The following is a 115343-nucleotide window of genomic DNA, read 5'->3' on the forward strand; positions in this document are numbered from 1 at the left end:
GCGGTCGGCCCCACGGCCGCCCGCCTATGGCGCATGCAGGGCCCGCTCTCCGGGCCGGGTTACGAGCACCTCCACATCACCGTCCCGGGCCGCTCGGGCGGTAGCCTCGTCGGCCTGCGCCTGCACGGATGGGACGTCCCTCCGGGCGAGACCACCCTGTACAAGGGCATCCGCCTCAGCACTCCGGGGCGCACGCTGCGCGACACCGTCCTGCTGGCCGACCGCTACGCCGCGGTCAGCGTGATCGACTCGGCCCTGCACCAGGGCCTGATCGACACCGGGGACCTCGCCGAACTGGAGGAGGCGAACGGCGGCCGCGCCGGCGCGGCCCGCACCCGAACCTGGTGGGGCCAGGCCGACGGGCGCGCGCACAGCACCTTCGAAACCAGGATCCGCCTCATCTGCGCCGACGCCGGGATCCCGCCCGAGTCCCTGCAACACCCGGTCTACGACGCCACGGGCCGCCTCGCCGGCCACGCCGACCTGGCCTGGCCCAGCCGCGGCGTCATCGTCGAAGCCGACGGCCGCGACCCCCACTCCCTCCCCGGCGCCCTCTTCACCGACCGCCGCCGCCAGAACCGCATCGCGAGCTCACCCGGCCGCCTCGTCCTCCTCCGCTTCACCTGGAGCGACCTGCAACACCCACGTGAGATCGTCGCGATGATCCGCACCGCATTGGAACGGGGGAGCAGTGGTTGACGACGGCGACACCGGAACCGCCCGCCTCAGCGGCGCGTACCGGTCGGGAGGCGAGGGGATCCGGCCGGTCCCCCGTGGGGCCACGGCCTTCTGGGAGGCACCGCCGGAACCACCGCGTCCGATCCGCGAGCGCACCTACCAGGGTGTCTGTCGCACAGCGACGCGGATGGCCGGGTGGCGGCTCACCCGTTTCGAGGAGGCGGGCGTGACGCCCTCATTCCACGGGGCGGAGGTCGAGCGGCGCGGGTCCACCCTGGTGATCGCCTGTCACACACTGCTGCCGTTGTTCGCGCTCGCGAAGCCGCCGTCGGTGAACGCCATGAACCTGGAATTCGTCTGGCACGCCGAACTGGGCCGGGCGCTGCGGACGGTGTGCCGGTTCACCGTGCTCAAGCCCGAGGAGCCGGCCGTTCCCGTCGAGCGGGCCGACCTGTCGCTGCTCGGCGCGGTCGAGCGGGAGCAGATCCGCTACTGGAAGCCGGCCACCGTGGGCGAGATCGTCTTCGACCAGTGGGACTGAATCGCCCTCCCTCGCCGGGCGCGGCCCGGTCGGCAGCGGTCACCGCGGCAGGAACCGGCTGGGGCGGCCGTGCCAGCTGACGTAGAGGTGTTCGCGGGCGCGGGTGCAGGCGACGTAGAGGAGGGAGCGCTGGGCGTCGAGGTCGGCGCGGTGTTGGTTCTCGTCGAGGTCGGCGCTGGTGACGTGGTCCATCTGGGGGAGGGCGTCGGCGGTGACGCCGGTGACGGCGACGGCGCGGAACTCCAGGCCCTTGACGCCGTGCATGGTGGTGACGCGGACCGCGCCGGTGGTGTCGGTGACGGCGTGCTCGCGGGGGTTGAACACGGTGGCGGGCAGGGAACGGGCGCGGAGGTGGGCGGCGACGGAGTCGCGTAGGCGGTTGGTGCGGGCGGTGACGCAGATGTCGCCCGGCGCGATGCCGTCGGCCAGCCACTCCCGGACGCGGTCGGCGAGCGCGTCGAGCTCGTCCGGTTCGTCGTCGGCGCCGTGGAGTTCGGGCGGCGGGCCGCTGAGAATGCAGCGGGTGCCGCCCGGCGGCTCGGTCGCGCTGCCCGGGGCCGACGCCGGTTCGCCGAGCTCGGTGACGGGGCGCCCGCGCATGATGCCGTCGGCCCAGGACAGGATCTCGCCGGTGGTGCGGTAGTTGACGCGCAGAGGGTAGGACCGGCCGACGACCTCGATCCCCAGCTGCCTGAAGGAGACCGTGTTGTCGTAGATGCGCTGCCGGTTGTCGCCCGCGATGAACATGTCGTCGGGTCCGTGGGCGACCGCGGCGCGGAGGGTGCGCCACTGCGCGGGGTGCAGGTCCTGGGCCTCGTCCACGACGACGCTGGTGTAGCGGCGTTCGATGTGGCCGTCGAGGATCCGCGTGGCCGCGGCATGCAGGTCCTCCGCGGGCAGGCGGCGGCCGGCGCGCATCTGGGCGCGGGCGTCGCTGATGGCGTGCCAGACGTCGCGGCGCTGTGCCGCGCTCAGCGGGGTGCTGCGGCCGCGGCGGGCGTCGGGGTCGAGGTACCCCTCCAGCGTGGTGATCCCCTGTGCCATGACCACGTGCCGGTACTCGGAGAACAGGAAGTCGACGGGCCAGGGCAGCCGGTGCTGGCGGGTGTGGTTGGCGAAGAAGCCGCGGGTGTCGGTGCGCAGCCGGACATCGGGGTGCACCTCCTTGACGACGTCCAGCGCGAGCTTGTCGGTGGTGAGCACGTCGACGTCGGCGACCAGCTCGGGCGGCAGCAGCAGTGCGAGGTTGCGCCGGAGCGACTCCACCAGCGCGTTGGTGAAGCTGGTGAGCAGGATGCGGCCACCCAGCGGCAGGTTTTCGGCCAGGTGTTTGACGCGGTGCAGGGCGACGACCGTCTTGCCGGTGCCCGGCCCGCCGGAGACCTTGGCCGGGCCGTTGAAGCGCGGCCGGTAGGCCAGGGCGCGCTGCTTGGGGTGGAGGAAGACGCGCCACGCGTTGAACTCGCCCGCCAGGACGTCCTCGACCTCCCGGTCGTCGTTGACGACGATGACGCGTTCGCGGGTGTGCCGGATCGCCGTGTCGTAGTCGTCGGCGGCGACCGCACCGACGGCGGGGCGCCGCGGTGCCACGACCTCGTCGAGGACGCGCTGCACCGGGTGCCCCTCGGCGAGCGCGGCGAGCACCTCGTACTGGTCCTGGGGCAGGGCCGGAGCCCAGTTGCGCAGCTCGTCGCCGCTGCCGAGGGTGCGGCAGAACCCGCGGATCTCGGGGTCGACGCCCAGCCGGGCCAGGTCGCGGTCGGTGACGTGGTCGAAGAGGGAGGAAGGGGAGGCGGGCGTCGGGGGAGAGACGGCCGCGGGGCGCTCCGCGGCCTCGGCTGCCCCGGCCGGCTCGGCGGGGGTGGTCGCGCGCGCGGCCGCCGGGGCGGGATTCGGGGCCTCGGCGGCGGAGGGGGTGGCCGCGAGGGGCGCCTGCAGCGCGGTGGCGTCGCGCCGCTCAAGGGTGCCCATCACCCGGTTGACATCGTGGCGCTGGTCCACGGCCCATTCCTCGGCGGCATCGCGCGGCAGCAGGTGCACCAGCAGGAACGTCTCGCCCGATTCGGGCGCGAGCATCACCCCCGTCCACGCATCGCTGATGCGGAATGTGCGGATACGCGGATCCTGGCCCGAGGGCAGCGATCGAATGCGCAGGTCGGGGTGGGAGAGTAGGGCGTGGAGTGGCAGCTCGCGGAATTTGCGGGTGACGGCGAGCAGCCGTTCCCGCGTCGGCCGGTCGAGTTTCTCGTACTGCGGGAGACACGTCGAGTCGATGGCCAGTTGGGGCATGAGCCTCCTTTGCGTTCGGCGGGCCCGGCGGCAGTGGAGCCGCCCATCGACCGCCCTTCCCCTGCCGTTCTAACCGATCGTGACGACAGAACGGAAGGAAACGGCCTTTTTCACTCCTGTTTCACCGACGTGTCGCTCATCGCCGTCGAATGGCGGCCGGAACCGGCCGATCCCCGTGCCGCCGGAGCGATCCGGCCGGGGGGCGGGATCTCCTCCGGCGCGACCGAACGCGATAACGGAACAGCGGAAATGCGGAAATGAGGTCCTGCGAATTCGCTACCCCCGGTCGCGCGGCCAGTGGCCAATGGGGCGGACCGAGCGGCGGAACCGCGCTGCGGCCGACGGCGCGGACCGCTAGGGTCGGGCTCGGTGGGGCCGAACGGCCCGCGAGACAAAGGGGACATGCGCGTGGAACCGGGACTGTGGGCGGCGGTCGCAGCGACGGGAGTGGTGGCGGCGCTGGCGCCGACGGCATGGACGCGCCTGTCCACCGCGCGCCGCAGGTTCGGCCCCGACGACACCGCCACCGTGCCGCAGCGCACGGTGGCCATCGTCCCGGGTGCCGCCGTCTGGCCGAGCGGCCCCTGCCCGCTGCTGGCGCGCCGGCTCGACCTCGCCGCCCGGCTCTTCCGGGCCGGCAGGGTCCGGGCGATCCTGGTCTCCGGCGACAACCGGGCCCTGTCGAACTTCGAGACCGACGCCATGACCGACTACCTCGCCGACACCGGCATCCCCCGGGAGTCGATCGTCGCCGACCCCCACGGCTACCGCACCTGGGACACCTGTGTGCGCGCCCGCACCACCTACGGCGTGGACGGCGCCGTCATCGTCACCCAGTCCTTCCACCTGCCCCGCGCGGTGGCGCTGTGCCGCGCCGCGGGCATCGACGCCGTGGGCGTGGGCGACCCCACCGTCGGCGGCCGTACCCGCTCGGTGGTGCGCGGGTACGCGCGTGAGCTGGGCGCCAACGCCAAGGCCGTGCGCGACGCCGTGCTGCGCCCCGCCCCGCTGCGCGCGGACCCCCCGGTCGACGACCTCCGCTCCGCGCTGTCCTGACCCGGGCTTGTCCCCGTCGATCTCGGCGAAGCGCACCGAACAGTAGAAACCACCGTTGGGTTCTCGGTGCACTTCGCCGAGATCGACGGGGAGGGGCGGGGATGCGGGTGGGTGTGGCGAGGGTGTCGTGCGCGGCGGGATAATGGCTGACCATGGAAGCGACGACGGACAACGGCCCCCTGCGGGGAGTGGACGACATCGACTGGCGCGCGCTCGCGCCCACGCGCGGAGAGGAGATCCCCGAGCTCCTGCGCAAGATCGCCGACGGTGACGATACCGCCACCGGCCCCGGCGAAAGCCTGTCGGCGCTCTATGACATCGTCCGCTACCCCGGCCCCGGCTACCCGGCAGCCCCGACGGTGGCCCGGTTCCTGATCGACATCGCCTGCGCGCCGTCGACCCCCGCCCGGTTGCGGTGGCGCCCGCTGAGCCTGCTGCTGGAGTTCCTCGCCCCCAACGCGGCGGTCCTCGTCCCGCAGCGCCCGGATGTCGGCCTGTGGCGCGACGAGGTCGCCTGGGCGAACTCCACCGACCTCGACAAGGTCCGCGAGCAGTACGCCGAGTGGTTGCGCGACGCCCCCGACGAGCAGCAGTACCGGCGGATCCGGCACCGTTTCGAGGCCATCGGCCGCGACAACGGCCCCGCGCTCCTGGAGGCGGAGCTCGCCGTCCACGACACGGTGTGCGAGCGCGTCGACGACCTGCTCGGCCTGCTCGACGGCGCGGAGAACCGCCGTTCGCTGGAGGCCCCCGCCGAGTGGGCCTCCTACGTGCTCGCGTTCGTCCCGGAGGCCGCCGAGGGTGTCCGGAGCCGGCTGGAGCGGGCCCTGTCACCCCTGGAGCGCCCCGCGCCGCCCACCCCGACCGGTCTGGCCGGGATGTCCCGTCCGGAGATCCAGTCCGCGCTGTCCGGCACGGCGCGGCCCGAGATCAAGTCCGCCGAGCTGTTCGCCCTGGGCCTGCTGGCGCCGGCCGACGACCCAGCGGTCACGGTCACCCTCACCCACGCCATGGCCTCCGGCCACCTCTACAACTCCTTCGCCGCGGCCGTCGCCATGGCCACCGTGCACGGTGAGAAGGCGCCCGCCGAGGCGCTGGCCCGCATCGTCGACGGCGGCACCAAGCCCATGGGCTTCCACGGCCTGTTCGGCGACTCCTGGCCGCACCCCGGCCGTATCGAGCCGGAGGTGCTGGCGTTCCTGGCCCTGGGCCGCGGCGGTGCGGCGACCGTGGCAGCGCGGTTGGAGATGCTGCCCGAGGTGCTCGCGCACAGCGAGGGGGAGTCGCGCGCCGCGGCCCTCGGCGCCGCGCTGGAGATGGCCTTCGGCCCCCGCGCGCAGGCGGGCGAGGACGGCCCGGGGGACGACTCCGCCGACCTCGGCGAGGATCCGCTGCGGGTGCTGTGGGCGATCGCCGAGCTCCCGGCCGCCGCGTGGGAGGACGACGAGCTCGGCGGGACGCTGGACGCCTGGGGGCTGCCGTCCGAGCGGGCGGAGTTCCTGGAGTTCGCCGGTGTCGAGGCCGACGACACGGGTGACGGGCAGGCGGCGCACGAGGGCGATGACCGGCCCGAGCGGCAGCAGGACCCGGCACCGTCCCGCCCCGCCGACACCTCCGGCGGGTTCCTCAGTCGCCTCTTCGGCGGCGGGGGCACCGCGCGCTGACGACGATGGCCGGTGCCGTGCCGACCCCGGGACCCGGGCCGGCACGGCACCGGACCCCTCAGCGGGGCGCGGCCAGCGCGTCCTCCACGCCCGGCTCCTTGGGGCCGAGGAACGTCGGCTCCGGCTGCAGCAGACCGTCGGCGACGGCTTTGAACGCGGCCGGAACCTCCCGGAAGTAGCCGTAGAGTGTGGCGCCCGTCCGGATCCGCAGGCTCGCGTCGCCCACCCCCTGGGTGTCGATCCCGACCGCCTGGCAGAGGCTCACGGCCCGTGCGAGGTGGAACTCCTGGGTGACGACCGTCGCCGCGTCCACCCCGAAGATCTCGCGCGCCCGGATGCACGACTCCCAGGTACTGAACCCGGCGTAGTCACCGGCGATCTTCTCCGCCGGGACCCCGGCACGCACCAGGTAGGCGTGCATCGCGTCGGTCTCGTTGTAGGAGTCGCGGCTGTTGTCGCCGCTGACCAGGACCGCCTCGACCAGTTCGCGGTGGTAGAGGTCGGCGGCGATGTCCAGCCGGCGGGCCAGCAGCGTCGTCGGGTGCCCCTCGACGCTCAGCCCGGCCCCCAGGACGAGGGCGACCGGCCGCTCCTCGGCGTCTGCCGCCCCGACCCGCCGCTCCTGCGTGGACAGCGTGATCCACGCGAACGGCACCGGGACCGCGAGCAGCACCGCGACCGCCGCCAGCAGAACCTGCCGCCTGCGCTCCCGCCACAGCCGCAGCCCCGCCGACCCGCACGTCTTCCACCATTGTTCGCGCACATCCGGTTCGACGCAGTGCGGCCCCGAACGGTTCTGCCGGAAAACCCCTCGGCCCGGAACCGCAGCGCCGGATAGGGTCCGGCCCCATGGACGAATTCCCGGCGCGGTTGCGCGCCATCGCCGACCTGAAGACCGCCATGATGCGCGACGAGAGCGGACGGCACGAGTACGACGGTTCACCCGCCGACCTGTCCCCCGGCAGCGTGCGTGAGAATCTGGCGCGCCTGGGCCAGGGCGAGCGCTTCGCCGACGACCACGACGAGGCGCACGCGAGCGCGTTCGAGGAGGGGCTGCGCGTCGAGTTCGGCGAACTGGAGCTGCACCGCGCCAACCCCCTCTACCACCTCGACGAGCTCGGCCTCCTCGGCTACGACAAGGACTACGCCCCCGAAGCCGAGCGCACCGCCGCCCTCCGGAGCCACCTGGCCGCGTGGCCGCGCGTGGTCGACGCCGCCGTCGCCTCCCTCGACCGGCTCAGCGCACCCGCCGCGACCGCGCTGCTGGCGCCCGTACGCGGCCTGGCGGCGGAGATCCCCGACGACACCCCCGACGACCTGCGCGCCGCCGCCCTCGCGGCGCAGCGGCGGTTCGTCTCACACCTGGAGCACGCGGCCGAGCACGGCGAGCCCAGCGCCGCGCTGGGCGGCCCCGCCCTGGCCCGCCTCATGGGCGCCTCCGAGGGCATGGAGGTCGACCTCGGCCGTCTCACCGAACAGGCCGACGCCGAGCGCGACCGGCTCAAGGAGCGCCTCGCCGCGGCCACCGCGCGCATCGACCCCGGCCGCGCGCCCATGGAGGTCCTGCGCGAGCTGGTCCGCGACCACCCCGACGCCGACGGCGCCATCGCCGAGGCCGAGAAGTGGACCGAGCTGGCGATCGCGTTCACCCGCGAGCGCGACCTGGTCCCCTACCACGACGGCGTGTGCGAGGTCCTCGTCACCCCGGAGGCGTACCGGTGGGGCACCGCGATGATGGTCTGGGCGAACCCGGATGAGGCGGACGGCCCCTCCAGGTACTTCGTCAGCCCGCCCGACCCCGCCTGGACCGAGGACGAGGCCGCCGAGTGGCTGGAGATGTTCAGTCCCACCACGCTGCCCGCCATCAGCGTGCACGAGGTGGCGCCCGGCCACTTCTCCCACGGCCGCGCGATGCGCCGCGCCGTCGGGCCGGTGCGGCGCACGCTGCCGTCCATGTCCTTCATCGAGGGGTGGGCGCACTACACCGAAGAGCTGTGCGTGGACGAGGGCTTCGGCGCCTACGCCGAGAAGGCCGTCGGCGGCGGGTTCACCGCGGCGCACTTCGAGATCGGGGTGTGGGCCGAGGCTCTGATCCGCGTCACCCGGCTGACCGCGGCCATCGGTGTGCACACGGGGCAGATGACGGTCGAGGACGCCGCGCGCCGGTTCGGCGAGGACACGCCGCTGGCCGGGCCGGCCGCGCTCGCCGAGGCGCGCCGGGCGACCTTCGACCCCACCTACGGCCGCTACACCTGGGGCAAGCTGGAGATCCTCCGGCTGCGCGAGGAGGCGCGGCGGCGCTGGGGGGCGGGCTTCAGCCTGCGGCGCTTCCACGCCGCGATGCTCGACCTCGGCGCCCCGCCGCTGGGCGTGCTGGGCACCGCGCTCGACCGCGGCTGACCCGGCGCCCCCGCCGACCCGGCCCACCGGGACGGCGGGGATCGGCCCCAGGACCGTCCGACCGGCCACCGGGGCGATGAGCGGCCCCGGTGCCCGGTCAGCGGCCGATCCCCGCCGTCAGCCCGTCGACCACCTGCCGGGTGGCCAGCAGGAACAGCACCACCAGCGGCAGCGTCGTGATGACCAGCCCGGCGTACAGCAGCGACTGGTTCAGCCCGTACTCGGTGAAGAACGCGGTCAGGCCCACCGGCAGGGTGTACTTCGCGCTGTCGCGGATCAGCACCAGCGGGAAGAAGAAGTCGTTCCACAGCTGGATGCCCTGGAACAGCATCACCGTGGCCAGAGCCGGACGCACCTGCGGCAGCATGACCAGGGCGAACAGCCGGAACTCCCCGGCGCCGTCGATGCGCGCGGCCTCGGCCAGCTCGCCGGGCACCTGCCGGAAGAACGCGGTCAGGATGAACACCGCGAACGGCACCCCGCTGGCCGCGTACACCAGCACCAGACCCAGCCGCGAGTCGAGCAGACCGAGCGAGTCGAAGAGGTAGAACACCGGCACGATGCCCAGCCGGATCGGGATCATCAGCCCGGCGATGAGATAGCCCAGCAGCAGCTCCGAGCCGGGGAAGGCGTAGCGGCCCAGCACGTAGGCCGCCAGCACCGACACCGCCGTGCCGAGCACCACCGCGCCCGTCGTCACCAGCAGCGAGTTGACGAAGTAGCCGCCGAAGTCGGCGTCCACCCACGCCCGCGCGTAGTTGTCGAACGCCGGGGCGGTGGGCAACCCCAGCGGGTCGGCGCGCAGTTCGGCCTCGGGCCGTAGCGAGGAGACGACCATGAGCGTCAGCGGCGCCAGCGCCACCACCGCATACCCCCACAGCAGCAGCCGCACCGCCAGGTCGCCCACGTGAAGGCCGGACGGTCGTCGGGCGCGCCGCACCGGCGGCGGGGGAGCGGCGGGCGCGGGGCGCAGGGTCGTCGTCATCGCAGCCGCGCCTCCCCGCGGCGCAGCACCCGCGTCGCCGCGATCGAGATCCCGAAGATGAACACGAACATCACCACCGCGAGTGCCGAGGCCTGTCCGATCGCACCGGGGTCGGGGTTGTTGAACGCGGTGCGGTAGAACAGCAGCCCGAGCACGTCGGTGGCCCCGGCCGGTGCGCCCTGGGAACCCTGCATCGCATAGACGAGGTCGAGCACGTTCATGTTGCCGATGAATGTGAGCACCGTGACGATACCGATCGCCGGCACCAGCAGCGGCAGCGTCACGTGCCGGAAGGCCTGCCACCCCGAGGCGCCGTCCACCCGGGCGGCCTCCTCGTAGGCCGGAGGGATCGCCGCCAGCGCCGCGGAGAACAGCAGCATCGGAAAACCGATCCACTGCCAGGCGTTGACCAGGATCAGGGTGGGTAGGGCCAGCGCCGGGTCTCCGGTCCACGGCCGCGCGAGCGCGTCCAGGCCGACGGCGCGCAGCGCGGCGTTGACCGCGCCGAACTGCGGGCTGAGCATGAGGCTCCACAGGTAGCCCACCACGATCGGGCTGACCAGGTGCGGCAGCACGTAGGCGGTCTGCAGGAACCGCCGCCCGGTGCGGGTACCCCGCAGAAGCACCGCGAACGCAAGCCCCACGGTGGTCTGCACCAGCATCGTTCCGCCGAAGAACGCGAGGTTGTGCCCGAACGCGCGCCACAACCGGTCTCCGTAGACGCCGCTGAACAGGTGGGCGAAGTTGTCCCACCCGGCGAATCCGGTCCGCTGTGTGCCCTGCCAGGAGTACAGGCTGTACTGCAGCGCGCTGAACAGCGGATAGACGATGAACAGGGTGTAGAGGGCGACCGCCGGCAGCAGGAAGGCGGCCAGCACCCACCACGGCGGCAGGCCGCGGGCGGCCCTCCGCCGTGCGGGCGTCAGCCGTTCGGTTCGAACCACGACCCGATGTCCTTCTGCACCTGCTTCCCGGCTTCCTCGGCGGTGACGTCGCCGAGCAGCAGGGCGGCGAGCGCCATCCCCTCGGCGTCGCGGCCCAGCGGGTCGCCGTACCCGAAGTGCACGCCCATCATGTAGGGAGTGCCGTGCTCCGCGTAGCCCTCCAGCATGGCCGCCAGCACCGGGTCGGCGGGCTTCACACCCGGGACGGCCGGAATCTGCTCCAACTCCTCGGCGAACGCCCGCCCGAACTCCTCGGTCGCCATCCACGCCACCAGCTCCACCGCGGCCTCCCGGTTCTCCGATGCCGCGTTGACGCCGTACGAGCCGTCGGCGAATCCGGGCGTCAGCGGCGTGTCGACCGGCGAGCCCGGCACGACCGGGGCGTCGAAGTAGCCGATGTCCAGGTCGGGGGCGGCCTGCCGGAACGGTGCGATCTCGTACCCGCCCCCGGGGTACATGGCCGCGCGGCCGCTGGTGAACAGGGTCTGGGCGTCGGTGTAGCCCACGGCCGTCACATCGGGCGGCAGGTAGGGCTCCAGGTCGGCGACCGCCTGCAGGGACGCCGCGTAGTCGGGGTCGGTGAAGTCGGTCTCGCCGTCGAGCACCGCCCGGGAGAACGCGTCACCGCCCACCCGGGTGGCGCCCAAGGTCTCGCGCAGCAGCGCCAGCACCCACGGTTCCTGCCCGGAGGTGGCGAAGGGGATGACGTCGGCCGCCTTCAGCTCCTCCGCGGCGTCGACCATGCCGTCCCACGTGTCAGGGGGTTCGATGCCGTGCTCGGCGAAGATCTCCCGGTTGTAGAGCACGCCGAGGGTCTGCACGGCGAACGGGACGCCGTAGACCCGGTCGTCCCGGCGTCCGCGCGCGGCGTCGACGGTCTCCTCGGGCCAGGACGACAGGTCCACCTCGTCGTCGAGTGGGACCAGCTGTCCGGCCTGGATGAACGCCTGTACGGGGCCGTAGGGCTTGAGCTGAACGACGTCGGGGCCGCCCGAGGTCCGGGTGAGCCCGGTCTGCAGGATGGCGGGGTACTCGGTGTTCTTGTGGCCGGTGAACTCCACCCTCACCCCGGGGTGCCGCTCCTCGAAGGCGGCGAAGATCCGCTCGTACCCGGCGGCGTCCTCGGGTCGCCAGCTCCACACCGTGAGGGTGGTCTCTCCGTCGCCGCCTCCGCCCGCGCCGCCACCGGTACCAGGGGCGCAGCCCGCCGCGACGGCCGTGACGGCCAGGGCGGCGGCGAGGAGGGCGGTCGGCCGGAGCCGAAGGCGACGCGCAGCGCCACCGGTCGGGGGGACGGTCGTCGACGGTTGGGACATCTGCAAGTACCCCTCTCGCTGCCTCCGCCGACCTCGGGGGTGACGACGCGGTCTCTGCCGTTGTCCGGTCGGTGCTCCCGAGATCGACGGAGAGTGTGGCTGCGCCCCCGTCAGGGGGACTCGGTGGTGCCGATGCGGCGCAGCGCCTCGCGGACGTGCCCGCCCGCCGCCGCGAGCTCCTCGGCCGCCCGGGCGCTGTCCACCCCGGTCAGCAGCTCGACCAGGGCCACCTTGGTGTCGCCCCCGGCGCGGGCCAGCGCCGCCGCGCAGACCTCCTCGGGTCGGCCGCTGGCCTCGGTCAGGATGGTGACGACCCGGCCGCGCAGCTTGGCGTTGGTGGCGTTCACCCCGACCATCAGGTTGGAGTAGGTGTGGCCCATCCGCACCATCACCGCGGTGGAGAACGCGTTCAGCACGAGCTTCTGCGCCGTCCCGGCCTTCATCCGGGTCGATCCGGCGATGACCTCCGCCCCGGTGTCGACCCCGATGTGCACGTCGGCCTCGGCGGCCAGAGCGGCCTGCGGGTTGGCGCTCACCAGCACCGAGCGCGCGCCGGCCTGCGCCGCGCGGCGCAGGGCGCCGGCGACGTAGGGGGTGCGGCCGCTGGCCGCCAGCCCGACGGCAAGGTCCCCGCGCGCCAGACCGGCGGCGTCGGCACGGCCGAGGTCGGCGTCGTCCTCGCTGCCCTCCAGGGCCTGGCCCAGCGCCGGGGCGCCCCCGGCATGGTGCGCCACGACCAGGTCCTCGGGCACGCCGAACGTGGGCGGGAGTTCGGCGGCGTCCATGCCGGCGATCCGGCCGGACGTCCCGGCGCCGAAGTAGTGGATGCGGCCTCCGCCGCGCAGCGCCTCCACGGCCAGGTCCACGGCGCGCGCCACGTCGGGGAGGACCGCCTGCACGGCGCGTGCGACGGTCGCGTCCTCGGCGTTGATCTCCCGCAGTACGTCGATGGTGGGCAGCAGGTCGATGTCGTAGGTGCCGGAGTTCCTGCGCTCTGTCGGCGCCCGTACGATCTCCACGGGTTCCGCGGGAGTGGCTGCCATGTCCTGTGGGCTCCTTTCCGCGCTCTCGCGCTCTTGGTCCGGCACCGTCGCCGTCCCTCCTCGTCGTCAGGGGTCCGGCCCCGGCCGCGCCCTCCCCGGCGCCGTCGGACCGGCTCCGGATCACCCGTCGCCGTCGCCCCGAGCGCCCTCGGACCGCCCCGGCCGCCGCGTCTCCCCCACCCGCAGTCCGCGCACCGCTTCATAGGTGGTCTCCAGCGCGGTACGGCTGTCGGCGTAGCGCAGTTGGGCGAGTCCCACGAACAGGCAGTCGATCACGGTGAGCTGGGCGAGTCGGCTGGCCGTGGCGCCGGACCGGAACGTCGTCTCGCGGGCCGCGGTGGTCAGCAGGTGGTCGGTGTGCCGACGGATGGGGGAGCGGGGGAAGTTGGTGATGGCGACCGTCGTGGCGCCGCGGCGCTGTGCCTCGGCCAGCGCGTTGATCGTATCGATCGTGGTTCCGCTGTGCGAAATCGCGATGGCCACGTCGCCCTCGGCGAGCAGCGCCGCGCTCGTCAGCATCACGTGGTTGTCCGACCAGGCGAACGAGGTGAGGCCGATGCGGTGCAGCTTCTGCTGGAAGTCGGCGGCGACGAAGGCGCTCGCACCCACCCCGTAGAGGTCGATCCGCCGCGCCGCGGCCAGCGCCTCGATCACGGTCTGCAGCGACTCCACGTCCAGTTGGGAGGCGGTGTCCTCGACCGCGCGGGCGTCGGTGTAGGCGATCTTCTCCACGACGGTCACCAGGGTGTCGTCGGGGTTGATGTCGCCGGCGACCTCGCGGGTGCTGATGCCGGCGCCGCGGGCCTGCCCGGCCTCGGTGGCCAGCGTGAGCCGCAGTTCGCGGTAGCCGGTGAAGTCGATGGTGCGGCAGAAGCGGATGACGGTCGCCTCGGAGGTGTCGCAGTCCCTGGCGAGCTGGGTGATGGAGGAGGCGGCGACCCGCTCGGGGTCGTCGATGATGCGCTGGGCCACCCGCTGTTCGGCCGGGGCCAGGGACGGCAGCAGCGAGCGGACCCGCAGCACCGTGGACGGCGGGGCCTTGGCGGTCGCCTCGTCCGTTCTCCCGCCGCCGTTGGAGGCGGCGCCGCGTTCCGGAGCCATCGTTCCTCACTCGCCTCTCCGCCGATGTGGATCGGCTGTCGCGGCGCGGCGAACCCGGCCCGTCCGCCCGGCCGGAACCGGGCGAATCCGGCGGCGGCTCCGCCTTTTTCGCCATGTTGGAAAGTTTCTTTCGGTCTCGGGCCCGAGTCAATGTACGGAGCCGAGGAATTTCCCGCGGATTCCGGAGGTGACACAAGTGGACCCGGTGATGGGTGTCATTTGCGGCTCCACCGGACCGACCGGCACTGTAGAAGGGCAGCACCGATCCCACAACACCCCGGGGGAATGTGAGGGGAGGGAAAGCCCAGCCTACGGGGGTGTCGCCATTGGCAGATATCGCGTTCGGAGTGCTCGGACCGCTGACCGCACAGGTGGCGGACGCGCCGTTCCGCCTGCGGGGAGGGAAGCGCCGGATCCTGCTGGCCGCACTCCTGCTGCGGGCCAACCGCACGGTTCCGGTCGAGGAGCTCGTCGCGCGCATCTGGGGGGAGCGGCCCCCGTCCTCCCGTATCGGCGCCCTGCAGGTCCAGGTGGCGCGGCTGCGGGCGGCACTGGGCAAGATCCACGACGGCCCGCTGATCGCCAGCGTCTCCTCCGGGTACCGCATCGAACTCGCCCCCCACCAGCTCGACCTCCTGGGGTTCCGCGCGCTGATGCTGGCGGCCAGGGAGGCCGAACACCAGGGGGACCTGCCGCGCCGCTGCGACGCGCTGCGCCGGGCCGTGGACCTCTGGCGCGGGCCCGTGCTACCCGACGTCGCCTCCGACACGCTGCACGAACACGATGTCGCCCAGGTACGCGAGGAGCTGCTGCGCGCCACCGAGGAGCGGTGCGCGGCCGAGCTGGCGCTCGGCCGCCCGGAGGAGGTGCTCGACCTGCTCGCCGGGGTCACCACCCGGCACCCCGAGCGCGAAGAGCTGGTGCGGCTGCGCATGACGGCGCTGTACCGGTGCGGGCGGCAGAGCGAGGCCCTGGAGAGCTACGAGAGGACCCGCCGGGTGCTGGCCGACCGGCTCGGCGTGGACCCGGGGCGCCCCCTGCGGGAGACGTTCCACGCCGTGCTCCGGGGGAACCTGGAGGCACCGAGCGTGCCGCATCAGCGGTCGGCTCGGACGTCCACGGTCCGCGGCGTGCGCGGGCGGCGGGGGCCGCGCTCCGTACCGGCCCAGCTCCCGGCCGATACCCGCGGCTTCGTGGGGCGCGCCGCCGAGCTGGTGGAGTTGGAGCGACGGGTCGGCGGCGGGCGCGGCGCGGCCGGGCGGGTGCTGATCAGCGGGCCGCTCGGCGCCGGCTGCACGGCGCTCGCGGTTCACTGGGCGCACGGCGCCGCCCACGGCTTCCCCGACGGGCAGCTCTATGCCGACCTGCGCGGTGACGGGCGCGCCCCGCTACCGGCCGGGGAGGTGCTGCGCCGGTTCCTCGGCGCCTTCGGCGTGGTCGAGTGCGTTCCGGTGGACACCGACGAGCGCGCCGCGCTGCTGCGCTCGGTGCTGGCGTCGCGACGCGTGCTCATGGTCCTGGACAACGCCCACTGCGCCGCCCAGGTGCGCCCGCTGCTGCCGGGGTCGTCGTCCTGCGGGGTCATCGTCACCAGCAGGTACTGGTTGGCGGACCTGATCGCGCGCGACGGGATTCCGGCACTGGCCGTCGGGCCGCTGTCGGCGGACGAGGCGGCGGAGCTGCTGCGCGGGCTCGTCGGCGCGCGGCGGTCCGCGGCCGAGCCCGGGGCGGTGCGCCGGCTCGCCGAGGCGGCCGGCCGCCTGCCGCTGCCCATCCGCATGGTGGCGGCGTGGCTCACCACGCACCCGGACAGCGGCATCGCCGCGCTCGCGCAGGACATCGAGGCCAGGCGCGAGGCCGATGTGGCGGAGCGCGTGGCCGCCGCGCTCGGCGGTGACCCGCGGTTCCTGCTCGGCCAGGCGCCACCGGGCGGACGCGCCTGGCGGGAGTGACCATCCCCGCCCACCCCGCCAGGCGCCGGCGACCCCGTCGAAGGGTTCACCCCGTCCCCGCGGGCCGGCCGTCCTCCGACCCGCGGGGAGCCGAACCCGATCGACGGGGTCGGCCCGCGTCTGGAGCGTCCACGGCCGCGGGGAAGTACCGGCCGTGTCCGGCTCACAGCACCAGAGCTTGCCGCAACCGGCTTTCAGAGCACTTGGGGTTCGCTTTCAACCCGGTGCGCGGAGTCGGGGCCGGCCGGGAATGTCGCGGAATGCCGGGCGGATTCGTCGGTGAAGAGGGGGACCGGTGGCTGGTTTCGGTCAGGAGCAATCACGGGGCCGGTCGTGGCCACCCACGGCCGATGTCGGCCAGCGGGTGCATGTGCGGGGACCCCTCCCACCGCGGGCCCTGCGGCGGTGACCATGGCGGAAGGCATCGGATCCGTCCGCTTCGTCCCGCGGTCCGCCATGGTCCCCGCGGAACCGGCGGCGACTCCTTCTCGCCCGGCGCACGCTCCCCTAGGCTCCCGGGTATGACCGAGCACGTCGTGATCGGAGTCGACTCGGGCGGGACGTCCACACGCTGCGCCGTGGTCACCCGCGACGGGCGGGTGCTCGCCCAGGGCCGCGGGGGCGGGGGCAACCAGTACTCCAGCGCCGACCCCGGCGGAGCGTTCGTGTCGGCGCTGCGCGCGGCGCTCGCGGACGCCGGGGATGTCGCGGTCGACGGCGCGGTCTTCGGCGTGTCCGGGGCGGCGGTGGGCCACTCCAGGGCGGTGGCGACGGTGCGCGGCGCCTGGGAGTCGCTGGGGCTGCCGGGCAGCCCGCTGGTCACCGACGACATCGTGGTCGCCTTCGCGGCCGGGAGCACGGCCGACGCGGGTACGGTGCTCATCGCGGGCACCGGCGCGGTCGCGGCCTACGTGCGCGACGGGGCCGTGGCGCGCCGCTGCGACGGGTACGGGTGGCTGCTCGGCGACGAGGGCTCGGCGGTGTGGATCGCCCTGGCCGGGCTGCGCGCGGCGCTCGCCTCGATCGACGGCCGGGGGCGGCCGACGGTCCTGGTGGAGCGGCTGGCCGCCGCGCTGGCGATCGCCCCGGGCGACGTCCACGCGATCGTCCGCGCCGCCTACGCTCGCCCCCCGGCCGAGCTGGGCGGACTGGCGCCGGAGGTGGTGCTGGCCGCATCCGGCGGGGACGCGGTGGCCGGGGACATCGTGGCGGAGGCGGCCGAACGGCTCCTCACCAACCTGGCGGCGGTCGCCCCCGACCCGGTCGGTGCCGAACCGGTGGTCCTCGCCGGCGCGCTGCTGGCCACCGGGCCGGTCGCCGACGCGGTCCATGAGGGGCTGCGCACCCGCCACGGGGTGGCGGCCCGCACCGCGGGCGACGGCGCGCTGGGCGCCGCAGGCCTGGCACTGCGCCGGACGGGCGCACCCGCGTCGGCCCACGCCCGCCTGCTGGCGCCTGCGGCAGCACCGGGGCATCACCCGAAGTAGCCGGAGGATTGACCCAATTCATCCCGGAGATGGGCGCGAAGGGCGTACCGGAGTCGCTAGTGTCACTCTCATGTCTGAGAACAACAACGACCAGCAACAGCAGATGGACCCTGCGGGGTCGACCATGATGTTCCAGCGGTTCGTCAAGGAGAACACCGAGCCGGAACCGACCCCGAAGCGTCCGATCACCCCCTACATCCTGGCGGGCGTCGGCGCGGTCGTGGCGATCGGCATCATCGTTGCCGTCGTCATGATGTGGTCCTGATGCGCCCCACTCACGACGCACAGGGTTGAGCCCCCACCTCCGCACAGGCTGGTGGGGGCACCCTCCCAAACGGTTCGCGGCCCCTCCCAGAGGCTGCTAAAGTTATCGACGTCGGAAGGCGCGAGGGCCTGGCCCACCGCACCGGCACAGCCGCACGGCGGGCGCCATTAGCTCAATTGGCAGAGCAGCTGACTCTTAATCAGCGGGTTTGGGGTTCGAGTCCCTGATGGCGCACACACGACGACATCTGCACGCGGGCGTTCTTCCTGAAGGAAGAGCGCCCGTTCGCGTTCCTGCCTCCTGACCTCCCCCGGGGAACCGCCGGGGAGTAGTGTGCCCAGAGCGCCCTCGACGTAGTCGCTCAGCGGGATCGGTGGGATCGGCGGTGCGACACAAGGGCGGAGGAGAGCGTCGGTGAGCCAAGGCGGGACGGGAACCGGGTATTACGAAGTGCTCCCCATCGGGACCATCGCGTGCGCACGCGACACGGTCATGGATGACGACTGGGGAAACGTGGAGTCGACCGTCCGCCTCGACGGCACGCGGGTCGGCGCCGAGGCGGTGGCGGGACTGGAGGAGTTCAGCCACCTGGAGGTGGTGTTCCTCTTCCACCGGGTGCCGTCCGACGCTGTGGTGCCCGGCGCCCGCCACCCGCGCGGCAACACGGAGTGGCCCCGGGTCGGAGTGCTGGCCCAACGGGCGAAGAACCGCGTCAACCGCCTCGGCGTCTCCCGGTGCGAGCTGATCCGGGTATCCGGCCTCGACCTGACCGTGCGCGCGCTGGACGCGATCGACGGCACACCCGTGCTGGACATCAAGCCCTACATGGCCGAGTTCGGGCCACGGGGCGAGGTCCGGCAACCCGAATGGTCGCGCGAGCTGATGCGGAACTACTTCTGACACCGGGGCAGGGCGCCGGGCGCGACGCCGCGGGCGACGTCGGGGCGGTCTCAGAACGCCTCCACCATGGGGCGGAAGTCCCAGCTGTAGTCGGGGTCGATGGGGTTCCGGTAGCCGAGCCTGAGAAACGAACCGCTGGCGGACGGGACTTCGGGGGTGATGGCCAGATAGGTGTTGTCCAGCGGGATGATCTGGAACGCGGGGCCGCCGACGTGCGTGATGTGCCACTGCTGCCGGCGCTCGCCGTCGCACTCGGCCTGCTCGATGCGCTGACCCACCTTCGTCTCGCCGTCCCACGGTTGCAGGCACAGCTGGCTGCGGAGGTTGCGGATCTCGAACACGGATTTCCCGCCGCCGGAGCCGACGTGGGAGACCGCCCATTCCATTCCCGCGCGATCGTCGGGCCACACACGGATGACCGTGCGCTTCATGGAGCTGTTCCAGGGGATCATCCGCGACCCGGAGTCTTCGAAGGCGATGTGGTATTCGCTGTCGCCCAGCGCGGCCATCGAGGCGGATGCGGAGACCGTCGGGGCCGGTCCGAGGGCCACGACGCAGGCGGCCGCGACGAATACGAGCAGGGTGCGTTTCGCCACCGGGGTCCTTCTCTCTGCAGCGGAACCGGGTCAGAGGATTGCGAGGTTATCCAGCCTTGACCTGGGGTGATCACGCAGAGTATCGACCTTTCTCGGTGTGGCCGCAACCGGGATTCCGCTGCCCCGGAGCCCCGCGTGGTAGCGATGTGCGTCCGTAATCGGGGCACGAATACGCCACCATCACCGTTTCCGCCCGGTGTTTCCCTTGCCGACCCACGCGAACACCGGCTCGACCGGTGCGAATTCCGAATCCTCGCCCCCTGATATCTCCTCTCCGAAACCCCCCGGAAAAGTCCCGGAATGTCGACCGAACCAGTGAATCCCCCGCCCCGGCTGCAGGCACCACGACATCTCCAGTGGCGACGGCAGGCCGGAGCCGGACCCAAGGGGGTCTCCTCCCCTCGCGGGGCCAGGGGGAGGGCAGGGGGGAGGGGCGCTGCGGCGGTGCTCCTCCCCGGTCGCCCCCTGGCCGGGGCTGTGACGTACGCTGCACCCCACGGCGGACGAGCGACCCCGCGGGATCCGGTAAAGTCTTCTGTGTTGCCGGGGAACACCGCAGAGCGGCCCACAGCAACGGGCGCCATTAGCTCAATTGGCAGAGCAGCTGACTCTTAATCAGCGGGTTTGGGGTTCGAGTCCCTGATGGCGCACCTGGATCTACCACATGCACCGGGCGTCCTCCCTCACCAGGGAAGGCGCCCGTTCGCGTCCCCGCACCTCATGGGGGACCGCCGGGGGACCGCGCCGACGGGACTCCCCGGTCGAGGCGCGCCGCTGTCGGCCCAGCCGCGGCTATCGCTCGACGCCGACCTGATGACGCACGCCGACCAGCGAGCATCGACCACCATGACGGTCAACGGTCGTGCTTCAATAGGCACGTCGGCCCTGAGGGCACCTCTCCCGTAGGCTTCACGGGCTCGCGATAAAGGGGTAGGTGTACGGAGTCGGCCCCGTCACCCTGGAGATAACGCGCCGATAACGCCCCGCGTTATCGCAGGTCATTTGGGTCGTGTCCCGTGGAGTGGTGGAAATCCGGCTGGCCCGCCCGGGACCTGGCCACCAGGCCTGGAACGCCGGGAGCCACCGTGTGACGGTCAAGAGGAAGACCAAAGATCCTCACGGTAGGACACGCACACGATGGCTCTGTCCCAGCATGACCTACACCGCCTCCTGGAGTCACTACGAGCATCCGACAACATCGAGATCATCCGCACGGTGCTGGAGCGCATGCTCCAAGAACTGATCGAGGCCGAGGCCACCTCGGTCATCGGCGCTGAGCCCTACCAGCGCACCACGTCGCGGACCGCCCACCGCAACGGCCACCGCGACCGCGGCCTGGCCACCACCGCCGGAGACGTCGAGCTCAAGATCCCCGAACTCCGCTCCGGCTCCTTCTTCCCGAGCCTGCTGGAGCGAAGGCGCCGCATCGACCGGGCCCTGTTCGCCGTCATCATGGAGGCCTACGTCCACGGGGTCTCCACCCGGTCCGTGGACGACCTCGTCAAAGCCCTGGGAGCCGATACCGGTATCTCCAAGTCCGAGGTCTCGCGCATCTGCGCCGAACTTGATGAGGAGGTCGGGGCGTTCGCCGAGCGGCCCCTGGACCACACCGCCTTCCCCTACGTCTTCTTGGACGCCACCTACGCAAAAGCGCGGGTGAGGTGTATCCGAGTTAATGAAACCGATCGCGGGGGTGTTCAGACCGCATCGCCGGTTCCGGTTTCAGATGGTCTGCCCTTGTGTGAGCGGTTCCAAGCCAGGCGTCTGGCCCGGGATTGTTCAAGCCCCGCTTGCCGTTCTTTGCGAATCCTCGACCCCCGCCCCTCGTGCTCGTCATCCGGCGTGACATAGTCCAGCGCCTCGTGCAGCCTGACCTTGTTGTAGAACTCCCGCACCGAGGCCAGCTCCGCCCGCAGCCGGGCTGGCTCACCGATCCGGCACAGGTAGCCGAACTCGGCCTTGACATGGCCGAACAGCGTCTCGATCCACGCCTGGTCGGTGGGAGTGTGCGGACGGCCGAAGTGCTGGGCGATCGCATGCAGCGCCATGAACTCCCGGGTATGGCCCGAGGTCATCTGCGGGCCGTTGTCCGACATCGCCAGCAGCACCGGCCGCGCCGGGTTGCCGGCATCAGTGCCGGCATCGACCAGCCCGTCGGCCCGGGCGGCCACCGCCCCCATGAGCCCCTCGGCCTCCAACGCCGCGGTGAAGGCGATGATCACCTGGGTGTGGGTCTCCTCGGCCGAGACGACCTCGCAGATCCACTTGCGCGATACCAGGTCCATGATCGCCAGCGCCGCCATCCGGCACCGGGTGAAGTGCGTCGTGTCGAAGATCCAGACCTGGTTGGGCCGGAACTCCACCCACTCGGGCAGGCGCCTGCGCTGCGTGCGCGGAGGCCTGCGGGGTCGGGGCAGCCGCAGCCCCCTGGCCTCCAGCACCCGCAGCATGCTGGAAGGCGATACCCACACCTTGTTCGTGTAGGAGCCCCGGTGCGCGAGCTTGCGGTGGGACCGGTCGATACTCACCCCACTGCTCGAAAAGGTCCACCACCGCCCGCTCCTCCTCGGCCAGCAGGCCGTGCACCGCACCGCCCGGGCGGGCGTCGGCCAGGCGGCCCTCCTCGCGCCGCGCCAGCCACCGGTGCGCCCGCACCCGCGAGATCTGCAGCAGCCCGCAGGCATCGCTGAGCGTCCAGCCCCCGCGGCGGGCCCGGTCGATCAGCCTCAGCAGGCCGTCGGTGACCGGGGCGTCCACGCGGGCCGGTACGGGACCGCTCAGCCCCAGGCGTCTTTTCCCTCCACCATCGCCAGTTTGACCGTCATGTGCTGCAGGGTGGCGGCCAGCTGGGCGTTCTCGCGGCGCAGGGCCTCCAGTTCGGCGTCGCGCTCCTGGCGGGCGCGGGTGTTGCCGGGCCGGGACTCCGCCAGGGCCTCCAGGGCGCCCTCCTTGGCGACCTTGCGGATCCGGTTGATGGTGGACGGGTCGACCTGCCAGGACGCGGCCGCCTGGGTGGTGGAGGTCTCACGGCGCAGCAGCTGCAGCCAGATCTCGTACTTCTGCATCGCGGAGAGCATCTTCTTGGCGCGGCGTCCCACGCGGTCGATGCCACGTTCATCGGCGGTCATGGTCCGTATCCTCCTTGACCTGGTGTTGAACCGGTTGGAGGAACGCGCCGACGTGGTCTTTTCACCCGGCTGATCTGTATCACGAACTCAGACGCAACCCACGGGTGAATCTCCCCGGGTTGTTTAGAGACTCCCGGTTATGGGTGTGACCTGCGGTTCTAGGGTGTTCTGGGCGTGGTAGGCCGCCTCGTATTCGACCGGTGGGACATGGCCGATCTCACCGTGAAGCCGGGTGTTGTTGTACCAGTCCACCCACTCGGCGGTGGCCAACTCGACCTCCTCCAGCGTCTTCCACGGACGGCGGGGCTTGATCAACTCGGTCTTGTACAACCCGACCGCCGACTCCATGAGCGCGTTGTCATAGGCATCGCCCACCGACCCGATGGAGGCGGCGATACCCTCGGCGGCCAGATGTGCGGTGAGCAGGAACGATGTGTATTGTGACCCGGCATCGGAGTGGTGCACCAGCCGCCCCGCCTGAACGGGTGTGCCAGCGCGGTCGCGGCGCCACAGGGCCATCTCCAGAGCTGAGAGCACCAGCGGCGCCTGCTTGGTGGCCGCCGCCGACCAGCCGACGATAGCGCGTGAGCAGGCCGGGAGGCGAGGCCCCTTCGCGCCTCATCAGGCGGTGGACGGTGCAGTCGAGCCGCCATGTTCCCTCGCCACTCGCCACCGTCCAACGGGCACTCGTATCCTCTCCCGCTGATCGCGAGAGCTCCGGCTCCCTGCGGATTGAACAGGCGATGACGCACGTTCTTCATTCCGGTAAACATTCCCCCGCAACTCCCGTTTCAGGCTATTTGTATTCGAGTGTCTGATTCGCTTGCTGGTCAATGTAGGGCGCGATCATTTCGCTGTGTGCCTGAACTGCAATTCGTCACATAGTGTTAACGGTCGGGTTCGTCTGGTCGTGATTGTCAGCCTCGGGGTTCCGTCTTCACTCTCCGTGAAAATGAAGATACATTTCACGTTTTGCTTTTTATGTGGCCGGGTGTGCGGTGGCAAGGCGCGCCCGTGTCTGGCATCGATGCCATATCGTAACTCCGGAGTGGGGATGGCCGATTTAGGACAGAAGAACTCCAAATCCGCCCTTCCGTGGGGGGGTGGGCCTGGCTAGGATGCGAACCATCAACGAGTGACCCCTAGGGGATGGCCCTAAGGGGATGCGCAGCTCTGTGTGCCGTCACTGAAAGGTGGAGTAGATATTTCAACCATCGGAATTGTTGGTGCTGGTGTCATGGGCAAGGATCTCGCCATAACATGTGCAGCCCATGGAAACGACGTACTACTTCACGACCACGACCCCGATGTCCTGGAAGCGGCTGATGGGGAAATCCGTACCCTTGTCCGGAGCTATCGGATCATGTCGAAGGGTGACTCCCGGTGGTGCACCGAAATTGTTTCTGGACGTATTCGGACTACCGGTTACCTGGCCGGGGTCGCCGGTGTCGACTGGGTTATCGAAAGTATCGCCGAGGACGTCGCTGCCAAGGAACGGGTCCACCGTGAGCTGCGGGAAGTGTGCGGGGACGGCCCCGCGATCGCGGTGAATACCAGCTGCGTCTCGATTACGAGAATCGCCGCCCTCGCCGCGCGACCCGGGGCGGTCATCGGTATGCACTTCATGAATCCGGCCCCGCTCACCGAATGCGTCGAGCTCGTCCGCGGACACCTCACCTCCGACGAGACGACACGGCGGGCCGAGGATTTCGTCGGCGCGCTGGGGAAGCGGCCGGTGGTCGTTCACGACAGCCCGGGATTCGTCTCCAACCGGCTGTCCCACCTGTTCATGAACGAAGCCGCGTTCCTCGTCCAGGAGGGGGTCGCGGAACCCGCGCAGATCGACGAGATATTCACCTTCGGGTACGGTCACAAGATGGGCCCGCTGGCCACGGCTGACCTGATCGGCCTGGACACCGTCGTCGACTCGCTGCAGGTCCTCTATGACGACATGCAGGACCCGAAGTTCCGCTGCTGCCCTCTTCTGAAAAAGATGGTGGACGCCGGCAGGGTCGGCCGGAAGAGCGGCCAGGGATTCTACTCCTACGGCGCTTCTCCATGATCGCCGTGGCCATGTGTCGGGTCGAGCAGGAGAGTGTATTACCGGTGAAGATGGCGAAATGTGTTGTGTGGGACCTCGACGAAACGCTCTGGCGCGGAACCCTGTCCGAGGGTGACGACGTGGTCGTGGAACCGCGAATCGTCGACGTCGTCAAGACGCTGGACGAGCGCGGCATCCTGCAGTCCATTGCGAGCAAGAACAACCACGACGACGCCATGCGGAAGCTCGAGGAGCTCGGGATCGCCGAGTATTTCCTCCATCCGCAGATCAACTGGAACAGCAAGTCCAGCTCCATTTCCGAGCTGCAGGAGAGGCTGAACATCGGCCTCGACACCCTCATCTTCATCGACGACCAGGAGTTCGAACGCGATGAGGTCGTATTCGTCCACCCCGACGTGGAGACGGTCGACGCCGCAGACCGCTTCGGGCTGACGGCCCTGCCCCGGCTGTCGCCGGCCCATGTCACCGAGGACGCACGCTGCCGGCGGCTGATGTACCAGGAGGCCGAGCGCCGCGACCGGTCGGAGAGCGAGTTCAAAGGCCCCCACGACGAATTCCTGCGCAGCCTCGACATGGTCCTCACCGTCTCCCGGGCGGGCGACGACGACCTCATGCGGCTCGAGGAGCTGACCCACAGGACCAGCCAGCTCAACTCCACCGGCATTCACTACCCCTACGAGGAGCTCGAGAAACTCCTCGACGACCCCTTCCACGATCTGTGGGTGTGCGAGCTGACGGACCGCTACGGCTCCTACGGCAAGATCGGGATGGCCCTGGTGGAGAAGTCCGGCGACCAGTGGACCATCGCGCTGCTGCTGATGTCCTGCCGGACGGTCTCCAAAGGCGTCGGGACGGTGCTGCTGCAATTCCTGATCCAGCGGGCAGCCGCGCACGGAGCCCGCCTCCTCGCCAGGTTCCGGCGCACCGACCGCAACCGCCAGATGCTCCTCACCTACCAGCTGGCGAACTTTCACGTCGTCTCCCGCGACGGAGCCGACCACCTCTTCGAGAACGATCTCACGGTTGTCCGTGACTACCCAGGCCACGTAAAGGTGAACGTCGATGCATGAAAGTGGATCCCCGACCGATGCGGTTCCCGGTGTGGACGCCCGCGAGAGCATCCGGGACTATATCGAGGCCAACACGTCCGCGCTCGGCGCCGGCGAACTGCGCGACGACGACGACATCTTCGACAAGGGGTTCGTCACCTCGATCTTCGCCATGCAGCTGCTGGCCCACATCGAGAACACCTTCGACATTGAGGTCCCCGACGACTACCTGAACCTGCAGCGGTTCAGCTCGGTCGAGCGGATGGTGGAGATGGTCGACGAGCTGAGAGCGGTGCCCAGTGGATGAGCGCCTCCCGGAGCCGCTCCTGGAGCGGGCCGTGGACCTGGCCGCGGACCTGGCTCCCCGCGCGGCCGAGTTCGACCGCGATGAGCGCCTTCCGCGCGAGGTGGTCAAGCAGATGGCGGAGGCGGGGTTCCTCGGGGCGACCGTGCCGGCCGAGTGGGGCGGACTGGGTCTCACCCCCCTCCAGTACGGCGAGCTCACCGAGGTCGTCGGGAAGGCGTGCGCCTCGACCCGGGCCCTGCTGACCGTGCACACCTCCCTGGTCGCCGAGACGCTGGCCGCCCGGTCCTCCCGGCGGATCAAGGAGAAGTACCTGCCCGACCTCGCGCGGGGGCGGAGGATCGCGTGCTTCGCCCTGTCGGAGCCCGGGTCGGGGTCCGACGCGGGCTCCGAGACGGGGGAGATGTCCACGACGTACACGGAGAAGGGCGACACCTTCGTCCTCGACGGACACAAGACATGGATCTCCTTCGCGGGAATGGCCGACGTCCTCCTCGTCATCGCGACCGACGGCGGCGTGGGCAGCGCTTTCCTCGTCGACCGGGACATGCCGGGGGTCGAGGTCCGGCCGATCTCGGGGATGCTCGGCAACCGGGCCGCACACATGGCCGAGGTCGTCCTGTCCGGCGTGGAGGTCCCCGCCGAGAACCTGGTCTCCGGAATCGGGGCCGGCTTCGCCTTCGTCGCCAACCGGGCCCTGTTCCACGGGCGCTACAGCATCGCATGGGCGGGGGTAGCTATCGCCCAGGCCGCTCTTGAGGAGATGTGCGCCTACGCGGCCCGGCGCGACCAGTTCGGTGCCCGGATCGGCTCGTTCCAACTGGTGCAGAAGATGATCGCGGACGCGGTCACCGATGTGTCCGCCGCGCGTGAGCTGTGTCGGCGGGCCGGACGGCTGAGGGGCAAGCGCAGCCCCGAGGCGATCGCGGCGACGAACATCGCCAAGTACTTCTCCTCGACCGTGGCCTCCCGCGTCGCCTCGGACACCGTCCAGGTGCTCGGCGGAAACGGGTGCTGGAGCGGATATCCGGCCGAACGTCTTTTCCGGGAGGCGAAGATCCTGGAAATCATCGAGGGGACGTCGCAGGTTCAGCAGACGCTGATCGCCGATTTCGGCCTTACTGAATTCTCCAAGAAAGATTGGGTCGGGAAAAGATGAACGCCTTCTGCGCTCCGGTCGGGTTCAGGTGCGGGTGGTGGCGATGACAGCTCCGTGGATCCTGAGTGCACCGAGCAGGAGGGCCCTGCGCGACCGCGCGGCCCGACTGCTACGAAAGGTCGACAAGGGCGAGGCCGGCTCCCCGGACGCGGTCGGTTCCCTGACGTCGACGCGCCTGGCGCGTGCGCACCGAGCGGTCCTGCTCCCCCACGGCGACGACTGGCGGGAGCCGCTGGCCGCGGTGGCCAAGGGGCGGCCGAGCCCGCGGGCGATCCAGGGTGTCGCCGGCGAGGACACGCGCCCGGTGTTCGTCTTCCCCGGACAGGGCACCGTCTTCCCGGGCATGTGCGTCGGCCTGCTGGACGCGTTCCCGGTGTTCGCCCGGCGGATCGGCGAATGCGACGACGCCCTGGCCCCCTACGTCGACTGGTCGCTCGTCGACCTCCTTCGCGGCGCGGGAAAGCAGCAACTGCAGCGGCCTGACGTCGTGGAACCGGTCCTCTTTTCGATCATGGTTGCGCTGGCCGACCTCTGGCGCCAACACGGGGTCGAGCCGGGCGGCGCCGTCGGCTTCAGCCTCGGCGAGATCGCCGCGGCGTGCGTCACGGGCGCGCTGCCCCTCGACGAGGCCGCGCGAATCGCCGTGCTGTGGAGCAGGGCGCACGTCCCGATGGTGGGCCAGGGCTGCATGGCGATGCTCGGCCTGACTGTCGACGAGGTGCAAGAGCGCTTCGGCGCCCGCGGGGGCGGCCCCGCGGACACCCCCGACCCCGCCGGAACCTCCGCGGCGGCCAGCGCCGACGAGGCCGTCGACGTCGCCGGGATCTTCGCTCCCCGCTCGGTGGTGGTCTCCGGCACCGGGCCGGTCATCGACCGCATCGTCGAGGACCTGCGCGACGAGGGGACCTACGCCCAGAAGCTCTCCGTCGAGTTCCCCGCGCACTCCCCGCGGGTCGAACCGCAGCGCGAGGCACTGCTCGCCTCCCTGGGGAGTGTCCGCCCGCGGACGACGGAGCTCCCCTTCTACACCAGCACCATCGGCGGGCGCACGGACGCCGCCGACCTGGACGCCGGGTTCTGGTACCGTAACCTCCGCAACCCGGTGATGTACGAACAGGCCGCCCGGGCCGCGCTCGCCGACGGCCACCGGGCCCTCGTCGAGATCAGCGCGCACCCGGTGCTGGTCCGCCCGACCAAGGAGGTCGCGGCCGCCCTCGGGGACGAGGTGCCGGTGATTGGCACGCTGCGCCGGGACCGTCAGGGCCCGGACCGCTTCGCCGTCTCGCTGGCGGAGGCCTGGGTGCACGGCGTCCCCGTCGACTGGGGCCGGCTGCTCCCGGCGTCGGCCTCGGCCTTCGAGCTCTCCGCGTCCTCGGCACACGCCGGTCCGGTAACGGGCGAGCACGGGGTGGTCGACGAGGTCGTCTCCTACATCGTCGGCGAGCTGGAGGACCGCCCGTCCGGCGACCCCGCCCTGGACGCGCGGATGCGCGAGGCGAACCTGTTCGACCTCGGCCTCGACTCGATCCGGCTGGTCTCCCTGCAGGCCCGGATCGAACGCCGGCTCGGCCTCCGGCTGGAGAGCACGTGCATAATCGACAACCCCGAGCCGACGGCGCTGGTCGAGGAGATCCGGCGGACGCGCGCCGCCTCCGGCGTCGCGCGGGCCGTGGCCCCCCGGTCGGCCCCGCCGCCGGCTCCGGCCCCCGCACCGCCGGAGGCGGCCGACGCGATCGCGATCGTCGGGATGGGCATGAGGCTGCCCGGCGGCATCGCCGACCGGGAGCGGCTCTGGGAGGTGCTGAGCGGCGGGATCGACGTCGTCGGGCCGGTCCCTGACGACCGGTGGGCGCACAGCCCCCTGGACCTGAGCGAGGTGACCACCACACAGGGCGGCTACCTGAGCGGCGTCGACCGGTTCGACCCCGGCTTCTTCGGCATCTCGCCGAGTGAGGCCGAGCTGATCGACCCGCAGCAGCGCCTGCTGCTGGAACTGACCTGGGAGGCGTTCGAGGACGCGGGCCTCGACCCCTACGCCGCGGGCGCCGCCGGGCGGGTCGGAACGTTCGTCGGGATATACAACAACGACTACCGCCAGGTCGGGCAGAACCTCGGCTACACCCATGAGGCCTACACCTACACCGGCAACATGGCCAACGCCGCCCCCGGACGCGTCTCCTATACCTTCGGCTTCCAGGGCCCCAGCATGGCGGTTGACACCGCGTGCTCGTCCTCCCTGTACGCCCTGCACCTGGGCGGCCAGGAACTGCGGCGCGGCGGATGCGACCTCGTCGTGGCCGCCGGCGTCAACCTGATCCTGAGCCCCGAGGGGCACATGTCCTGGTCGCGGCTGGGAGCCCTGTCTCCCTCGGGCCGCTGCCGCAGCTTCGACGCGGGCGCGGACGGCTACATCCGCAGTGAGGGCGGCGTCGTCGTCCTCCTCAAGCGGCTCGCCGACGCCGAGCGCGACGGCGACGACGTCCTGGCCGTGCTGCGCGGGTCCGCGGTCAGCCACAACGGCCGCAGCGGCGGGTTCACCGTCCCCAGCGGCGCCGCCCAGAGCCGGGTGATCACCGACGCGATGGCCGACGCCGGGGTTGGGATCGAGGACGTCTCCTACGTCGAAGCCCACGGCTCCGGGACGCCGGTCGGCGACCCGCAGGAGATCAACTCCCTGGCCCGGGTCTTCGCGGAGCGCTCGTCCAAGATCGGCGTGGGCAGCGTCAAGTCGAACCTGGGACACCTGGAGTCCGCGGCCGGAATGGCGGCGCTCTGCAAGGTCGTGGCCGGCCTGCACAAGGGCCGGTTGCCGGCCACGCTGCACTTCCGCGCCGGCAACCCCCTCATCGACTGGGACGCCGCTCCCGTCGAGGTCGTCACCGGGGAGGTCCCCTGGGACCCCCCGAACGGGCGGCGCATCGCGGGCATCAGCTCGTTCGGCGTCAGCGGGACCAATGCCCACGTCGTCGTCGAAGAGTACCCGGCGCGCGGGGAACTGCGCCGGCCTGCCACCGCCGTCGGCGCGCCCCGGCTGGTGCCGGTCTCGGCGAACTCCGACGCGGCGTTGCGGACGGGGCTGGGCGCCCTCGCCGAGTGGAGCGGCGGCACCGGGGCCGACCTTGACGACGTGGCGCACACCCTGGGCCGGCGGCGCGGCCTGAAGCACCGCAAGGCGCTCGTCTGCTCCTCCATGGAGGAGCTGCGCGCGGTCGCCGGGGCGGACCCCGGGGAGGAGGGGGAGCCGGCCGACCCGCGCGGCGCGAGGCCGGTGTTCGTCTTCTCTGGACAGGGGACGCAGTACCCGGGCATGGCCCGTGAGCTCTACGACGGTGCCGAGGAGTTCCGCCGCGAACTGGACGGGCTCGACCGCGCGTTCCGCAGGGCCGCCGGCATCTCCCTGCTGGAGGCCATGTTCGACGAGCGGGGCGGAGGGCCCTTCGCGTCGCCGCTGTACACCCAGCCGATGATCTTCTCGGTGGGGCTGGCGCTCGCTCGGTACTGGGCGGCGTGGGGCGTGCGGCCCGCCGCGGTCATCGGGCACAGCATCGGCGAGTACGCCGCGGCCTGCTTCGCCGGGGCCATGAGCCGGGAACAGGCCGTCGAGCTGGTCGCCCACCGGGCGCGCGTGGTCGCTGACTCCCCTGTCGAGGGGGCGATGGCGACCCTGTTGTGCTCCGCCGACCGGGCGCGGGAGCTGCTCGCCGCCACCCCGGACGTCTCGCTGGCGGCGGTGAACACCTCGGAGAACGTCACCGTCTCCGGGTCGGCCGACGGCCTGGCGACCGTCCTCAAGACCGCGCGCCGGCAGCGCGTCTTCACCGAGCGGCTGGAGGTGTCGCACCCCCTCCACTCGGCACTGCTGGCCCCGGCAGCCGAGCGCCTGCGGGAGCGGATCGGCGGGTGGAGCTTCGACGCCCCGTCGACCACCTGGATCTCCGCGCAGACCGCCCGGCCGGTGACGCCCGAGTCCCCGGTCGACGCCGCCCACTGGGCTCGGCACATGGTCGAGCCCGTCCTGTTCCGCGAGGCCGTGGCCGTGGCCGTCGGGACGGGGTCGGGCACCTTCGTCGAGATCGGCGCCACGGCGACGCTGGGCGGGCTCGTCGCCCAGGAATTCGGCGACGGCGTGGTGGTCCTTCCGAGCCTGCGCAAGACCAGGTCCGACCTGCGGCAGTTCCTCGAGACCGCCGGACGGCTGTGGGAGCTGGGCGCCGAACTGAACCCCGGCCGGCTCGCGGGTGCGGGGCGGCTGCTCCACGACCTGCCGCACACCCCGTTCGACAGGCGGCGGATCTGGTACCGGGACCGGGCTGACGGCCCCGCCGCGGCCGCCCCCGCGGCGGACGTCTCGGCGGCAGTCGCAGAGGCGGTCCCGCAGGTCGGCCCGGCGCACGGTCCGCAGGAGGAGGACGCCGCCCCAGCCGGTGCCCGCCTGGCGGCTGAAGAGCAGGCCGTCGGAGAGGTCCTCGCACGTGAACTGAGCGAGGTCACCGGTGTGGAGGCCGCGGAGCTGGACCCAGGCGTGGAGCTGTTCGCGCTCGGCGTCGACTCCCTCATGCTCGTGCAGTTCGGCAAGCGCATCGAGAAGCACTACGCACTCGACATCCCGATCACCACCTTCTTCCAGTCGCTCCACACGGTGGGGCAGGTGACCGAGTTCGTCCTGCGGAACCGCCCCGAACCCGAGCCGTCCCCGGAGCCGGACACGCCGGTGGACGCGCGGCCCGATCCCCGGCAGGGCCCGCAGCGGGGCCTGCCGTCGGCGGCTGGCACCGGCGGCCCCGACGGCGCCGCGCTCCCCGCGCTCAGCGCTGGGCGGGGCGCCCCGCCCGGATCCGGACACGAGGCGGTGATCCACGCCCAGCTGGACCTCATGCGGGAGCAGCTCCGGCTGCTCGGCGGCGAGGAGGCCGGCCCCGGTCCCGGCGGCGGGCCTAGTGCCCCGGCGCTCCCCGAGTCCCGCAAGGTCGGCACCTACGACAACAACATCTCGCTGACCGACGACGACCTCACCCCCCGTCAGCGGGGGTTCATCACCGACTTCATCGCCCGCTACACCGCCAGGACCGCCGGGTCGCAGGCCTACGCCCGCACCCACCGCGGCCATCTGGCGGACTGGATCAACTCGCTCAACTTCGACACGAACCTGAAAGAGACCTCTTACCCGCTGGTCTCCTCCCGCTCCCAAGGCGCCGAGTTCTGGGACGTGGACGGCAACCGCTACGTCGACACCGGCATCGGGTACGGCGTCCACTTCTTCGGCCACCAGCCCGACTTCGTCATGCGCGCGGTCCGGGAGCAGCTGGAGGCCGGCTACGAGCTGGGGCCCCAGAACAGGGTCGCCGGCGAGGTCGCGGAGCTGATCCACGAGATGACCGGCGCCGAGCGAGTCGCCTTCTGCAACACCGGCACCGAGGCCGTGATGGTGGCGCTGCGGCTCGCCCGGGCGGTCAGCGGGCGCGACGGAATCGTCCGGTTCACCGACTCCTACCACGGCGGTTCCGACGCGGTCTTGGCCGAGAGCGACGGCACCGACAGTGTCCCCCTGACCATCGGCATCCCCCCGGCCATGGTCGAGGACACCACGGTGCTCCGCTACGGCGCCGAGGAGTCGCTGGAGCGCATCCGGCGGCAGGCCGGCCACCTGGCGGCCGTGCTGGTGGAACCGGTGCAGTCGCGCAACCCGGGCCTGCAGCCCGCGGAGTTCCTGCGCGAGCTCCGCCAGATCTGCACTGAGCACGGGATCGCGCTGATCTTCGACGAGATGCTCGTCGGCTTCCGGCTCGAACTGGGCGGCGCCCAGGCCTACTTCGGGGTCGAGTCCGACATGTCGCTGTACGGCAAGCTCGTCGGCGGCGGAATGCCGGTGGGCATTGTCGCCGGGAAGGGCACCTACCTCGACGCCGTCGACGGCGGGGCCTACTCCGACGTCGACGACTCCCGGCCCGCGGTGCCGACGACCTTCTTCGCCGGGACGTTCTGCAAGCACCCGCTGACCATGGCGGCCTGTCGGGCGGTCCTGACCACCCTCAAGGAGGGCGGCGAGGAGCGGATCGCCGAACTGAACAGGTTCACCGACGACTTCGTGCGGCGGGCCAACGACCTCTTCGACCGGGAGGAGGTGCCGATCCGCCTGTCGCACTGCGCCTCCATGTACAAGTACGAGAACGTGGCGCCGCGCGACGTGGCCCGGATGACACTGACCACCAACCTCTTCTTCAAACTGCTGGCCCACCACGGCGTGTTCGTGTGGGAGCGCCGCTCGGGCTACTTCTCCCTGGCCCACACCGAGGAGCACAAGGAGCGCATCCTCGCGGCGTTCCGGACGGCCGTGCAGGAGATCCGGGCCGGGGGCTTCGACTTCCGGCGCTCGCCGTCGGCCGCCCGCACCGGCGGCGGTGCCTCCGCCACGGGCGCCTCCGGTGCCGCCGACGTCCCTGCGGCCGTGCGGGACGCCTCCGGAACCTCGGCGCTCTCCGCCGAGGAGCGGCGGGTCTACGTGAACTCCCGGATGCGCGGAGGGAACGAGGCCTACCAGGTGCCGGCCCGGCTGCGCTTCGACGGTCGGCTGGACCCGGACCGGGTCGAGGCCGCCTTCCGCGACATCGCCCGCAGGCACCCCAAGCTGCGCAGCCGCTACGAGATCGACACCGGCGACCTTGTGTGCCGCGTCATCCCCGAGGTCGAGACCGAGTCCCACATCTTCGACGGGGCGGACGCGCAGGAGGTCGCGGACGTGATGAACGCCCCGCTCGACCTGGCCAGGGCGCCGCTGTGGCGCTACGGCATCGTCGTCGGCCCGGACGGCGCCGACGACCTGGTGGTCTCCTTCCACCACATCATCGTCGACGGCCGGGGCTTGGAGCTGATCATCGGCGAGCTCGCCGACCACCTGACCAACGGGCGGCTGACCGGCGTCGGTGAGGCCGCCGACTACACCGAGTTCGTCCGGATCCGCTCCGACCTGCCCGACCGCCCCGACTACGAGGACCACCGCCAGTGGTGGCTGCGCGAGTTCACGCCCCTGCCCCCGGCCCTCGCGCTCCCGACCGACGCGCCCCGCCCGGCCGTCGGCGACTTCAGCGGGCACCACTGCTACTCGGTGATCGACCCCGAGGTGCACAAGGCGGCGCTGGAGGTCGTCCACCGGCACCGGACGACGCCGTTCCTCTTCTACCTGTCGCTGTGGTCGGTGCTCCTGGCCAGGACGGGCGGCGAGAGCGACCTGTGCGTCGGGGTGCCGCTGGACCGGCGGGCGCTGGGCCCCTTCGAGGGCACGGTCGGCATGTTCGCCCAGTCGCTGCCGCTGCGGCTGCAGCCGACCTCCCGGACCCGCCTGTCGGATCACCTCCGGCAGGTGCGCGACACCTGCCTCGCCGCGATCGAACACGCGCCCTACCCCTACGACACGCTGATCGAGGAGTTGGGCCTGGAGCGCGACCACGGGCGCAACCCCCTGTTCGACACGATGTTCATCTACACCAACGCCCGGGACCGCGAGCGCCGGTTCGGCGACCTCACCGCCACCACCGTGGACTTCGGAATGCGCGGCTCGATGCTCGACATGACCCTGGAGCTTACCGAGCGGGACGAGGGCCTGTTCATCGACCTGAACCACTCCGGAATCCTCGGTGAGGAGCGCATCGCCGGCCTGCTGGAGCGGTTCCACACCCTCGTCGCGCGGGCCGTGGAGGACCCCGACCGCATGATCGGCGAGATCCCGCTGATCGGAGACGAGGTGGCCGGTCGGCTGATGGCCTGGGGCACCGGCCCGTCCGAGGACGATGTGCCCGGCCTCGCCGAACAGCTGGACCGGGCCTTCGCCGAGAACGCCACGCGCCCGGCGATCCGGTTCCGGGGCGAGGTGACGACCTACGCTGGGCTGGCCGAGCGGGCCGGCCGGCTCGCTGCCCTGCTTCGCGGGGCCGGGGTGGGCAGGGGCGACCAGGTCGGCCTGCTACTGCCGCGGTCGCCGGAGCTCGTCGCCGCCATGCTGGCCGTGCACCGGATCGGCGCCGCCTGGTTGCCGATGGACGCCGCGGACCCGCCGCAGCGGCTGCGCGCGGTGGTGGAGGACGCGGGGGCCGCGACGGTCCTGTGCACCCCGGAGGGCGCGGCGGCCCTCCGGGCGGACGGGCCGGAGGTACAGGAGGCGGGCGGGGAGCCGGGCCGGACGGTGCTGACGGTCGGCGTCCGGGACCTTCCGGCCCCGGACGCCGTCCCGCCGGAGCCCGAGGAGGCCGGCGACCTCGCCTACACCATCTTCACCTCCGGCTCCACCGGCCGCCCCAAGGGCGTCACGGTCACCCGGGGGGCCCTGGCCAACTTCCTGTGGGGGATGCCCCGGGCGCTGGGCTGGGAGGGGAGCGCGACGGTGGCGTGCCTGACGACCCCGTCGTTCGACATCCACATCCTCGAGACCCTGATGACCCTGGTCACCGGCGGGACCGTCGCCATGGCGGACGACGGCCAGGCCCGCACGCCGGCGGCGATCGCGGAGTTCGCGGCCGCCAACGGCGTCGACCGCCTGCAGATGACGCCGAGCCGGCTGCGGATGCTGTGCGCCGACCCGGGCGCGGCCCGCACGGCCCTGGGGCCGCTGGAGACGCTCGTCGTCGGCGGTGAGGCCTTTCCTGAGGACCTGCTGCCGGATCTGCGGAACCGGACGCAGTGCCGGATCTTCAACGTCTACGGCCCCACCGAGACCTGCATCTGGTCCAGCGCCAAGGAGCTCACCGGCCGGGGCCCGGCCACCATCGGCACGCCGATCGCCAACACCGTCTTCTACGTGCTCGACGACGACCTCCAGCTCGTCCCTGAGGGCGCCGAGGGCGACCTGTGGATCGGTGGCGACGGGGTGTCCCCCGGGTACCTGAACCGTCCCGAGCTCACCCGCGGGGCCTTCCGCGACGACCCCTTCGGCCCGGGGCGGATCTACCGCACCGGGGACCGCGCCCTGTGGCGCGAGGGGGAGGTCCACTGCCTCGGTCGGCGCGACAACCAGGTCAAGGTCCGCGGCTACCGCATCGAACTGGAAGAGGTCGAGCAGTCCGTCGCCGAGCACCCGCGGGTCGCCGGGGCGGGGGCGGTCGTCGACGAGATCGCGCCGGGCAACCCGGTCATCCGCGGCTTCTACACCGTGCGCGGGGACGTCGGGGTCGACCCCGGGGAGCTGAAGTCCTTCCTGGGCCGGAGACTGCCCGCCCACATGGTCCCCGCCACCCTCACGGCGGTGCCCGCGCTGCCGACGACCACGAGCGGGAAGATCGACCGCCCGGCCCTGGCCCGCCTGGAGGCCGCGCCCCCCGGCGGCGACCGGGCCGACGAGCCGTCCGGGGCGGTGGGCGAGGACCTGCTCATGTCCTGGAAGGCGGTGCTCGGCGACGTGCCGATCGGCCCGGCTCACAGCTTCTTCGACCTGGGCGGCAACTCCTTCAGCCTCGTCCTGCTGCTGGAGCGGCTGAACGCCGTGTTCCCCGGGGTATTCGACGTCAGCGACCTGTTCGCCGAGCCGACCCTCGGCGGCCAGCAGCGGCTCTTGGAGCAGCGGCGGAACCGGCGCGACGACGCCGGGGTCGGCCTCGGCGTCCGGCTGCCTGCCGACTGGGCCGCCACCAGCCAGGGGGCCGAGGGCACCGCGGAGGCCACCCTGCCAGCCCGCGTCGGGGCCGTGCTGCACCGGAACGGCGCTGTCGGCGGCGCCGAGGCCCGGGCGCTGGCGCACGCCGCGTTCGTCCTGGCCCTCGGCAAGACCCTGGACCGCGACGAGGTCGCCCTCCTCGTGGCGACCGCGCCTGGCCGGGCCGTCCCGGTCACGTTGGACCTGGCCGGGCGGACCGATCTCGCCGAACTGGTCGACGACTACGTGAAGGCCGTCGGTGACGTCGGCGGCGAAGTGGAGCTCGATCGGCTCCGGCCCGCCCGCGGCGAGGGCAGCAGGGCGGTCGTGCTGTGCACCGACCGCGGGCGGGCCGACCACGGCGGCCTGCTCCGGCACGCCGACCTCGTCTTGGGAACCGACGTGACCGCCCGGTCGCCGACCGTGGCCCTCTCCCACCGGCGGGAGATCGCCTCCGAGGCCGTCCACCGGCTGCTCGACGGCTACGTCCGGCTGCTGAGCGCCCTCGACCCGTCCGCAGCCGCCAGCCCCCGCACCGCACCCCGAGCGGCCGCCGCGCCGCCCGGGCACCCGCATCTCCCGGACCGGAAGGATCCGTCATGACCAATCTCGCGCTCGTGTTCCCCGGCCAGGGGTCCCAGTTCTCCGGAATGGGCCGCGCCTGGTACGACGCACACGGCAGTGTGCGCGACCGCTTCGAGCAGGCCTCGGAGATCGTCGGCTACTCGCTCGCCGACCTCTGCTTCACCGCGCCGCCGGCCGAGCTCACCCGCACGCGCCATGCGCAGGTCGCACTGCTGGTCCTGGGCTACGGCATGTACGAGGTGGTTGTCGGGGACCGCAGGCCGCCCGTCTCGGCCATGGCCGGGCACAGCCTGGGCGAGATCACGGCGCTGCTCGCGGCCGGGGCCTTGGACTTCGAGGACGCGGTGCGCCTGGTCAAGGTCCGCGGCGAGGCCATGGAGGCCTACACCGCCGAGGGCGACACCGGGATGGTCGCGGCCCTGCGGACGCCGGCGTCCCAGGTGGAGAAGTGGGTGGAGGAGTTCAACGCCGGGGGCCACGGCGTGCAGGTGGCCAACTACAACGCCGAGCAGCAGACCGTGCTGGCCGGGACGCGCGAGGAACTGCGGGCGCTGACCGCAGTGCTGGAGGAGCGCGGGGCCAGGGTCGCCAGGCTCAGTGTGGCCGGCGCCTTCCACAGCCGACACATGGACGGCGCCGTCCCCGCCTATGTGGACGAGCTCGACCGGATCGCGTTCACCGAGCCGTCCGTCCCGGTCTACAGCACTGTCACGGGACGGGCGTACGAGAGCGCCCGGGAGATCAGGGAGGCGCTCTCCGTCCAGCTCACCGCCCCGGTCCGGTGGGAGACCGTGGTGTCCGCGCTGACCGCCGCCGACGTCACCGTGTGGATCGAGGTGGGCCCCAAGAACGTCCTCACCAAGCTGATCGCCGGCTCCGGGGCGGTCGCGCACAGCCTCGACGACGACGCCGGGGCGGCCTACGCCGCGCTCGACCGGGTCGCAGAGGAGCGCGCGAACCGCCCGGGTCTCGTCGGCCTGTGCCTGGGGGCGGCCGCCGCGACCCGGAACCGGAACTTCGACGACGAGGAGTACGCCGCCGGGGTGGTCGCCCCCTACCGCCGGCTCCAGGAGCTCGCCTCTGCCGGGGCCGGGGAGCCCACTAGCGAGCAGCGGTGCGAGGCCCTCGACCTCCTGCGCACGATCATGGAGACCAAAGGGGTGCCGGACGCCGAGCAGGAGGAGCGGATCTCGTCGATCCTGCGGCGCACCGGCCAGACCGCGGTGTACGCGCCGACCGGGGCGGCGGTGAGATGAACTCTCTGCTGTCCATAGGCGACCTGGACATGGGCGAGCTCCCCGAGGACGCCGACGTGCGCATCGAGTACTCCGGGGCCGACCGTACGGGTGCCCCGGTCGCCGTCATCGGGATGAGCGGGCGGGTGGGCGACGCCCCCGACCTCGACCGGTTCTGGGAGATGGTGGCGGGCCGCGAGCGCGGCCACCGCGAGCTGTCCGAGGAGCGGCGGGCCGACGTCGACGCCTACCTCGCGGCCCGCGGGGCGCCGCCGCCCGCCCCCGAACGCTACTGGGGCGGCACCCGACTGCCCTCCGTGGCGGAGTTCGACCACCGGTTCTTCTCCATGTCCCGGCAGGAGGCCCGGTTCGTCGACCCCGACCAGCGGATCTTCCTGGAGACCGCCTGGGCCGCGCTGGAAGATGCCGGACGCCTGAACGCCGAGATCCGGGGCCAGAGGGTCGGGGTCTACGCGGGCATGTCGAGCGACTTCGGCGAGGACTACCGGACGATGCTCCAGGCCGTTGCGCCCGGCGCCCCGGAGGTGTCCGTCGCCGGGAACGTCCAGTCGATCATCGGCAGCAGGATCGCCTACCTGCTGAACCTGCGGGGGCCGTCGATGCTCGTCGACACCGCCTGCTCCTCGGGCCTGGTCGCCGTGCACACCGCCTGCCGCGCTATCCAGCGCGGGGACTGCGACACGGCGATCGTCGGCGCGGTCAACAGTGACTTGCTCCCGGTCGTCGCCGACGGCTCGGGCATCGGCATCAAGGACCTCCAGGACACCTCCTCCCGTGACGGCCGCACACGGACCTTCGACCGCAAGAGCGACGGGACGAGCGCGGCCGAGGGCTGCATCGTCTTCGTCCTCAAGGCGCTCGACCGGGCCCGAAGCGACGGCGACGCCGTCCGCGCGGTCATCCTGGGCGGCGCGGTCAACCAGGACGGGGCCTCCAACGGCATCACCGCCCCCAACGCGGACGCGCAGGCCGACCTCATCGACGCGGCGCTCGCCGACGCCGGGGTGGAGGCCGAACAGGTCAGCTACATCGAGGCGCACGGCACCGCGACCCGCCTGGGCGACCCGGTCGAGGTCGGCGGGATCGAGCGGGCGTTCTCCCGGCACACCTCGCGCAAGCAGTTCTGCGGCATCGGCACCGTAAAGACGAACATCGGCCACATGGACAACGCCTCCGGCCTGGCGGGCCTGGCCAAGGTGGTGCTGTCGATGCGGCACCGGACCCTCCCGGCGAGCCTGGGATTCGAGGAGCCCAACCCCAACATCGCCTTCCCGCTGTCGCCGGTGTACGTCAACGACCGCACCGTGCCGTGGGGGAGCGGCCCGGACGACACCCTGTACGCGGGGATCAGCAGTTTCGGCCTGAGCGGGACCAACTGCCACCTCATCGTGCGCAGCGCCGACCCGGAGCCCGAGCCGGACCCCGGTCCCGGGCAGGGGGCGGCCTCCGGCCCCTGGGTGCTCCCGCTGAGCGCCCCGGACGCCGCGGGCCTCCGGCGGCTGGTGGAGCGGTATCGGGCGTTCCTGAGCGGGAACGACGTGCGCCTGGCGAACCTGTGCCACACCGCGGCGACGGGACGCCTGCACCACCGGTGCAGAGCCGCGTTCGTGTGTGAGGACAAGGAGGAGCTGCTGGCGCTCCTCGGGCGCTTCGTCGACGGCGCCCGCGACGGCCGGGACGCCGGCGGCACCAATGGTGAAGACGTCGAAGACGGCACCGGCGACATCGCCACCGGGGAGTTCCGGCTCGCGGCGGGCGACGGCGGTCGGCGCGGCTCCTGCGCCCTGACCGCCGACGAGCAGGAGCGGCTGGGCCGCGAGGCCGCGCGGCTGCTCGACGGGGCGCCCGACCGCGACGGGCTGCGGCGCCTGGCCCGCCTCTACGTCCGCGGCGCCGACGTCGACTGGCGGCGGGCCGCGGCGCCAGGCGCCCGCCGGATCCCGCTGCCGACCTATCCGTTCGAGCGCTCGCGCTGCTGGTTCCGGGCCGAGGGACCCGAGCACCGGGGCGGGATCGCCGCGGGGCTGCGCACGGTGCGCTCCCTGGACCGGGACATCGCCGTGTGCCGGCTCTCCCCGCAGCGGTTCTGGGAGCTCTCTGACCACCGGATCGATGGGGTCAGCGTGCTTCCCGGCACCGGGGTCCTGGAGCTGGTCGTGCAGGCCGCGCAGCGGTTCGGCCACGCCGGCGGCGGCATGAGGCTGCGGAACCTGCGGTTCACCACGCCGCTCGCGGTCGACGACGGTTCGGAGTCCGAGGTCCACATCGTCTTCGGCCCGGCCGACGGGACCGGCACCGTCCGCGAGGTCACCGTCGCCTGCCGGGGCGAGGACGGCGCATGGGTCCGCAATGCCACCGCCGAACTCGCCGTCGCGCCGGCCGTCGGGACCCCGGAGCCGGTCGACGTGGAGGGCTTGCGGCGTCGACTGGACCGCGAACTGGCCTACGACGATCGGCTCGACCGGTCCAACGGGCTGGTGCTGGGCGAGCGGTGGACCGGGAGCCTGCGGGGCGGCCGGGCCGACCCCGAGGCCACCGAGATGCTCTACGAACTGGAGCTGCCGAGCCGCTTTCACGGCGAGACCGGCGACTACCACCTGCACCCGGCGCTGCTGGACACGCTGATCAACGCGGCCAACGGCCTCTACGACGAGGAACGGCTCTACCTACCGCTCTCCTACGGGGCCCTGACGGTCCACGGACCGCTGCCGGCCCGCGTGCTGGCGCACTTCCGCAAGCGCCCCTCCTCGGTCGAGGGCCGCCTGTACGCCTTCGACGTGACGGTCACCGACCCCGTCGGCCGGGCGGTGCTGACGGTGGACAACTACTGCATTAAGTCGGCGGCCGACCTCGACCTGGACGGCTCGGGCGGATACGGGTACGTGCAGGCCTACCGGGAGGCGGCCCCGCCGGCCGCTGCCGGCGCCGCCCCGGGCACCGGGCCCGCGGCGGCCGGCCCGGTTCTGCTCTGCGGCGACTTCGGCCCGATGCTCGCCCCGCTCACCGGCGAGCTCAGGTCGGCCGGCCACGAGGTCGTGCACGCGTCCGCCGGCGGCGTCGGCGACCGGATCGGCGAAGGCGCCGCGTTTGCCTTCGCGATCGCGGCCGACCTGGGGGACCCCGGTGCTCCCCTGACCGAGCGGGCGGTCGGTCCGGTCGACCGGACCGTCTCCGTCCTCAAGCAGCTGTCCGCGCGCCGGCCGGAGCTCGTCGGCGGCCTGCTGGCCGTGACCCGGAACGCGCTCTCCGTCACCGGCGCGGAGGCCGCGCCCGACCCCGGACAGGCGGGCGTGCTCGGCCTGATGAGGGTCGCCGCCCTGGAGTACCGGTCCCTGAGCGTGCGCTGCGTCGACATCGACGAGCACACCCCGCCGGGGGCCCTGGTCTCCGAGATGCGCGCCGCCGACCGGCCGCCGCTGCTGTTCTACCGCGGCGAGCGGCCCTACAGACCGGTCGTCGAGCGGAGCGCCGCCGCGCTGCGGCCCGGGGCGCCGGAGGCGGTGGCCCCCCCGGACGGCGCGACCGTCGTCTCGGGCGGTACGGGCGGCCTGGGCGCCGCCGTGGCCCGGGACCTGGCCCGGCAGGGCTTCCGGAACATCGTCCTGCTGGGCTCGGAGCGGCCGGCCCCGGACGCCGCACCCGCGTTCGGGCCGCAGGACGACCCCGCCGTGGCCGAGGTCGTCCGGCTGGACATGGGGGACCCGCGGGCGGTCGAGCGCACCGTCGGCGGGCTCCGGGAACGCTACGGCCGGATCGGCGGCGTGCTCCACCTCGCCGGCCGGCCGGGCGTCGGGTTCCTGCACACCAAGACCACCGAGGAGTTCATGGCCGTGTACCGCCCCAAGGCGGTGGGTGGCGTCGCGCTCCACGAGGCCACCCGGGACGACGCGCCGGACTTCTTCGTGGTGTTCTCCAGCGTGGCCGGGCTCCTGCCCGCCCAGGGCCAGACCGACTACACCGCCGCGAACCTGGCGCTCGACAGCCTGGCGCAGCTCCGCAGCGCCCGGAGCCTGCCCGCACTGAGTCTGCAGTGGCCCGCGTGGCGGGAGACCGGGATGGCCGAGCGCCTGGGCGCCGTGGACGAGGACGAGCTCTTCCCCCCGGTGGCCCCCGACGAGGGGACCGGACTCCTCCGGGCGCTCCTGGCAGGGCGGGACCACCCGGCGGTCGTCATGCCCGGCCGGAAGCGGCCAGCGGCGGGGCCGGACCGGCCCGGCGCGGGCGACCCCGCCGGCGCGGCGGGTGCGGCCGGCGTCCGGCCCGTCGTCCTCCACGGCCTGGACCGGGTCGGCGCCGTCGAGCAGGCCGTCGCCGAGATCTGGGCGCGGACGCTGGAGGTCGCGGAGCTGGACGCCTACGAGGAGTTCGACCACCTCGGCGGCAATTCGCTGCTGACTTCGCAGATGCTGCGGTACTACGACGAGCGCTTTCCGAACGTCATGGACATCACCGACCTGTTCCGGTTCACCACCATCGCCGACCAGACGGCGTTCGTCGCCTCGCGTCTGGGACCGGCGGCGGAGGAAGCCGATAGTGCCGGCGGCGGGCCGCGACCGGAGACCAGCGCAGCCGGTACCGACGACCTCGACCGGCTGCTGGACCTGGTGGAGCAGGGAGAGATTTCGGTGGAGGAGACCCGTGGCCTTCTGTAGCCAGACCGAGCCCGTTCGACAGAATCGGAATGCCAGATGGACAAGGTGAAGGCTTTCATCCTCGAGCAGGTCGCGCAGCGGCGTATCGACAGACAGGAGGCCAAGGCGCTGCTGCAGGAAGTGGTGGCCGCGTCCTCGTCTCACGCCGAGATCGCCGTCATCGGGATGGCCGGCCGCTACGCCTCGGCCCCGGACGTCGACGCGTTCTGGGACCTGCTGTGGCGGGGCGAGAGCTGCGTGCGCGACTTCCCGGCCCCGCGCAAGGCGGACATGTACGAGATCCTGCAAAACCCGTACTACTCCGAGGTCATCCTCGGATCGATCGTGGACGAGGCCGACCTCGACCAGATCTATTCGAAGAGCGGCTACCTGGAGCGGATCGACGCCTTCGACGCGCGCTTCTTCGGCATTCCGCCGCTGGAGGCGGACTACATGGACCCGCACCAGCGGATCGGCCTGGAGGTCGCCTACGAGGCGATCGAGAACGCCGGGTACGGCGGCGACGGCGTCCGCGGCACGCGCACCGGGGTCTTCCTCGGCCGCGACCAGACGAACTACTCCTACTACCGGATGTTCTCCGAGCGCGACCCGATGCAGCTGTCCGGGTCGTGGGAGGGCCTGGTGGCCAGCCGGATCTCCTACGCCCTGGACCTCACCGGCCCGTGCCTGATGACCGATACCGCCTGCTCAGCGGGCGCGGTCTGCATCCACCAGGCGGTCCGGGCGTTGCAGAACGGCGAGTGCGACATGGCCATCGCGGGCGGGCTCAACCTCTCGCAGGTCGGCGAGGTGAAGGCCGCGTACATGTCCGGGGCGACGATGGACAGTGTCGAGTCCCGCGACTCGGCCGTGCGCACTTTTGACGCCCGGGCCGACGGGACCGTGTGGGGCGAGGGCGCCGGCATGGTCGTCCTCAAGCCGCTGGCGCGCGCCCTAGCCGACCGCGACCACGTCCGGGCGGTGATCAAGGGGTCGGCCATCAACAACGACGGCACGTCCAGGGGCATCACCTCCCCGCGGGCCGAACTCCAGGAGCGGGTGATCCTCGACGCCTGGGCCGCCTCGGGCGTCGACCCGGAGACCATCACCTACGTCGAGGCCCACGGCACCGGCACCGCGCTCGGCGACCCCATCGAGACCAAGGGCCTGTCGGACGCGTTCCGCCGGCACACGCCGCGCCGGCAGTTCTGCGGCATCGGCTCGTTGAAGACCTCCATGGGGCACATGGTGGGCGCCTCCGGCGTCGCCGCCGTCACCAAGGTGGTCAAGGCGCTCGAGACGGGTGTGCTGCCCCCGACGGCCAACTTCGAGGTCCCCAACCCCTACATCGACTTCCCGGAGAGCCCGCTCTACGTCCACGACCGGCTGGCGGACTGGGACGCCCCCGAGGGGAGCCCGCGGCGGGCCGCGGTCAGCTCGTTCGGCTTCGTCCGGACCAACTGCCACATGGTGCTGGAGGAGGCGCCCGCCTACCGCCCCGACGAACATCGCAGGCGGCGCTACTGCCTCACCGTCAGCGCCCGCACCGACGAGGCCCTGCGTGAGCTGCTGGACCGGTACTCCCGTACGCTCGCCGAGAGCCCATGGTCCCTGGCCGACATCTGCTACACCTCCAACGTCGGCCGGGCACACCACGAGCACCGGGTCGCGGTCGTCGCCGAGACCCGGGAGGGGCTCGCCGAGTCGCTGGACCGCCTCCGCTCCGGTGGCCTCGGAACCGACCGGGAGCGGGGCGTCCACTACGGGGTGCACACCGTCGTCAGCGAGAAGAAGGGCACCCTCGGCGCCACCGAGACCACCCGGCAGGCGCTGGAGCGCCTGTCGGCCGAGGCTGGCGCGTTCCTCGCCGACGCGCCCTCCGCCGACGGGGCCTGTGCGGACGAGGACGGGCTCGCCGGGCTGGCCGCGCTCTACGTCCGGGGCGCGCGGATCGACTTCGCCCGGTACCACCGGGGGGACGCCCGCAGGCGGGTGCCGCTGCCGACCTACCCCTTCACGCCGACCCGCCACTGGGCCCGGCCGCTGCGGACCCGGGTGCAGGGCTTCGAGAGCGCCCGCGAGCACCCGCTGCTCGGGGCCCGGGCCGGCCGGTCGGACACCGGCGCGGTGTTCGAGAACGTGCTGTCGGTCGAGGACCACTGGGTGCTGGCGGACCACCGGATCGACGGCAGGGCGGTGGTGCCGGGCACCGCCTACCTGGAGATGGCCCGGGCCGCCCATGCCGCCGTCGCCGGCGACGGTGCCGTGCGCTTCGCGGACGTGGTCTTCCGCGTCCCGCTCTCCGTCGACGACGGAGCCGGGGCGAGCGTGCGGACCCGGCTGGAGCGGTCGGGCGGGGACTACACGTTCGAGGTGGCCAGCAAGGACGGCGAGGAGTGGATCCCGCACGTCGAGGGCAGGGTAGGCGCGGCGCCCGCCGGGGACCGCCGGGACCCCGTCGACCTGCCGGCCGTGCAGGGCGCGGCGGACACGGTGGCCAACCCCGTCGCCTTCGAGGCCGAGACCGGCGTCTTCCGGTTCGGCCCGCGCTGGGACTCGGTGAGCGCGCAGTGGGACGGCGGGGACCGGACGCTGGCGCTGCTCGGGATGCGGCAGGGGACCGACGCCGAGGCGGCTGTCTACGGGCTGCACCCGGCGATGCTCGACAACGCGGTCAACGTCAGGTCGCAGGCCGAAGGCCAGACCTACCTGCCCTACATGTACAAGGACTTCGTCCTGCACGGGCCGGCGCCCGAGTCCTACTACTCGCTCGTCCAGACCGTCCGCGGCGCCCCCGGCGACGAGACCATGACCTTCGACATCGACCTGGCCGGCCCCGACGGCGCGGTCTTCGGGCGGATCACCGGCTACACCGTCAAGAGGGTCGACTGGACGCGCTTCAGCGTCACGGGCCCCCGCCGGTACGTCCGGGCCGGCTGGCAGGAGACCGCCCCGGCCGGGGAGCGGGCGGAGCCGGACGCGGTCTGGGGGGTCGTGGCGGCCGACACCGACGCCGGCCGCGACCTCGTCGCCGCCCTCACCGCGGCGGGCGCGCAAACCGTGCCGTGCCTCCTGGCCCCGGGCGCCCCCGGCGAGGACGACGTGCGGCAGGTGTGCACCCGGCTGCGCGCGGAGGGGGCCCAGGGCCTGCTCTTCGCCGCCGATGCCACCGCACCGACCGGCCTGGCCCACGCGGACCGCCGCGCCGGCGGCGTCGACACGCTGTTCACGCTCTACCAGGGGCTCCTCGCCCACCGGGTCAAGCTCCCGCTCGGGCTGCGGGTGCTCGGCAGCAACGCCTGGCGGGTGGCCGACGGCGACGCCGCCACCGACCCCTACGCGGCGGCCACCGCCGCACTGGCCGTGGTGATCGGCCAGGAGCACATGCCGGTCGGCGTCGTCGACGCGCCGCCCGGCACGGACGCGGACCTGCTGGCCCGCGAGTGCCTGGGCGCTCCGGGGACCCCGCCGCGGGCGGTCCGGGACGGCCGGGTCTACACCCGGCACCTGGAACGGGCCACTGCGGCCGAGGACAGGTCCGCCGAGAACCCCTACGCCGGGGGAACCTTTCTGATCACAGGCGGTGCGGGCGGACTGGGCCTGAGCATCGCCGAGGAGATGGGGGCGCAGGAGGCGGAACGGATCGTCCTGGTCGGCCGCTCGGCGCTCGACGAGGCGAAGGGCCGGAGCCTGGAGCGGATCGGCGCGGCCGAGTACGTGCGCTGCGACGTGTCCCGGGCCGAGGAGGTCCGGGACCTGGGCGAGCGCCTGAAGGCCGACGGAGTGCGCCTGACCGGCATCGTCCACGCGGCGGGCGTCGCCGGCGACGGCTTCCTGGGGTCGAAGCGGTGGGAGGACTACGACGCGGTCCTGGCCCCGAAGGTCGACGGCGGCGTCGCGCTGCTGGCCCTGGCCGCGGACCACCCCGACCCCTTCGTGGTCTTCTTCTCATCAATCACGTCGGTCGCCGGCGGGTTCGGCCAAGGGGACTACAGCGCCGCCAACGCGTTCATGGACTCCCTGGCTGCCGGCGCGCGGGCGGCGGGCGCGCGCGCCCTGTCGGTCCACTGGCCGACCTGGACCGGGGCGGGCATGGCCGTCGACCACGGGGTGGACGCGTACGACGCCCCGTTCCGGCCCGTGTCGGTCCGCGAGGGCCTGGCGTGGCTGGCCCACCTCCTGCGGAACCCCGCCGACGGCGCTGTCCCGGCCGACTTCAACCTGCCAGTGCTGCATCGCGAGTGGGACACGCTGCCTTTCACCGTCCCGGCCGAGGTGGCCGCGGCGGCGCGCAGCGCCGCGGAGGAGCAGCCGGAGCTCACGGAGGCGGGGGGCGAGGCCGTGCTGACCGGCCTGTCAGACCCGACCCCGACCCAGCGGCGGATCGCCGCCATCTACGGTGCGGTGCTCGGCCTCGCGGAGATCGACGCCCACACCGGGTTCCAGGACCTGGGCGGCAACTCGCTGATGACCGCGAACCTGCTGTCGAAGGTCGAGCAGGTCTACCCCGAGACGGTGGACGTCGCCGACCTGTTCTCCTACTCCACTGTCGTCGACCTCGCCGACCACATCGACGGCAGGCGTGGCGCGGACAGGGGCGGGGCCTCCGGGCCGGAGGACGGCGGGTCGTTGCGCGAGGCCCTGGACGAGCTCGGCGACACGGAGCTGATGTCGGTCTTCGGCGACATCGAGGACGGCGGGGAGCGGTGGTGACCGGAACGCGGGAGCAGACGCGTAAGGAGCTGCTGAAGTACCTGCTGACGCAGGTGCGCGAGGAGCACCTCGACGTCGAACGGGCCAAGGAGTTCATCCGGGCGGTCGAGCCCTCCCGGGCCGCCGACCGCCCGGAGGGCCCCGGCGGGGAGCCGATCGCCGTCGTGGGGATCGCCTGCCGGCTGCCCGGTGCGCCGGATAAGGAGCGCTTCTGGGACGGGCTCGTGGCGGGACGCGAGTCGATCGGCGACTTCCCCCCGGGCCGCATGGACGACCTGCGCCGGGTCCTGCCGGACCCCACCGGCCTCAGCCGGGGCGGGTTCCTGGACCGGATCGACCTGTTCGACCCGGAGTACTTCGGCATTCCCCCGCGGGCGGCCACGGAGCTTGACCCCTACCAGCGGCTGATGCTGGAGGTCCTCATCGAGACGGTCGAGGACGCGGGGTACGCCCGCCCCGACCTGGACGGAGCACCGGTGGGGATCTTCGTCGGCAACGACCACTCGCACCGGCTGAGCATGTCCTACCTGCCGTTCCTGTCCGAGGTAGACTTCGCGGCGTTCGCGGGGTCGTGGCCGGGCATCCTGGCCAGCCGAATCTCCTACCACCTGAACCTGCGCGGGCCGGCGACGGTCACGGACACGGGCTGTTCGTCGGGGCTGGTGGCGCTGGACTCGGCGATGAAGGCCATCCGCCAGGGCGACTGCGACAGCGCCCTGGTCGCCGGGATCAACCTCTTCCTCTCCCCGGGCAGCCTCGGCAGCGAGACCGAGTCCGGCGACCGGGTGCGGGCGTTCGACACCCGCGCCCGCGGCACGGTCTGGAGCGAGGCCGTGGTCGCCGTCCACGTCAAACCGCTGTCCCGGGCCACGGCCGACGGGGACCACGTCTACGGCGTCGTCCTCGGCAACGCGGTCAACAACGACGGCCGCAGCAACGGCATCACCGCCCCCAACGCCCGCGCCCAGAAGGAGGTGCTCGTCAAGGCGTGGAAGCGGGCCGGTATCCGGCCGGAAACGCTCTCCTACATCGAGGCGCACGGCACGGGGACAGCCCTGGGCGACCCCATTGAGGTCAAGGGCCTCACGGCCGCGTTCGGCGAGTTCACCGACCGCAGGCAGTTCTGTGCGCTGGGCTCGGTAAAGTCCAACATCGGGCACACGGTCGGGGCGGCGGGCCTGGTGTCGCTGGTCAAGACCCTCCTGTGCCTCGACCGCCGGACGCTCGCGCCGTCGCTGCACTTCGAGGTCCCCAACCCCTACCTCGACCTCGTCGACTCGCCGGTGTACGTGAGCGACCGGCTCGCCGAGTGGGACGCGGACGCGGGCCCCCGGCGGGCGGGCGTGAGCAGCTTCAGCCTCACCGGGACCAACACCCACGTGGTGCTCGAAGAGGCGCCGGAGGCGCCGCCGCGGCCGCGGGAACCGGAGGGGGCCCGCCTCTACCTGATCTCCGCGCGCAGCGAGCCCCTGCTGGCCCGGTCCGCCGCGCGGCAGCTGGAGGCCCTCGACCGGCACCCCGAGTACCGCCTCGACGACGTCTGCCGCACCATGCGCGGCGGCCGCGAGCACCAGCCGGTGCGGGCCGCCGTCCTGTGCGAGGACCGCGCCGGCCTGCGGGCCGGACTGGAGCGCCTGCTCCGCCCGCGCGCCGAGCAGGAGGAGCCGTTCGTCGGCGGGCGCACGGCCGTGCTGCGCACGCCCCCCGGGCCGGGCGGCGCCGATCTGCCCGAACGGTTCCGGGGCGCCCTGGACGAGGCGGCCGGCTACCTCGGCGGCGGCGCCCTATCCGCGGACGCCGCTCCGGGCGGACGCCGCGTCCCGCTGCCCCCGCAGCCCTTCGACCACGCCCGCTACTGGGACGAGACCGTGGCCCCGGCCGCGCCGTCCGGCGCCGGGGGACCGGCACCGGACACGGGCACGGACCCGCTCCGGGACCTGCTGGCGCGCTGGGCGGACGCCGGGGACGCCGGGGACGCCTCGGACACCGCGCCCACCGCCCGCACCGTCGTCGCGGCGGTGTGGTCGCAGGCCCTCGGCCACTCCGAGCTCACCGGGACCGACGACTTCTTCTCCCTGGGCGGGGACTCGGTGTCCTCGTTGAAGATCGTCCAGCGGCTGAACGCCGAATTCGATCTGGCCGTGCCGCCGCCGCTCCTGCTGAAGAGACCGGTGCTCGACGACTTCGCCGCCGCCGTCGCCGAGCTCGGGCTCGGCGAGGAGCGGATCCGTGCCCGCCTCGACCGCGCCCCCGAGGCCGCCGAGCGCGGCGCGGGCGGCGTCGGCGACGGGGCGCCCGCGGAGTACGAGCTCCCGCTCACCGCCGCCCAGCGCTCCATGTTCCACACCTCCGGCCGGTCGGCCGACTCGGTCGCCTACAACATCACCGGGCTGACGATCAGCGACGAGGCGGTCGACGCCGCCCGCCTGGAGACAGGCGTGCGCGAGCTGGCCCGCCGCCACGACGCCCTCCGGGCGACCTTCCATCTCGTCGACGGCGAACCGGTGCAGCGCATCCACGCCGACGTCGAGGCGGCGGTGGACCACCGCCGCCTCGACGCCCCCGGCCCCGGGCGGACCCACGAGGACCGGGCCCGGGAGGAGATGGCGGACTTCGTCCGGCCGTTCCGGCTTGACGAGGGGCCCCTCTTCCGCATCGGGTGCTTCGCCTTCGACGACGGCGTGACCGCCGTGGCGATCGACTTCCACCACATCGTCACCGACGGCACGTCGATGGGGATCCTCTTCCGCGACCTCGCGGCGATCATGGACGGCGACCAGTCGCCCGCCCCCGACCGCGACTACCGGTCGGCGATGGCCGGCCTGCTGGAGCACGAGCGCTCCCCGCAGGTCCTGCGCGCCCGCGACTACTGGCGGGACCGGTTCGCCGATGGCGTCCCGTCGCTGGACCTGGCCACCGACCGCAAGCGCACCGACGCCGCCTCCGGCGCGGGCGCGACCCTGTTCACCGAGGTGGACGCCGCGACGCTGAAGCAGGTCAAGGCCTACGCGCGGGCTCGCCGCCTGACGCCCTTTATGGTCCTGCTCGGCGTCTACCAGCAGCTGCTGAGCCGGCTCAGCGGGCAGCGCGACGTCGTCGTCGGCACGCCCGTCCACGGGCGGCCGGACGCCGGCTACGCCGACGTCGTCGGCATGTTCGTGAACACGCTGCCGCTGCTGGCCTCCGTCGACCCCGGGAGCGGCGTCGGCCGGTTCTTCGAGGGCCTGCGCTCCACCGTGCTGGAGGCCTTCGAGCACCAGGACTGCCCCCTGGAGACCGTGGTCGAGGACGTGCGCCCCCGGCGCGAACCCGGGCGCGGGCCGCTGTTCGACACCTGCTTCGTGTACCAGAACACCGACATAGGTCTGGAGCACGACGGGGACCGGGTGGTGACGTTCGACGACGGCAGCGCCAAGTACGACATCACGCTCAGCGCCCGCGAGTCCGGCGGACGGTTGCTGATGGAGTGGGAGTACTCCACCGCGCTGTTCGAGGAGGACACGCTGCGGCTTTACGCCGACCGCTACGCGGTGCTGCTGCGCTCGGTCCTCGCGGCGGACGACGCCGACGCGGTCGGGGACCTGCGCCTGATGCCCGACCGGGAAGCCGCGCTGATCCGGGGCTTCGCTGCGACACCGGCCCCGCCGCCGGAGGACTGCGGGGTCGACCGGCTTTTCGAGCGGCAGGCCGCCGCCTCGGACCGCACGGCCCTGATCACCGACGGCGGGCGGGTCTCCTACGGCGAGCTCAACACGCGGGCCAACCGCCTGGCGCACCACCTTATCCGGCAGGGGACCGAGCCCGGCTCCCCGGTCGCGGTCCTCGCCGACCGCACGGCGGAGATGGTGGTCGCCGTCCTCGGCGTGCTGAAGGCAGGGTGTCACTACGTCCCCCTCAGCACCGGGTTCCCCCGCGAACGCCTCCGGCTGATGCTGGAGGACTCGGGGGCGCGGACCGTCGTGGTGACGGCCGGCCAGGCCGAGCAGGCCCGCGGGTTCGCCGACGACGGGGTCCGGATCGTGGAACCGGAGGCCGTCGCGTCCGCGGCCGCCGACGGGGACGGCACCGACCCGGGCCTGCCGAGCCGGGGCGCGGACCCGGTCTACCTCATGTACACCTCCGGCACCACCGGCGTGCCCAAGGGCACGGTGGTCCGCCACGAGAGCGTGCTGCGTGTGGTGCGCCGGCCGGTGTTCTACCCAGCCGGCCCCGACGACGTGTTCCTGCTGATGTCGGACTACTCCTTCGACGGGTCGGTCTACGACATGTTCGCCGCGCTCACTAACGGCGCCGCGCTCGTGCTCCTGGACCGGGAGGAGGTGATGGACCTCGACCGGCTCGGCACGGCGATCGAATGCCACGGCGTCACCAGCTTCTTCATCACCGCCGCCATGTTCCACACCCTGATCGACGGCGTCCCCGAGCGCCTGGGCAGCATCCGTAGGCTGATCTTCGGGGGAGAGGCGGCCTCGCCCGCCCACGTGGAGCGGGCGTTCCGCCTCCTCGGACCGGGCCGGATCGCCAACGGCTACGGGCCTACGGAGTCCACGGTCTTCGCCGCCGTGCACGTCTTCGACTCCTACGACGGGCGCGAGGCCGTCCCCATCGGACGGCCGATCAACGACACCTCGCTGTACGTCCTCGACGAGGACCTGCGGATGCGGCCGATCGGCGTCCCCGGGGAGCTCTGCATCGGCGGCGCCGGGCTGGCCGACGGCTACCTGAACCGGCCCGAGCTGACGGCCGAGCGGTTCGTGGAGTCGCCCGACGTCCCCGGCGAGCGGCTGTACCGGACCGGTGACCTGGTCACCCTGCGCAGCGACGGGCTGTTCTTCTACACCGGCCGCATCGACCAGCAGGTCAAGCTCCGGGGCTACCGCATCGAGACCGCCGAGATCGTGCACGCCGCCGTCGGCGAGCCGGACGTGCGGTGGGCCCACGCCGCGGTCCACGAGACGGGGGAGGGCAACCGGGGCCTGTGCCTGTGGGTTTGCTACGAGGACGGCGCCGAACCCGACGAGGCGCGCCTGCGCGGCGCCCTGAGCCAGCGGCTGCCCGGCTACATGGTTCCCTCGTTCATCGTCCCGGTCGACGGGGAGGTCCGGCTCACCGACAACGGGAAGCTGGACGTGGCGGCCCTGCCCGCCCCGGAGGCGGGGGCGTCAGCGTCGGCCGTCCCGCCGCGCACCGGCGCCGAGCGGCGGATCGCCGCGGCGTGGTCGCGTGCACTGGGCACCGAGGTGGCCGACATCGACGCGAATTTCTTCGCCCTCGGCGGGGATTCGATCACGGCCATCCGGATCGCGGCCGCGCTCAAGGCCGACGGCCTGGAGATCCAGGTCCCCGACCTGATCGACGCCCCGACCGTGCGGATGCTCGCCGAACGGGCGCCCGCCGACCGGGGGGCGGCCGACCCGGGCGGTCAAGAGCCCCACTACGGGGAGCCGGTGACGGGTCCGCTGGTGCCCAGCCCCGTCCAGCAGGCGTTCATGGACGAGGCCGAGGACCGTGACCGGGTGTTCACCCAGTGCCTGCTGCTCACCGCCGACCGCCCGCTTCCTGGCGGGGACCTGGTGGAGGCGGTGGAACGGCTGGTCCGCCTGCACGACGCGCTGCGCGTGCGGATCGACGGCGACGGGCTGGTGCTGTGCGGCCCCGACGAGGAGCGCCTGGTCCACGCCGAGGCCGCGCCCCCCGGCCTGGCCGGGGACGACCTCACCGACTACCTCGCGGCGCTGCAGCGGCGGGTGGATGTGCACAACGGCCCCGCCGTCGCGCTGGCGACGGGGCTCGGCGAGCGGGGCGAGCGGTGCGCCCTGGCCGCCCACCACCTGGCCGTGGACGTGGTCTCGTGGGGGATCCTGGTCGAGGACCTGCTGGCCTGCCTCGCCGACCCGTCCGCTCCGCCGGCCCCCGCGTCCCTGCCGTTCCCGGCGTGGACCGCGGAACTGGCGGAGCGCGCACGCGAGGGCGGCTTCCGCGGGGAGCTGCCGTACTGGACCGGACTGGCCCGGCAGGCCGCGGCGGCGGGGCGGCTGTTCGACGAGGACGACGTCCGGCGCGCGGACACTGTCGCCCAGGTGCTCCGGTTCCCGGCCGCCGAGGTCGCGGAGGTGTTCGACGCGGCCCGGACGGCCCACGGAGCCGACGCCGGGCAGACCGTCCTCGCCGTCGTCGCGCGCGCCCTGGGCGCCTGGCGGGACCGCGACCGGATCCTGGTCACCCTCGAAGGGCACGGACGGGACGCGCTCGCCGAGCCGCGCGACCTGACCCGGACCGTGGGCTGGTTCACCGCCGTCCACCCCCACCTCGTGCGGGTCGGGGGCGGGGCCGCGGACACCCTGCACGCCGTCCGGCGCTCGTTCGACCGGCTGCCCGGAAAGGGGGTCGGATACGGGCCGCTGTGCCGGTTCGACCCGGACCTGGGCCGGGAGCGGGAGGCGCTCACCGGGATCCGCCCCCAGGTCGCCGTCAACTACCTCGGCGAACAGGGGGGACGGACCGAGGGGATCGAGGTGGCCCACCTGCCGGCCGAGGTCACCGTCGACGCGAACCTGCGCTCGCCGTACATCCTCGACATCGTCGCCTGGCGCAGCGACGGCGACCTGATGGTCGAACTGCGCCACCCGGCGGCCTGGCGCGACGGCGGCGACGACCGGGCCCTGGCCGACGCCGTCAGGGAAGCGTTCGCCGCGTGCCGCCGCGCGGTCGCCGAACGGGACCGGCCGGCCGTCCGCACCTCGTCCTCGGTCCGGCCGGGCGTGCTGGACGACATCCTCGCCGCCTTCGAGGGCGGGGACCGATGACGGACCCCGCCGGACCCCGCCAGAGCACGGCGCCGCCCCCGCCGGAGCCCGCGCCCCAGCCGCCCCCCGGCGCACAGAGAGAGCTCAGTTCATGATTGAAAAAGCCAACATCGAGTCGGTCTCCGGCCTCGCCGCGATGCAGAAGGGCATGTTCTTCAGCTACGCGCTCGACACCGGTTCCGAGGCGTACGTGGAGCAGTTCGACTTCGCCGGTACCGGAGCCATAGACGCCGGCCTGCTGCGCTCGGCGCTCGCGGCCACGTCGCGCCACTACAGCGCACTGCGCACGGTCTTCTCCTTCGAGCGGACCGACGACCCCTACCAGCTGGTCCTCAAGGAGTGGCCGCCCCAGATCCGGGAGGTGGACCACCGTGACAGGGACGACGCCGAACAGGCGGTCGAGGAGTTCAAGGCCGCCGACCGCGCCGCGGGCTTCGACCTCGGCCGGGACGTGCTGCTGCGGGCGGCGCTGCTGCGCACCGGCGACGACCGCTGGCACCTGGTCGTCACTTTCCACCACATCATCCTGGACGGCTGGTCGCTGGCGCCGCTCTTCCAGACCTGGTTCGGCTACTACGACGAGCTGGCCCGCACCGGTGCGCTCACGCAGCGGTACGAGGCCCGCCCGTACGCCGACTACATCGCCTGGTACGAGGACCGGCACGACGAGGACGAGGCGCGGCGGTTCTGGACGGAGGCGCTGGAGGGCTACGAGCGCCCGGCCGGGCTGCCCCGGGACCGGCGCGGCGCCCTATCCGCGGCCTCCGGCGCGAGCGGCGCGACCGGGGGGACCGCGGACCATGTCGACGCGGCCCACCGGTTCGAGCTGCCGCAGGACCTGCACGACGGGCTGACGGACCTCGCGCGGCGGCTCGCGGTGACGCCCAACAGCGTCTTCCAGACGGTGTGGGGCGTGGTCCTGCAGAAATTCACCTACTCCGACGACGTCGTCTTCGGCAGCGTGGTCTCCGGACGCAACGCCGGCATGGACGGCATCGAGGACATGCTCGGCCTGTTCACCAACACCCAGCCGGTGCGCGTGACGGCCGGGGAGGACACCGGCTTCGCCGGCCTGTGCCGCGCGGTGCACGCGGCCTCGCTGCGGGCCGGCCGCTACGAGCACTTCCCGCTGTACGAGGTGCAGAGCCTGTCCCCCCTGCGCAACGCACTGCTGAACCACGTGGTCGCCTTCGAGAACTACCCGCTATCGGAGCAGTTGCGGGACTTCGGCGCGGGCGGGGGCGGCGCGCAGGGCGCCGAGGACGGTCCCCGCTTCCTCGGCGTCGACGTCTTCGAGCGGACCAGCTACGACTTCACCGTCGTGGTCACCCCCGGCCCGCGCCTGGGGATCGCCTTCCTCTACAACGCCGCCGTCCACTCGGACGGCCTCATGGAGACGCTGGAGCGGTGCCTGACGGCCGTCCTGGCCGAGGCGGTCAAGGAGCCGGACGTCCGGGTCAGGGACATTGCGCTGTGGGAGCCGGACCCGCACACCGCGCCGCCCGTGTCGGCCGTCCCCGAGCCTTCCGAGGCCCCTGCGCCCGCCGAGGTGCCCCCGATCCCCCTCGACGCGTCCCTGACGGAGGTCTTCGCCGACGTGGTCCGGCGCAGCCCCGACCGGACCGCGATGGTCTGGCGGGGCACCGCGTACACCTATCGGGGCCTGGACCTGTGGTCGGACGCCCTCGCCCGCGACCTCGCCGGGCGCGGCGCCGGCCCGGGGACCGGGATCGGGGTCCTGGCCGACCGCCGCCCCGAACTGGTGGCCGCCCTGCTGGCGATCCTCAAAGCCGGGAGCCACTACGTACCGGTCGACACCAAGGACGCGCCGGCGCGCATCGAGGCGGTCCTGGCCGACGCCGGGGTGCGCCACCTGTGCACCGTCGCCGGGTTCGCCGACCGGGTCCCCGCGTCGGTGGAGACGGTCCTGGTCGAGGAGCCCGCCCCGGACACCGCCCCAGACGCGGCCCCCGGCGCCGCGGCGCCGGTGCGGCCGAGCGGCGGCGGGGACCACGCCTACCTCATGTACACCTCCGGGTCGACGGGGACGCCCAAGGGCTGCTACATCACCCACCGCAACGTGCTGCGGCTCTTCGCCGACCAGGAGTTCGTGGACTTCCGCGAGGAACAGGTCGCCCTGTTCGTCAACTCGCCCGCCTTCGACGGGAGCACCCTGGAGGTGTGGGGGGCGCTGCTGACGGGAGGCACGCTCGTCCTCCCCGACGAGGAGGTGGACCTGCTCGACGCGGACCGCTTCCGCGACACGGTCCTGCGGCACAGGGTCCGCAACGTCACCATCCCCACGGTCCTGTTCAACCAGCACTGCGACCACGACCCCGGGGTCTTCGCGCCGCTGCGGTACCTGTGCATCGTGGGCAGCGCCCTGTCGGTCCGGCACGTCGCGGCGGTAGCCCAGGCCTGCCCGGACGTGAAGCTGGTCAACGGCTACGGGCCGACGGAGAACACGGTCTTCTCCACGACGCACACCATCCGCCCCCGGGACCTGGAGGGGGACCGCGTCCCCATAGGCACGGCCATCGGCCACTCGACCGCCTACGTCCTGGACAGAGGCCTCAACCCCCTGCCGCCGGGGGCGGTCGGGGAGCTGTGCGTCGGCGGGGAGGGGGTGTCCGCCGGCTACCGAGACCGCCCCGAGCTCGACCGCGACCGGTTCGTCGTTGCCCCGCGGATCCCCGGCGAGCGCCTCTACCGCACCGGGGACCTGGTCCGCGGGCTGCCGGACGGCGCCCTGGACTGCCTCGGCCGCATGGACGACCAGGTCAAGGTCGGCGGTTTCCGGGTCGAACTGGGCGAGGTGGAGAACGCCCTGCGCGCGGTCGAGGGCGTGGAGGACGCCGTGGTGATCGCCGTCGAGCGCGAGCGCGGCACGCAGCTCGCCGGGTACTACGTGGCCGGAGGGGAACCGGCCCCGAACCGCGTGCGGCGGGAGCTGGGCGCGGCCCTCGCCGCCTACATGGTCCCCGCGACGCTGGTGCGGATCGACGCCGTCCCGCTCAACCGCAACGGGAAGGTCGACAAGGAGGAACTGGCGCGGATCCGCGCCAGCGCCGAGAGCGACCGGCCCCGCCGGGAACGGGGGCCGGCCCCCGACATGGAGCGGACCCTACACGAGACCTTCGCCGACGTCCTGGAGACCGACCCGGACTCCCTCGACGTCGAGCGCAACCTCTTCGACCTGGGCGTGACCTCGCTGACCCTCGTCGCGGTCAGGAACCGCCTGCGCACGAAGCTGGACCGCGACCTGCCGCTGACCCTGTTCTTCGAGTTCACCTCGATCGCGGCGCTGGCCGCGCACCTCGACGCGCCCGCCGGCGCGCTGGCGCCGGCGCGCCGACCGGACCCGGAAGAGCCGGACCGGGCGGACGATGGCGCACAGGAGCAGGCGGTCCGGACGCGGATGCTGATGACCCGGATGATGGACGACAACGAAGGGGGCGTCGACAATGGCTGACGCGACCGGGCCTGACCACGCCTACACCGGACTCGAAGTCGCCGTCATCGGCATGGCCGGCCGCTTCCCGGCGGCCGCATCGGTCGACGACCTGTGGGCCAATCTGCTCGACGGCGTCGAGGGTATCTCCCGGCTCGGCGACGACGAGCTGAGGGAGATGGGGGTCTCCCCGCGAGCGCTGGCGGAGGAGACCTATGTCCGGGCGAAGGGCGTCTTCCCCGGCATCGAGTTCTTCGACTCCGGGTTCTTCGACTACACGCCCGCCGACGCTGCCGTGCTCGACCCGCAGGTGCGCGCCCTGCACGAGGAGGTCTACCACGCCCTGGAGGACGCCGGTTACTCCGCGGACGGGCGCCGGGAGGCCATCGGCCTGTTCCTGGGCGCGACCAACAACATGCCCTGGGAGGTGGACACCCAGCGCCGGTTCAACGAGGACGCCGGGTCGGCCTTCTCCGGAATGCAGCTCAACGACAAGGACTTCGCCGCCACCCGCATCGCCCATTCCCTTGGCTTGAAGGGGCCCGCCCTCACTCTGCACTCCGCCTGCTCCAGCTCGCTCGTGGCCATCGACGCAGCCTGCCGCAACGTGTGGACCGGCTCGTGCCAGGTCGCGCTGGCCGGAGGCAGCGGGCTGACCCTGCCCCACAAGAACGGCTACCGGTACCGGCCGAACATGGTGCACTCCCCGGACGGGCACTGCCGGGCGTTCGACGCGGCGGCCGAGGGCACCGTCGAGGGCAATGGCGCCGGCGTCGTCGCCCTCAAGCCGCTGGAGGCGGCCCTGCGCGACGGCGACCGGATCTACGCGGTGATCAAGGGCTCGGCGGTCAACAACGACGGCACCCGCAAGGTCGGCTACACCGCGCCCAGCATCGAGGGGCAGGCTGAGGTCATCCGCAAGGCCCACCGCGTTGCCGGGGTCAGGCCGGCCGACATCTCCTACGTGGAGGCCCACGGCACCGGCACCGCCCTCGGCGACCCGGTGGAGATCGAGGCCCTGGCCAAGGCGTTCGGCCCGGGCGAGCCGGACTCGTGCGGCGTCGGGTCGCTGAAGGCGAGTATCGGGCACCTCGACACCGCCGCCGGGGTCGCCTCGTTCATCAAGGCCTGCAAGACGCTCGAGGAGCGCACCATCCCGCAGAGCCTGCACTTCGAGACGCCCAACCCGGGCATCAGGCTCGACGGCACCCCGTTCTACATCGCCGGCAAGCAGCGGGAGATGCGGCGCAAGCGGTCGGCCTCGGGCGGGGAGATCCCTCTGCGGGCGGGGGTCAGCGCCTTCGGCATCGGCGGGACCAACGCCCACCTGGTGCTCGAAGAGGCCCCGCCGCCCGACCTCCCGGCCCCCGACGGCCGCGCCCACAACACGTTCGTGCTCTCGGCCGCCTCCGCGGAGGCGATCGCGCGGATGAAGCGGGACTTTGCCGACCACCTGGCCGCGCACCCGAACACCGACGGCGCCGACCTGGCCTGGACCCTGCAGAGCCGCCAGCGCGACCTGCCCTACCGCTACGCCGTCGGCTTCCGAGACGCTGGGCAGCTGCGGGAGCGGCTGGAGGAGTCGCTGGAGGCCGGCGACGAGCCCGCGCACCTGCCCAGGAACGGGCGGCGCGACGTCCACCTGCTGTTCAGTGGGGCGGGCTCGCAGCACCTGCGCATGGGCCGCGGCCTCTACGAGACTGAGGGCGCCTTCCGGGCCCGGGTGGACGAGTGCCTGGCCGTCACCGACGCGTTCGACGAGCCCGTCGTGCGCGAGGTCTTCTTCGGCGAGACGGTGGCACAGGAGAAGCAGCTGAACAACATCGCCGTCAGCCCCGTGCTGCTGTTCATCGTCGACTACGCGATGGCCCGCACGCTCCTCGACTGGGGCGTGCGGCCGCGCGGAATGATCGGGCACAGCACCGGCGAGCTGGCGGCCGCCTGCGTGGCCGGGGTGTTCTCGCTCGAGGACGGCATCCGGCTGATGCTGGCCAGGGGGGCGCTGATCGCGTCCACCCCCGAGGGGGCCGTGACGTCGGTCAAGGCCTCCGAGGACACGATCCGGCCGATGCTGACCGAGGAGCTGTCCATCGCGGCGGTGAACGCGCCGGAGGACTGCACCGTCAGCGGCACCGCCGCGGCCGTAGCCGCGTTCGAGCGGAAGTGCACCGAACAGGGGATCACCTTCACCCACGTCGAGGCCGAGCACGCCTACCACTCGCAGTACATGGAGCCGATCCTGGACCGGTACCGGGAGATCGCCGAGTCGGTGGCCTTCTCGCCGCCTGAGATCCCCTATGTCTCCAACGTGACGGGCACGTGGGTGACGCCGGAGCAGGCCACCGACCCCGGCTACTACTGCGAGCACATCCGGCGCACGGTCCTGTTCAAGGCCGGCGTGGAAACCGTAATGGAGCGGGGCGACGTCCTGTTCGTCGAGGTCGGGCCCGGCAAGTCGCTGTCGTCCTTCGTCCGCGGCACCGCCCGGGGCACCCGCACGACCGCGATCAACATGCTGCGCCACCCGCTGGAGGAGGTCGCCGATGGCGAGCACCTCGCCACGGCGGTTAAGAAGCTGTGGGAGGCGGGCGTCGCCCTGGACTGGACGGCGTTCCACCGGGGCCGCGCGCCGCGCAAGGTCAGGACCCCGCTCTATGCCTTCGACCGCACCGAGTACCCGGTCGACATCACCGAGTTCCAGCGGCTCATGTCCGCCGAGGAGGGGCGGCCGCGCCCGGTGGCCGCGCGGCGCCCGGCAGCGTCCGGCCCCGCCGCGGCTCCGCCGCAGGCGCTGCAGCCGACCTGGTCGCGGGCGCTCCTCCCGGACTCGGGCGGGAGTGGCCGGGGCCGGGCGCTCCTGGTGTTCTCCGACGACCCGCCGCGGATCCGGCGCACCATGGACGAGGTGGCCTACTGGACGCCGATCCCCGTCGGCTTCGGCGGGGAGTACCGCTTCGACGGGCCCTCCGGCGCGCAGATCCGCCGGGGCAGCGAGGGCGATCTCCGCAGGCTGGTCGCGGACCTGGAGGAGCATGCCCTGGTCGGCGACACCGTCGTCGTCCACCACCGGCCGGGCGCGGCCGCGTCGGCGCTGATACGGCAGCTGTGCGCGGCCGTGTCCGGGATGCGGGGCGCGCCCGTGCGCGACCTGGTGGTCCTGGAGCCCGCCGCCGGCGACGACCCGGGGGCGCGGGCCCGGCTCCTCCCGGAGGTGATCGGCTTGAATCGGGAGTACCCGCGACTGCGGGTCCGGCTGCTGGGATGCGACACCCCGCTGGCCGCCCGGCAGGGCCCACGGGACTGGAGCCGGGCCCTGCGCAGGGAGCTGGAGGCCGAGGTGGACGACGCCCTCGCCGTCCGGTACCGGGACGGGGGCCGGTACGTCCCCGCCATGGTGCCGCTGCCCGGCCGGCGCGGGCCGGCCGCCCCCGGCGGGCGGACGGCGGTCGTGTGCCCGGCCGACGCGGTCGGGGACGTGCTCGCCGCCGCCGGCCCTGACCGCGCCGTCGACGTGCTGCCCTTCGCCCCCGGGGCGGAGGCGGACGGCCCGACGCCGGCCGGTGAGCACCGGCAGGGGCGGGCCGCCGTCGGGGCGCCCGTGCGGGGGCGCACGGGCGAGGACGTCGTGACGGGGCTGCTCTCCCGGCTCCGCGGCCTGACGGGGACCGACCGCCTCGTGCTCTGGGACACGTCCCTGCAGGACGCCGCCGCCGACGACGCCGACGCCGACGGCCCCGAGCCGCCGGCCCCGCGGACGCTGCTGCGCGGCCTGCGCGACGCCGGGAGCGAACTGGGGGTCCCGTTCGGCGTGGTGTCCCGCCTCGACCTCGACCGGTTCGCGTGGAACGCCGATATCACCGCCGCCTTCGCCGCGAACACGGAGGCCGACGCCGAGTCCGGGGACGTGCGGCTGTACGCGTTCGGGCCGCTCGACGCGGACCCGCCGGTGCTGGACCTGCTGCACGGGATGGGCGAGTCCGGGGTGCGGACGGGCCACCACGGGACAGACCTGCTGGAGGCGGTAGCGGCGGGCAAGGAGGTCGGGGCCTCTGAGGAGTCCGGCGTGGTCGACAAGCGGAGCGCCGTCGCCGCCGTGATTGAGCGCGAGATGGCCGGACTGCTCGGTGTGGACGGTATCGACGTGCGCGCCGACCTGTTCGACGTCGGGCTCGACTCACTGAAGCTCATCCAGTTCACCAGCGCCCTGGAGCGGCACGGCTACACGGTCCTGGCCAGCGATGTGCACAGCCACCCGACCGTCGCCGAGCTGGCCGGCCTGCTCGCCCGGTCGGGCAAGCAGGTCAACCAGGAGTGCGACTCGCTGGAGAGCGCGGCGGCACTGCTCGGGGAGCGCTTGGACACCCGGTGCGCGCTGCACGGGATCACCGCCGGAGCCGACGAGGAGGAGTGGGTCGTCCTCTTCGTCGACGGCCTCCGCGAGGAGGACCGGACCTCGGTGGTCAGGCGGATCAACGAGCTGCGGCTGCCGCAGGCCTTCACCCCGCACTACATCCTGCCCGGATCGGCCGAGGAGCGGTTCCTGGCCGGACGGGACTTCGCCACCCTGGAGCTCGGGGCAGACCCGACCTCCCAAGGGGGCGGGGCGGACCGGCTGTTCGCCGAGATCGACCGGCGCCAGGAGGACATGCGGCGCTCCATCCTGTCCCGGCCGGTGCGCTGGTCATATCCGATCAGCGGGACCCAGAAGCATTACTTCTCGCGCGGGGCGCGCCCGCAGCTGTACCTGGTGCAGTTCCGCGAGCTGATCGACGCCGACATGCTGGAGCGCGCGCTGGGCGACGTCGTCGGACGCCACGGCCTCATGCGCAGCGTCCTGGTCCGGTCCCTGGGCCAGTGGCGGTGGAAGGAGCACGAGCCCCCGACGGCGTTCGTGCTGCCCCGGATCGACCTCTCGCCGCTGCCGCTGCCGCGCCAGGAGGAGGTGCGGGCGGAGCTGGTCAAGCGGGAGTGGAACGTCGACCTTAAGACCGACACCATCATGTACCAGGCGGTCCTGGTCAAGTACAACGAGCGCAGCTACGACCTGGTCTGCCAGTTCGACCACTCGATCTTCGACGGTGCCTCGGGCCAGGCCTTCCGCAGCGACCTGCTGAAGCGCTACCAGGAGCTGGCGGAGGGGACCGCCAAGGCGCTGCCCCGCGCCCGCAACTTCCGGCACCTGAAGGAGCAGACGGGCAAGGGGCCGGTGGGCATCGGCGCCGACGAGATCATCGAGAAGTTCGACCTGGACGCGTGGGGGCGGTACGGCAAGGAGATCATCGCGGCGTCGAAGCGCCGGGGCACCGGCCGGATGTGCGATGTCCGCTACACGGTCGACCTGCGGAGCCTGCAGAGCGGCGACGATCAGGAGGTCGACCCGTTCTCCCTGGTCCTGTACCTGTACGCGCGCCTGGTGGCCCGCCTGCTCGGCGTCGACAAGGTCGCGCTCGACCTGGTCTTCAACTCCCGCGTGTACGAGGACGTGGACTACTCCGGGGTGATGGGGATGGTGGCCGACGTCCTGCCCGTGGTGGTCTCCGGGGAGCAGGGGGTGCGCGACGACCTGGAGGTCCTCATCCAGCAGAAGCTCCAGATGATGAACAGGTACAACGTCAACTTCTCGGACCTGGTCACGGGGCCGCTGACGGCGCTGAAGTACGGGAAGGTGCTCCAGACGACAAAGGCGGCCCGGGGGGCGGGGTTCCGGCCCTCCTGCATGGTCAACTTCGCCGGCAACACCGAGGCCGAGTACGACGCCATCTGGGACATGACCCTCGAACTGCTCACCGAGAACCAGGAGACGCTCGACTACGCCGACTGCTACTGCGTGTCCAAGGTCAGCGGGTCCCGGCAGGACATCGTGATCCTGACGACCTGGGTCGAGGACTCCGCCGAAGTGGTCTCCATCCTTGACGAGGAGGTCGCCTACCTGGCGCGGCAGGCCGCCGGTACCGGGGGCGCGGACTCCGAGGGCGCCGCTCCCGAGAACGCGGCCCCGGACGCGAATGCAGACGCGAACGCGGACATGAAAATCGACTCTGAAAGCCTCCGGTGATCCCTTTGGACAGCATCGCATTGGTCTGCTTCCCGCACGCGGGCGCGGGAAGGCTCTACTACAGCCCGTGGCGGAACGCGTTCAGCGGAATCGCGGACCTGCACGTCGCCCAATACCCCCTGCGCGAGCACCGGATGCACGTCCCGATGCCCGCGTCGGTCGGCGAGCTCGCCGAGGAGATCTTCGCCGAGTTCGAGGAGGTGTTCCGGGGGCAGTTCGCGGTCTGGGGCCACAGCATGGGCAGCGTGATCGGCTATGAGGTGGCCAAACTCTGCCAGGAGCGGTTGGGCAATCCGCCGCTGACGTTCTTCAGCTCCGGTTCCGCGGCGCCCTGCCGGGCCCGGTTCACCCGGGTCGGCGACCTGGACACGCCCGAGGGGTTCCGGGACGTCCTGCTGACCTACGGGGGAGTCGCTCAGCAGTACCTGCAGGACGCGGACTATATGAACTACTTCGCCCCGGTCATCGAGGCGGACCTGCGCCTGCTGGGGTCCTACCGGGACGATGCGCGCCTTCCGCTCCGGTGCCCGGTCGTGCTGATGCTGGGGCGCGGCGACACGGTGACCGCCGACCAGTGGGACTCCTACACCGAGCACGCCCTCGACGTCCACGAATACGAGGGCGGGCACTTCTTCCTGGACCGGCACCGTGCGTCGATGGCGTCGCTGATGGAGGCGAAACTCCAATTGGCCTGGCAGCTCAGGGGAGAGAACGGTCGCAGCCGTGCCGGCTCGCCCGGGGCAGACTCCCGCTGAGCGGCCGGCCGCAGGAACGGGAAGGAGAGAAAGTGGAGAACGCTCTCGCGGTCGAAGTGGGCGAGTGGCTGCTGTCGCGGACGGGGGGACCGGACGGCGCGCGGTCGTCCACGACGCTGATGGGGATGCGCTGGGACGTGCTGCCCGGCGTCTGGAAGCCCAATCCGGGAACCCGCCTGTTCACCCTCCTGGCTGCCCCTCGCCGACGGGCTCCGCTTCCTGGAGATCGGGTGCGCCGCTGGCGTCACTTGCGTGGCGGCCGCCCGGAGCGGGTGCGCGCGGGTGGTGGGGCTGGACGTGGTGCCCGCAGCGATCGAGAACACCAGGCGCAACGCGGCCCGGCACGGGGTGGCGGGCCGCGTCGAGGCGCTGACCAGCGACCTGTTCGCCGAACTGGAGGAGGGAGACGAGTTCGACCTCATCTGCTCGAACCCCCCGCTGGTCAGGGCGCCTGATTCGCGCCAGTGGGCCACGCAGGTCGAGCGGTCGGTCTTCGACCCCGGATTCGCGCTGCACCGGCGCTTCTTCGAGCAGGTACGGCCGCATCTGGCCGACGGGGGGCGGATCTACATGCTGACCAGCCGGACGCTGGGCGACCCGGAGGGGCTGCGGAGCCTGGAGGCCGCCGCGGGCTTCACCGACCGGGTCCACCGCTCCGAGGCGGTCGGGATCCCCGCGGCGGCCATGGGGTCCCCACCGGCCGCCGTCGCCGCCGCCGACGAGCAGGGCATCGTCCACGTGGACTTCGCCATGTTCGAGTTCCGGCGGGACTGACGCGCGCCCGGGGAGAGCGAGCAGGGGCTTTCGGTGGATCACGGCCGTCGCGCGGCGGTCCGTGGTCCGCCGGACGCCCTACTCGGGGGGCTCCGCCTCCGCCGAGCCGTCGTGGATCAGGCGCTGGACCTGCGCGACGGTGGGCAGCAGCGAGGTGTGGTCCGGCCGGTCCGCGGGGTCGGCCGGTGCGCGCAGGAGGCGCCGCATCCCCGCGCGCAGGAGAGAACCGTCGATCGAGGCCGCGCCGCTGAGCGCGAGGACGGAGACCCCCTGTTCGAGGGCGGCCATGAGCTGGGCGACCCCGTCGGCGGCGATCTCCTCGTCCGGTGCCCGGTGGCTGCCCGCGACGCGCTCATAGGCGTCGAGAAGCGTCTGGATCCGGGTGCGTAGGGCCGGAACGAGCGCCTCGTCCCGGGCTGCGGTGGTGATGAACTCCAGTGTCGCGAGTTCGAATCCGCGGACCAGTCTCTCCGCCTGGATCCGGTCGCCGGCGATCTGCGGGGGGAGGGCGCCCCCGGCATTCTCGGCGGGGGCCAGCGGGTCCCACTGCTCACCGCGCAAAGTGCTCAGATTGTAGTCCAGCACGGCAAGGAACAGCTCGGACTTGCCGCCGAAGTTCGAGTAGACCGCCCCTTTGGAGAAACCAGCCGTATCGGCGATCTCCTCCAATGACGCACCGTGGTAACCGTCGCGGCTGAAGGTCATCAGCCCCGCTTCGATCAATGCGCTGCGCGTTTCCTGCTTCTGCTCGGCGCGAGTCCGTCGCTTTCGTCGTGCGGGCATCGGCCGATGGTGATTCATGGTCGCATTCTAGCCCGATTCGCCGTGACGCTTCGCGCAGTCGGACCGGGGCGCCCGGCGCCGGGCGGCTAAACGGGAGGCGCCGGACCGCGGACGGGCGGGCCCGGCGCCCCGGTGTCCCCAGCGCCCGCCGGGGCGACCTGGACGACCCCGCCGACCTCGCAGACCCGGTCGACACGGGCGACCCGGGCGAGCGGAACCAGTGGAACGACCTGCCCGAACTCTGGACAGCCGCACCGCGGCACCGGGCCCCCGCCACCCTTGACGTTCTCACGGTATGGAACTACTCTCATAATTAAGATACCTACGGAATCTAAAGTCCGTTGGTCTGGAATCCGTGCAGGAGCTACGGAGATCACGATGAGTGACGCGATTCTTGAGATCGAAGGCTTGACGCGGCGGTTCGGAGCGGTGCTGGCGAACGACGCGGTCAGCCTGAAGGTGTGGCCCGGCGAGGTGGTCGGGCTGCTCGGGCACAACGGAGCCGGCAAGACCACCCTGGTCTCGCAGGTGGTCGGGCTGCTCCGGCCCGACGGCGGGTCGATTCGGGTCGTGGGGGTCGACGCTGTCGCCCACCCCGCGACGGCGCGCCGCTGCGTGGCGCTACAGGCCCAGGCACAGGCCCCGCTGGACGGCCTGACACCGCGGGAGGCGATCGAGATCGCCGGGCGGCTCCGCGGCATGTCCCGCCCCGCCGTCCGGGAGGCCGCCGAGCTCATGGCCGATGAGCTGGACATCGGGGAGTGGTTCGGCCGGCGCGCTACCCCCGACGGCGGGGGGATCTCCGGCGGGGTGCGGCGCCTGACCGCGTTCGCGATGGCCGCCGTCGCACCGGTGCCGCTGGTCATCCTCGACGAACCTACCAACGACGTGGACGCGGCCCGCCGCAGGCGGCTGTGGGGCATGGTCCGCCGGCTCGCCGACCAGGGCACCGGGGTCCTCCTGGTCACCCACAACGTCGCCGAGGCCGAGCACGTGATGGACAAGCTGGCGGTGCTCGACCGCGGCCGGGTGGTCGCGGCCGGGTCGCCCAGCAGGCTGCGCGGGGCCGAAGGGGGCGAACTGCGCCTCGACCTCTCCCTGCCGCCCGGCGCTCCGGACCCGTCCGAGCCGCTGGAGGCGCTGCCCATCCAGATCGTCCGCCGTGTCCAGACCGGGCGCCGGGTGCTGCTGAGCCTGGCTGCCGCCGACGCCGCGAACGCGGTCGCCTGGGCGACCGAGCTGCGCGCGGCCGACCGAATCGAGGGCTACACGCTCTCGCCCACCACGCTTGAGGACGCCTACCTCGCCGCCACGGCCGACGCCGGTGCGGCGGCGACTGACGAGGAGCCCGCCCATGTCTGAGACGGCCGTGCGCGCACGCGAGGAGGAGCGGGCCCGGCCCGGGGTCCCCGACCGCGCCGCCCGGGGGACCACGGTCTGGATCCTGCTGCGGTGGACCATGGCCCAGACCGGGGCGATGCTGCCGCTGTTCCTCGTCGTCCAGGCGGCCATCGCGGGCGCCGTCGTCATCGGGTTCGGGCTCCTCATCCCGGACATCGACACGCCCACGGCGGAGCTGCTGTCCACCGGCGCGCCCACGATCCTGATCCTGGTCATCGGCCTGGTCCTGTGCCCGTGGGGCGTGGCCGGCGCCCGAACCAGCGGAACCCTCACCTACCAGCGAGCGCTCCCGGTCCCGCGCCCGCTGCTGCTGGTGTCCGACCTGGTCGTCTGGGTGGTCATCGCGCTGCCCAGCATCCCCGTGACGGTGCTGGTGGCCCACCTGCGCTACGGGATCGACTACTCGTTCGACTGGCCGCTGCTGGCGGGGGTGTTCGTCCTCGCCACGGTCATGGCCGTCTCGGTGGGCTACGCGATCGCGGTGCTGCTGCCGCCGATGATGTCGCAGCTGGTCAGCCAGGTGATGGTGTTCTTCGTGATGCTTTTCTCGCCGATCACCTTCCCGAAGGACCAGCTCCCCGACTGGTTCCAGGCCGTCCACAACGTGCTCCCCTTCCAGGCCGCCGCGGACCTGCTGCGCGCCGGGCTGCTCTCGGACCGGTTCGAGGTGAGCGGCAAGGCCCTGGCGGTGCTCGCCGTGTGGTGCCTGGTGGGGCTGGCCGTAAGTGTCCGATCCATCATTCGACGTTCCTAGGAGTGCTTTCATGAGTCGTTGGCTGGTACTGGGCGGCACCCACTTCCTGTCGCGGGAGGTGGCGGCCGCCGCCGTGGCCCGCGGACACGAGGTGGTGTGCGCGGCCCGAGGTAAGTCCGGACCCGTCCCCGACGGGGCCCGGCTGGTGAAGGTGGACCGCGACGAGGACGGGGGACTGGCCCCGCTGCGCGGTGAGAGGTTCGACGCCGTGGTCGACACGGCCATCATCTCCTACCGGTGGGTGCGCGAGGCCCTCGCTGAGTTCGGGGACACGGCCGGACACTGGACCTTCGTGTCCACGATGAACGTCTACGCCGACCTGTCGCGCCGCGGCGAGGGCGTGGACACCCCCCTGCTGGAACCGCGCTACACGGACCCGGACGGGCCCGAGGACTTCGGCGCGTACGGGCCGATCAAGGTCGCCTCCGAGGGCGCGGTCGGCGAGGCGGTTGGCGACCGCGCGCTTGTGGTGCGGCCCGGCCTGGTCGCCGGGCCCGGCGACCCCTACGACCGGTTCGGCTACTGGCCGGCGCGGTTCGCCCGTGGCGGGCGGGTGCTGGTCCCCGACGCGCTCGACCAGCCGTTCCAGATGATCGACGTGCGCGACCTCGCCGAATGGATCGTGGCCTCCGGCGAGCGGGGGCTGACCGGCACCTTCGACGCGTCCGGTCCGCGTATGACACTGGGGACGGTGTTGGAGGAGGTGGCGGTCGCCGTCGGCGCGCTCGACTTGGAGCTCGTCGCGGCGTCACCGGGGGAGCTTGGCGAAGCGGAGGTGATGCCGTGGCAGGGGCCTCGTTCACTGCCGCTCTGGCTCCCTGAGAGCCACCACGGCGTGGTCGATCGGGACACCGGCCCGGCCCTGGCCGCAGGGCTGCGCGTTCGCCCGGTCGCCGAGACCGCCCTGGCCTGCCTGGAGTACGAACGCGAGCTCGGGACAGAGCGCGAACGCCAGGCCGGCCTGGCGGCGGATGAGGAGGCCGCACTGCTGGAGAAGTTGAGGTTCGCGGACGGGAACCGTGGTTGATCCCATCCCGGCTCACGGCTGGATCTTTGGTTGGGGGCGCCGACGCGTCGCTGACGGCCACCTTCGGCGACGCCAATCTGCACCGCCTGCGCGACAACATCCCGCTCTGAGCACAGGCCTGCCGCGACGACCGGCTGCGCTGGGGATCTTCCACACACGTCGCACCTGACCACGGTCGCTGCGCGGGGCCGCCGCCCCTGGTCGTCTCCTGCGGTTCAGGGGCGTGAGCGGGGACGCTCGCGCCCGTGGGGGATGGGGACGGGGGCGGTGCCCTCGACGATGCGGTTCAACACCGAGCCGGTGCCCTCCATCGTCAGCGTCACCACGTCGCGCGGTTCGCGGGGCGGCGGAGACTGGTCGCCGGTGCGGCCCCAGGACTCGGCTGGGCAGCCTCCGTTCCCGCAGGTGCTCGAACCCAGCACATCGCCCTTCCGTAGGAGGGTCCCCCCCCGGGAGGCGTAGGCGGCCATCTCCTCGAAGGTCCACGACATGTTGGACAGCAGATCAGTGCTCACCACCTCGCCGTTCACCTCCGCGGTCAACGCCAGGCGCAGGAAACCGTCCCCGTCCCGCCGCGGTTCCAACTCGTCGGCCGTGACCAGCCACGGCCCGAAAGTGGAGGCGGCGTCCTTGTCTTTGCACAGGCTTAGGTCGACCTGCATCTCGCCGGACTCCAAATTCCGTCGGCAGTGTGTGTGATTATAGCTTACAGCCGGAAACGGGTTCGCCCTTTATCTGGCTGATAACCCCCTCAAACAGAAGGTATAGGGAATCTTGAAACAGGTAGTGGCGTGCTCCCCTCATCGCAGCGTCTGTGTGACATGCACGCGCTGAGCAGCAGGGAGCCCGCTATGACTGGCAGCCCTCCCCCTAGCTTGTTGTTAACCCTGCTTATTCAGAGGAATTGGACTCTTTACCCCGTTAACAGCACGAAAGGTGCTCTGAACTGCAAGGATTCGAGTGTCGAGTCCGTATCCACAGCAGAATCAGGAGCACCTTTCTGGTGGGCGAGCCTACACGCTGGGACCGCGGCCTGTCCGTCACAACCGACGGAAAACACCTGGTCGGCCACGCCGGAGCGCTGCTGCTGCGCAAGCTCGCCGACCGCACCGGCCTGACCGCCACCCTCACCGCCGCACTGCCCACCAGCACCGCCCGTTCCTGGCGGCAGCGCGCCCACGTCCTCGTCCACCTCGCCGTGGCGATCGCGCTGGGAGCCCGAAGCCTGCTGGAGGCCGAACGCCTCCACCTCCACCACCGCCACCTGTTCGCAACCCCGGCTTCTGACTCCACCCTGCACCGCACGCTGGATGCCCTCGACGAGAAGACCATGGCGGCCATCAACAAGGCACGCAGGCACGTCCGCCGCCACGTGTGGAGCCTGCTGCGCCTGCGGCCGGGAGGCTTCCCCGACCTCGAAGCGGCCGGGCGCGATCTCAAGGGGCGGATCGCCGTCGACCTGGACGCCACCGTCATCACCAGCGCCTCCAAGAAGCAAGGGGCCGAGCCGACGTTCAAAGGCACCTTCGGATTCCACCCTCTGGCCGCCTGGTGCGCCAACACCGGCGAGTGCCTGGCCATGGAGCTGCGGCCGGGCAACGCCGGGGCGAACACGGTCGCCGACCGCATCCGCGTGCTGGCCGCCGCCCTGGACCAGATCCCCGGATCATCGGCGGCCAAGCTGCTCATCAGGGCGGACGGTGCGGGGGCCACCCACGGCCTGCTGGAGCACCTGGAGGCGCTCACCACCACCCGCCGCACCGTGCGCTACACCGCGGGCTGGAAGATCACCGGTGAGGACGGGGCCGCGATCGCCCGCCTGCCCGAGGACGCATGGGAGACCTCGCTTACACAGGCGGGCAACCTGCAGGAGGGCTATGAAGTGGCCGAGCAGACCGGGCTCAACACCCGGCAGGGATGGCCGCAGGGGCTGCGGCTGATCGTGCGCCGCGTCCGCCCCTCCAGGAGGCACAAGAAGAACCTGACCGCCTTCGAACGCACAACCGGGTGGCGCTACTCGGTCACCGCGACCAATATCGGGCGGATGCGGGGGATCGCCGGGTCCCACCAGGTGCAGTTCCTCGACGCTTTGCACCGGAACCATGCCGGGGTCGAGGACCGGGTACGCACGAACAAGGCGATGGGCCTGCACCGGCTTCCCTCGGCGTTCTGGCAGGTGAACCGCGGCTGGGTGCTCGCCGCGAACATCGCCTGCGACCTGGACGCCTGGCCGCGCCTGCTCACCCTGCACGACCACGACGACCTCGCCGGGGCAGAGCCGCAGACCATGCGGTTTCGCCTCTACCACCTGCCCGCCCGGCTGGCCCGCCACGCCCGCCGCCGGATTCTGCGGTTGGATCGCACCTGGCCCTGGGCGGAGGTGTTCGCCACCTGCTGGCGCAGACTCAGCGGCCTGCCCGCCGCCGGCTGACGGCGGGCCCGACCCCGATGAGAAGCAGGGAGGAGGAGAACGCCGGCACTCCGGGCGTGTGGAACCCGGCGCACCCCGCGGCGTCACGCGACGGCCCGTCCTCCATCGGCCGGGGACATAACGGGCGAAGTGCCGGGTCGATCAACGGCCTCACCCCGCTGAAAAATCGAGGCTAGGACACGACGTCGATTTCGCAGCGTGTGGTGTTCGCGCGCTGGATCCGGGAATCCGACGTGAGAAGCGGGGCGTCGAGCCACTCGGCGAGAGCGACGTAGTGAGCGTCATAGACCGAAAGGTTCGACGAGAGTTCGCGGACGCGTTGCACGAACGGAGCCGCCTCGTAGCGGTGGATGGAATGAGCGTGGTAGTCGCTTATCGCGTCGTCCAGGGCCTGAGTGTTGATCTTCGGGTGTCGTCCGCGTGCCATTCCCAGGAGCACCGAGGTGATCTCATAGTCCTAGAGGTAGGGGGCCGCGATCGTGTCGGACGCGATGTGCTGCCGTACGCGTTTGCCTCGTTGGCCGGTGTCGGACAGTCCGTGTACCAGCGCTGAGCAGTCGATGACGATCAACGCGATGACCGCATCTCGTCGATGACGTCGGTTACGTCCTGTGCGGATAGTTCGATGGATGCGTGCTGCTCCATGCGCTGCGCTATCTCGGCGTTGGTCGGGACGGATGCGTCCTTTTCAACGAGTTCGAGAAGGTACGATTGCAGGCTTTTTCCGGATTTTGCCGCTCGGATCTTGAGGGTTCGCAGTGCGGATTCCGGGACTCGTCTGATCGTTACATCAGGCATGCCATCAATCTAGCGTCAGTGGTGACGATTCGTCAGCATGGTTGACGTCCTCCCTGGCCTGAAAGCCGGGGCACCCTCGCCCAGGAATCAGCGGGGGCCAGGTGTGCGGGGTTCCTGGTCCCCCGGGCGGTGGGGCGCTTGGCCGTGTGGGTGGGGGTGGGGGACCTGCTGGGAACAGGCGATCAGGCTGCGGTGTCGTACTGGACATGACCGATACACGATTCAGTCCACACGCGCTGCTCGCGGAGAGTCGGCTCGGTGTGCTTGCGACGATCAAGTCGGACGGCCGACCGCAGCTTTCTCCGGTCATGCCCTTCTATGACCGGGAGGCCGGTGTCATCTACGTTTCGATGACCGAGGGGCGGGCCAAGACGGTGAACCTGCGTCGGGATCCGCGGGTCGCGCTGGAGGTCACGAGCCCTGACGGCTGGGCGTGGGCCACCGCCGAGGGCATGGCGACACTCACCGGACCGGGAACCGATCCCCAGGGCCCTGAGGTCCAGGCGCTGGTGGACTACTACCGGAAGGCCGCCGGGGAGCACCCGGACTGGGAGGAGTACCGGTCGGTGATGGTGTCCGAACGTCGGGTGCTGATGACGATGTCGGTCGACCACGTGTACGGCGAGAAGCTCAGCTGATCGAGCTTCGACGGCACGTCGTGCGCCCGGGGCCGCGCTGGCGGCCCTGCGGTGGCCACCGCAGGTGCGGACACGATCTCCGTGGTCCACGATGAACGGCGCCCGCGACTTTCGCCGGGCGCCGTTCGTTCGCACGGACTTCTCGGGACTCCGACGGCCGGCCGAAGTGCTGGTTCATGCCCTGATGAGAAGTATCTTCCCTAATCTCGAATTCCCGCATTCTTCGCGGCGTTCGGCGCGGATCCCTTTCTGTCTCTCGCGGTCGATCTTCCTATTCCATGGATTGCCTCGGTGATCGCGTATACATTGGACACCGCTGGAAAGTGGATGGAGGATCACCGCGAGGAGACGCGTTGACCCGTCGAGATCATTTCCGAGCCGGTCCGCCGTGCGGTCGTCGTGGCCGCCGAGCTCGGGGTGTGGGGGCGTGATGCTCGACGTCGACGAGTCCCCGCCCGGCCACGACATCGCGTATGTGGTGCTGCGGCTTCGGGACCGCTATCGCCGCCGCGCCAACCGAGGGGTGGTGCTGTTCCGGGCGTCCGGCGCCCTGCTGATCACCGTCGGCGGCCTCATGCCGGTCCTGGCCATGGCCGACTACCCGTTCAAGACGGCGACCCTGTCCGTCGCGGGCGTCCTGATGTCGCTGTCCGCGAGTCTGCACACCTTCTTCCGCTGGGACCGACAGTGGCAGATACTTCGCAGTGCCCAGTTCAGGCTGGAGGACGCGTATTTGGAATGGTCGCTGCGGACCGCGGCGCTGGCCGATCTTCCCGAGGAAGAGAAGCGCCGCAAGAACCTCGACGCCGATCGGCACCTGTTGGACAGGTACAAGTCGATCAGGGAGGGGGAGTCCAAGCAGTTCTTCACCCTGCTCCACTTCCCGAGCACGTCCGGCACCCAGCCGGACAGCGGGGACAACGGGCGCGGAGGGCCGGATCGGCCGACGTAGGCCGCCGGCGGCCGAAACAGCGGGACCCGCCTACGCCGCAGTGCCACGCCCTTCCCGGCCCACCCCCGCCCCGACCTGCCCGGAAGGGAGGACCGCGGTCGGGCCGGGAGAGCACGCCCACCGGGTAGGGTCACCGCTATGGAGATCCACCACCTGCGGTACTTCGTCGCGGTCGCGGAGAGGCTCAGCTTCTCCCGGGCGGCAGAGGATCTCCACATGGCGGTCTCACCGCTGAGCCGGAGCGTCCGCGATCTTGAGCGGGATCTCGATCAGCGCCTGTTCGACCGGGACTCCCACCACGTCGAGCTGACCGCGGCCGGGACCGCGCTGCTGCCGATGGCCAAGGACGTCCTCGCACGGTTCGACGACATCCCCTGGCAGATGCGGCGCATCCTGGGCGCCGCGCGCCTCACCGCCTACATCGGTATCCCGCCGGGCCTGCACCGGCGGATCCGGGACCGCCTGGTCGAACTGGAACGCGGCCGCCTCGGCCGGTACGACATCAAACGGTGGCCGGGGCATAGCCGCGCCCTGCTGAGCGCTGTGCAGCGCGGCGACATCGCGCTCGCGCTGGTGCACCTGCCCGCGCACGCCGAGGGTGTCGAGGTGGCCGAGGTGATGCGGGAGCCCCTCGGGGCGGTCCTGCCGGCCGCCGAGTTCGCCGGGCGTACGTCGGTCGCGCTGCGCGAGCTCACCGGGCACACCTACGTCAGCACCGGATCGGACATGCTGCCGGTCTACTTCGACCAGATCCGGGTCCGCTTGGAGGCGGCCGGGATCACCCGCGGCATCGTCCTGGACTCGGCGGACTACAGCGGGGTGTCGGAGTTCGTCGCCAACGGCTCGGCGTTCTCCATTTCCATGATCGATCCGATGAGTGAAATGCGCCGGTACCGGGGCGAGGGCACCGTCGTCCTCCCCTTCGAGGATTTCTCCCCGGTCCTGACGACGGGGCTCGCCTGGCGCACCGACCGCGCCGCCGCCGGCCGCGAACTGCACGACCTCGTCGCCGCCGCGCGCGCGATCCTGGCCGACCCCGACCCGGCAACGACGTCAGGCACCGACACCGCCCCCGCCCCCGGTCCAGACTCCACCCCCGGTCCCGACACCGGCAGCGGCACCCCGGCCGAAGCGTAGGTCCGCGGACCGGGCCGCAGCCCCGCTCCAGAGCCCGCACCGACACTGCGGCGTGACCTTTGCGGTCACGCCGTTGTTCTCCCATCGGTTCCACCGACCGCACTTTCCTCCCCTCCGGGGGGCCTAGCGTCGTTCTATGGAGCGAAAAACCGCTCGAACCACCTTTTCCACCGGGGGATGAATATGGATTCCGATGGCATTTCCGAACCCCGATCCCAGCACGCAGCGGGGCCGCTGAGCGGAATACGCGTCATCGACATGGCGACCGTGGTGATGGGCCCCTACGCCGCGCAGATCCTCGGCGACCTCGGTGCGGACGTCATCAAGATCGAGTCGCCCAACGACTCGGTCCGCACCGGTACCGTCCACCGCACGCCGGGCATGACCCCGCTCAACCTCAACGTCAACCGCAACAAGCGCAGCGTCTCGCTCAACCTCAAGGACGCCGAGGAGCGCGACCGCGCCCTGGAACTCATCGGCACCGCCGACATCCTGATCACCAACATGCGCATCGGGGCGCTGCGCCGCCTGGGCATGGACCACGCGAGCCTCGCCGCGGCCTTCCCCGGCCTGGTCTACGTGCACGCGCAGGGCTTCCGCCCCGACTCCGACCGCGCCGACCTCGCCGCCTACGACGAAACCGTCCAGGCCGCCTCGGGCCTGATCGACCTGGCCAACCGGGCCGGCGACCTGCGGACCCCGGCCGTGCTGCCCAGCATCCTGGCCGACAAGGTCAGCGCGCTGACCATCGTCTACTCCGCCCTCGCGGCCCTGGTGCACCAGCGGGCCACCGGCCGCGGCCAGCTCGTGGAGATCCCGATGGCCGACACCATGCTCGCCTTCAACCTCGTCGAGCACCTACAGGGGCACACCTTCGAGCCGCCGCTCGGCCCCACCGGCTTCACCCTGTCCATGAACAAGGGCCACCGCGCCCGACCGACCCGCGACGGCATGGCGATGATCATGCCCTACACACCCGCGAACTACCGCGCCGTCTTCACCGCGGCCGGCCGCCCCGATCTGGCCGAGGACCCCCGCGTCAACGGCCCCTTCATCGACTCCCGGCGCCATGGCGAGGAACTGGCCGACCTGCTGGACGACGCCACCCCGGCACTGACGACCGCCGAGTGGATCACGGTCTGCTCCGAGCACAGCGTCCCCGTCGGACCGGTCCTCGAACTGGAGAAGGCCACGGAGGACCGCTACGTCCGCGAAGGCGGGCTGCTGGACGTCGCCGAGCACCCCACCGAGGGCGCCTACCGCGTCATCGGCATCCCCACGGCCTTCTCGGCGACCCCGCCCTCGGTGCGGCGACACGCGCCCCGACCCGGTCAGCACACCGCGGAGGTCCTGGCGGAGCTGGCGGCCGACGACATCGCGCCGACGGCGGGCGGCGACGCGCCGCGAGAACCGCGGCCGCACACGGTATCGGAAGCGGAGACCAAGGAGGTCGTGCGATGAGTTCGTCCGCTCAACCAGCACCCGAAACCCCCGTCCGGACACACCGGACCGGCGGCGTCCTGGTCATCACCATCGACCGCCCGCACGCCCGCAACGCCATCGACGCCGAATGCGCGCGCGGACTGGCCGCCGCCTGCGAGCAGCTCGACGCCGACCCCGACCTGCGCGTGGGCGTGCTCACCGGCGCGGGCGGCGTGTTCAGCGCCGGAATGGACCTGAAGGCCGCCGCACGCGGCGAGTCGGCGGCGGTGCCCGGCCGCGGCTTCGCCGGAATCACCGAGGCCGCCATCGCCAAGCCGCTGGTCGCCGCCGTCGAAGGTCCCGCGTTCGGCGGCGGGTTCGAACTCGCCCTGGCCTGCGACCTGGTCGTCGCGGCCGAGGGCGCCCGGTTCGCGCTTCCGGAGGTCAGGCGCGGCCTGATCGCCGGGGGTGGCGGCGTGGTCCGGCTGCCCCGCCGCGTCCCGTACCACCTGGCCATGGAGCTGCTGCTGACCGGGCGCGCGGTCGACGCCGCCGAGGCACGCTCGCTCGGCCTGGTCAACCGGGTCGTGGCCGACGGGGAGGCGCTGAGTGCCGCCACCGGCCTGGCCGCGCAAGTGGCCGGCAACGCGCCGCTGGCGCTGGGGGCGGTGAAGCGGATGGTGGCCCTGTCCGGTGGGGTCCCGGAGGCGGACGCCTTCGCGGCGCAGCGCCAGGAGGTCCGTGCCCTGCTCGGCTCGGCCGACTTCGCCGAGGGCGCCCGCGCCTTCGCGGAGAAGCGTGAACCGGATTGGACGGGCCGATGAGACGCGAGCAGGTCGCCCGCGGGCCGGTCACGCCGCTGACCGCACCGGCCTACCCGCCGGTCCGGTCGCGCTTCACCGACCGCGAATACCTCAGCATCGTCTACCGGACCGACCCGGAGGCGCTGCGGGCGGTGGTCCCCGAGCCGCTGGAGATCGACGAGCCGCTGGTGCGCTTCGAGGTCATGCGGATGGGCGACGCCACCGGTTACGGCCCCTACACCGAGGCGGGGCAGGCCATCCCCGTGCGGCTGGGCGACGAGCGCGGCGAGTACCTGCACGCCATGTACCTCGACAGCTTCGCGGCCACCGCCGCCGGACGGGAGGCGAGCGCCTACCCCAAGGCGATGGCCGAGCCCCGGCTCTTCACCGAGCAGGGGGCGCTGGTGGGCACGGTCCACCTGGGGTCGCTGCAGGTGGCGGTGGCCACCATGGGTTACAAGTGGGCCCAGCTCGACCACGGGGAGGCGGCGGCGCAGGTCGGCGTGCCGACCTACATGCTCAAGACCGTTCCCGGGCGCCCCGGCGGACCGCCGCGCGTCTGCGAGCTGGTGCGGACCCGCATCACCGACCTGGTGGTCAAGGAGGCCCACACCGGGCCGGCGCGGCTCCAGCTGTTCGAGCACGTCCTCGCGCCGATGGCCGACCTGCCCGTGCGCGAGGTCGTCACCGCCGGCCACATCCTGACCGACCTCTCGCTGGAGGCGGCCGTACCGGTCCACGACTACCTGGACCCCGCGGGAAGCGGCGTGGAGCCGAACCGCGAAGGAAGGAAGGGGAGGGCATGACACCGACACAGCTCCCGGGCCGGCCAGGGGAACCACGCGGTCCCCGCGGCCCCGCGGACCCCACCGAATGGCGGACCGCCGCGGTCGTCGGGGCCGGAACGATCGGGCTCTCCTGGGCGGCCCTGTTCGCCGCGCACGGCCTGCGGGTCCGGCTCGCCGACCCGCGCCCCGACCTCGGCCGGGTCCTGAGCGAGGCGCTGCCGCGCCTGGCGGTCGGCCTCCCCGGCCTCAGCGCCGACGAGCTCGCCGCCGGGATCACGACCACCCGCGACACCGACGAGGCGGTGGACGGCGCCGACCTGGTCCAGGAGAACGGGCCGGAACGAGCCGACGTGAAGCGCGAGCTGTTCGCCCGGATCGCCGCGGCGGCCCCGGTCGGCGCCGTGCTGGCGACCTCCAGCTCCGGTATCCCGGCGACCGAGATCGCCCGCGACCTGGACGGTGACGCCGCGGCGCGCACCCTGGTCGCCCACCCGTTCAACCCGCCGCACGTCGTCGAGCTGGTCGAGATCGTCCCCGGAGAACGCACCGCGGAACCCGTGGTGCGGGCGGCCTCCGCGTTCTACCACCGCCTCGGCCGCACCCCGGTGCGGCTGCGCAGGGAGGTCCCCGGGTTCGTCGCCAACCGGCTGCAGAGCGCCGTCATGCGCGAGTCCATCCAGCTGGTCCTGGACGGTGTCGTCAGCGTCGACGAGCTCGACACCGTCATGAAGACCTCGCTGGGCGCCCGCTACGCGACCATCGGCCCCTTCGAGTCCTTCCACCTCGGCGGCGGCGAGGGCGGTATCCGGCACATGCTCGACCACCTCGGCCCCGGCATGGAGCGCCGCTGGCAGGAGTCGGGAACCCCCGAACTCACGCCGTCCGCCGTCACCGAGCTGACCGCCCAGACCGAGCGGGCCTACGGCACCGGTCCGCGGGCGCAGCGTGACCGGGCCCCCGCACGCGACCGGCGCCACCTCGCGCTCATCGACGCGCTGCGCGCGGCCGCGGGACGCGATCGCCACTGAGCCGTCCCGCGGAATCCCGGTCGCAGCCTCGGTCGCTCCGTTGATCTCGGGCGGACGGTTGGAATTCTCGACGGAATTCGAACCGTCCGCCCGAGATCAACGGAAGAAGTCGGCCCCGGACCGCGGCGCTATCCATCTCTCTCGAACAGGAAGTCTTCCACCATGTCCAAGAACCCCATCACCACACCCGACTTCTTCGGGTACGGCGACCTGCTTCCCGAGGACGAGCGCGCCGAGCTCGCCCGGATCCGGGAGTACCTGGAGACGGCGGCCAAGCCCCTGGCCGATGCCAACTGGGAGAAGGGCGAGTTCCCGCCGGAGGCCGTCGCCACCTTCGCCAAGCTGCGGCTGGCCGACTACTCCTACCCCGAGTACGGCGACGGGCGCACCCGCAGCCCGCTGTTCAGCGGCTTCCTCAGCCTGGAGCTGAACCGGGTGGACCCGTCCCTGGCCGTGTTCTCCGGTGTGCACACCGGGTTGGCCATGGGCAGCATCTACGGCGGCGGCGACCAGGAGCAGCGCGACCGCTGGCTGCCCGCGATGGCGGCGATGGACACCATCGGCGCGTTCGCCCTGACCGAGCCCGAGGGCGGCTCGGACGTCGCGGGCGGCATGCGCACCACGGCCCGCCGGGAGGGCGGGGAATGGGTGCTCAACGGCGCCAAGCGCTGGATCGGCAACGGCACCTTCGCCGACCACATCGTGGTCTGGGCGCGGGATGTGGCCGACGGCGTGGTCAAGGGGTTCGTGGTCGACAAGGGGACACCCGGGTTCACCGCCACCAAGATCGAGGGCAAGATCGCGCTGCGCATCGTGCAGAACGCCGACATCACCCTGGACGAGGTGCGGGTCCCCGAGGCGAACCGGCTGCAGAACGTCAACGGCTTCCGGGACACCGCCCGGGTCCTGGCCCGCACGCGCGGCGGGGTGGCCTGGCAGGCGCTGGGTGTGGCGGTCCGCGCCTACGAGCTGGCCCGCGAGTACGCGGTCACCCGCGAGCAGTTCGGCAAACCCATCGGGGGCTTCCAGATGATCCAGGACCTGCTGGTCAGGATGCTCGGCGAGGTCACCTCGATATTCGGCCTGGTGGTCCGGCTCAACCAGCTGGTGGCCGAGGACCGCTGCCGGGCGGACCAGGCGGCGCTGGCCAAGGCGGTGGCGACGACGAAGATGCGCCAGGTGGTCGCCTGGGCCCGGGAGCTCTTCGGGGGTAACGGGATCGTCCTGGACTACGAGGTCGCCAAGTTCTTCGCCGACGCCGAGGCGATCTACTCCTTCGAGGGCTCACGCGAGATGAACACCCTCATCGTCGGCCGCGCCATCACCGGCCACAGCGCCTTCGCCTGATCGGCGCCGGGCGCCCGGGGACGCCGCCGGAAAGGCGGTCGACGCGCCGAGGGGCGCCCTGCCGTACGGCAGGGCGCCCCTCTACTCGTTACCGGGACGCTCCCGTCAGCCCCGGAACCAGTTGGTTCGGTAGGAGTCGTGGCAGCCGCCGCTCGGGTCGTTCACCACGCACGCGCGGTACTGGAGGCCGGACCGGCGCTCCTTGCCCCGGGTGAAGTTGACGTGGCCGTTCCGGGACTGCCACTGAGTGGTTCTGCTGCTGTTGCGGACCTCCAGGCGGATGTACTGGTTGGCGTTGCTGTAGTCGGTGACGCGGGCCCAGATGACGCGCTGCCCCGAGACCATGCCCTGGCGGACCTCGATCCTGCCCCGGTCGGTGTTCCGGGCGGTCAGGGTCCGCGGGCTCGAAGCGTTGCTGACGTTGTACCACGTGGGCGGGATCGCGGTTGCCCTGGTCGCGGTGAGTGCGGCGCCCTGGGCGTTGTCAGCGGACGCGGCGTAGGTGATGCGCGCGTCGGCGGGGAGGGCTTCCTCCGCCGTGGCGGTCCCGGCCAGCAGGCTGGCGCCCATGAGGCCGCCGACCGCGACGGTCAGGATACGAGTAGCGAAGCTTGCGGTCTTGCGCAACGGTGTCTCCTCGGTTCGATGCCCCGGATCATCCGGAACGTCGTGAAGAATCCATTACCTGTGCTTTGCCGGGCAATGACTTTCGACCGAGATTGAAATCCTTCCCGGGAACGCATCCGGTTCTGGGCACGACCACGCAGGTGGGCGGCGCCGAATTCGCCGTGAGTAAGCACCCTGTTCCTGCGGCGATCGGAATGCCGCTGCCGGGAATGTGGTAATGAACGCCTCTGCGTGTGTGACGGGCGCAGTGAGATGCCCCCCCGGGGCCGTGCCCGGCGCCTTATCCGGAAGTGTCCTTTCACCTGCGCGGAAACCCAACCTCGCCCAGCTGTTCGGAATTTTCCGCCGACCGCGGGGAGGATGCGTCCGAGTGGCGCGACTGCGGGCGCGGAAGCCCGGGCCGCATCCGGTACTCGGATGTCGGCCCGGGGTGCGGCGGAACGCGGGTGCGTGCTCCGCAGGGTGGCCGCCCCGCGATCGCCCGGCCGACTCAGTGCGGTGCGCTACCGCCTGGAGCCGCCCGCGGCGGACTAGCTCAGCGCCTTGACGGCGACCCTGGTCGCCTCGGCGATCAGGGCGTCGTCGCGTTCGGCGTTCTTCTTGTCGCGGCTGGACATGATGGCGAAGACGATCGGGTCGCCGTCGGGGCGCCAGGCGACGGCGATGGTGTTGCGGGTGCCGTAGCCGCCCGTTCCGGTGCGGTCGCCGATGGTCCAGTCGTCGGGGACCCCGGCGCGGATCGTGGTGTCGCCGGTCGTGTTGCCCCTGAGCATGTCGTTGAGGATCTCACTCTTCTCCTCGGGCAGGGCGTCGCCCAGGGTGAACTTGCGCAGGGTGTCGGCCATCGCCTCGGGTGTGCTGGTGTCGCGGATGTCGCCGGGCTCGGCCTCGCTCAGGTCGGGTTCGATGCGCTCCATCCGGATGGTGTCGTCGCCGATCTCCCTCAGGGCGTCCTCCAGGCCGCTGGGGCCGCCGAGCCCGCGGAAGAGGAGGTTGGCGGCGGTGTTGTCGCTGTACTGGACCGCGGCCTCGGAGATCTCGCGCCACGTCATGCCGGTGTCGAGGTGTTTCTCGGTGATGGGCGTGTAGCCGATCAGGTCGTCCTCGGTGTAGGTGACGACCTCCTCCAGGTCCTCGATGGACTTCTGCCGGAGCAGCGCCCCCACCGAGAAGGCCTTGTGGGTGGAGCAGTAGGCGAAGCGCTCGTCGGCCCGGTAGGCGACGGCTTGGTCGGTGCCCGTGTCGATGGCGTAGACGCCGAGGCGGGCGTCGAATTCGTTCTCCAGCCGCTGGAACTCCTGCTCGGAGGCGGAGTCCGCCGCGGCCCGGTTCGCGGTGGTGGATGCGGGTGTGGCGGTGGTGTCGGCGGTCGCGCAGCCGGTGAGCGGCGTGAACGCGAGCGCGGCCACCGCCGCGATCGAAGCACGTCGGGTGAGGTGGAACCGCATTTTCGGCGCTCCTGTCCGTGGATATCGCGGGTGTCCTGCTGCTCTGCTGTCGTGCTGACCTGTCGCCCTGCGTTCGGGGCCGCGGCACGGCCGAAGCCGGACCGTGGCCGGGCCGCCCTTCTCGCGGCGGCCCGGCGCATCGGTGTCCGCCGATGCGGTCGGCGTCTACGTCAGGGCGTCGACGGCGACCTTGGTGGCCTCGGCGACGAGCGCGTCCTCGTACTCGGCGTCCTTGTCGTCGCGGCTGGTCATGATCGCGAAGACGATCGGGTCGCCGTCCGGGCGCCACGCCACCGCGATGGCGTTGCGCGTCCCGTATGCCCCGGCGCCGGTCCGGTCGCCGATGGTCCAGTCGTCGGGGACTCCGGCGCGGATCAGGTTGTCCCCGGTGGTGTTGCCCTTGAGCATGTCGTTGAGGATGTCGCGCTTGTCCTCCGGCAGTACGTCACCCAGCGTGTACTTGCTCAGGGTCGTGGCCAGGGCCTCCGGCGTGCTGGTGTCGCGGATGTCGCCGGGCGTGGCCTCGTTCAGCTCGGTCTCCAGGCGGTCCACGTGCGTGGTCTCGTCGCCGATCTCCTTCAGCGCGTCGCCCAGCCCGCTCGGCCCGCCCAGCTCGTGGAAGAGGAGGTTGGCGGCGGTGTTGTCGCTGTAGCTGACCGCGGCTGCGGCGATGTCGCGCAGCGGCATCCCGGTGTCGACGTGCTTCTCGGTGATGGGCGAGTAGGTGACCAAATCGTCCTCGGTGTAGGTGACGATCTCGTCGAGCTCGTCCAGGGGCGTCTGCCGCAGGACCTCGGCGGCGGAGAACGCCTTGTGGGTGGAGCAGTAGGCGAAGCGCTCGTCGGCGCGGTACTCGACGACCTCGTCGGTGCCCGTGTCGATCGCGTAGACGCCGAGGCGGGCGTCGTACTCGCTTTCGAGCTGCTGGAGCTCCTGCTCGAAGGCGGAGTCCGCCGCGGCCCGGTTCGCGGTGGTGGACGTGGGATCGGCGGTGGTGTCGGCGGTCGCGCAGCCGATGAGCGGCGTGAACGCGAGCGCGGCCGCCGCCGCCAGTGAGGCACGTCGGGTCAGTTGGAACCGCATTTTCGGCGCTCCTGTCCTCGTGAATATCGCGAGTTTCGCGTGTGTCGTGCGCGCCGGCGCCACCCAGAGGGGCCGAGCCGTGCCCGGACCGACGATCCCCCACGTCGGCCCGGGCGGCAGGCCGCACGACCACGGGCGCACCCCCGTCGGGCGGCCTTGCCCAGCAGTCTCCGGGCAGTTCGTGATGCTGTCGAAGACAAAAACGACCGGTTTCATGCTGAATGCGCATAACCTGTGGCCCATGGACCTCGTCGGCGCCTGCCGGGCCTTCGTGAACGTGAGCGAGAGGGGCAGCTTCACCCTCGGCGCCTCGGCCGCGCGCATCCCGCAACCGGTCGCGAGCCGCCGCATCGCGGCCCTGGAGAAGCACCTGGGCGGGCGGCTGTTCGACCGGTCGACGCGCAGGGCGACGCTCACGCCCTTCGGCCGCGAGATGCTGCCTTCGGCCCAGCGGCTCGTGCAGCTCGCCGACGCGATGGAGCACGACGCGGAGCGCGCCAAGCTCACCCCGCTGCGCTTCGCCGTCCCGGACATCTGCTCGGCTCGGGACCTCGCCCACCTCGACATCCAAGCCCGTGAGCTGGGCATCTACCTCGACTTTCACCCCGCGCCGCCCGCCGGGCGGGCCGAGCTGCTGCGCTCCCAGCAGGTGCGGATGGCGCTGGCGGAGGTGCCGCAGGGCGAGGGCCGGTGGTCGGTGCCGCTCGGCCTGGCCAGTGCCGCCGAACCGAGCGCCGGGGCCGTCTTCGTCGAGACGCTCCGCGTCGTCCGGACCGAGCGGGGGACGCGCCGGCGCCGCATCTGGATCCAGCCCGAGGACGACGTCCCGCAGATCCGCGACCGCATCATGCGCGTGCGCGACGCCGTCGGCCTCCAGCCCGCGCAGGTCGCCGTCACGTCGTCGCTGACCCGCGCCGCCGCGGAGTGCCTCGGCTCGGCCGACTTCGTCCTGGCCTCCACCCACCAGGCCGAGGAGCTGGGCCTGTACTGGCGCCCGATCGGCGAGGTGTGCCTGAGCCGCAGCTACGACGTCGTCGGCGGCGACGGCTCGGAGGCGGCCGACCGGATCCGGAACGACCTGTGGCACGGCGTCGCCGAATGCCTGGGTGCCCCCGCGCGCAGGGAGGCAGCGGCGTGAGCGTCGAAGCCTTCCTCCGCGAACTGCGCGCCGAGCTGGACGACGCGGGCCTGCGCGGCTCGTTCCTGGTGCGCGACCTGCACTCCGGCACCGAGCTGGGGATCGAGCCGGACCTGGCCTTCCCCACCGCGTCGCTGGTGAAGGTCCCGCTCGCCATCGCGACGATCGACCGGATCCGCCGAGGTGAGCTCGACGGCGCGGAGCGGCTCGTGGTGCAGCCGGGACGCAGCACCGTCCGTGGGCCGGTGGGGCTCAGCAAGTTCCGGCACCCGGCCGAGATCGCGATCGACGACCTGCTCTACCTCAGCACGTCGATGAGCGACAACACGGCGGCGGACATGCTGTTCGAGCTCACCCCGCCCGCCGAGGTCGCGGCGGCGCTGCGGTCGTTCGGGCTCAACGGGATCACCGTCCGCCACACCATGCGCGACCTGGTCGAGACCCCGGCCGAACGCTTCGACCCGGCCGACGTCCACCTCGCCCACTCCCTGGCCATCGGCGCGGGCACGGCCGGGCGCGGGCACAGCGTCGCCCAGCTCGACGTGACGCGCGCGAACTCGGGCTCGGCCCGGTCGTTCGTCGACCTGCTGCAGGCGCTGTGGGCCCCGTCCGCTATCCCCGCCGAGGTCGCCGAGCGGGTACGCGCGCTCATGGGGGAGAACGTGCTGCGCCACCGCCTGGCGCCCGACTTCACCTCCGACGCCTCGAAGTGGTCCTCCAAGACCGGCACCCTGCTCAACCTCCGCCACGAGGCCGGCGTCGTCGAACACGCCGACGGCCAGACCTTCGGTATCGCGGTCCTCACCGAATCCCGCGTCCCCGCCATCAGCCAACCGGGCGCAGAAGCCCTGATGGCCCAGGTCGCCCGCCGATTGAGGGACCACCTGCGGTCACCTTGCTGAGGCAGAAAAACAATTCGATGTCACGACATTGTTCGAAGGATGTAGCCGATCACTGCCGCGGCGAAGCGGTAACTGGACGTGCAAATCCGGTTCTCTATCTCTATCGGATTCTGGTCATCGTCCCTGAATATTTTCGCTCTCCCGGATTGCCATCGCTCTTGCGCCGAGCAGGACTGTTGGGATGGCCGCGATGATAGCCAAGGCCTGTCGCTGGCCACGTCGTGCTTCGCAGATCGTGTTCAGTCTTGTCTCTGAAACACCCGAACCGTAGTCTTTGTCCCAGTCGCCAAAATCCAAGATAGGAGGACCGGCCACTAGGCTGGGGCTGCAAACAATCAATGGTTCATACCAGGTATTTCTATTGGAAACGCCCCATGATGGGGCGGCCAGCAGGATGACTACCACGAAGAATCCCAGCCACGCCCCAAACTTGAACCATTTATACTTTCCCTTCTTCTTTCGGGCGACGTCATTCAAGGCAGAACTCCCATCATCCACTGTTCAAATCCAATACACGCATCAAATGGCGGCATTCAACGCAGCCCATATCCACATCCTCCACAACGGTGCGTGCCCGAGACCGACGGCGTCGAGCGTTAGTCATCATCCTTGGCATACAGTCCGTTGATGTCGTCCCCATCATGGAACTTCTTGTAGTCCTCAACATTCTTGCTCATGAACCGCTTTGAGTAGTTCTCGTAGGACTTCCACTGCTCACCGACATAGGTGTCGACGAGATCCGAGGCTTTATCTCCGGAGATATCAGAATCACCGGCGTATTCGTAGGAATTGCGCCCCGACTGCTGCTCTACGCGAACTTCGTCGAGAACCTTGGAAATATCATGATTCGCGACCTCGTAGTCCTCCCTGTCAAGCTTTCCCGGTGATGAAATCAAATCCTTGCCAGGAGATTTCCAGATCACACTTCCCGAACCATCTCCTTCAAGGTTTCTGTCCAGTGAGGATTCAATGTCATTCGCATCCAACTTTCCAGCTGCAGTCAGCATATGTATCATCTGCAGTTCTGCATCAAGCCTCATAGAGTCTTCCGCTCTATCGGCGAGTTCCTGCCCTTGGTAACTCCGTTCGATCGTCGGCTTCCTGTCATCGTAGTAGTCGTTCAGGAAATCCTGATACGACGCCTTCGTCAATCCCGCCAACGAAGACCCAACTCCGCCCCCCGGAACCGAGCCGAGGAAGAGGTCAATCGCAGCCTCACCGCCTCGTTTGTTGAGTTCCTTTTCGCGCTCGAACGCATCCTCCACATTTCCGTATCGAGAGAACGCCTCGTTGATCACCGCTGAATCAACGAGCGACTGCAGGCGGCCTGCCCTGGCTCCAAGATACTCTGGGCCTCCGCCAATGTAGCTGTCCATCGCTTCAAATTGCTTCGCCTTTGCGAGTCCGACAGTATTCACAGCTGTATCTTCGTCGCCCATCAGATACTGCAGGAACCGAACACGTGCCCGAGGGTCCAGCCGAAGTTTCGACTGGTCATTATAATATCCCTTCTCTTCGGAATAATCTGATGGAACCCCAGGTTCGAACTCGTAGGCTCCATCTGGATAGCTCATTCCGAAGTCGTCTACGCGACTCTCGAACAGCTTGAATAGACTGTCAGCGAGTTCCGAATTGTATTGAGTGAAGGACGCATTTCCTTCGCCATACCCGTCTCCCACTTCGATACCGGTATCGACAAGTGCGTCGAACATCTCATCACTAGAGATGACCTTGATCAAACTTGCTGCGGCATCCCCAGCCAGCTTGCGCTTATCGACATCAAATGGATCATTTATGTCGTTGGAGATCCAGTCGGTCAGGCCTCTTGCTGCCTCCCCGTTGTCGTCCCACTCGTATCTGAATAGGCCCCTAACCATTTTCTCGGTATCAGGATTATCGAGGATTCCGTCCTGGTATCCGGTAAAGACGGCAGCGCTTGCTTCCTTGTTTCTCGCCGTAATCCCCAGAAGCTCTTCAAGGCTTTGACTTGCCTGGGGACTCCCAAGAAGCTCGAACTTGGAGTCAGGTCTGTTGAAGTGGTCGTCAAGCTCCATTCCCACAGTCATTGTTAGACCAGCGGAGAAGTGCTTTCCTCCGGTGATTTCCGGAGCTGAGGACAGCATCCTTGTGAGACTGTCCACGGATTTGTACCACTCGTTAGCCGAAGACTGTTCACCTGTTGGTGATCCGCCTGGAGCTCCATAATGCGTATAGGGGGTCGAATCCTCATACGCACTTGATCCTTCAAAGATCTTTTGTACGCTCTCAGGGAGTTGGTTGTAGCTACCCCCGAGGCTTTCGTCGGAGAGTGCGAGGATCGCGCCACCCAAGGCTCCCAGCAGTGCCTCGGTCTCCGCAGAGTCCCACCTTCCCTCATTCGCGAGCGCATCAAGGTAATCCGGAATCCCGATGACACCCTGAGCCCGAGGGTTTGCAACAGATGTTTCGTCGAACTGATCCAGTCGGTTTAGAAACTCAGAGAGAAATTCATTCTCGTTTTTCGTCAACCTCTCTCCGCTGCCCTGCTTGTCGCGTGCGCGGGCGCCAATCGCTTCGAGGGCAGCTTTGATAGCGTAGTAATTCTCGTCTATCTCCTTTTCCCCACTCAAGTACCGTTCCATCTCCCGAGCCATCTTCTTTCCCTGCTCCGGAGTGACTGGGGTGGGGGCATCCGATCCTATGAGGTTGTAAGGGATCCAACCGAGGCGACCGCCCTCCATGAGCTTCTTGACGCTCGAAGGAGTCACGCCCTCCTTCAGTCTATTTCCGCAATCATCTGATTTTCCTTCTAGCTCTTTCCAGTAGGCCCTGGCCTTTGAATTAAGATCACCCACTTGCTCGTTGAATTTGTTTGTATGCTCTTTCTCCTTTCCGGCCAATACCATGGGGCCAATGGTTAGAGCAAAGGAAGCCTTTAGGGTCAGATGCTCGGCTTCAAGAATCTTTATTTTACGATCGTACCATCTGAGGTCGTCTGCCCATTTGGCTGTTACGCCAGCCGCGTAGCTAGCAGCCATGGCAGCTTCTTTCCATTTGAGTTCGTTATACGACCCCGTATTCTTGATGTCGTCAGATACGATCTCACTGAACTCCATAGCTGAACTGCCAAAGTTTTCGCGAACCGCTGAAGATCCTCCAGTAATCCTGTCAAAAACCTTCCAAAGAGTCTCGGCCGCGTCGTCCACATCACCGTCGGTGGCGTCCGGCTCCTCATAAGTAAACTCAAGCATTTCTGAAACTCCTCTATCTATTCCTGTGTGAAGATGAAAGGCGAGATTAGAATTGTGTTACCAGTTGATCCGCCTCGACAATCCCGCGCCAGAGGCGCTGAACGAATTATCGTTCGCGGAATCCGTGCTCCCGACTCCTGATGCAGCGTCCTGTACGTTATAGGCGCCTCCTAGGGCATGGCTTTCTACTTCGCTCATGAATGATTCGTATTCGCCGCCGAAACTGTCGTATCCGGAAACTCCCGGCGTCTTTCCAACTGCTGTATTTGCTTCATCTATTGCTTGGTTGAAGACAATCGTTAGGCCTCGCAGTCCATTCGCTGTTATGACAAGGTCGCGGCCCTTTCCAAGGGCAGCTCCGACATTGGCGCCTACTTCGTCACCGGACATGAAGGGACCTTTCCACTGGGCAGGATCTGTGTGGAGACCTGGTCTCTTGTTCGGCGTCGTCGCCGAAGATCCGATCAGCCTGACAGCATGTAGTACTACCACGCCTTACGGTCAGGTTCGTACGCGTGCCGACAACGCTAAGGTTTCTCCCTGCTGCCAGGCGGATGAGGCGTAAGCACTTCAGACATCAACGATGCTTCTGACCAGCGCATTCTCCAAGAGTCGCTTCTGCTGGCGGTATCTCATGGCCAGTCCTCAACCCTCCTCGTGTGCTTGCAGATGACCTCATCTGGTCATGGCAGGCTCAGCCCAGCCGCGTCGGGCGGCTTCACTCCTAAACCGAACCGTGTTCGTGTCGGTGGGGTCTGCCATGGCGACTTCGGAGCTCCGGGCAGGGGAGAGAATGCTACTTCATGAGCGTTGTGTCGCTTCCCATCGACCCGCTACGTCACGTTTCGGTGGACCCGATCGGTGTGCTCGGAGATGTCGCTCACTTCGACGAAATTTCGGTTCGGTCAGAGCAGGCGTACTTCGGGTGCGTGCTTGCGTCCATGGGCGAACACATTGGCCGCTGCGGTCGCCGCATCCGGTCCGTGGCTGGCTACGGACATACGAAAGACGCCATGGAACCGGGAGATGAGCGCGTCCAGCTCGTCGGTGGGTACCTGGACGGCATAGTCGTCGACGCTGATCCCCTGCAGAACGAAGGTGAACTCGTACTCGGACATCGATCGTCGCCCTTCCCCGGGGCGTCCGTCTGATGTAGTCGCAGTCTTCTACGAACGACCAGCCGGACGCGGACGATTGACGAACGTTAAGGCTTGCTGGGATGTATCACGGTATTACCCAGGTAGGCGCTGCGCTGCCCGAACGGGAACAATCCGTAGGTCCACCCCGACCGGGCTCAGACCAGGGCTAATGCAAAGTCGGTGCTCTGCGGGGTTCTTACTGGTCAGGGGAGTCCGATGAGGTCGAGTGGGCGTGTGAAGGCCTCGTAGGAGACCCACCGGATGGATTCGGCGATGGTGGCGGTGTTCTCCAGCGAGGCGAGCAGGGGGATGGCGAGGTTGCGCAGCATCGCCATGTTCTCCGGACCCCGGCCGCACCGGATCTTGGAGGCGTCCTCGCCGAAGGTGGCGTCTCTGATGTGGTGGAGCGCTTCGATGCCCCAGTGCCGGCGAACGAGGCCCATCAGCCGCTGTGGAGACGCTTTCTCGCAGGTCATGTCGGTGATGTAGTAGCCGGTCCGGCGGGTTTGGACGCCGTCGGCGATGCGGGTGGTGGTGCGCAGCACCTGCACTGCTTGGGCGGCGTGGGGGAACAGCAGCCCGCAGGCGGACAGGACCTTGATGCTGCGGGTCTCGCGTCGGCCGTGCCCCGATTCGCGGGTGCGGGCCAGCACTGGCGCCTTGCCCCATGGGAGCTTCTTGACCTGGGAGAACAGGGTCGGCTGGTTGGCCTTGCAACCGAGCAGGTAGTGCGCGCCGCGCTCTTGGACCAGGTGGGCGGCGGTGGCCTTCTGGGTGTGCAGCGCGTCGGCGGAGACGACGGCGCCGGTGATGTCCAGACCGGCGAGCAGGTCGGCCAGGGCGTGGATCTCGCTGGTCTTGTCCGGCACCCGCAGCTGGGCGGCCACCTGGCCGTGGCCGGTCATCGCGGCCAGCAGGTGGGCCGGGCCGGACTGGCCGCGGGCTGATCCTCGGGCGCATTTGCCGTCCACGATGAGCACGGAAAGGTCGTCATCGCAGTTCAAGGCCGTCAGGTGGGCGGGCGGCAGGGCGATGAGCACACGGCGGATCGTGTCGGCTGAGGGCGGTTGGCGTACCGCGAGGGCGGGGTGGGTGGTGCGGGCGCCCAGGCGGGCCAGGGTGTGCTGGGGCGCGTTGGCCGCCCACTGGCCGATCGCGGCGAACGAGCGTGCTCCGGCCAGGATGGCGCACAGGGCGGTGAGGATGACGCAGCTCAGGGTGTGGCGGCGGCCGCGGGCCGCGCGGGGGTCGGCCAGAGCGCGGATCCGGGAGGACAGGGCGGGGCCGGACATGGAAGACTGGGGCACCTGAGCTCCTGTGCGCAGACGTTCGACTTTGGAAGGTCTTCCGTCTTGTACAGGGGCTCTTCTGCTGCGCTCAGGCGTTTCCAGAGATCGTCACAGCCCCGTGACCTGGGGATCCGCTCTTATCCGACGGACTTTGCACGAGCCGTGGGCTCAGACGGTGTCGGGCCAGTCACAGGAACCGGTGAGTCTTCTTCGGAGGATACGGCGAGGGTGACCGCAATCAATGGGGGATCGGGCGAGCGAGGAGGCGTCCGGGCGGTCGACGCTCGGCGCGGGGCGGCTCGCCGGGCCATTGATGGTGTAGGGGGATGGTGAAGGTGGGGTGCGGCTTCAGCCGGTGAGGCGAGCCATGGAGGGGTGGGGGGACTCGAACACGGCCCATACCGTCAGGCCGCCGTCATCGTTCGGGGTGTAACCCCAGTCATCGGTCAGTTCGGATACGAGGTGCATTCCCCGCCATCCGAGCGTGTTCGGATCCGCGGGCCTGCGCACCGGAACGGGACGTCGCCGCGCAGCCAGGTCGGCGGCGGTTGGGCCTTGGTCGACGACGGAGACGACGGTGAGATCCGTGACGAGTGCGCTGACTCCGACCCCGAGCGTCCCGCCCTGACCGCTGCGGGTGTGGCGGCAACCATTGCCGAACAGCTCGGAGACGACGAGCTCGGCGTCGTCGGCGACTCGGGGGTGGTCGACGAGAACTGTTCGGACGAATCGGCGGGCGTCCGGGCAGTAGCCCGGTTCACCTGGGAATTCCTTGAATTCGGACACTGCGGTGAGGCTGCCGACTCGGTACCCGGACATCGTCACGCCACCGCCTTGACAGCGTCTGCGATCCGGTATTCGGGAGCCGGGAACAGGGTGCGGGTCGAGGTGGTACGCGAGGGTGGGAACGCCGCTGGCCTCGGCCCAGGGGACTGGTCATGAGTAGGAGGGGCGGGACCGACCAGGAGATCGGCGGCCATCTCGACGTGCTCGGCGTCAGCGAAACCCTGTCGTCCCCAGATGAACAGCCACCCTCCGGTCACTCCGTGAACGGCGACGACCGGAACCGTGCGACCTCGGTGCCGAACGTAGAGGACAGGGTGATCCGTCTCTGCGAGCGCCATGAGCGCATGGCCGCCGCGGGAGCGGAGAGCGCTGAGAAGACGGACGAGGTGGTACTGGCGATCGGTGTCCTGTGAGGGCGGGTGGTGAGGGGGAGAAGTCTGGGCGGACATGCGGAAACCTCCTATAGAACCTGCCCCTCATTGAGAGGCTGGGGTTGTCTCCGAGTGCATCTAGCATCGTGCTATCTAACCCATTAGTCAAGCGAAAATCAGGATTAACCTGATTCTGTGGAGAGTGATTAGACTGCCCCGCATGGAGCGCGCATACGGTCCCAGTGTTCGCCGCCGTCGTCTCAACGCCCGCCTGAGGGGCTACCGGGAGCAGACGGGAGAGACGACTGGCCAGGTCGCTAAAGCCCTGGGGTGGCAGCAGACGAAGGTCTCCAAGATCGAGACTGGAGAGCGTAGGAAAGTCAGCGTCGACGAGCTGAACGCACTCCTCGACTACTACGGCGAGCACGATCCTGCAGTGCGAGAGGCTCTGCATGAGTGTGCTCGACTGGGTAACCAGCGTGGCTGGTGGTCGAAGTACAGGGACCTGTTGCCGAGCGGGCTCCCCGACTTCGAGGTCGAGGCATCGGTCATCAAGACCTACGAATGTCAGGTCATCCCTGGTCTGATGCAGACCCCCGACTACGCCGAGGCGATCTTCCGGGCGAACCTGGTCCGCTCGAACGATGAGATCGTGAAACGAGTCGACAGTCGGATGAAGCGCCAGGCGGTCCTCAACCGGGTTGATCCGCCTGAGTACTGGGCCATCCTCGACGAAGCTGCCCTGCGTCGGATCGTCGGTTCACGGGAAGTCATGATCCAGCAGCTCCGCCATCTGACCCACATGGCTGCCCGGCACAACGTTCACATCAGCGTGCTGCCCTTCTCCGAAGGGGCGCATCCAGCCACGATCGGGAGCTTTGTCATCATGGAGTTTACGGACCCCATGGATGCGAGTATCGGCTATGTGGAAACGCCGACTTCCAGTGTTTACGTGGAGGAAGAACGTGACCTGCTGGTTCTTAACACCATGTTCTCTGGAGCACAGGGAACCGGGCTGAGCCCAGCGAGGTCGTTGGGGTTCATCAACGAGATCATCGAGTCCCTAGAAGAGTGAGTCCAGTGTCTGACCAGCGGGAGTGGCGGAAGAGCAGCTACAGCGGAGTCAACGAGAACTGTGTTGAAGTCGCTGAACTCGCTGGCATCCCAGCTGTCCGAGACTCCAAGACGCCTGATAGCCCTGTACTGGAATTCCCTGCTTGCGAGTGGGAGGCCTTCGTTAGATCCCTCGTCCGAGGTGACCTCCATGACCGGCAGCCACACTGAGTACACATGGTGATCGGACCAGTCAACGACTGCCGTCGGAGCGATCGACACGCTTCGAGAAGAGTGAACCGAATGCCGATGGCGCGGCCTCCGCGATGAGGCGCGGCTGGAGGTCGCCGAGGAGGGGCACCCGTCATCCTCGCCGCGTTCCCGGTCCCCTCCGTCTGATCATCCGCTGTCGGGGTGGGCGGGCCTGCGACCGCCGAGAGTCACCGAGCGGGCTCGGCACTCCGGCGGCGTCGGCGTGCGATGTCCAGTCCGCGTCCATCCGGTGACCGTGGGTAGTCGCCGCGCCGCCCGCGCGGTTTGTCGTCGCAGCCGGTCGGGTAGCTCACGCCTATGGCACGCGGTGACCAGGTGGCCGAGTACCGGTCGAAGCGGGATTTGTCCCGGTCCGGGGAGCCGGCCGGCCGCGAGCGCGGGGCGGGGGACGGCGACCGGTTCGTGATCCAGCGCCATGACGCGTCCACGCTGCACTTCGACTTCCGGCTGCAGGTCGGCGACGTGCTGGTGTCCTGGGCGGTGCCGAAGGGCCCGTCGCTGAACCCGGCGGACAAGCGGCTGGCCACGCCCACCGAGGACCATCCGCTCGACTATGCCGAGTTCGAGGGCCGGATTCCGGAGGACGAGTACGGCGCGGGCACGGTGGTGGTGTGGGACACCGGCACCTACCGTAACCTCACAGAGCAGCAGGGCGATCGGGTGCCGATCGCCGAAGCCATCGACGACGGACACCTGTTGGTGTGGCTCGACGGGCGGAAGCTCACCGGCGCCTTCGCCCTGACAAGGATGCGCGGCCGGGAGCAGTGGCTGCTGGTGAAGCGGGACGACGAGGGTGCGGACCGGCGCCGCAAGCCCGCCATCACACAGCCGGAGTCGGTGCTGTCCGGGCGGACCAACGAGGAGCTGGCCGGCGAATGACCGGCTGGCGGCAACCCATGCTCGCGACGCTCACCGAGCGGCGGTTCTCCGATCCGAACTGGCTGTTCGAGCGCAAGCTCGACGGCATGCGCGCACTGTCCACCAGGGACGATGACAGCAGGGACGGCGCGCCGCAGCTGTGGTCGCGCAACGAGAAGCGCATCGGCGACAGCTACCCGGAGCTGGTCGACGCGCTCGCCGGGTGCGGCGGCTCCCGGTTCGTCGCCGACGGGGAGATCGTCGCGTTCGACGGTGAGCAGACGAGCTTCGCCCGGCTGCAGGCCCGCATCCACCTGACGGACCCCGAGCGCATCGCGGCCAGCGGGGTCGCCGCCTACTACTACCTGTTCGACCTGCTGTCCCACGACGGCGAGGATCTGACCGGGCTGCCGCTGCGGGAACGCAAGCGGATCCTGCGGGACGTGTTCGATTTCCGCGATCCGTTGCGCTTCACCGCGCACCGCAACACCGATGGTGAGGCCTACTACCGGGAGGCGTGCGAGCGCGGCTGGGAGGGCCTGATCGCCAAGCGCGCGGACGCGCCGTACCGCGGCGGCCGGTCGATCGACTGGCTGAAGTTCAAGTGCGTGCGCGACCAGGAGCTCGTGGTCGGCGGCTTCACCGACCCGCAGCGCTCGCGCGTCGGGTTCGGCGCGCTGCTCGTCGGCTACCACGACGGGTCCGGCCGGTTGCGCTACGCGGGCAAGGTCGGCACCGGCTACGACGACATGACCCTGCGTTCGATGCGCGACCGGATGGACGGTATGACCCGTCGGGAGTGTCCGTTCGCCGACGCGGTGCGGGAGCGCGGCGCGCACTGGATCCACCCGGAGCTGGTGGTGCAGGTGGGTTTCACCGAGTGGACCACCGACGGCCGTCTGCGCCACCCCCGCTACCTCGGGATGCGCACCGACAAGCCGGCGGCCGACGTCGTGAGGGAGACGAGCTGACATGGCGGCACAGACCATCCACGTCGCCGACCACGACATCGACGTGTCCAACCTGGACAAGGAGTTCTACCCGGACGATCACCTCAGCAAGGGCGACGTGCTCGACCACTACCGGGCCGTCGCCGACGTCATGCTTCCGCACCTCGCCGGCCGCCCCCTGACCATGCGCCGCTACCCGGACGGAATCGGCGCCGACGGCTTCTTCCAGAAGGACGCGTCGGACTACTTCCCCGATTGGCTGCGCGTCGTCGAGGTGCCCCAGCGCGGCGACGGTTCGGTGAACCACGTGGTGTGCGACGACGCCGCCATGCTGGTGTACCTGGTCAACCAGGCCACGATTGAGTTCCACGTCTGGCTGTCCACAGTGGACGAGCTGGACCGCCCCGACTGGCTGGTGATCGACATCGACCCGCCACCAGGCGTGTCGGTGGCCACGCTGCGCGACGTGGCGCGTCGGTTGCGCACCCTGTATCGCGAGCTCGGGCTGACTCCGTTCGTGCAGGCCACCGGCGGGCGCGGCTACCACGTGGCCGCGCCGCTGGACCGCTCGGCCGACTTCCGGTTCGTCCGCGACCTGGCCGTCGGCATAGCCGACCACCTCGCCGAGGACGCCCCCGAGTCGCTGACCACCGCACAGCGCAAGGAACGCCGCGGCGACCGGATCTTCCTCGACGTCAACCGCAACGCCTACGGCCAGACGTTCATCGCGCCGTACTCGCTACGCGCCCGCCCCGGCGCAACCGTGGCCACCCCACTGGACTGGGCCGAGCTCGGCCGCTCCACCCCGAACGGCCACACCCACGCGACGATCCGCAAGCGCCTCGGACACAAACCCGACCCCTGGGCGACCATCGACGAGCAGGCCGCCACGCCGGCCACCGCTCGCGATCGGCTGGCGGCTCTCACGGACTGATACGGTCCCCGGCGTCATCGCAGTGTCGCAGTGTCACCGCAGGGGAGGCCCCGAAACGGTTTCATCGCGGTCGGGGTAGCCGGGGAGGACCTGGTGAGCCCCATCAGCCGCAGCGGGCGGAGGATGGTGATGGTGGGCGTGGCGCCGGCCGGTGAGGCGAGCCATGGAATTCGAAGAGGCGGACTCCCAGGCTGACCACCGCGTAGACCGCCCCGCAGATCGTCGCGGGGCGGCCTTCAGCGATTTGTTTCCGTGAAGTTCAGGGGCGGTCGAGGAGCATTGTCGCCAGGTCGGTCACGGTTCCTGCGCTGAGGAACTTGACCATGGGGATGTCGACTCCGAGATCACGGCGGATGCGGGCGCGGATTTCGACGGCCATCAGGGAGTCCAGGCCCTGGCGGTTCAGGGCGCGGCGGGGGTGGATGCGGTCCGACGGCAGGCCGAGGATCTCGCCTGTGACGTCGCGGAGGTAGGTGATGACCTCCTCGTGGGTGGTGGGTGTCGAACGGGGGGACTCCTCCGGGGCGGGGGTGACGGGTTCCCTGGTGGTGTCCTCCTTGGGGGCGGGCAGGGGGCGGCTGGTCGGGTCCGGTGCCGGGGGCGGTGCCGTGCGCCGGTCGGCCCGGCCCGGCACCAGGAGGGAGAAGAACGGGGCGCGAGCCGCGGTCGGGTGGGCCTCGGCCCAGCGGTGCCAATCGGTCGGGAGCAGGGCCGCCTGGGTGGTCCCGTCGCCGATCAGCCGGTCGAGGACGGCCAGCCCTTCATCCGGGTCGAAGCTGCGCATCCCCTCCGGCGTCATGTCCCGGCCGTGCTCGCGCTCGTACCGGGCGACCATGCCGGCCTTGGCCCAGAACCCCCAGTTGACGCTCGTCGCCGCCTCACCGCGGGCGCGCCGCCGGTGGGCCAGGGCGTCCAGGTAGGCGTTGGCCGCCGCGTAAGCGCCGATCATCGGCGAGGGCAGCAGCGCGGACCCCGACGAGAACAGCACGAAGAAGTCCAGGTCGTGCCCGGTGAACAGGCGGTCGAGCACCGCCGCCCCGTGCGCCTTGGGCCGCATGACCGCCGACACGTCGTCCTCGGTCAGGTCGGCCACGTCGGCCCACTCGATCACCCCGGCCGCGTGCACCACCCCCCGGATCGGGGGGCGCCCCCGGGCCGCCCAGTCCGTCAGTACCCGGTCCATCCCCGGTTCGTCGGCGACATCGACGACCTCGTAGTCGACGTGCGCCGTCGCCCGCAGCTTCTGCACGGCCGCCGCCCGCTCCGGTGTCAGCGGGCTCCGCCCCACCAGCAGCAGATCGCGGGCGCCCTGGCGCACCAGCCGCCGTGCCACCTCCAGTCCCAGACCGCCCACACCGCCCGTGACCAGGTACCCGGCGTTCGTGCGCACGGAACGGCGCGCAGGCGAACGGGGCGTCGGCGCCGCGTCGGGGGACGGCTCCGGACGGGAGAACGACAGCATCACGCGCCCGGTGTGCCCGGTCCGCGCCATGAGTCGGAACGCGTCGCCGACCTCCTCGGACGGGAACAGCCGGTAGGGCAGCGGCCGCAGCTCACCGCGGCCCACCAGCTCCACCATCTCCCGCAGCGACGCACCCAGCCGGTCCGGCCGCTGGTGGGTCATCTGCAAGATGTCCACGCAGGTGAAGCTCAGCGCCCGCTCGAACGGCCGCATGTCCATCGGTGCCCCGTGCAGGATGTCGCGCTTGGTGAGCTCCACCCACCGCCCGAACGGTGCCAGCAGGTCCAGGCTCGCCGCGCGCGGCTCCCCGGAGAGCATGTTGACGACGACGTCGACGCCGTACCCGCCGGTGACCTCCCGCACGGTGTCGACATACGCGGTCGACCGCGAGTCGCCGACCACGGTCGCGCCGAGGAAGCGCAGCAGCGAGCGCTTCTCCGCCGTCCCCGCCGTCGCCAGCACCTCCGCCCCCTCCCGCTGCGCGATCTGCAGCGCCGCGAGGCCGGTGCCGCCGCTCGCGCTGTGCACGAGCACCTTCTCCCCGGGCTGCACCCGGGCCGCGTGCCGCAGCGCCAGGTCGGCGGTGGTGAAGGCCGCCGGAATCGTGGCCGCCTCCGCCAGGCTCAGGCTCGCCGGACGGCGGCAGACCAGGGAGGCCGGCGCCACCACGTGGTCGGCCACCGGCTGGTGGGACAGCGCGACCACCTCGTCCCCGACCGACAGCCCGCGCACGCCCGGACCCAGCGCGGTCACCGTCCCGGCGAACTCGTAGCCCAGGTCGGGGTTGCGCGGGTCCGCACAGTCCATGACCCCCAGGGCGATGAGCACGCTGCGGAACACGATCGGTGCGATCGACGCCTCGATGGCGACCTCCCCGTGCCCCGGCGGGCGCGCCTCCATCGGACGGAACGCCAGCGCGTCGAGCGTGCCGATGCCGGTCCCGGCGCTGCGGCGGGCCGCGGAACGGTGTCGCCCCGGCCGCCCCGCGGTATCGAGGACCAGCCGCACCGGACCGCCGACCAGCTCGGGAACCGCGGGCGCCGCCCGCCGGGGGGCGGGGGAAAGCCGCGGCGCCAGGCGGCGCCCGCCGCGCAGCGCCACCTGGTCCTCGGTGTCCGCACGGGACAGCTCGGCCACGAGCGGGTCGATGTGCTCGGTCCGGGATCCGGGGTCCAGGACGGCCGGGTCGAGGTCGACCAGCCGGAGCCCGACCGCCGGGACCTCGCCGGTGACCGTGCGCCCCAGCCCCCACAGCGGTGCCTGCTCCGCGCGCGGGCACTCGCCGTCGTCCACGGCCTGGGCGCCGGCGGTCACCACGGTCAGCGCGGGATCGGGCTGCTCGGTGAGCGCGCGGGTCAGTGCCGCCACGTCACAGCAGCCCCTGCGCTCGGCGTCGGCGAGTGAGGCGGCGTCGAGGCTCCACAGGTGGACCGCGTGCACCGCTACCGTGCCACCTCCTGCACCATCCGCGGCGTCATCGCCGCGGTCGAGGGCTTCGGCGAGCAGCTGCCGGTGGTGGTCGGCCGAACCGGGCGCGATGACGTAGTGGCCCGGACCGAACCGCTGGAAGGACGCACCGGGCTGGACCAGCACACACCGGTGGCCGTGCGAGCGCAGCCGGGCGACCAGTGCCTCCCCGACGCCGTGCACGTCGGCGTAGACGACATAGGGGACGGCCCCGGCGCGCGCCCGGTCCGAGGGGACACCGCGGAGCGCGGCGACCGGCTCCCAGCGCACCTCGTAGAGGCCGGAGGCGTCCGCGTCCCGCTGGTCCCGCTCGACGGCCGCCGCCCCGCCGTGCCGCGCCTGCCCGTGCGGCTCCAGGTAGCGGATGCCGACACCGCGGATGTCGGCGACCACCGTCCCGTCCTCGTCGAACAGCCGCACGTCACCCCAGTAGCCGGCGGCGTCCTCGCCGGTGAGCCGGGCGTGGCACCACACCTGCCCCTTGGGGCGGCGCCGGAACACGACCACGTCGAGCCCGCCGCCGACGATGGAGCCGTCGGCGCCGCTCACCGCGGACTTGGCCGCGATCAGCCCCTGCAGGCACGAGTCCAGCAGACACGGGTGCACCTGGAAGCCGGCCGTGGGGACGCCGTCGGTCAGCCGGATCCGGCACAGCGTCTCACCGTCGCCCTCCCAGAGGTCGGTGATGCCCTGGAACCCGCCCTCCCACCGGTTTCCGGTGCCCCCGAGGCTCCGGTAGAAGTCGGTGGCGGACACGGCGCCGGCGCACCGCTCCCGCACCTGGGCCAGGGTGCCCCCGGGGACGGGCGACTCCGGGTGGTCGGCGGCGTCGAGCCGGAGCCGCCCGCGGGCGTGGACGGTCCACCCGACCCCGTCGGCGGTGGTGTCCGCGGACCCGTCCGCGGCCTCCATGCCATCGGCATCGCGGCTGCCCACGTCGAAGCGGCGGAAACGCGCGCCGTCCGGCCCCCGCTCCGGTGCGAACAACCGCAGACGCACCACCGGCTCCGCGGCCGGATCGAGGAACAGGGCGCGGTCGAGCGCCACGTCGGTGACGGCGACGACCCCGCCCGCCCCCAGTTCCGCGGCGGCCTCCAGGACCAGCTCCACGTAGCCGACGCCGGGGAAGATCGACGCGTCCTGGACCCGGTGCTCCAGCAGGAAGGCGTTGCGGCGAAGATCCAGGCGCCCCTCCCACGTGTCGGTGCCGTCCGCGGCCCCCTGCTCCGACCGCCGCCCCAGCAGCGGGCGCGCCTGACCGGGCGCCTGCGCGGGCCCGAAGCCGTGTCCGGCGCCCTGCCCGGACCCGCCCGTGCCCTCGGCACCATCGGGGTACCAAAACCGCTCGCGCTGCCACGGGTAGGTGGGTAGCCGGGTGAACCGGGCGCCGTCGCCGATGACCCCGGGCCAGGACACCTGCCGACCGGCGACGTACAGCTCGCCCAGGGCGGTGAGCATCCCCGTCCGCTCCGGCAGGTCCCGGCGCAGCGGGGCGATGGCGAGGTCATCCGCCCCCAGCACCTCCTGCAGCGCGGGCAGCAGCACCGGGTGGGGGCTGATCTCGCAGCAGATCAGCGGCCCCGCGGCGGCCACTTCCTGCATGACCGGTCCGAACCGCACCGGCTCGCGCAGGTTGCGCATCCAGTAGTCGGCGTCGAGGCCGGCGCCGTCGAGCAGTGCGGCGTCGGTCGTCGACCAGATCGGCACCCGTGCCCTCCGCGGCCGGATCCCGTCCAGCTCCGCGAGCATGTCCTCGCGCAGCTCCTCCATCTGCGGGCTGTGCGCCGCGATGTCCACCTTGATCAGTCGGCAGAAGACGTCGCGCTCCTCCAGGCGGGCACGGATCTCCTCGATCGCCTCCGCGTCCCCGGACAGCACGGTGTTTCCCGGCCCGTTGACCACCGCGATCGAGACGCGGTCGGGGAACCGGGCGGCCTCCTCCTCGGCCTCGGCCGCGGGCAGGGCGGTCGACAGCGTCGCCCCCTGGCCGCTGAGCCGGCGCATGAGGGCCGACCGGCGGCAGATGATCCGCGCGGCGTCCTCGATGCCGATCGCGTCCGCCGTGTAGGCCGCGGCGATCTCGCCCATGCTGTGCCCGACCACCAGGTCCGGCTCGATCCCCCAGACGCGGAGCATCCGGGCGATCGCGGCCTCGACCGCGACCAGCGCGGGCTGGACCCGGTCGATGGGAGCGGACTCCAGGTCGCCCTCGCCGAGCAGGTCCAGCAGCGACCAGCCCGCCTCGGCGGCGATCGCCGCGTCGAACTCCTCGATGGCGCGCCGGAACTCGGGGCTGTCGCGCAGCAGCCCCCGGCCCATCCCGGTCCACTGGGCCCCCTGCCCGGGGAACACGAAGGCCACGCGGCGCTCCGCCGCTTCGCCGGGGCCGACGACGCCGGGCGCCGTCTTCCCCTCGGACGCCTCCGCCAGGCGCTCCCGCAGCTCGGCGTGGTCGGAGCCGACGACGGCCAGCCGGTGTTCGAAATGGGTGCGCCGTTCGCCGGCGCTGTGGCAGATGTCGCGCAGCGGGACCGAGCGCCCGTCGCCGTCGAGGTGGGCGGCATACGCCCGGGCCAGCTCGGAGAGCGCCCGCGGGTCCCGGGCCGACAGCGGCAGCAGGTGGACGGCCGCGCCGGGGTCGCTGTCGTCGCTCCGCTCAGGGCCGGTGTCCGGCGCGCACGCCCCGTCCGGAGCGCTGTCGTCCCCGGAGGCGCCGTCGAGCCGGACGGGTTCGGGGGCACCGGTCAGCACTATGTGCACGTTGGTGCCCGCGATACCGGAGGAGCTGACCCCGGCCACCGGCTCCCTGCCCCCGGTGTCGGGCCACGGCGTCGGCTCGGTCGCGGGGATCGCCAGCCGCCAGTCCTGCCACGGCAGCAGCGGGTGCGGCTCCCGGCAGTGCAGGCTCGGCGGGATGACCCGCTCCTTCAGGCACAGCGCGGTCTTGATCAGCCCGGCGAGCCCGGCGGTCGCCTCGGTGTGGCCGATGTTGGTCTTCACGGACCCGACCAGGCAGGGCCGGTCCGGATCGCGGCCGGGGCTCAGCACCGTTCCCAGGGCCTCCAGCTCGACCGGGTCGCCGACGCTCGTTCCGGTGCCGTGGGCCTCGACGTAGTCGACCGTGGCCGGGTCGATACCGGCGTCGGCGTAGGCGGTGAGCAGGGTCCGCAGCTGCCCCTCCACGGCCGGGGCCATGAGGTAGCCGCTGGCCTGGCCGTCGTTGCCGCTGGCGGCGCCGCGGATCACCGCGTAGATGTCGTCGCCGTCGGCCAGGGCCCGGTCCAGCGGTTTGAGCACGACCGCGCCGACGCCGTCCGCGCGGCCGAACCCGTCGGCGTCGGCGGCGCCGAACTTGCAGCGCCCGTCGGGCGCGAGCGCGCCCGCGTCCGCCATGATCGCCGAGAGGGTCGGCCGCAGCAGGAGGTTGGCGCCGCCCGCGATCGCCTGCCCTGACTCGCCGCTGCGGATGCTCTGCACCGCCTGGTGCACCGCGACCAGTGAGGACGAGCAGGCGGCGTCCACCGTGACCGAGGGGCCGCGCAGGTCGAAGGCATAGGAGATCCGGCCGGACATGACGCTGCGCAGCCCGCTGCCCAGCCCGGCGTGCAGGTCCCGCCGTACCCCGGCGCCCTGTTCGGCCTGGTCGAGCAGCTCCCAGTACTCGCCCGCCTGGAGGCCGATGAAGACCCCGGTGCCGGTGCCCCGGAGCCGGTCCTGCGTCATGCCGGCGTCCTCGAACGCCTCCCACGCCGTCTCCAGCAGGATCCGCTGCTGCGGATCCATCCAGATCGCCTCGCGTGGGGAGATACCGAAGAAGGCGGCGTCGAATTCCTCCACCCCCGTGAGGAATCCGCCGCGCCCTCCCGGGGTCCCGGGCGTGCTCAGTGTGCCCTGGCCGCCCGGTGTTCGGTCGGGTGGTGCCGCGGAGATGGCGTCGACACCGTCGCAGAGCAGCCGCCACAGCATGCGGGGACCCTGTGCCTGCGGCAGCCGGCACCCGATGCCGACGATCGCGACCGGAATCGAGGAAGGGGATTTGTTCGACCCACTTTTTTCCACGCTGAAGAACCCTCCGAGCAATGGGTTGAAGGAGAAAGAAGAGAAAACAGAGCGCCGCCCGGTCGGAAAGGGGAGGGGCGGGCGCTATCTGGCCGCGCGTGCGATCCGGCCGCGGTTCTCGCTGGGAACGCAGGGAGAGGGGCGCCTGATCGGGGATCGGAATTCAGAATTCATCGGGGATCCTGAAGGGTCGTCGCGGGGCCACGCAGAAGGCCGGTCCCGCGGCCGCCCACACCCTCGCGGCGTCGGCTGTCCGCGGCCCGTGTCGACCATTATGGTCCGTGTACAGGGATTTTACCCAGAGAACGCGGCAATCGGTCGGTAAATGCGGGGATCGTCGGCGGTGCCACGATGGTCCGGAATTTCACTGCGCGTGTTCGCGCGGTCACATAACCGTCGGATCTTCGCCCCGATACCCGAATTCGCGCGGCACGTCGGCCGATCGGGGGAGCCGGGTTCTAGGGCGTGTTTGGCGGATGCTTTCCTCCTGAGCGAGCGGCCGTCCGGGGCGGCGCTCGCAAGCCGCTTCACGAAGTCAATCCAGGTCGGCTTCACGAGTGGAGCGGCGCAGCGAGCGTCGTTCCGGTGACCGCGAGCCGGAAATGATCCGTCGAACACGCCCTAGGAGTCGCGGCCGTCCGCGGCGTCGTCGGAGGGCTGGGCGGGACGCGGTGCCGGGGTGTCGCCGGGCCCGTCGCCGTAGGGGGAGGGGCGGTCGGGCGCGGTGGGCGAGACCTGGATGTCCATGCACTGCTTCAGCCCGCTGTACTGGAAGACCCTGTCGATCCTCCCCTGCGGCACGATGACGGTGAGGGTGCGGCCGCCGCGGGTCAGGCGGCGGTGCATCCGTGTCAAGGCATTGAGGCCGCAGGAGTCGATGAAGTCCAGTTCGGTGAGGTCGACGGTCACACACGGGCTGGAGCGCTCGGCCTCGGCCTGGGCGGCCGAATGCTCCAGCCCGGGCATGCTCGCGAGATCGAGTTCTCCGCGCACCATCAAGGTCGTCCGGTCGTCGTCGTACCGGACGTCCACCTGCAGTTCGCACATGTCCATCCCGACTTCCGCGCATCGGTCGGCTGCGGGTTGAGGTTGAGACCCTGCCGTCGCTCGTGGTGCTGTTCTCCCACGCTAGTCAGCGACGGGCGAGCGCGCAGGCTTTTCGCGAATCGGGCATGGACTATGCCGCGTCAGGGCGACCTTCAGGGAGCCGGAACGTTTGCGAATGCGTCCTGGGGTGTCGAGAGCGTGGAGATGCGGTCCAGGGGCCAATGGATGAGGAACGCGGGACCGGCGACCGAACCGATCGGGATGGTGCCGTCGCCGCTGAAGTCCTCATGGCCGCGCGAGTCCAGCGAGATGGCGCGGTGGTCGCCCATCACCCACAGCCGCCCCTCGCCGACCTTCACCGGGCCGAACTCCTCGTGGCTCTGCAGGCTGCCGGGGAAGAGGTAGGGCTCGTCGACGGGCTCGCCGTTGACCATGATGCGGCCCTGGTCGTCGCAGCACTCGACGGTGTCGCCCGGAAGGCCGATCACCCGCTTGGTGTAGTCCTTGCGGTCGGGCGACATCCCCGCGAAGTCCGCGATCGCGGTGAGGAAGCCGGAGGACGACTCGGCGCCCTCCGCGGCGTCCCAGGACTCGCGCCCGTCGAAGACGATGACCTCGCCGCGCTCGATGTCCCGGGTCAGGTAGGCGAGCTTGTTGACGAAGACGCGGTCGCCGATGAGCAGCGTGTTCTCCATCGACCCCGACGGAACGTAGTACGGCTCGACCACCCACGTCTTGATGCCGAACGCCAGCAGCAGGCCGATGACCAGCAGGACGGGAAGCTCTTTCCAGAAGGAGCGCTGCTTCTTGCCCTTCTCCTTCTCCTCCTTCGCCTTCTCCCCCTCCCTGTCGGTGTGCGCGCCGCCCGTCTCCCCGCGGTACGACCGGTGCTTCCCGGCCTCGCCGTTCCCCTCCGGCCCGGCCCCCGCGGGACCGTCTCCGGAGCCGTGGTCCGCCGCCCGCCCCGGTGCGTCGGCCCTGCGCCGCGCCTTTGACCCGTCGGGCCGCATGGATCCCGCCACAGGATCATGGGACTGGGACGTCGAATCGCGCTCATCGTTCAGCATGCGGCACCTTCACCCGGCAACGAATGGATACCGCCAACGTATCCCGAGTGGGCCGTGATCGCCGGTATGTGCTCAGTCGAAGTCGGCGGCGTGGTCGGCCACCCACTGCCGGAACGTGCGCGCCGGTGTTCCCGTCACCTCCTCGACCGTTTCGGTGACCTCGCCGTCCTTCTCCGACATCGCGACGTAGGCACCGACCATGCTGTCGGCCTCATCGGCGGAGTAGCCCTGGGACACCATGTGGTCGCGCACGTCCTGCGGCGTCAGCTCGTTGAAGCCCACAGGGCGGTCGATCACCTCGCCGATGATCCGGACCTGATCCGCGGTGGTCACCGGCTCGGGGCCGGTGACCACGTACGTGCGCCCGGCGTGTCCCGCGGCCGTGAGTGCCTGCACCGCGACGCCGGCGATGTCGCGCTCGTGGATGACGGCCTTGCTGGCCTGCCCGAACGGTTCGCTCACCACCCCGTCCCGGCGGATATCGTCCGCCCACAGCAGGGCGTTGGCCGCGAAACCGCCCGGACGCACGAACGTCCACTCCGCGCCGCACCTCGCGATCGACCGCTCCACATCGGCGTGGAGGGCGTTGACCGGGTCCGACTGGTGTTCGAGGTCGTCACGGACCCCGGCCGACGACAGGTAGACGATGCGGCGCGCGCGGGCGGCGATGGCGGCGACGGCTTTGTCCGCGCCGTCGGATGAGGTGAACGATCACACCAGGAAGACCGACGCGCCGTCCGCATCGTCCGCGCCATCGAGCGCGGCGCGCAGGGACTCGGGGTCGGACAGGTCGCCCCGGACAACCTCCACGCCGCCGGGCAGGTCGGCGCCATCGGAGCCGCGGACCAGCGCGCGGACGGTGGTGCCCGGCCCGACCGCCCCCGGTTCCAGCAGCCCGCGCACGACTTCGCGCCCGACGTTCCCGGTCGCGCCGGTCACAAGGATGGTGTGCTGGTCGGCCATGGCCGCGTCCTTTCGGTCACGCCCGTGCCCCGGCGCGCGCCGCGATCACGGCGCGTGGGGCCGGGAGGGGGTTGGCGCGCCCAATGTGCCACACCCCGTCCCGCGGGTCACCCGAATTTCCTGCGCCCCAACGCCCCTCTCTGTTGATCTCGGAGATATTGGGGTTTCGCGGCCGTTTTTTGCCCCAGTATCTCCGAGATCAACGGAGGCAGGAGCGGGCTAGTGCCAGCCGAGGACTCCGGCCGGGGCCGGAAGGGACTCGGTGAGCCAGACCCAGCGGCCGTCGTTCTCGGTGAAGCGGCGCTGGATGGTGTCGACCTGGTCCAAGCGGACGCCGAGTACGGGGCGCCAATCGCCGGCCGCCCGGTCTTCCAGGTAGAGATTGTGCGCGTCGGTGCGGACGCGCAGGGCCTGCTCGGTGCGCAGGCTTCCGTCGGTCATACGGACGCGATACGTCGCCATCTGTCTTCTCCGTGGTGCTTCAAGCATGGGAGCGAGCGGAAGGAGCCCGGGCGTTCCGTGGAGTGGCGGCCCCGGAATCGGGGCGCGGAAAGGAGCGCCGAGACGCTGGGCGCGGTACGGCGCCCGCAGCACACTACCCTTACGTAAGGGAAGAATCGGCCACGCGCAGGCGAACGCACGGCCACACTCGGCGGGCGGTGCGGAGTACCGCGCCGATGAGGTGATGTCCCGCTCACTTCCGACGCTAGCGAAGACGGGCCTGCGGCGGGGGGAGAATCCCGTTTTCGTGCGCGTGTGTCGCGCCGGAACGGGCCGGGGTGAGCCGCGGCGGCACGATCTGATCGGCCCGGCCGCGGCGGACACAGGCTGTTCGTGTGGCCGCGACGGCGGCATCACCGCGGGAGGAGAGCCCCGGGGGGTGGCGCTACGCTGCCCGTTCCGCGACACAGGGAGGGGCTGTGAGCGTGCTCTCACATGCCTGAGGGGAGCGGAACTCTTACGCGGAGGTAGGGTTGCGTGTGGTTATCCCCCTGCGGAGGTTTTTCGCGCCTTTTCCTCCCCGCGGTTCCTTTCCCGCTGGTGATCGCCCTGGCCGCCGCACGGCCGGATGCGCGGCGGCGTCGCCGCGTCCGAGAACACGCTCCTGACGGGAGCACGCCCCGCCCGGGCGGCCATCGCCCCGTGCGACCGCCGACCCCCGTGGGGTGCCGCCTGCGCGACCGTCCGCCGACCGACCTGAGCTGATGCTGACTGACCTGGCCCGGCCCGACCGGGCAGGGCGGCAACGCCGCCCTGCAGCCGGCCGCCCGCATTGAGATGGGATCCATGACGACCTCGCAGACGACACCCCGGCGTCGGAGACCCACCATCCCGACCTTCTCGGTGATCCGCACCGAAGTGCTGGCCGGCCTGGTGGTCGCCCTCGCTCTCATCCCCGAGGCGATCTCGTTCTCGATCATCGCCGGCGTCGACCCCCGCGTCGGCCTCTTCGCGTCCTTCGTGATGGCCGTGTCGATCGCGTTCCTCGGCGGTCGCCCGGCGATGATCTCGGCGGCCACCGGCGCCATGGCGCTGGTCGTCGTGGACCTCGTCAAGGACCACGGCGTCGACTACCTGCTGGCCGCCACCATCCTCGCGGGCGTGTTCCAGGTGATCCTGGGGCTGCTCGGTGTCGCGAAGCTGATGCGGTTCGTCCCGCCCAGCGTGATGACCGGGTTCATCAACGCCCTGGCCATCCTCATCTTCCTTGCGCAGGTCCCGCACTTCTGGGGCGAGGGCTGGGCCGTCTACGCGATGATCGCCGGCGGCCTGGCGATCATCTTCCTGCTGCCGCGCTTCACCAAGGCCGTCCCGGCCCCGCTGGTGGCCATCGTCGTGCTCACCGGGATCGCCCTCGCCTCCGGGGCCAAGGTGCCCACGGTCGGCGATATGGGCTCCCTGCCCGACAGCCTGCCCGTCCCGTTCCTGCCGGACGTCCCCTTCAGCTGGGAGACCTTGCAGATCATCGCGCCGTACTCGCTCACGCTGGCGCTGGTGGGTCTGATGGAGTCGCTGATGACCGCCAAGGTCGTGGACGACATCACCGATACCCGCTCCGCCAAGAGCCGTGAGGCGCGCGGCCAGGGCTGGGCCAACATCCTCACCGGGTTCTTCGGCGGCATGGCGGGCTGCGCCATGATCGGCCAGACCATGATCAACGTGAAGTCCGGTGCCCGCACCCGGCTGTCCACCTTCCTCGCCGGTATGTTCCTGCTGATCCTGGTGGTGGTGCTGGGCGACGTTGTGGCGGCCATCCCGATGGCCGCCCTCGTCGCCGTGATGATCTTCGTGTCGATCGCGACCATGGACTGGCACAGCATCGCGCCGCGCACCATCAAGCGGCTGCCGTGGAGCGAGACGCTGGTCATGGTCGTGACGGTCGCCGTGGTCGTCGGTACCCACAACCTCGCCATCGGCGTGATCGCGGGATCGCTCACCTCGATCGTCATCTTCGCCCGTGGCGTCGCGCGCCTGTCGAACGTCACCAGCGTGCTCGACCCCGAGGGCGGCGTCCGCGTCTACTCGGTGCGCGGCGACCTGTTCTTCGCCTCCAGCAACGAGCTGGTCGGCGAGTTCGACTACAGCGAGGACGGCGTGAGCAAGGTCGTGATCGACCTGTCCCGCGCCCACATGTGGGACTCCTCGGCGGTGGCGGCGCTGGACCACGCCACCGACAAGTTCGCCGAGCACGGGATCGACGTCGAGATCACCGGCCTCAACGTGCCCAGCGAGGAGCTGCACAAGGAGCTCAGCGGCACGCTCAGCGGCCACTGAGCCGACCCGGCGGAGGCCCGATGCCGACGGCGGCGCGGCCCCGGAGGAAGTCGATTCCCTCCGGGGCCGCGCCCCTTCGCCACCCCGCCACCCCGCCGTCGTCGCGGTGGCGGCACGGCACGCCGGAGACGGTGGCCGTGGAACCGCTACGGGAGAACGCCGACGGCCGCGCCATGGTGCCCTCTCGGCGTGCCCCGGTGGTCATGGTGCGGCCGTCCGGCCCGGGCGCCCTGCCACCTCCCAGCCGGGACAGGCCCGGCTTCCGTCCTCGGAGGTGGTCGAGATGCGGGGTGCGTCTCCTCGCCCCTTGAATTCCGCGCGGCCGGTTCCGGCCGCGCGCTCAGCACGCTTCCTGCGGAGACGGGCACCCCGAGAGCCGTCCGGCCCTGGCGCTTCCTGCCCACAGCCTGCGGTGCCGCGGCTGGAATCGGGCTGGAAACGGGTTGGACTTCCGCGGGGGTGCTCGTCGATCCTGGTCACTGCCGTCCGGAGGCGACCCGGTAGCGTCATGCTCGCGGGAGTACCGGGTGAGGGTTGGCGTCCGGTTGGAGGGATTCCGGCCAGAGGGCACGGGATCCGTCGTCGAGGAGTGGACATGGAGTTCGAGGTTCTCGGAACGCTCGAAGTGCGAAGTCGCGAGGGCGGCGTGCGGTTGTCGCCCAAGATCGGGGGGCTGCTGGCCGCTCTGCTGTGCCGCCCGAACGTGATGATCTCCGAGGATCGGCTCGTCGAGGCGCTGTGGGAGGACACCCCGCCCAAGTCGGCGATCAAGAGCCTGCACGTCTACGTGCACCACCTCCGCCAGGCGCTGGGCGAATCGGGCCGGGTGGGCCGCGGCCCGGTGGGCTACCGGCTGATGACGGCGCCGGGCGAGGTCGACGCGGTCCGCTTCGAGGAGCTCGTGGATCAGGGGCGGCTCGCTCTGGCCGACGGGAACCCCGAGCGTGGCGGCGAGCTGCTGCGCGAGGGCTTGGCGCTGTGGCGGGGGCCGGCCTTCACCGGGCAGGACACCATGCCCCTGGTCCGGGAGGAGGCGGCCCGGCTCAACGAACTGCGGCAGGTCGTCGCCGAGGAGCGCTTCGACGCCGAACTTGCCTTGGGCCGCCACCGCGACGTCGCCGCCGAGCTGACCGCGCTGGTGTCCGAGTTCCCCTACCGCGAGCGCCTGCGCGCCCAGCTGATGACCGCGCTGTACCGGATGGGCAGGTCGACCGAGGCGCTGGAGGCCTACCGCGAGGGCCGCGACCTGCTCGTCGGCGAGCTCGGCCTGGAACCCGGGCGCGAACTGGTACGCCTGGAGCAGGCGATCCTCGCCAACGACCCGGAGCTGGAGGCGCCGCAACGGGTGGAGAACCGGGCGCCGCGGCCGCGGCGCGCCGACGGGGCGGTGGCCCGCGCGGGCGGCGGTGCGGGCGACGGCGGCGGTGCCCCCGCCCCCGCTTCCGCCGACGCCCACGGCGCTCCAGCGCGCCCGCACGCGGTCGCGCCGGTCCCGGCCCAGCTGCCGCCGGACATCGCCGACTTCACCGGGCGCCGCTCCCAGGTGGCGCAGCTCGGCTTCGGCCTGCACGGGGAGGATCCGGGGAGCAGGTCCGCCGACGCGGATCCGCTGCCCCCCTCGCCGATGGTGATCTCCGCGGTCGCCGGCATGGGCGGCGTCGGCAAGACCGCGCTCGCCGTGCACGTGGCCCACGAGCAGGCCCGCAACTTCCCCGACGGCCAGCTGTACGTCAACCTGCGCGGATCGGAGTCCTCGCCCGCGGACCCGGCGCAGGTGCTCTCCCGCTTCCTGCACGCGCTGGGCATCGAGGGCGGTGTGGTGCCCGACGGGCTGGAGGAGCGCGCCGCGCTCTACCGCAGCCGCCTGGCCGACCGCAGAGTGCTGGTGGTCCTCGACAACGCGGCCTCCGAGCGGCAGGTGCGCCCGCTGCTCCCCGGCACACCCGGGTGCGCGGTGCTCATCACCAGCAGGGCGCGCCTGACCGGGCTGGAGGGCGCCCGGCTCATCGACCTCGACGTGTTCGAGCCGCAGCAGGCCGTCGCCCTGCTCGCCGCGATCGCCGGGGCGGAGCGGGTGGCGGCGGAGCCCGCCGCCGCCGAGGAGATCGTCCGGCTGTGCGCCCACACCCCGCTGGCGGTGCGCATCGCCGGGGCGCGACTGGCCGGGCGCCCGCAGTGGAGCCTGGCCCGCATGGCGCGGCTGCTGGGCGACGAACAGCGCCGTCTGGACGAGCTCGCCACCGGTGACCTGGCGGTACGCGCCAGCTTCGAGCTCAGCTACGCCGGGCTGACCGAAGGGACCCGCAGGGCGTTCCGGCTGATGAGCACCCTGGAGGTGCCCGACTTCGCGGCGTGGGCGGTGGCCGCCCTGCTCGACGACGGCCTGGAGCGGGCCGAGGACCACATCGAGGCCCTGGTGGACGCCCAGCTCCTCACCATCGCCGAGACCGACGCCACCGGCCGCCTCCGCTACCGCATGCACGACCTCGTGCGGCTGTTCGGCCGCGACCGGGCCGAGGCCGAGGACAGCGCCGAGGACCGCGCCGCCGCCCAGCAGCGCGCCTTCGGTGCCTGGCTGTGGCTGGCCGAGCAGGGCACGGAGTACGTCCCCGGGCCCTGCTACGCGACCATGCACGGCCTTGCGCCCCGGTGGCCGCTGCCGTCGGACGAGGCCACCGAGCTGCTCACCGACCCCATGGCCTGGTTCGACGCCGAGTGGGCCGCGATGTCGGCGGCCGCCCTGCAGGCGTGCGGGCTGGAGCTCGACGAACTGGCCTGGGACCTGGCCGGGTGCCTGGCGAAGTACTTCGACGTGCGCGGCAGGTTCGACGACTGGCGCCGCACGCACGAGCCGGCCCTCGCGCTGTGCCGCCGGACGGGGAACAAGCGCGGGGAGGCGGTCCTCTGGCGCGGTCTCACCGACCTGCAGACCTGGTCCAGCACCCAGCGCAGCGGCGACGCCATGGCGGAGATGTACGACCAGTCCCAGCAGATGCTGGACCTGTTCCAGGAGGTCGGCGACAAGCGCGGGATGTCCGACGCTCTGGTCATGCGGACCTGGGGGTTGGTCTCCCAGGGCAAGTCCCGCGAGGCCATGGACTCGGCGGAGGCGGCCCTGGACCTGGCGGAGGCGGTCGACTACCTCGGCGGCCGGGCCCGCGCCTACCACGTGATGGCCATCGTCGACCACGAGGAGAAGCGCTACGAGGACGCCCTGGGCCACATGACCAAGACCCTGGAGCTCGCGCGGCTGCTCGGCAACCCCCGCTTCGAGGCCACCGCCCTGCAGTTCCTCGGCGCCGCGCAGTGCCTGACCGGCGACGTGGCCAACGGCCGCGACAACCTGCTGCGCTCACTCGACATGGCGCGGGCGCTGGAGGACCGCTACTCCGAGGTGTTCTCCCTGCTCTACCTCACCCGGTTGTACATCGCGGTGGGCGACCCCGACGCCCTGCCCACGGCGCTGATCGCGGCCGAGCACAGCCGCCGCAACGGCATGGACCACCACCTGGCCGACGCGCTCACCCTCCTCGGCGACATCCAGCTGGCCGACGGACACACCGAGCAGGCCGTCGCCAGCCTGGAGGAGGCGGTCCCGCTGTGGCGCACCCGCGGCTGGCACTCCTTCCTCGCCCCTGCCCTGCGCTCCCTGGCGCAGGCCTACGAGGCCACCGGCCGGCAGGCCGCGGCGGCGGAGGTCCGCCGCGAAGCCGACGGCCTCACCCGCGAACCCGTCGCCGACCACTGACCCCGCCTCTTCCGTTGATCTCCGAGATATCGGGGTGGAAATCGCCTGGGAGGCCCCGATATCCCCGAGATCGACGGAAGGGATCAGTGCGGCAGGTAGGGGGCGAGCTCCGGTTCGGTGGGGGGTCGGGCGCCGTGGCGGGTGCAGGTGACGGCGGCGGCCGCGCCTGCTGTGGTCAGGAGGGTGCGCAGGTCCGGCTCGCCCAGGTCGGCGACGGCGTCGGGGGTGACGTCGAGCCGGGAGAGCGTGTGCAGCAGGGCGCCCATGAAGGTGTCGCCCGCGCCGATGGTGTCCGTGACCTGCACCGCGGGGGCGGGAACGGCCAGGTCGCACCGCCGGGTGAAGGCGCGGGCGCCCTTGGCCCCGGCGGTCACGACGACCAGGGAGGCGCCGTCGGCCAGCAGCCGCCGGGCCGCCCCCTCCTCATCGTGGTCGGGATGCAGCGTCCGCAGGTCCTCGTCGCTGGCCTTGACCAGGTGGCTGAGGGCCGCCAGGCGCCGATGGCGGGCGCGGGCCCGCTCGGGCGGGCCGATCACGGCCGGGCGCACGTTCGGGTCGAAGCCGAGGACCAGGCGGCCGCGGTCGCGCTCCCGGGCCAGCAGCCGCTCGACCGCTTCGGCACCGGGGGAGCGGAACGCCGCGACCGACCCGACACACAGCAGCCGCACCGACTCCGGCGGCTGAGCGGCGAGTTCGGCGTCGCTCCACTGCCAGTCGGCGGCTCCGTCCATCCAGAAGTCGTAGCGGGCCTGGCCGTCGGCGCCGAGTGAGGTCAACGCGAGCGCCGAGGGCTCGGCGGCCGCCACCGCGCGGTCGAGCCCGATCCCCTCGGCCGCGAGCCGGTCGCGCATCGCCGCGCCGAACCCGTCTGCGCCGAACCGGCCCATGAACGCGGTGGGGGTACCCAGCCGGGCGGCGGCGACCGCGATGTTGGCGGGGCCGCCGCCGGGAACCGCCCGGTACACCCCGGGTTCCTCCCCGTGGGGGAGGAGGTCCATCACGTTCTCGCCGAGGACCGCCAGGCGGGGCGCGTCGGGTCCGTGGGTCGGGGGTGCGGTCACCGGGTCTCCTCACGTCGTGCCGCCTGCTGCGGGGCGGGGCCGCCCACCCCGCCGCCGAGCGCCGAGACGAAGGACGCGGCGGGCGGGAAGCAGGGCAGGATCGCGGTCTGGAAGGCATGGTAGATGTCGGGCTTGCCGACCCAGACGGTGGAGGCGGGGGTGTTGTCCGGGCCGAGTTCGTGGTGCCAGCTCCCGTCGCGCCGGTCGGTGAAGTGCCGTTCGGCGTAGTCCCACCACACGCGGTACCAGTGCGCGTAGCGGGCCTCGGCGGTGCGCCGGTACAGCGTGGCCGCGGCGGAGATCGCCTCGGTGACGACCCAGTGCATCCGCTCCCGGACCACCGGGGTGTCGTCCCAGTCGTGGGTGTAGACGAAGCCGGGGGCACCGTCGACGTCCCAGCCGCGGCGGACGGCGGCGTCGAACAGCGCGGCGGCGTCGACCGGGAGCCAGGCGGGCGCGGCGGGGCCGAGGGCGAGTTCGAGCTGGACCAGGAGGCGCGCCCATTCGAGCAGGTGCCCGACGGTCACGCCGTAGGGGCGGAAGGGGTGGGCGCGCTCGGCGGTGTTGTAGTCCAGGACCGGTCGCCAGTCGGCGGTGAAGTGCTCGGGCAGCCGCCAGTCGTGGGCCGCGGCGACCTCGTGCACGACGAACCGGGCGATATCCAGCGCCCGGTCGAGCCAGGCGCGGTCCCCGGTGGCGTCGGCGGTGGCGAGGAACGCCTCGACCAGGTGCATGTGGCT

Annotated in this window: 75 protein-coding genes, 2 tRNA genes and 2 pseudogenes (2 of these 79 cut by a window edge); 47 read left to right on the top strand and 32 right to left on the bottom strand. The window is 71.4% G+C overall.

The window, feature by feature from the left end; genetic code table 11:
• On the top strand, positions 1-699 hold the 3' portion of the coding sequence (locus tag HNR23_RS02680; RefSeq protein ID WP_184073143.1) for a type IV toxin-antitoxin system AbiEi family antitoxin domain-containing protein. The gene continues 234 nt to the left of window position 1, outside the view; only the last 699 of its 933 coding nucleotides appear in the window; the start codon falls outside the window, past its left edge; it ends in the stop codon at positions 697-699.
• Positions 700-904: 205 nt separating this feature from the next.
• Positions 905-1219 (top strand): hypothetical protein, encoded by a 315-nt coding sequence (locus HNR23_RS02685; RefSeq protein WP_184073145.1) that lies wholly within the window; start codon positions 905-907, stop codon positions 1217-1219.
• A 39-nt stretch (positions 1220-1258) separates the two neighbouring features.
• Here the strand turns inward: HNR23_RS02685 and HNR23_RS02690 are convergent, their stop codons facing one another.
• Complete coding sequence (locus HNR23_RS02690; RefSeq protein WP_184073147.1) at positions 1259-3508, bottom strand: UvrD-helicase domain-containing protein; 2250 nt, start codon at positions 3506-3508, stop codon at positions 1259-1261.
• Positions 3509-3910: 402 nt separating this feature from the next.
• On the opposite strand from HNR23_RS02690, the gene HNR23_RS02695 reads away from it, so the two are divergent.
• The gene (locus HNR23_RS02695; protein ID WP_184073149.1) at positions 3911-4564 is read left to right on the top strand and encodes a SanA/YdcF family protein; all 654 of its coding nucleotides are present in this window, start codon (positions 3911-3913) and stop codon (positions 4562-4564) included.
• A gap of 152 nt (positions 4565-4716) precedes the next feature.
• Entirely contained in the window at positions 4717-6228 is a 1512-nt protein-coding gene (locus HNR23_RS02700; RefSeq protein ID WP_184073151.1) for a hypothetical protein, read from the top strand.
• Positions 6229-6286: 58 nt separating this feature from the next.
• On the opposite strand, the gene HNR23_RS02705 is transcribed toward HNR23_RS02700, so the two are convergent.
• On the bottom strand, positions 6287-6991 hold the full coding sequence (locus HNR23_RS02705; RefSeq protein ID WP_184073153.1) for an ElyC/SanA/YdcF family protein: 705 nt from the start codon (positions 6989-6991) through the stop codon (positions 6287-6289).
• Between the two features lie 86 nt (positions 6992-7077).
• On the opposite strand from HNR23_RS02705, the gene HNR23_RS02710 reads away from it, so the two are divergent.
• A complete protein-coding gene (locus HNR23_RS02710) occupies positions 7078-8628 on the top strand; it encodes a DUF885 family protein (protein WP_184073156.1) in 1551 nt (516 codons plus the stop codon).
• A 97-nt stretch (positions 8629-8725) separates the two neighbouring features.
• On the opposite strand, the gene HNR23_RS02715 is transcribed toward HNR23_RS02710, so the two are convergent.
• The 5 genes from HNR23_RS02715 to HNR23_RS02735 all read right to left on the bottom strand — a co-directional run bounded on the left by HNR23_RS02715 (position 8726) and on the right by HNR23_RS02735 (position 14017).
• A complete protein-coding gene (locus HNR23_RS02715; RefSeq protein WP_184073158.1) occupies positions 8726-9613 on the bottom strand; it encodes a carbohydrate ABC transporter permease in 888 nt (295 codons plus the stop codon).
• The gene (locus HNR23_RS02720) at positions 9610-10557 is read right to left on the bottom strand and encodes a carbohydrate ABC transporter permease (RefSeq protein ID WP_343070397.1); all 948 of its coding nucleotides are present in this window, start codon (positions 10555-10557) and stop codon (positions 9610-9612) included. The genes HNR23_RS02715 and HNR23_RS02720 overlap by 4 nt, the downstream gene beginning before the upstream one ends.
• Positions 10536-11873 (bottom strand): extracellular solute-binding protein, encoded by a 1338-nt coding sequence (locus HNR23_RS02725; RefSeq protein WP_184073160.1) that lies wholly within the window; start codon positions 11871-11873, stop codon positions 10536-10538. Before HNR23_RS02725 ends, HNR23_RS02720 begins: the two co-directional genes overlap by 22 nt.
• Before the next feature lie 110 nt (positions 11874-11983).
• On the bottom strand, positions 11984-12916 hold the full coding sequence (locus tag HNR23_RS02730) for an N-acetylmuramic acid 6-phosphate etherase (RefSeq protein WP_184073162.1): 933 nt from the start codon (positions 12914-12916) through the stop codon (positions 11984-11986).
• 120 nt (positions 12917-13036) lie between these two features.
• Positions 13037-14017, bottom strand: coding sequence for a MurR/RpiR family transcriptional regulator (locus tag HNR23_RS02735; RefSeq protein ID WP_246421546.1), 981 nt, complete (start codon positions 14015-14017; stop codon positions 13037-13039).
• A 326-nt stretch (positions 14018-14343) separates the two neighbouring features.
• Between HNR23_RS02735 and HNR23_RS02740 the strand changes: the two genes are divergently transcribed.
• From HNR23_RS02740 to HNR23_RS02760, 5 genes are all read left to right on the top strand, one after another.
• Entirely contained in the window at positions 14344-15969 is a 1626-nt protein-coding gene (locus HNR23_RS02740; protein WP_184073164.1) for an AfsR/SARP family transcriptional regulator, read from the top strand.
• Positions 15970-16490: 521 nt separating this feature from the next.
• Positions 16491-17456, top strand: coding sequence for an N-acetylglucosamine kinase (locus tag HNR23_RS02745; RefSeq protein WP_184073166.1), 966 nt, complete (start codon positions 16491-16493; stop codon positions 17454-17456).
• A gap of 70 nt (positions 17457-17526) precedes the next feature.
• Positions 17527-17721, top strand: a complete 195-nt coding sequence (locus HNR23_RS02750; RefSeq protein WP_184073169.1) for a hypothetical protein — start codon at positions 17527-17529, stop codon at positions 17719-17721.
• A gap of 161 nt (positions 17722-17882) precedes the next feature.
• Positions 17883-17955, top strand: a tRNA-Lys gene (locus tag HNR23_RS02755).
• A 180-nt stretch (positions 17956-18135) separates the two neighbouring features.
• Positions 18136-18621 (top strand): SAM-dependent methyltransferase, encoded by a 486-nt coding sequence (locus tag HNR23_RS02760; protein WP_343070398.1) that lies wholly within the window; start codon positions 18136-18138, stop codon positions 18619-18621.
• A 50-nt stretch (positions 18622-18671) separates the two neighbouring features.
• Here HNR23_RS02760 and HNR23_RS02765 read toward each other — a convergent pair whose 3' ends face one another.
• Positions 18672-19217: an RICIN domain-containing protein gene (locus HNR23_RS02765; RefSeq protein WP_343070399.1), complete on the bottom strand. Its 546-nt coding sequence runs from the start codon at positions 19215-19217 to the stop codon at positions 18672-18674.
• A gap of 577 nt (positions 19218-19794) precedes the next feature.
• Here HNR23_RS02765 and HNR23_RS02770 point away from each other — a divergent pair.
• Together HNR23_RS02770 and HNR23_RS26475 are read left to right on the top strand one after the other, a co-directional pair.
• A tRNA-Lys gene (locus HNR23_RS02770) sits at positions 19795-19867 on the top strand.
• Between the two features lie 487 nt (positions 19868-20354).
• Positions 20355-20876 (top strand): annotated as a pseudogene (locus HNR23_RS26475) (transposase); the annotation flags it as partial.
• Positions 20877-20914: 38 nt separating this feature from the next.
• Here the strand turns inward: HNR23_RS26475 and HNR23_RS02780 are convergent.
• The 3 genes from HNR23_RS02780 to HNR23_RS02790 form a co-directional block, all read right to left on the bottom strand.
• The gene (locus tag HNR23_RS02780; protein WP_221308005.1) at positions 20915-21745 is read right to left on the bottom strand and encodes a DDE-type integrase/transposase/recombinase; all 831 of its coding nucleotides are present in this window, start codon (positions 21743-21745) and stop codon (positions 20915-20917) included.
• A gap of 249 nt (positions 21746-21994) precedes the next feature.
• Complete coding sequence (locus HNR23_RS02785) at positions 21995-22345, bottom strand: hypothetical protein (protein ID WP_184073171.1); 351 nt, start codon at positions 22343-22345, stop codon at positions 21995-21997.
• Between the two features lie 123 nt (positions 22346-22468).
• The gene (locus HNR23_RS02790; RefSeq protein ID WP_221308006.1) at positions 22469-22882 is read right to left on the bottom strand and encodes an integrase core domain-containing protein; all 414 of its coding nucleotides are present in this window, start codon (positions 22880-22882) and stop codon (positions 22469-22471) included.
• A gap of 640 nt (positions 22883-23522) precedes the next feature.
• On the opposite strand from HNR23_RS02790, the gene HNR23_RS02795 reads away from it, so the two are divergent.
• The 13 genes from HNR23_RS02795 to HNR23_RS02855 all read left to right on the top strand — a co-directional run bounded on the left by HNR23_RS02795 (position 23523) and on the right by HNR23_RS02855 (position 65564).
• Positions 23523-24407, top strand: a complete 885-nt coding sequence (locus HNR23_RS02795) for a 3-hydroxyacyl-CoA dehydrogenase family protein (RefSeq protein WP_343070400.1) — start codon at positions 23523-23525, stop codon at positions 24405-24407.
• A 50-nt stretch (positions 24408-24457) separates the two neighbouring features.
• Positions 24458-25477 carry an HAD-IIIC family phosphatase gene (locus tag HNR23_RS02800; protein WP_184073173.1) on the top strand — a complete coding sequence of 340 codons (1020 nt, stop codon included), beginning with the start codon at positions 24458-24460 and terminating at the stop codon, positions 25475-25477.
• Positions 25470-25763: a phosphopantetheine-binding protein gene (locus HNR23_RS02805; RefSeq protein WP_184073175.1), complete on the top strand. Its 294-nt coding sequence runs from the start codon at positions 25470-25472 to the stop codon at positions 25761-25763. The genes HNR23_RS02800 and HNR23_RS02805 overlap by 8 nt, the downstream gene beginning before the upstream one ends.
• Positions 25756-26919: an acyl-CoA dehydrogenase family protein gene (locus HNR23_RS02810; protein ID WP_184073177.1), complete on the top strand. Its 1164-nt coding sequence runs from the start codon at positions 25756-25758 to the stop codon at positions 26917-26919. The genes HNR23_RS02805 and HNR23_RS02810 overlap by 8 nt, the downstream gene beginning before the upstream one ends.
• A gap of 43 nt (positions 26920-26962) precedes the next feature.
• Positions 26963-37141: a non-ribosomal peptide synthetase/type I polyketide synthase gene (locus HNR23_RS02815; protein ID WP_221308354.1), complete on the top strand. Its 10179-nt coding sequence runs from the start codon at positions 26963-26965 to the stop codon at positions 37139-37141.
• On the top strand, positions 37138-38379 hold the full coding sequence (locus HNR23_RS02820; protein ID WP_184073181.1) for an ACP S-malonyltransferase: 1242 nt from the start codon (positions 37138-37140) through the stop codon (positions 38377-38379). The genes HNR23_RS02815 and HNR23_RS02820 overlap by 4 nt, the downstream gene beginning before the upstream one ends.
• Positions 38376-43031, top strand: coding sequence for a type I polyketide synthase (locus HNR23_RS02825; RefSeq protein ID WP_184073183.1), 4656 nt, complete (start codon positions 38376-38378; stop codon positions 43029-43031). The genes HNR23_RS02820 and HNR23_RS02825 overlap by 4 nt, the downstream gene beginning before the upstream one ends.
• Before the next feature lie 36 nt (positions 43032-43067).
• Entirely contained in the window at positions 43068-47723 is a 4656-nt protein-coding gene (locus tag HNR23_RS02830) for a type I polyketide synthase (protein ID WP_184073185.1), read from the top strand.
• The gene (locus tag HNR23_RS02835) at positions 47720-54529 is read left to right on the top strand and encodes a non-ribosomal peptide synthetase (RefSeq protein WP_184073187.1); all 6810 of its coding nucleotides are present in this window, start codon (positions 47720-47722) and stop codon (positions 54527-54529) included. Before HNR23_RS02830 ends, HNR23_RS02835 begins: the two co-directional genes overlap by 4 nt.
• Before the next feature lie 91 nt (positions 54530-54620).
• Entirely contained in the window at positions 54621-58001 is a 3381-nt protein-coding gene (locus tag HNR23_RS02840; protein ID WP_184073189.1) for a non-ribosomal peptide synthetase, read from the top strand.
• Positions 57994-64035 carry a type I polyketide synthase gene (locus HNR23_RS02845; RefSeq protein ID WP_184073191.1) on the top strand — a complete coding sequence of 2014 codons (6042 nt, stop codon included), beginning with the start codon at positions 57994-57996 and terminating at the stop codon, positions 64033-64035. Before HNR23_RS02840 ends, HNR23_RS02845 begins: the two co-directional genes overlap by 8 nt.
• A gap of 5 nt (positions 64036-64040) precedes the next feature.
• A complete protein-coding gene (locus HNR23_RS02850) occupies positions 64041-64790 on the top strand; it encodes a thioesterase II family protein (RefSeq protein ID WP_246421547.1) in 750 nt (249 codons plus the stop codon).
• Between the two features lie 252 nt (positions 64791-65042).
• A complete protein-coding gene (locus HNR23_RS02855) occupies positions 65043-65564 on the top strand; it encodes a methyltransferase (RefSeq protein ID WP_221308008.1) in 522 nt (173 codons plus the stop codon).
• A 78-nt stretch (positions 65565-65642) separates the two neighbouring features.
• Here the strand turns inward: HNR23_RS02855 and HNR23_RS02860 are convergent, their stop codons facing one another.
• Complete coding sequence (locus HNR23_RS02860) at positions 65643-66347, bottom strand: TetR/AcrR family transcriptional regulator (RefSeq protein ID WP_246421548.1); 705 nt, start codon at positions 66345-66347, stop codon at positions 65643-65645.
• A 378-nt stretch (positions 66348-66725) separates the two neighbouring features.
• Between HNR23_RS02860 and HNR23_RS02865 the strand changes: the two genes are divergently transcribed.
• The 3 genes from HNR23_RS02865 to HNR23_RS02875 are packed head-to-tail and all read left to right on the top strand — an operon-like array spanning position 66726 to position 69529.
• On the top strand, positions 66726-67709 hold the full coding sequence (locus tag HNR23_RS02865) for an ABC transporter ATP-binding protein (RefSeq protein ID WP_184073195.1): 984 nt from the start codon (positions 66726-66728) through the stop codon (positions 67707-67709).
• Positions 67702-68502 carry an ABC transporter permease gene (locus tag HNR23_RS02870; RefSeq protein WP_184073197.1) on the top strand — a complete coding sequence of 267 codons (801 nt, stop codon included), beginning with the start codon at positions 67702-67704 and terminating at the stop codon, positions 68500-68502. Before HNR23_RS02865 ends, HNR23_RS02870 begins: the two co-directional genes overlap by 8 nt.
• A gap of 10 nt (positions 68503-68512) precedes the next feature.
• Positions 68513-69529, top strand: a complete 1017-nt coding sequence (locus HNR23_RS02875; RefSeq protein WP_184073199.1) for a Rossmann-fold NAD(P)-binding domain-containing protein — start codon at positions 68513-68515, stop codon at positions 69527-69529.
• A 215-nt stretch (positions 69530-69744) separates the two neighbouring features.
• On the opposite strand, the gene HNR23_RS02880 is transcribed toward HNR23_RS02875, so the two are convergent.
• Entirely contained in the window at positions 69745-70206 is a 462-nt protein-coding gene (locus tag HNR23_RS02880; RefSeq protein ID WP_281381822.1) for a fumarylacetoacetate hydrolase family protein, read from the bottom strand.
• Between the two features lie 326 nt (positions 70207-70532).
• Between HNR23_RS02880 and HNR23_RS02885 the strand changes: the two genes are divergently transcribed.
• Positions 70533-71960 carry an IS1380 family transposase gene (locus HNR23_RS02885; RefSeq protein ID WP_343070401.1) on the top strand — a complete coding sequence of 476 codons (1428 nt, stop codon included), beginning with the start codon at positions 70533-70535 and terminating at the stop codon, positions 71958-71960.
• Positions 71961-72132: 172 nt separating this feature from the next.
• Here HNR23_RS02885 and HNR23_RS02890 read toward each other — a convergent pair whose 3' ends face one another.
• On the bottom strand, positions 72133-72399 hold the full coding sequence (locus tag HNR23_RS02890; RefSeq protein WP_221308009.1) for a type II toxin-antitoxin system VapC family toxin: 267 nt from the start codon (positions 72397-72399) through the stop codon (positions 72133-72135).
• A 128-nt stretch (positions 72400-72527) separates the two neighbouring features.
• Entirely contained in the window at positions 72528-72758 is a 231-nt protein-coding gene (locus tag HNR23_RS02895) for a FitA-like ribbon-helix-helix domain-containing protein (protein WP_184073203.1), read from the bottom strand.
• A 206-nt stretch (positions 72759-72964) separates the two neighbouring features.
• Here HNR23_RS02895 and HNR23_RS02900 point away from each other — a divergent pair, with 206 nt between their 5' ends.
• The 8 genes from HNR23_RS02900 (at position 72965) to HNR23_RS02935 (ending at position 80873) form a co-directional block, all read left to right on the top strand.
• Positions 72965-73396 carry a PPOX class F420-dependent oxidoreductase gene (locus tag HNR23_RS02900; RefSeq protein ID WP_184073205.1) on the top strand — a complete coding sequence of 144 codons (432 nt, stop codon included), beginning with the start codon at positions 72965-72967 and terminating at the stop codon, positions 73394-73396.
• 430 nt (positions 73397-73826) lie between these two features.
• Positions 73827-74348: a DUF4231 domain-containing protein gene (locus HNR23_RS02905; protein ID WP_246421922.1), complete on the top strand. Its 522-nt coding sequence runs from the start codon at positions 73827-73829 to the stop codon at positions 74346-74348.
• Positions 74349-74486: 138 nt separating this feature from the next.
• Complete coding sequence (locus tag HNR23_RS02910) at positions 74487-75485, top strand: LysR family transcriptional regulator (RefSeq protein WP_184073209.1); 999 nt, start codon at positions 74487-74489, stop codon at positions 75483-75485.
• Between the two features lie 183 nt (positions 75486-75668).
• Entirely contained in the window at positions 75669-76946 is a 1278-nt protein-coding gene (locus HNR23_RS02915; RefSeq protein WP_184073211.1) for a CaiB/BaiF CoA transferase family protein, read from the top strand.
• Positions 76943-77731 carry a crotonase/enoyl-CoA hydratase family protein gene (locus HNR23_RS02920; protein WP_184073213.1) on the top strand — a complete coding sequence of 263 codons (789 nt, stop codon included), beginning with the start codon at positions 76943-76945 and terminating at the stop codon, positions 77729-77731. The genes HNR23_RS02915 and HNR23_RS02920 overlap by 4 nt, the downstream gene beginning before the upstream one ends.
• Positions 77728-78516 carry an acetoacetate decarboxylase gene (locus tag HNR23_RS02925; protein ID WP_184073215.1) on the top strand — a complete coding sequence of 263 codons (789 nt, stop codon included), beginning with the start codon at positions 77728-77730 and terminating at the stop codon, positions 78514-78516. The genes HNR23_RS02920 and HNR23_RS02925 overlap by 4 nt, the downstream gene beginning before the upstream one ends.
• Positions 78513-79526: a 3-hydroxyacyl-CoA dehydrogenase NAD-binding domain-containing protein gene (locus HNR23_RS02930; protein ID WP_184073217.1), complete on the top strand. Its 1014-nt coding sequence runs from the start codon at positions 78513-78515 to the stop codon at positions 79524-79526. The genes HNR23_RS02925 and HNR23_RS02930 overlap by 4 nt, the downstream gene beginning before the upstream one ends.
• A gap of 162 nt (positions 79527-79688) precedes the next feature.
• Entirely contained in the window at positions 79689-80873 is a 1185-nt protein-coding gene (locus HNR23_RS02935) for an acyl-CoA dehydrogenase family protein (protein ID WP_184073219.1), read from the top strand.
• A 105-nt stretch (positions 80874-80978) separates the two neighbouring features.
• Here the strand turns inward: HNR23_RS02935 and HNR23_RS02940 are convergent, their stop codons facing one another.
• From HNR23_RS02940 to bla (HNR23_RS02950), 3 genes are all read right to left on the bottom strand, one after another.
• Complete coding sequence (locus tag HNR23_RS02940) at positions 80979-81500, bottom strand: hypothetical protein (RefSeq protein WP_184073221.1); 522 nt, start codon at positions 81498-81500, stop codon at positions 80979-80981.
• Between the two features lie 530 nt (positions 81501-82030).
• On the bottom strand, positions 82031-82948 hold the full coding sequence (bla, locus tag HNR23_RS02945; RefSeq protein WP_184073223.1) for a class A beta-lactamase: 918 nt from the start codon (positions 82946-82948) through the stop codon (positions 82031-82033).
• Between the two features lie 165 nt (positions 82949-83113).
• Complete coding sequence (gene bla / locus HNR23_RS02950; RefSeq protein WP_184073226.1) at positions 83114-84031, bottom strand: class A beta-lactamase; 918 nt, start codon at positions 84029-84031, stop codon at positions 83114-83116.
• A gap of 241 nt (positions 84032-84272) precedes the next feature.
• Between bla (HNR23_RS02950) and HNR23_RS02955 the strand changes: the two genes are divergently transcribed.
• Positions 84273-85169, top strand: coding sequence for a LysR family transcriptional regulator (locus tag HNR23_RS02955; RefSeq protein ID WP_184073228.1), 897 nt, complete (start codon positions 84273-84275; stop codon positions 85167-85169).
• Positions 85166-86071 (top strand): serine hydrolase, encoded by a 906-nt coding sequence (locus HNR23_RS02960; RefSeq protein ID WP_184073230.1) that lies wholly within the window; start codon positions 85166-85168, stop codon positions 86069-86071. Before HNR23_RS02955 ends, HNR23_RS02960 begins: the two co-directional genes overlap by 4 nt.
• A 114-nt stretch (positions 86072-86185) precedes the next feature.
• On the opposite strand, the gene HNR23_RS02965 is transcribed toward HNR23_RS02960, so the two are convergent.
• The 6 genes from HNR23_RS02965 to HNR23_RS02990 all read right to left on the bottom strand — a co-directional run bounded on the left by HNR23_RS02965 (position 86186) and on the right by HNR23_RS02990 (position 92515).
• A complete protein-coding gene (locus tag HNR23_RS02965) occupies positions 86186-86548 on the bottom strand; it encodes a hypothetical protein (RefSeq protein WP_184073232.1) in 363 nt (120 codons plus the stop codon).
• 119 nt (positions 86549-86667) lie between these two features.
• A complete protein-coding gene (locus HNR23_RS02970) occupies positions 86668-89301 on the bottom strand; it encodes a TPR repeat region-containing protein (RefSeq protein WP_184073234.1) in 2634 nt (877 codons plus the stop codon).
• Between the two features lie 57 nt (positions 89302-89358).
• Positions 89359-89691 carry a hypothetical protein gene (locus HNR23_RS02975; RefSeq protein WP_184073236.1) on the bottom strand — a complete coding sequence of 111 codons (333 nt, stop codon included), beginning with the start codon at positions 89689-89691 and terminating at the stop codon, positions 89359-89361.
• 515 nt (positions 89692-90206) lie between these two features.
• A complete protein-coding gene (locus HNR23_RS02980) occupies positions 90207-90419 on the bottom strand; it encodes a hypothetical protein (RefSeq protein ID WP_184073238.1) in 213 nt (70 codons plus the stop codon).
• Between the two features lie 224 nt (positions 90420-90643).
• A complete protein-coding gene (locus HNR23_RS02985; protein WP_343070402.1) occupies positions 90644-91747 on the bottom strand; it encodes an ISAs1 family transposase in 1104 nt (367 codons plus the stop codon).
• A gap of 330 nt (positions 91748-92077) precedes the next feature.
• Complete coding sequence (locus HNR23_RS02990) at positions 92078-92515, bottom strand: ATP-binding protein (RefSeq protein WP_343070403.1); 438 nt, start codon at positions 92513-92515, stop codon at positions 92078-92080.
• 152 nt (positions 92516-92667) lie between these two features.
• Here HNR23_RS02990 and HNR23_RS02995 point away from each other — a divergent pair, with 152 nt between their 5' ends.
• The 6 genes from HNR23_RS02995 to ligD (HNR23_RS03020) all read left to right on the top strand — a co-directional run bounded on the left by HNR23_RS02995 (position 92668) and on the right by ligD (HNR23_RS03020) (position 96954).
• A complete protein-coding gene (locus HNR23_RS02995; RefSeq protein WP_184073239.1) occupies positions 92668-92928 on the top strand; it encodes a hypothetical protein in 261 nt (86 codons plus the stop codon).
• A gap of 178 nt (positions 92929-93106) precedes the next feature.
• Positions 93107-93961 carry a helix-turn-helix domain-containing protein gene (locus HNR23_RS03000; protein WP_184073241.1) on the top strand — a complete coding sequence of 285 codons (855 nt, stop codon included), beginning with the start codon at positions 93107-93109 and terminating at the stop codon, positions 93959-93961.
• A 5-nt stretch (positions 93962-93966) separates the two neighbouring features.
• Positions 93967-94170, top strand: a complete 204-nt coding sequence (locus HNR23_RS03005) for a DUF397 domain-containing protein (RefSeq protein WP_184073243.1) — start codon at positions 93967-93969, stop codon at positions 94168-94170.
• A 339-nt stretch (positions 94171-94509) separates the two neighbouring features.
• The gene (locus HNR23_RS03010) at positions 94510-95091 is read left to right on the top strand and encodes a DNA polymerase ligase N-terminal domain-containing protein (RefSeq protein ID WP_184073245.1); all 582 of its coding nucleotides are present in this window, start codon (positions 94510-94512) and stop codon (positions 95089-95091) included.
• On the top strand, positions 95088-96041 hold the full coding sequence (gene ligD / locus HNR23_RS03015; RefSeq protein WP_184073247.1) for a non-homologous end-joining DNA ligase: 954 nt from the start codon (positions 95088-95090) through the stop codon (positions 96039-96041). The genes HNR23_RS03010 and ligD (HNR23_RS03015) overlap by 4 nt, the downstream gene beginning before the upstream one ends.
• A gap of 1 nt (position 96042) precedes the next feature.
• Positions 96043-96954: a non-homologous end-joining DNA ligase gene (gene ligD, locus HNR23_RS03020; RefSeq protein WP_184073249.1), complete on the top strand. Its 912-nt coding sequence runs from the start codon at positions 96043-96045 to the stop codon at positions 96952-96954.
• Between the two features lie 259 nt (positions 96955-97213).
• Here the strand turns inward: ligD (HNR23_RS03020) and HNR23_RS27110 are convergent, their stop codons facing one another.
• The 5 genes and pseudogenes from HNR23_RS27110 to HNR23_RS03045 form a co-directional block, all read right to left on the bottom strand.
• Complete coding sequence (locus tag HNR23_RS27110) at positions 97214-103942, bottom strand: type I polyketide synthase (protein ID WP_221308012.1); 6729 nt, start codon at positions 103940-103942, stop codon at positions 97214-97216.
• 621 nt (positions 103943-104563) lie between these two features.
• A complete protein-coding gene (locus HNR23_RS03030; RefSeq protein ID WP_184073253.1) occupies positions 104564-104995 on the bottom strand; it encodes an STAS domain-containing protein in 432 nt (143 codons plus the stop codon).
• 146 nt (positions 104996-105141) lie between these two features.
• Positions 105142-106056, bottom strand: coding sequence for a signal peptidase I (gene lepB, locus HNR23_RS03035; RefSeq protein ID WP_184073255.1), 915 nt, complete (start codon positions 106054-106056; stop codon positions 105142-105144).
• A gap of 72 nt (positions 106057-106128) precedes the next feature.
• A pseudogene (locus tag HNR23_RS03040) lies at positions 106129-107019 on the bottom strand (SDR family oxidoreductase).
• 219 nt (positions 107020-107238) lie between these two features.
• Entirely contained in the window at positions 107239-107481 is a 243-nt protein-coding gene (locus tag HNR23_RS03045) for a hypothetical protein (protein WP_184073257.1), read from the bottom strand.
• Positions 107482-108297: 816 nt separating this feature from the next.
• On the opposite strand from HNR23_RS03045, the gene HNR23_RS03050 reads away from it, so the two are divergent.
• Positions 108298-109794, top strand: coding sequence for a SulP family inorganic anion transporter (locus HNR23_RS03050; protein WP_394353736.1), 1497 nt, complete (start codon positions 108298-108300; stop codon positions 109792-109794).
• On the opposite strand, the gene HNR23_RS03055 is transcribed toward HNR23_RS03050, so the two are convergent.
• Positions 109781-109999, bottom strand: a complete 219-nt coding sequence (locus tag HNR23_RS03055) for a hypothetical protein (protein WP_184073261.1) — start codon at positions 109997-109999, stop codon at positions 109781-109783. The genes HNR23_RS03050 and HNR23_RS03055 overlap by 14 nt on opposite strands.
• 390 nt (positions 110000-110389) lie before the next feature.
• Between HNR23_RS03055 and HNR23_RS03060 the strand changes: the two genes are divergently transcribed.
• Positions 110390-113542 carry an AfsR/SARP family transcriptional regulator gene (locus tag HNR23_RS03060; RefSeq protein ID WP_184073263.1) on the top strand — a complete coding sequence of 1051 codons (3153 nt, stop codon included), beginning with the start codon at positions 110390-110392 and terminating at the stop codon, positions 113540-113542.
• A gap of 83 nt (positions 113543-113625) precedes the next feature.
• On the opposite strand, the gene HNR23_RS03065 is transcribed toward HNR23_RS03060, so the two are convergent.
• Positions 113626-114603, bottom strand: a complete 978-nt coding sequence (locus tag HNR23_RS03065) for a carbohydrate kinase family protein (RefSeq protein ID WP_343070404.1) — start codon at positions 114601-114603, stop codon at positions 113626-113628.
• Positions 114600-115343, bottom strand: partial view of an AGE family epimerase/isomerase gene (locus tag HNR23_RS03070; protein ID WP_184073265.1) — the 3' portion only. It continues 528 nt past the right edge of the window; the window shows 744 of its 1272 coding nt (coding positions 529-1272); its start codon lies beyond the right edge, outside the window; its stop codon occupies positions 114600-114602. Before HNR23_RS03070 ends, HNR23_RS03065 begins: the two co-directional genes overlap by 4 nt.

The organism is Nocardiopsis mwathae (assembly GCF_014201195.1).
In the GTDB taxonomy this organism is placed as follows: Bacteria; Actinomycetota; Actinomycetes; order Streptosporangiales; family Streptosporangiaceae; genus Nocardiopsis_C; species Nocardiopsis_C mwathae.

Bases quoted from the DNA above. Each gene is read 5' to 3' on its own strand.
- HNR23_RS02710 (WP_184073156.1), top strand. From the start codon at position 7,078: ATGGACGAATTCCCGGCGCGGTTGCGCGCCATCGCCGACCTGAAGACC.
- HNR23_RS02860 (WP_246421548.1), bottom strand. From the start codon at position 66,347: ATGCCCGCACGACGAAAGCGACGGACTCGCGCCGAGCAGAAGCAGGAA.
- HNR23_RS02845 (WP_184073191.1), top strand. From the start codon at position 57,994: ATGGCTGACGCGACCGGGCCTGACCACGCCTACACCGGACTCGAAGTC.
- HNR23_RS02920 (WP_184073213.1), top strand. From the start codon at position 76,943: ATGAGTTCGTCCGCTCAACCAGCACCCGAAACCCCCGTCCGGACACAC.
- ligD (WP_184073249.1), top strand. From the start codon at position 96,043: ATGGCGGCACAGACCATCCACGTCGCCGACCACGACATCGACGTGTCC.
- HNR23_RS02750 (WP_184073169.1), top strand. From the start codon at position 17,527: ATGTCTGAGAACAACAACGACCAGCAACAGCAGATGGACCCTGCGGGG.
- HNR23_RS02715 (WP_184073158.1), bottom strand. From the start codon at position 9,613: ATGACGACGACCCTGCGCCCCGCGCCCGCCGCTCCCCCGCCGCCGGTG.
- HNR23_RS02840 (WP_184073189.1), top strand. From the start codon at position 54,621: ATGATTGAAAAAGCCAACATCGAGTCGGTCTCCGGCCTCGCCGCGATG.
- HNR23_RS03010 (WP_184073245.1), top strand. From the start codon at position 94,510: ATGGCACGCGGTGACCAGGTGGCCGAGTACCGGTCGAAGCGGGATTTG.
- HNR23_RS02825 (WP_184073183.1), top strand. From the start codon at position 38,376: ATGAACTCTCTGCTGTCCATAGGCGACCTGGACATGGGCGAGCTCCCC.
- HNR23_RS02865 (WP_184073195.1), top strand. From the start codon at position 66,726: ATGAGTGACGCGATTCTTGAGATCGAAGGCTTGACGCGGCGGTTCGGA.
- HNR23_RS02820 (WP_184073181.1), top strand. From the start codon at position 37,138: ATGACCAATCTCGCGCTCGTGTTCCCCGGCCAGGGGTCCCAGTTCTCC.
- HNR23_RS02800 (WP_184073173.1), top strand. From the start codon at position 24,458: ATGGCGAAATGTGTTGTGTGGGACCTCGACGAAACGCTCTGGCGCGGA.
- lepB (WP_184073255.1), bottom strand. From the start codon at position 106,056: ATGCTGAACGATGAGCGCGATTCGACGTCCCAGTCCCATGATCCTGTG.
- HNR23_RS02900 (WP_184073205.1), top strand. From the start codon at position 72,965: ATGACCGATACACGATTCAGTCCACACGCGCTGCTCGCGGAGAGTCGG.
- HNR23_RS02995 (WP_184073239.1), top strand. From the start codon at position 92,668: ATGAGTAGGAGGGGCGGGACCGACCAGGAGATCGGCGGCCATCTCGAC.
- ligD (WP_184073247.1), top strand. From the start codon at position 95,088: ATGACCGGCTGGCGGCAACCCATGCTCGCGACGCTCACCGAGCGGCGG.
- HNR23_RS02735 (WP_246421546.1), bottom strand. From the start codon at position 14,017: ATGGCTCCGGAACGCGGCGCCGCCTCCAACGGCGGCGGGAGAACGGAC.
- HNR23_RS02935 (WP_184073219.1), top strand. From the start codon at position 79,689: ATGTCCAAGAACCCCATCACCACACCCGACTTCTTCGGGTACGGCGAC.
- HNR23_RS02895 (WP_184073203.1), bottom strand. From the start codon at position 72,758: ATGCCTGATGTAACGATCAGACGAGTCCCGGAATCCGCACTGCGAACC.
- HNR23_RS03030 (WP_184073253.1), bottom strand. From the start codon at position 104,995: ATGGACATGTGCGAACTGCAGGTGGACGTCCGGTACGACGACGACCGG.
- HNR23_RS03060 (WP_184073263.1), top strand. From the start codon at position 110,390: ATGGAGTTCGAGGTTCTCGGAACGCTCGAAGTGCGAAGTCGCGAGGGC.
- HNR23_RS02915 (WP_184073211.1), top strand. From the start codon at position 75,669: ATGGATTCCGATGGCATTTCCGAACCCCGATCCCAGCACGCAGCGGGG.
- bla (WP_184073226.1), bottom strand. From the start codon at position 84,031: ATGCGGTTCCAACTGACCCGACGTGCCTCACTGGCGGCGGCGGCCGCG.
- HNR23_RS03055 (WP_184073261.1), bottom strand. From the start codon at position 109,999: ATGACCACCGGGGCACGCCGAGAGGGCACCATGGCGCGGCCGTCGGCG.
- HNR23_RS02930 (WP_184073217.1), top strand. From the start codon at position 78,513: ATGACACCGACACAGCTCCCGGGCCGGCCAGGGGAACCACGCGGTCCC.
- HNR23_RS02690 (WP_184073147.1), bottom strand. From the start codon at position 3,508: ATGCCCCAACTGGCCATCGACTCGACGTGTCTCCCGCAGTACGAGAAA.
- HNR23_RS03045 (WP_184073257.1), bottom strand. From the start codon at position 107,481: ATGGCGACGTATCGCGTCCGTATGACCGACGGAAGCCTGCGCACCGAG.
- HNR23_RS02875 (WP_184073199.1), top strand. From the start codon at position 68,513: ATGAGTCGTTGGCTGGTACTGGGCGGCACCCACTTCCTGTCGCGGGAG.
- HNR23_RS03050 (WP_394353736.1), top strand. From the start codon at position 108,298: ATGGGATCCATGACGACCTCGCAGACGACACCCCGGCGTCGGAGACCC.
- HNR23_RS02785 (WP_184073171.1), bottom strand. From the start codon at position 22,345: ATGACCGCCGATGAACGTGGCATCGACCGCGTGGGACGCCGCGCCAAG.
- HNR23_RS02725 (WP_184073160.1), bottom strand. From the start codon at position 11,873: ATGTCCCAACCGTCGACGACCGTCCCCCCGACCGGTGGCGCTGCGCGT.
- HNR23_RS02805 (WP_184073175.1), top strand. From the start codon at position 25,470: ATGCATGAAAGTGGATCCCCGACCGATGCGGTTCCCGGTGTGGACGCC.
- HNR23_RS02815 (WP_221308354.1), top strand. From the start codon at position 26,963: ATGACAGCTCCGTGGATCCTGAGTGCACCGAGCAGGAGGGCCCTGCGC.
- HNR23_RS02925 (WP_184073215.1), top strand. From the start codon at position 77,728: ATGAGACGCGAGCAGGTCGCCCGCGGGCCGGTCACGCCGCTGACCGCA.
- HNR23_RS02700 (WP_184073151.1), top strand. From the start codon at position 4,717: ATGGAAGCGACGACGGACAACGGCCCCCTGCGGGGAGTGGACGACATC.
- HNR23_RS02975 (WP_184073236.1), bottom strand. From the start codon at position 89,691: ATGTCCGGTGACGAAGTAGGCGCCAATGTCGGAGCTGCCCTTGGAAAG.
- HNR23_RS02970 (WP_184073234.1), bottom strand. From the start codon at position 89,301: ATGCTTGAGTTTACTTATGAGGAGCCGGACGCCACCGACGGTGATGTG.
- HNR23_RS02745 (WP_184073166.1), top strand. From the start codon at position 16,491: ATGACCGAGCACGTCGTGATCGGAGTCGACTCGGGCGGGACGTCCACA.
- HNR23_RS02955 (WP_184073228.1), top strand. From the start codon at position 84,273: ATGGACCTCGTCGGCGCCTGCCGGGCCTTCGTGAACGTGAGCGAGAGG.
- HNR23_RS02830 (WP_184073185.1), top strand. From the start codon at position 43,068: ATGGACAAGGTGAAGGCTTTCATCCTCGAGCAGGTCGCGCAGCGGCGT.
- bla (WP_184073223.1), bottom strand. From the start codon at position 82,948: ATGCGGTTCCACCTCACCCGACGTGCTTCGATCGCGGCGGTGGCCGCG.
- HNR23_RS02980 (WP_184073238.1), bottom strand. From the start codon at position 90,419: ATGTCCGAGTACGAGTTCACCTTCGTTCTGCAGGGGATCAGCGTCGAC.
- HNR23_RS03000 (WP_184073241.1), top strand. From the start codon at position 93,107: ATGGAGCGCGCATACGGTCCCAGTGTTCGCCGCCGTCGTCTCAACGCC.
- HNR23_RS02905 (WP_246421922.1), top strand. From the start codon at position 73,827: ATGCTCGACGTCGACGAGTCCCCGCCCGGCCACGACATCGCGTATGTG.
- HNR23_RS02870 (WP_184073197.1), top strand. From the start codon at position 67,702: ATGTCTGAGACGGCCGTGCGCGCACGCGAGGAGGAGCGGGCCCGGCCC.
- HNR23_RS02910 (WP_184073209.1), top strand. From the start codon at position 74,487: ATGGAGATCCACCACCTGCGGTACTTCGTCGCGGTCGCGGAGAGGCTC.
- HNR23_RS02730 (WP_184073162.1), bottom strand. From the start codon at position 12,916: ATGGCAGCCACTCCCGCGGAACCCGTGGAGATCGTACGGGCGCCGACA.
- HNR23_RS02695 (WP_184073149.1), top strand. From the start codon at position 3,911: ATGCGCGTGGAACCGGGACTGTGGGCGGCGGTCGCAGCGACGGGAGTG.